Here is a 115,343-nt window from a genome sequence, read left to right as displayed (position 1 = left end):
GCCCAGCGCGCGAGCGCGGCCCGGTCGATCTTGGAGTTGTGCCGGATGTCGGTCGGCAGCGCCGGCACGACGAGCACGGCCGCGACCGGTGCGCCCACGGCCGCGCGGACCTCGGCGGCGAGCTCCTCGGACGCGAGCTGCGTGCGGCGGGCACCCTCGTGCCGCTCGACGACGGCGACCAGTTGCGCGACTCCGCGGGGCCCGACGCCGACGATCGCGGCGCGGGAGACCGCGGCGACGCGCGCCTCGATCCGCTGCTCCGGCCCGACGGGCGTGACGACGCCCTCGGCGGTGACGATCACGTGCGGCAGCCGGCCCTCGACCCAGAGCCGGCCGTCGGCGTCGATCCGGCCGACGTCGCCGGTGCGGTGCCAGCGCTCGCCCGGGACGGCGCCGCGGCGCGCGGCGCGGTCGGTGAGCCAGAGCCGCTCGTAGTGGTCCTCGACGTGCCCGGCCGAGACGACGATCTCGCCCGTGACGCCGACCAGCTCGGCCGGCTCGGGAGCGGCCTGCCCGTCGTCGTCGAGCGGAGCGATCCGGAGGCGCACGCCCGCGGCCGGGACGCCGACGCAGACTCCCCCGCGCGGATCGTCGTCCGCGGCGGCCGCGCGGATGCCCTCGAGCGACGCGTCGGTCAGCAGCAGGCCCTCCGTCATCCCGTAGGGCGTGCGGGCCGAGGCGTTCGGCATCAGCGCCTGGGCCTGCCCGAGCAGCCCCTCGGCGACGGGGGCTCCGGCCGAGAGGAAGGTGCGGACGCCGGCGAGCGCGCGGTGATCGTCGGCGTCGAGGTCGCCCGCGGTGGCGACGACGTTGGCGAGCGCGGCGGGCGAGAGGAAGAGGACGGTCGCGTCGACGCGCGCCGCCGCCGCGGCCACGGCGCGCGTGGTGAGCGTCCGCGGCGAGGTGACGTCCATGTCCGGCGTCGCCGAGCGGGTGCCGAGTGCCGGGCCGAGCAGGGCGAACGGCGCGAAGCCGGCGACGAGTCCGGTGCCCGGTCCGATGCCGTACTGGCGCGCCAGGGCGTCGCGGACCCCGGCGAGCTGGCGATGCGTGTAGACGACGCCCTTCGCGGGGCCGGTCGAGCCGGAGGTGAAGAGGATCGCGGCGGTCGCGTCGGCCGCGGGCGCCTCGCCGAGCGCGTCGGCGGAGGCGTCGAGCTCCGCGCGGCCGAGCTCGATCAGCTGCCCGAGCGAGGTGTCGACGCCGAGCGTGCGGGCGGAGGCGCGCGGCAGGGTCTGCGTCGAGACTCGGCCGCCCGGCCAGCCGAGCGCGCGGGCGACGGCGAGCCCCGGCAGCGCGCCGACGACGAGGTCCGGCCAGGCGCCGCGGACGGCGCGGGTCAGCCCGCGCAGGCCCAGGCCCGCGTCGGCGACGACCACGACGGCCCCGATCCGGAGGCAGGCGTAGAGCAGGGCGGTGAGATCGGCGCCGGGCGGCACGAGCAGCGAGACGCGGTCGCCCGGGGCGACGCCCGAGGCGCGGAGCCCCGCGGCCAGCTCGCGGACCCGCTGCGAGAGCAGCCGCCAGGACACGGAGCGCGGTCCGCCTCCGCCGGGCGGCGCCATCTCGACCAGCGCGAGCGAGTCGTCCTCGACGCGCTCGTCGAGGTGCCGCCAGAGCGGCTCGATCGGCACGGTCGGGCGGTGCACGTCGGGCGCCTGGACGCCGGCGGCGACGTCGCCGAGCCAGGTCAGCACCGCGGCGGAGTAGTCGACGTCCTCCGCGAGCAGGTGGCCGGTGCCCTCGAAGCGGTGCACCTGCGCGTGCGGGAGGCGGTCGACGAGGTCGTCGAGGTAGCGGTCCGAGAAGATCGGGTCCAGCGGGCCCCAGAGCAGCAGCGCGGGCGTCTCCAGCGCGCGGACGCCCGCTGCGATCCGCTCCAGCTCGGCGTGGCTCGGGTGCGCGGGGCCGACCGGGATGTCGGCGACGAACCCGCCGACCCCGCCCCGTCGCTCCGCCGAGCGGTAGGGGGCGCGGTAGCCGGCCTTGACGGCGGCCGGGATCGCCGGGTGCCCGAGAGCGAGCGTCGTCTCGAGGAACGCGGGCGTGCCGACGGTCGAGGCGCCGAGGACGCCGGAGGCGAGCGCGAGCCGCAGCGGCGCGGGGATCGGCGCGTCGGCCGGCTGGTGGATCGCCGTGTTGAGCAGCATCGTGCCGCGCAGGAGCTCGGGGTGGTCGACCGCCCAGCCGAGCGAGACGACTCCGCCCCAGTCGTGGCCGAGGGTGACGACGTCGGTCAGGCCGAGCACGTCGGTGAGGTTCGAGAGCTCGCGCACGCGGTCGGCGAGGGCGTGCAGCTCGCCGGTGCGCTCGGAGAAGCCCATCTCGAGCTGGTCGACGGCGACGACGCGCCAGGCCGGCTCGCCGCGGCGGGCGGCCCCGACGGTGGCGGCGGCGAGGGCGCGCCAGAGGTAGGACCAGGTCGGGTTGCCGTGCACGCAGAGGATCGTGCCGAGCGGCTCGACGCCGCCCAGCGCCTCGTGCGTGTCGAGCAGGTGCCAGCGGCGCGGGACGCCGTGCGCATCGGGCGCGTCGACGAGGCGCGACCAGGACGGATCGAGGCCGTCCAGTCCCGCCGGCGGCAGCTCCGCCGCCGAGGTCGAGCCGAGTGCGCGGCGCATCCTGGCGGCCGGGTGCCGGCCGGCGGCGGCGCTCACCAGGCGATCTCGAGCATCGCGGTGTTGATGCCGGAGCCGACGCCCAGCAGCAGGACGCGGTGGCCCGGCTCGAGGGTCTTCGACTCCTGCGCGAGGGTGATCGGGATCGACGCGGGGCCGACGTTGCCGAGGGTCGGGTAGGTGGTGGGCACCAGCTCGGGGTCGATGCCGACGGCCTTCACGAAGGCGTTGGTGTGCACGTCCGACACCTGATGCATGATGTAGCGGTCCATCCCGCCCCAGCTCCAGTCGCGCTTCGCCTCCTTCCAGGCGGAGACGACGAGCTCCATGCCGCCCTTGAGCAGCGCCTTCGCGTCGGTGAACATCCCGTCGACGCTGCCGACGCAGAGCTCGTTGAACTGGGTGGCCGCGCGGGTGATGCCGCCGAGGATCCGGTGGCCCTTGGGGTGCTCGTCGGCCGGGCCGAGGATGGCGGCCGCGGCGCCGGACCCGAGGGTCAGGCTCGCGAACTCGCTCATGAAGTCCTTGCGCTTGATGCCCTCGCGGCTGAGGCGCTCGATCGTGTTGACCTGGATCTCGTCGGCGTCCTCGCCGTCGATGATCATCGCGTACTTGATCTGGCCGGAGTCGATCAGCTGGGCCGCGAGCGTCATGCCGTTGACGAAGCCGAGGCAGGCGTTCGCGATGTCGAAGTTGATCGCGGAGGACGGCAGGCCGAGCCCGTGGTGCAGGCGCACGGCGACCGAGGGCTCGAGGTGCTTGCGGGTGACCGAGGTGTTGATGATCAGCCCGATCTGGTCGGGCCGGATGCCGGCCTCGGCCAGGGCGCGCTTGCCCGCCTCGATCGCGGCGCCGTCGAAGCCCTGCTCGGGGCCCCAGTTGCGGCGCTCCTGCACGCCGGCGACGCGCTGGAGGAGTCCGGTGGGGAGTCGCAGCCGCTTCAGCGCCGGCGCCAGTCGCGCGTCGATCTCTTCCGACGTGGTCACCCGGGGGGCCATCGTGGTAGCGACGGACAGCAATGCGACGTTGCGGTGCGTGGTCGTTGCGTTTCCGTCCAACGGAACTCCCTATCGAGTTGTCGATCTCGGCATGTGCCCCCGTGATTTTACGCTGTCGTTCACCCGACGCTTGCTGGACGCGGGCTGGACGGCGGCGACATGCACACTCCGGGGGCCTGCTGCGCGCTCTGGCGCGGAATCGCGGGCGTTCTCGCGGGTGCTCTCCGGGTGGCCACAGGCGACCCTCCGGTGTCAACCACCCGGCGCTCGGCGCACCTCCGGCTCGCGGAAACGGCTTCGGCTCGCAGGAGCAGCCGGATTCCATGAGCCGGACCTGAGATCGCGAGCCGGACGTGACGGCCGCCGAGCTCCGGCTCGCGGAAACTGCTCCGGCTCGCCGAAACAGGCGGATCCGACGAGCCGTAGCCGAAACCGCGAGCCGGAGGTCCGGGCCACCGACGTTCGGCTCGCGATATCAGCCTCGGCTCGCCGGAACAGCCGCGTTTCGCGAGCCGAGGCCGGAATCACGAGCCGGAGGTCCGGGTCGCCGACATTCGGCTCGCGAAAACCGCCTCGGCGCGTCGGAACTGGCGGATCCCACGAGCCGTGACCGAAAGTGCGAGCCGGAGGCCCGGGTCACCGACGTTCGGCTCGCGGAAACAGCTTGGGCTCGCCGGAACAGGCGGATCCCGCGAGCCGGGGCCGGGACCACGTGCCGGAGGTGGCGGCGGAGTTCCAGGCGGCCGAGCTTCGGCTCGCGGAAACCGCCTCGGCTCGTCGGAGTCCGCTGGTTTCGCGAGCCGGAGCCGGTTTCGCGAGCCGGAGATGCAGCGGAGGTGCGGGCGGAGGCGAGCAGGGAGGGAGGTGCGGACGACAGCCGCGGGCAGCGCGTGCCGCCTCAGGTGCCCATCGCCCAGGGCTCGCGGTCGCCACGGAGGCGGGCGGCGAGCGCCATCGCCTGCTCGTCGGTGAGGGTCGCCACGTAGTCGACGACGCCGCGGGCCCGGCCGAGGCGCTGGAGCGACTCCGCATCGACGCGCGGGCGGCCACGCTCGCCGGCCGGCAGCCACTCGGGGCGGTCGGCGCGGAGGCGGAAGTAGCCGTCGGTCGCCAGCTCGATCAGGTCGAGCAGCTTCTGCGGGGCGCGCGGGCCGTCGCGCGGATCGTCGAGCCAGGCGTCGAGGTGGGTGACCAGCGTCCCGAGCACCTGCGATTGACCGCGCTGGTAGGTCGCGAAGTCCGGCCGGTCGATGACGAAGCGGGTGTGCACGAACTTCAGAACGGCGACGTCGTGCCAGGCATCGGGGAGCAGCGTCAGGTGCCCCGAGCGCACGTTCGGCTCGGCGAGCACGAGCACCGAGCGCTGCAGCCGGCCGATCCAGGAGGAGACGAAGGACTCGATCGCCCGCTCGGTGCGGGTGGAGCCGTCGAAGGGGACGGCGAGCAGGCCCTCCACCAGCTCGGCCGAGACCCGCTCGACGGAGGAGCGGAAGTGCTCGTCGCTGGCGATCCACGGGTCGCGAGCCACCAGCCGGCGCCGCAGCATCTCCAGCGAGTGGCCGGGCGCCCGCGCCCACAGCTCGTCGGCGTCGAGGGCGGCCAGCGCGTTCTGCTCGCGGAGGAACGCGCGGAACTCCACGGCGACGGCCGCCTGCTGCAGCACGCCTGCGCGGTAGAAGTCGTCGAGGTCGTGCAGCGAGTAGGCGATGTCGTCGGCCACGTCCATCACCGAGCACTCGAGCGTCTGCTGCCACGGCGCGATCGCGGTGAAGCCGGTGCGGGAGTCGAGCAGGTCGTCGAGGTCGAGGGTGTAGGCCGAGAACTTGGGCGGCGCGGTCTCCCAGCGGCTGGCGGTCGAGCCGCGCGGCAGCTCGGTCGGGTCGGCGGTCTCGAGGTCCGGCCGGCAGACGGTGCGGCCCCACGGGTACTTGAGCACCGCGGCGCGCGAGGCGGCGGTGAGGTTCAGCCCCGCCTCGACCGTCTCGCAGACGTCGAGCTCGGAGAGGATCCGGAACGACTGCGCGTTGCCCTCGAAGCCCTCCTCGAGGCCGAGCTTCTCGCGGGCCAGGCGGTCGAGCGCCTGCTCGCCGAGGTGCCCGAACGGCGGGTGGCCGAGGTCGTGCGCGCTGGCCGCCGCCTGCACGACGACCGGGTCGCAGCCGCCGAGGCGCTCGACCAGCTCGCGCTGAGCGGTGTCGGTGGTGGTCAGCTGCATCGCGATCGCGCGGGCGACGGCGGTGACCTTGATCGAGTGCGTCAGCCGGTTGTGCACGACCTGGCCGACGCCGGAGGGCGAGATCACCTGCGTCACCGCGGAGAGCCGGGCGAAGTAGGGCGAGAACCGGATGCGCTCGAGGTCGACCCGGTACTCCGGGAACTCCTCGCCGGTGGCGAAGCGGTCGACGGGCTCCGGCGTGCGGCGGTCGCGGCGGGTGTCGTGCGCCCGGTCGTCCGCGTGCGCCCGGTCGTTCGCGGGGGGCAGTGCCGGTGTCGCCTCGTGCATGGGCCCACCCTACGGGCGGAGCTCGCCCGGCTCCCCGCGGCCCGGCTCGTCCCGCCCCGGCTCCTCGCGCTCGAGGCGACTGCGCGGCGCCACCGCGATCAGCACGGCGGCGGCGACCACCGCGCCGAGCACGTACGCGGCGATGTCCAGCCAGGAGAAGGTGCTGCCGACGACGAGCCGCAGCGGCGGCCACACCTCGACCAGTCGGGCGGCGGCCCCGATCGCCTGGAGCTGCTCCATCGCGATCGACCAGGCGAGGGCGATCCCCGCGGCGGTCACCGCCGGGATCCGCGGCAGCAGCACGCAGACCAGCAGGGCGACGAGCACGACGTAGAGGACGCTGCCGGCGAGGTCGGCGAGCAGGCCGGCCAGGAGGAAGCGCAGGGCGAGCCCGAGTGCGAGCGCGGCGATCGCGGCGAGCGCGAACGGCAGCCGGGCCCTCATCGGGCACCGTGCGCGCGGCGCACCCGGTCGAGGGCGAGGAGGAAGGTGCGGTCGTCGGCGACGGTCCAGCCGAGCGGCCCCGGGGAGGCGACCACGAGCGGCACCAGGACGCGGCGGCGCGCCCGCGCGGCGAGGGCGGCCGCGGAGGCGCGGGCCGCCTCGGACACCAGCCCCCGGAAGCCCTGACCCGCGGCGGCACCCCGCTCCGGTCGCGCCGCCGGCACGGCGAGCACGACGGCCCGGACGCGGAAGGCGCCGTGCGCGACCGTGCCGACCTCGACCGAGAGGACGTCGCTCCAGTCCGCGATGGCCAGGGCGTCGGCGCGCTCCCCGGCGAGCGCCGGTCCGTCCGCGCCGAGGGTGACGACGCCCGTGGCGTCCGGAGCGACGGCGGCGGCCGGGGCCCCGATCCGCCGCAGCGCCCGGTCGAACTCGCGGCCGCGCAGCAGCGCGACCCCGTCGGCGACCGCCGCGAACTCGGCCAGCCGCCGCCGGTTCGCCGGGGACGTCTGGCGCAGCTGCGCGGCGAGCGCGCCCCGCGCCCGGCGGGCCTCGGCCGGAGAGGTGATCAGCGCGGTCGGCTCGAAGCGGCGCCGCGGGGGCAGTGGATCGGAGGGCAGCGGCTGCGCGGAGGCGTGCGGCGGCGGGGCGCCCCAGTCGGGCGTCGGTGCGGCGGCCATGTCCCCTCCCCCGGAGCGCTCGGGACCGCGGCGCTCCTCCGTCGATTCTCCCGCCTTCCGCCTCCGCCTTGCCCGCGAGCGCGGACGGGCTTACGATGGGAGTACCCCCGGGGGGTATCCCTCCGCCGGGCCCCCGCCCCACGCAAGGAGAACAGCATGACCGCGCACCTCGATCTCGGACTCACCGCCAAGGGAGCCGCGGGCGGGTCCGGAGGCGGCTGCGGGTCGGGCGGCGCCTGCGCCTGCGGCGGTCACGACTCCGGCCACGCGTCCGGTCACGGCTCCGCCGCGGGCGGCGCCTCGGTGCAGAGCTTCGGCGTCGTCGGGATGACCTGCGAGCACTGCGTCCGCAGCGTCACCGAGGAGCTCGCCGCCTACCCCGAGGTCGACAGCATCGACATCTCCCTCCTCCCCGACGGCGTCTCCACCGTCACCGTCGGCTCCTCCCGTCCGCTCGGCCGCGAGGAGATCGCGGCCGCCGTCGCCGACGCCGGGTACCGCCTCGCGCCCCTGGCCTGACGTGGCCGACGCCCCCGCCGCCGGCCGGACCGGGCAGCCCGCCGAGCTCGAGCTCGCGATCGGCGGGATGACCTGCGCGTCCTGCGTCGCCAAGGTCGAGCGCCGCCTGGACGCGCTCCCCGGCGTCCGCGCGAGCGTCAACCTCGCCCTGGAGCGCGCCACGCTCGCGCTGCCCGAGGGCACCACGGCCGCCGACGCGATCGCCGCGGTCGAGGCCGCCGGATACACGGCCACGGTCTCCGGAGCGACGCCCGTCGCGGACGACGGCACGGACGACGGCGCCCCCTCCCGCGAGGAGGAGGCCGCCGAAACCGAGCGCCGCGTCCTGCGCACCCGCCTCACCATCTCGGCCCTGCTGGCCGCGCCGGTCGTGCTGCTGTCGATGATCCCCGCGCTGCAGTTCGCGAACTGGCAGTGGCTCTGCCTCACCCTCGCCGCGCCCGTCGCCGTCTGGGGCGCCTGGCCCTTCCACCGCACCGCCTGGCGGGCGCTGCGGCACGGCACGACCACGATGGACACCCTGATCAGCCTCGGCACCACCGCGGCCTTCGCCTGGTCGCTGTACGCCCTCTTCCTCGGCGACGCCGGCCGGCCCGGGATGAGCATGCCGTTCGAGCTGCTCGGCACCCGCTCCGGGCACGACGAGATCTACCTCGAGGTCGCCGCCGCGGTCCCCGTGCTGGTGCTGGCCGGCCGCTGGCTCGAGGCCCGCTCCAAGCGCGACGCCGGTGCCGCCCTGCGCGCGCTGCTGAGGCTCGGCGCGAAGGAGGCGACCCGCGTCGCCGCCGACGGCTCCGAGGAGCGCGTCCCCGCCGCGGCCCTCGCGGTCGGCGACCGCCTGCGCGTGCGACCCGGCGAGGTCGTCGCCGCCGACGGCACCGTCCTCGACGGCTCGAGCGCCGTCGACGCGAGCCTGCTGACCGGCGAGAGCGTCCCCGTCGAGGTCGGGCCCGGCTCCGTCGTCACCGGCGGCGTCCTCAACGCGCACGGCGTGCTCACCGTCCGGGTCGACCGCGTCGGCTCCGACACGACCCTGGCCCGGATGGGCCGCCTCGTCTCGCAGGCGCAGGCCGGCAAGGCGCGGGTGCAGCGCCTCGCCGACCGCGTCTCCGCCGTCTTCGTGCCGGTCGTCGTCGTGCTCGCGCTGGCGACCCTCGTCGGCTGGCTGCTCGCCGGAGCGGACCTCGCCGCCGCCGTCTCGCCCGCGGTCGCCGTGCTGATCGTCGCCTGCCCCTGCGCACTCGGGCTCGCCACACCGACCGCCGTCCTCGTCGGCACGGGCCGCGGCTCGCAGCTGGGCATCCTGATCCGCGGACCCGAGGTGCTCGAGACGAGCCGCCGCGTCGACACCGTCGTCCTCGACAAGACCGGCACGCTGACCACCGGCGCCTTCACCGTCGCTGCGGCGAGCGACGACGAGTCCCTCCGCCTGCTCGCGGCGGTCGAGCGCGGCTCCGAGCACCCCCTCGCCGCCGCGATCGTGCGCGGCGCGGAGGAGCGCGGGCTGACCGTTTCCGAGGCGACCGGGTTCCGCGCGAGCGCCGGCTTCGGAGTCCGCGCGAGGATCGACGGCCGTCTCGTCGTCGCCGGGCGCCTGCGCTGGCTCGACGAGCAGTGGGGCTACGCACCCGGCGACCTCGCCGCCCGCGCCGAGCAGGCCGCGGCCGACGGCGGAACCGTCGTCGGGATCGGCTGGGAGGGCGAGCTGCGCGGCTTCGCCGTCCTCCGCGACGAGCCGCGGCCCGAGGCGGCGCGCACCGTCGCGTCGCTGCGCTCCCGCGGGCTGCGCGTGCTGATGCTGACCGGCGACAATCCGCGCGCGGCCACGGCCGTCGCCGCTGCGGTCGGCCTCGACGAGGTGATCGCCGAGGTGCTGCCGGAGGAGAAGCTCGCGGTGATCGAGCGGCTGCGCTCCGAGGGCCGCACGGTCGCCTTCGTCGGCGACGGCGTGAACGACGCGGCCGCCCTCGCCGCCGCAGACCTCGGCATCGCGATGGGCGCCGGCTCCGACGCGGCGATCGAGGCGAGCGACGTGACCCTGGTCGGCGACGACCTCGCCCGCGTGCCCGACGCGCTCCGGCTCGGCCGGCGGACCCTGGGTGTCATCCGGGGCAACCTGTTCTGGGCCTTCGCCTACAACGTGGCGGCGATCCCGCTCGCGATGGCGGGCCTCCTCGGCCCGCTGGTCGCGGGGGCCGCGATGGCGTTCTCCAGCGTCTTCGTGGTGCTGAACAGCCTGCGGCTGCGCTCGTTCCGCGCGGAGTGACGTGCGCGGAGCGACGTGGTTGGCTGGGTCCATGCGCACCGAGACCCGCCAGGGCGTCCCCCTCCTCCTCGTCGACGACGACGGGCCCGCCCTCTCCACCTCGGAGGACGCGCTCGCGGTCATCGGCGAGATCTACGGCAGCGACGCCGAGACGATCGTCGTCCCGGTCGGCCGCCTCGATCCGGAGTTCTTCCGGCTCCGCTCCGGCATCGCCGGCGAGTTCGTGCAGCGCTTCGTGATGTACGGCAAGCGGCTCGTGGTCGTCGGCGACATCACCGAGCAGGTCTCGGCCTCGAGCACCCTGCACGACTTCGTCGTCGAGTCGAACCGCGGCGACCACCTCTGGTTCGTCCCCGCGCTCGACGCCCTCGACGCCCGCCTCCGCGACTCCGCGACGGCCGAGGAGCCCGGCGCCGACGGCGGAGTGGAGCCGACCCCCGGCCCCGCGCTCTGATGCCGGACGGGCGACCCGCCGCGCCGATGCTGCGGCTCGACGGCCCGGTGCGGCTGCTGCTGCTCGCCGACACCCACCTCCCCAAGCGCGCGAAGGCGCTGCCCGACGAGGTCTGGCGGGCGGTGGACGAGGCCGACCTGGTCGTGCACGCCGGCGACTGGGTGGACGAGGCGGCGCTCGACGCCCTCGAGTCCCGCGCCGCGCTTCTGCTCGGCGTCTGGGGCAACAACGATCCCGCCGGGCTCCGGGCGCGCCTCCCCGAGGTCGCCCGCGCGGAGATCGCGGGGCTCGACGTCCGCGTCGTGCACGAGACCGGCCCCGCCGCGGGGCGGGAGGCGCGCGCCGACGCCGCCCACTCCGGCGCCGACCTGCTCGTCTTCGGCCACAGCCACATCCCCTGGGACTCGCGGACCGCGGCCGGGATGCGGCTGCTCAACCCCGGCTCGCCGACCGACCGCCGCCGCCAGCCGGCCGGCACCTACCTCACCGCGGTCGCCGAGGACGGCGAGCTGCGCGACGTGCGCCTCGTCGCGCTCCCGGTGCGCGTCCCCGCCCGCTGAGGACGCGCCTTCCCGACCCGCGAGCGCAGGGCTACGCTCGCCGCATGATCGAGGACGCCGTTCCGCTCGCCAGCCGCCGGATCGGCGACGGCCCCGCCCTCGTCCTGCTGCACCCGGGCGGCACCGACTCGCGGTCCCTCGAGCCGCTGGTGGCGGAGCTGCGGAGCGATTACACGCTGCACCTGCCCGATCAGCGCGGCCACCGCCGCACGGCCGACAGCGACGCTCCCCTGAGCTTCGCCGCGATGACGCGCGACACGATCGCCCTGATCGAGTCGCTGCCCGGCGCCCCCGTGCACCTCCTCGGCCACAGCGACGGCGCGATCGTCGCCCTGCACGTCGCCCTCCGCCGCCCCGACCTCGTGGCGAGCCTGGTCTTCTCCTCCGGCGTCTTCCACCGCGACGGCTGGCTGCCCGGCGTGCTCGACGGCGAGGCCCCCGAGTTCCTGAGGGAGAGCTACGCCGAGGTGTCGCCCGACGGCGCCGCGCACTGGGACGTCGTCGTCGCGAAGCTCGACGCGCTGCACGCCAGCGAGCCGGAGCTCACCACCGCGGACCTGCGCGGCCTCGCGGTGCCGACGCTCCTCCTCTTCGGCGACGACGACGAGATCCGCTTCGAGCACGTCCTGGCGATGTACGACGCGATCCCGGACGCCGAGCTGGCCGTCGTCCCGCGCGCCAGCCACGGCGTGATCGTGGAGAAGCCGGACCTCGTCGCCCGGCTGGTCCGCGACTTCCACGACCCCGGAAAGACCGACGGCTTCGCGCCGATCCGCCGCGCCTGAACGCCCGCCTTCGAGACCGCTCAGCCGCGGGACGACCGGTTCCGGCCGGCGGCGCAAGGGGGTCACAGCGGAATACGGTCGGCCTAAGCTCTCGGAGATGACCAGCTCACACGACCACCCCGATTCCGCGCACCTGCGTCCGGACGGTCTCGACGACGCCACCGTCGCTGCGCTGGGCAAGCTCTCCGAGGCGCTCGAGACCGTCGAGCACGCGCGCGGGCTCCTCTACGGCTTCCACCGGCTGACCGGCGCCGCAGACCTCGCGCTCGGCGAGGCGGTCGACGCCTTCCGCGAGGCGGGGCGCGACGCGCTGGCCGACACTCTGGAGAAGGAGCTGGTCGGCCGGAACGTCATCGAGGGCCGCTGGACGTTCCAGATCGTCGAGGACTACGACGACGGCTACTACGCCGCCTTCCGCGAGCAGGAGCGCGCCGCGCGCGACGAGCTCGCCGCCGGTCGCCGCCACCTCTTCGAGTCCGAGATGAAGGAGGACCGTCGCTCGCACGGTCTCCGCCACCACGAGTCCCGGCCGGATCCCGAATGAACTCCGTGATCCGGATGCACGCCTCCCCGATGCGCGTGCGCGCCGTCACCCCCGGCTCCGATCGGCGCGGGCCGGCGCCTGCTCCCACGACCCGGCGCACCAGCCTCAGCATCGACGGTCGCCGCTTCCTGCTCGCCCTCTCCTTCGACACCGAGGAGCTGGAGAAGAAGCTCGTCGAGGCCGTCCGCGAGCGCGGCGGCATGGTGAGCTTCACCGTCGCCGGCGACCGCGAGGTCTGCGTGCTCGTCTCCCCCGGTGTCGCCGTCATCCTCGAGCACGAGGACGTGCCGGTCGACGAGTTCGAGCCGGACGACGCGGTGCAGTACGACGACGTCGAGTACCTGACCTAGACGCGGGCCGCTCCTGCGCGGCTCCGCGCCGTCCAGATCTTTGCGTTCCGCGTTATTGACACGAGTAAACCCGCGTGCTGAACTGGGTCCGCCGCGCCACCGATCGTCGTCGGCTCTCAGGAGAAATCATGACCTTCACCCTCGGAATCGTCGGCGCCGGCCAGTTCAGCCGCCACTTCGCCGATCTCTTCCACCGCCACCCCGGAGTCGGCGCGATCACCGTGACCGATGTCCTCGACGGCCGCGCGGAGACGCTCGTCGAGTCGGAGGGACTGGCCGGGACGCACGAGAGCTTCGAGGCGATGCTCGCCGATCCGGCGGTCGACGCCGTCGCGCTGTTCACGCAGCGCTGGACCCACGGACCCCTGGTCGCCCGGGCGCTGCGCGCGGGGAAGCACGTCTACTCCGCCGTCCCGATGGCGAGCGACGCCGACGAGATCGCGGAGATCATCGAGCTGGTCTCGGCGACCGGCCTGACCTACATGATGGGCGAGACCAGCCAGTACAACCCGGCCACGGTCTTCGCGCGGCGCAAGCACGAGGAGGGCGCCTTCGGCCGCGTCTTCTACCTCGAGGGCGACTACCTCCACGACATGGACCACGGCTTCTACGACGCCTACCGCTACAGCGGCGGCGACGATTGGAAGTCGACCGCCAGCTACCCGCCGATGTGGTACCCGACCCACTCCATCGGCGGCGTGCTGGGAGCCGTGCCGATGCACGCGACCAGCGTGAGCTGCACGGGCATGCGCGACCACCTCGACGACGGGGTCTTCGACACCGACGTCAGCATGTTCGGCAACGACTTCTCGAACATGACCGCGCTGTTCGAGCTCGACGGCGGCGGCTCGATGCGCATCAACGAGTTCCGCCGGGTCGGCTACCCGTCCTTCCTCCGCGAGAGCCGCTTCCGCTTCTTCGGCACCACCGGCGTCTTCGAGCAGCTCGTGCAGACGAGCGTCTGGCAGACCGGCGAGGGCGTCGAGGACGTGACCGAGCAGCTCGCGACGACCGCGACGATGGCGGACGACGACCCGCGCCTCGAGAACGTCTCCCCCGCCCTGCGCGCCGCCTTCGTCAGCGGCCACGCACCGGTGCACGAGGAGGAGGCCGCACGCCTCCCCGGCGAGCTCGAGGGCGCGCCGAACGGCCACGAGGGCTCGCACCACTTCCTGGTGGACGACTTCGTCCGCGCCGTCTCCACCGGCACGCTGCCGACCGTGAACGCCTGGGTCGCCGCCCGCTACACCCTGCCGGGGCTCGTCGCGATGGAGTCCGCCCGGCAGAACGGGGCACGACTGCCCATCCCCGACCACGGCGACGCGCCGGTCGCGGTCGGCGAGCCGCTCCCGGCGTCGGCGCGGGTCTGACGCACGGAGCGGGGGCGGGCGCCGTGCCCGCCCGCGCTCAGAGTGCCGGGTCCGGACTCCCGGCGAGGAACGGCTCGAAGGCGTCGGCACCTCCTAGGCCGACCCAGTCGTACTCGAGGACGTCGTCGCCCGCCGACCACCGCGACGGCGTCGGCGAGTGCAGCCAGTCCAGCGGAGCGAATCCCCCGGGCGTGCCGCCGTCCAGCGCCAGCCGCAGCGCCTGCGCGAGGTCGGCGTCGACGGCGTCGGTCCGCGTCGCGGGATCGACGGAGATGAAGAGCGCGGTCCCGCTGCGGGCGATGAGGTCGAGGAACCGGCGGTTCAGCGCCCAGTCGGTGGCGGTCGTGCTGGGCACGCAGTCCGCGTCGAGGGTGAAGAACGCGTCGTGCTGGGCGAGGCGGAACGCCAGCGCGTTGACGCCGACGCGGCGGGTGCGGTCCCAGTGCAGGCCCGACGTGTCGTCGCCGACCCGCTGGGCGTGCACGAGCCCGGCGGCGAGGTGCCCGACGACGTTGCAGCCCAGCACCAGCGCCTCGCCGGCGGCCGCGCGCACCGTCGCGTAGAAGCGCACGAGCGCCTCGGCCGTGGTGACGGAGGGGTCGTGCAGCGCGGGCCCGGAGCCGGGCGCCGCACCGAAGTCCGGACCCCACGCGCCGAGGAGGTCGTAGGTCGAGAAGTCGTGCTTGATCAGCTCGAAGCCCCAGCCGCCGAGGCGCGCCGTGTCCTCCGCGACGAGCTCGAGGACGGCGGGCGAGCTGGGGTCGAGGGCGAGCGCCCCGTCCCGCCCGGCCCGCACTCCCTCGATCGGCTCCTCGCGCGTCAGCAGCGGCCGGAACCAGACGCCCGGCCGCACGCCCTCGGCGCGGACGGCCTCCGCCGCCTCGGCCATGTCGGAGAAGCGGTCCGGGCGCCCCGCCCGCCAGGGACCCGGTGAGGCCGCGAGGCCGTCGGCGGTCCCGGCGGAGCTCCAGCCGTCGTCGACGACGCCGAACGGGCGCACCGCGTGGTCGCCGACGAGGTCCGCGATCGTGCGCGCGTCGCGGACGACGGCGGCGAGGCCGAAGTCGCGTCCGTAGGCGTAGTACCAGTTGTTCGCGCCGACCAGGGGTCCGCCCGTCGTGAGCGGCTGCGGGCAGAGCCGGCGGAGGAGCGACCGCTGGACGGCGAGCGCCCCCTGACCGCCGGAGACGACGTGCACGATCGCCGCAGTGAGCACGCGGTCGCCGGGGACGACCGCCGCACCGCCGCTGCGCAGGTCGAGCGTCAGGGTGACTCCGCGCCGGTCCACCTGCCAGAAGGCGAACGAGGCGCCGCCCACCTCGACGCCCCAGCCGTCGGTCGTGCCCGTGCGCGGGTGGTGCACGAGGGCCGTCCAGGGCAGGATCCGCTCGGCGCGGACGCTGCGCCACTCGAGCTCGCCGTAGGAGCGCTCCCACGCGTCCCCGAGCACCAGGCAGTCCTCGGGGATCGCCGCGGCCCAGCGCAGCCGCACCCGCGAGACGGCGGCGACGGCTCCGACCTCGACCCGCAGACCGCCGGAGCCGGTCTCGACGAGGTGGACGCGGACGCCCGAGCCTCGGACGTCGGCGAAGGCGCCGTCGGGGTCGATCTGCACGGCGATGCGTGCGGGATCCACGGGCGGAATCGTCATGATGCTCTCTCTCCGACCCGGCAGCACTGCTCGGAGCCGAGCCCGACTGTAGTTATGTAAGAACAATCATTCAACAGTTGAATTCCTCCCGGTTACTCGTGTAGCTTCCTTCGCAGCACGCTCCCCCGCACCGCGGAACGGGCGCCTCCTCACCTGCTCGGACAATGACGAAGGAGTCATCTCTTGCTGCTTTCACGACGGTCGAACGCGCGACGAACCGGGTGCGCACGATGACGGCTCTCCGCGAGGGGCGCACCCGCCAGGGCGCCGACGCGGTCCGGATCCGCCCGACGATGTCGCTCGGCCGGCGCCGGGCGCGCCGCTCCGAGCTGCTCGTCGCGCTCGCGTTCATCCTCCCCGCCGCCGTCGGCTTCGGAGCCTTCTACGTCGTCCCGACGATCCGCGGCATCTACCTCAGCTTCACCGACTACAACCTGATGAGCGCGCCGTCGTACATCGGCTTCGACAACTACCTCCGCCTGGCGAAGGACCCGCTGTTCTGGAACTCGGTCGGCGTCACCCTCGAGTACGTCCTGATCAACATCGTCGTCCAGACGGTCGTCGCGGTCGGCCTCGCCGTCCTGATGCACCGCCTCACCCAGTCCGTGGTGATCCGCGGGGCGATCCTGCTGCCCTTCCTGATCTCGAACGTCATCGCGGCGATGATCTGGTTCCTCCTGCTCGACTACCAGCTCGGCCTCGTCAACAGCGTCATCGAGAACCTCGGGCTCACCCGCATCCCGTTCTTCGCCGACTCGAACTGGGCGATCCCGACGATCGCGCTGGTCAACGTCTGGCGGCACATGGGCTACACCGCGCTGCTGGTCTTCGCCGGCCTGCAGCTCATCCCGAGCTACGTCTACGAGGCGGCCGCGATCGACGGCTCGAGCGAGTGGCGGTCGTTCTGGAAGATCACCCTGCCGCTGCTGCGGCCGGTGCTCGCGCTGGTCCTCGTGGTCACCGTGACCGGCTCGTTCCAGGTCTTCGACACGGTCGCCGTCACCACCCGTGGCGGCCCGGTCAACGCCACGAGGGTCATGCAGTACTACATCTACCAGGTCGGCTTCGGCGAGAACGACTTCGGCTACGCCAGTGCGATCTCGGTCGTCCTCCTCGTCATCCTCGCCGGCGTCGCGCTGATCCAGCTCCGGCTGCTGCGCGCCGACCAGTCCGACCTCGCGTAAGGAACGCCGATGTCCACTGCAGCTCCCGTCGCCCTCGATCCCGCCGCCGCCGCGTCCGCCGCGCCCGTCCCCGCGCGCACCCGACCGGCCCGCCGGCCCTCCCTCGGCCGCGTCGTCGCCTGGATCGCGCTGATCCTCGCCCTCGTCGTCACCCTCTTCCCGTTCTTCTGGATGGTGCGCACCGCGTTCTCGACCGGGAACGCCCTCGCCAGCGACACGACCTCGCTGCTGCCCGTCGACTTCACCTGGGGCGCCTTCGCCCGCGTGCTGGGCTTCTCCACCCAGGAGCAGGCCCTCGCCGAGGGAGGGTCGGGCGCCTCCGTGAACTTCTGGCTCTACCTGCGCAACTCGGTCGCCTACGCCACCCTGGTCACCCTCGGCCAGCTGCTCTTCTGCTCCCTCGCCGCCTACGCCTTCGCGCGACTGCGCTGGCCCGGCCGCGACGCCGTCTTCTTCCTCTTCCTCACCGCGCTGATGGTCCCGCCGATCTTCACCGCCCTGCCCAACTTCGTCCTGATGCGCGATCTGGGGCTCCTCAACTCCTTCATCGGGCTCTCGCTGCCGACGCTGCTGATGACCCCCTTCGCGGTGTTCTTCCTCCGCCAGTTCTTCCTCGGCATCAGCCGCGAGATCGAGGAGGCGGCCGAGCTGGACGGCGCGGGCAAGCTGCGGATCTTCTTCCGCCTCATCGTGCCGATGAGCACGGCGCCGCTCGCGACGCTGGGCATCCTCACCTACATCAACACCTGGAACGACTACTTCTGGCCGCTGCTCGCCGGCAACACCGAGGACAGCCGCGTGCTCACCGTGGCCCTGGGCGTCTTCCGCTCGCAGACCCCGGGCGGCAGCCCGGACTGGGCCGGACTGATGGCCGCGACCGTCGTCGCCGCCATCCCCGTCCTCCTCCTCTTCCTCGCCTTCGGACGTCGCATCGTCGACTCCATCGGCTTCTCGGGCGTGAAGTGACCGACCCTCCCTCTTCTCCGCCCGCTTCCCCTTTTCCCTCTTTCTTCCCCTTCCCCTTCCCCTCTTTCCTCCCCTTCCCCTTCCTCCCTCTCCCTCTCCCTTCCCTCCCGTGCAATGAAGCAGCAGACAGGAACCAGCACCATGACCCGCATCCTCCGACGATCCGCCGCCGTCCTGGCCGGCACCACCGTCCTCACCCTCGGACTGACCGGCTGCGTCGGCGGCTCCGGCGGCGCAGCGAGCGGTGGCGGCGACAGCGCCGACATCGACACCAGCTCCGCCTCCGGCACCATCGACTACTGGCTCTGGGACAACAACCAGAAGGCCGCCTACCAGCAGTGCGCCGACGACTTCCACACCGCGAACCCGGACGTGAGCGTCACGATCTCGCAGTACTCCTGGGACGACTACTGGACGAAGCTCACCAACGGCTTCGTCGCCGGCACGGCCCCCGACGTGTTCACCGACCACCTCTCGAAGTTCGCGGACTTCGTGAACAACGGCCAGGTCGTCTCGCTCGACGGCGTCGTCGAGAAGGACGGCGTCGACGTCTCGCAGTATCAGAAGGGCCTCGCGGACCTCTGGGTCGGCGAGGACGGCGAGCGCTACGGTCTCCCGAAGGACTGGGACACCACCGCGATCTTCTACAACCAGGCCCTCGTCGAGGACGGCGGCTACACCGCCGACCAGATCGCCGGCCTGGACTGGAACCCGGACGACGGCGGCAGCTACGAGAAGGCCATCGCGCACCTCACCGTCGACGTCAACGGCGTCCGCGGCGACGAGGCCGGCTTCGACAAGACCCGCGTCGCCGTCTACGGCCTGGGCCTCGACGGCCAGTCCGGCGGCGGCAACGGCCAGACCCAGTGGTCGATGTACGCCGGCACCACCGGCTGGAGCTACACCGACAAGAACCCCTGGGGCACGAAGTACAACTACGACGACGAGCGCTTCCAGGCGACCATCGGCTGGATGGCGAAGGTCATCGACGAGGGCTACATGCCCTCCCTCGCGGCCGTCACCGGCAGCGACTCGACGCAGACCTTCGGCGCCGGCAAGTACGCGATGATCACCAACGGCTCGTGGAACATCAACTCCTTCTACGGCCTCAAGGACATCCAGGTCGGCACCGCCCCGACCCCGACCGGCCCCGACGGCAAGCGCGCCACGATGTTCAACGGACTGGCCGACTCCATCTGGTCCGGCTCGGACAACAAGGCCGCCTCGGCCAAGTGGGTCGAGTACATGGCCTCCGCCGACTGCCAGAACGTCATCGGCGCCGCCGGCGTCGTCTTCCCGGCCATCCCCTCCGGCTCGGACGCGGCCCAGGCCGCCTTCGCGGAGCGCGGGATCGACGTGACGGCGTTCACCGGCCAGGTCGACGAGGGCACCACGTTCCTCTTCCCGATCTCCGACAACGCGGCGAAGATCAACGGCATCATGCAGCCGGCGGTCGACGCGGTGTTCGAGGGCCAGGCCGAGCCGTCGTCGCTGTCGTCGGCGAACGATCAGGTGAACGCGCTGTTCCAGTAGCCCGTCGGCCAGACTGGCGGAGAGGGGGCGATCGTGTCCCCCTCTCCGCCGATCGTCGCTTACTCGAGGAGACCCCGTGCCGGACACCACCACCCCCCGCAAGCGCCCGACCCGCAACGACGTCGCGGAGCGAGCGCAGGTGAGCTCGGCCGTCGTCAGCTACGTGATGACGGGGGCGAAGCACGTCACTCCCGAGACGGCGAAGCGCGTGCGGACGGCGATGGAGGAGCTCGGCTACCGGCCGAACTCCACCGCCCGCGCCCTGCGCACCGGCCGGACGCACACCCTCGCCCTCATCGTCGCCGATGTGAGCAACCCGTTCTTCTCCGAGTACGCCCTCCAGCTCGAGATCGCGGCCACGGAGCGCGGCTACGCGCTGCTCATCGCGAACTCGCACGAGAGCCTGGAGACGGAGGTGCGGCTGCTCGACGAGATCGCGCAGCGCGGGGTCGACGGGGTGATGCTCTCGAGCGTGCGGCACGCGAGCGACCGCTCCTCCCTCGACGCGATCCCCGTCCCCGTGATGTGGATCGACGCCTTCCATCCCGCGGACGGCGCCGCCAGCGTCGGGGTCGACATCCGCCACAGCGCGCGCACCGTCGTCCAGCACCTCGCCGACGTGCACGGCTGCCGCTCCGTCGGCCTCGTCATCGGCGCGAGCTCGCAGGACACCACCGACCCGCGGGTGCTGGGCTGGGCCGAGGCGATCGAGGAGATCGGCCTGGAGCCCGGACCGGTGGTCACCACCACCTGGACGCGCGAGGGCGGGATCGAGGCGGCGCGGATGCTCCTGGACACCCCGAACCGGCCCGACGCCGTCTTCGCCGGCTCGGACCTCCTCGGCATCGGCGTCCTCCGCGGCGCGGCGGACCTCGGGCTCCGGGTCCCGGAGGACCTCCGGATCATCTCCTACGACGGCACCGCGGAGTCCGCGTTCAGCGTTCCGCGGCTCACCTCCTTCAAGCAGCCGGTCCGCGAGATGGCCCGCGCTGCGATCGACACCATCATCGACTTCACACCCGACAAGGCGCACCACACGCTGTTCCGCGGGGAGCTGCTCCTCCGGGAGTCCTGCGGCTGCGCGTCGTCCGCGCCCTGACCGGGCAGAACAGCCCCGATCCGGGCAGAACAGCCCCCATCCGGGCAGAACAGCCCCCATCCGGGCAGAACAGCCCCCATCCGGGCAGAACAGCCCCCATCCGGGCAGAACAGGAACACTCACCGTGACACTCGCCACCTCCTCGACCGGAGTCGTCCTCCGCAGCGCCGGAGTCGCCCTCGTGCTGGACCTCAGCGACTCCCGGCTCCCGTCGGTCGCGCACTGGGGGGCGGACTGCGGGCCGCTCGATCGGGCGGCGTTCGACGCGCTGGTGCTCTCGGGCGTCGCCCCGGTCGGCCCGAACGACATCGACGAGCCGATCCGCCTCGCGGTGCTCCTCGAGCACTCCACCGGCTGGACCGGCCGGCCCGGCCTCAGCGGATCCCGCGCGGGGGCGGCCTGGTCGCCGGCTTTCCGCACCACGAGCCTCGAGCTCGACGGCGCCGCCCTCGCGGCCGGCGAGATCGCGGACGCCGGCGCGGGGACGCTCGTGGTCCGCGCCCGGGACGACGTCGCCGCGCTCGGACTCGAGATCGTGATCGTCCTCGACCCCTCCGGCGTGCTGCGGATGCGGGCGGCGCTCACCAACCTCGGCGAGGACGGCTACCAGGTCGACGAGCTGCTGCTCAGCCTGCCCACCCCGGCCTCGGCGAGCGAGATCCTCGACTTCGCCGGCCGCTGGGGCAAGGAGCGGGTGCCGCAGCGCTCGGCCGTCACCGTCGGCGCGCACCGCCGCGAGGGCCGGCACGGACGGACGGGGGCGGACGCCGCCACCCTGCTCAGCGTCGGCGAGCCCGGCTTCGGCTTCGCCCGCGGAGAGGTCTGGGGCGTGCACACCGCGTGGTCCGGCAACCACGTCCACCTGGTCGAGCGCGTGCACACCGGCGTGCAGACCCTCGGCGGCGGCGAGCTGCTGCTGCCCGGCGAGGTCCGGCTCGCCCACGGCGAGACCTACACCGGACCGTGGATCCACGCCGTCTACGGCGACGGACTGGACGAGGTCGCGCGACGCTTCCACCGCCAGCTGCGGGCGCGGCCCGGTCACCCGACGTCTGCGCGCCCGGTCACGATCAACGTGTGGGAGGCCGTCTACTTCGACCACGACCTCGGCGCGCTCGTCGAGCTGGCCGACCGCGCGGCGGACCTCGGGATCGAGCGCTTCGTGCTCGACGACGGCTGGTTCGGCAGCCGACGCGACGACCACTCCGGCCTGGGCGACTGGACCGTCTCGAGCGACGTCTGGCCGGACGGCCTGCACCCCCTGGTCGACCACGTGCGCTCCCTCGGCCTGCAGTTCGGGCTCTGGTTCGAGCCCGAGATGGTCAACCCGGACTCCGACCTCGCCCGGGCGCACCCCGAGTGGATCCTCTCGACCGGCGACCGGATGCCGCCCGAGTCGCGCTGGCAGCAGGTCCTCGACCTGGGCGATCCGGACTGCTTCGCCCATCTCCGCGACGCGATCCTCGCGATCCTCGACGAGTACGACATCGGCTACATCAAATGGGACCACAACCGCGACCTCACCGACGCGGGCCGGCGCCCCGACGGAGCGCCGGGCGTGCACCGCCAGACGCTCGCGGTCTACCGGCTGATGGACGAGATCCGGGCCCTGCACCCGGGGCTCGAGATCGAGTCCTGCTCCTCGGGCGGGGCGCGGGTCGACCTGGAGGTCCTGGAGCGGACCGACCGCGTCTGGGTCTCCGACAACAACGACCCGCTCGACCGCCAGCAGATGAACCGCTGGACCGGCCAGCTGCTGCCGCCCGAGCTGATGGGCACCCACATCGCGTCGGGGGCCTCGCACACGACGGGCCGCGTGCACGACCTTTCCTTCCGCGCCCTGACGGCGCTGTTCGGCCACCTCGGCGTCGAGTGGGACCTGCGCTCCGCCGGCGACGAGGAGCTCGAGGAGCTGCGCCAGTGGATCGCCCTGCACAAGCGGCTCCGGCCGCTGCTGCACGGCGGCGACCTCGTCCGCCTCGACCACCCGGACGAGACGATCGCGGTGCACGGCGTCGTCGCTCCCGACCGCTCGGCCGCCGTCTACGCGTACGTCTCCCTCGCGCGCGCCGGCGTCGTCTCCCCCGGGCGGGTCCGCCTGCCCGGCCTCGATCCGGAGTCGGTGTACCGGGTGGCCCCGATCGTCGTCGGCACGCGCGGCATCGCCGACCGCGAGGCGATCTGGTGGCCGCAGGACGGCGGGGCCTTCGAGCTGTCCGGCGCCCTGCTCGGCCGAGCGGGACTCGTCCCGCCGCTCCTGCACCCCGAGCGCGGGGTGCTCTACGAGGTGACGCGGGTCGGGAGCGTGCGGCCGCTCGCAAGCTGAGGCGGATGACTCCGGTCGTGCGGGCGCGGGCGGCACGGGCGCGGTAGGTTCGCTGCGATGAACACCTCGCGACGGGTCACTCGACGCGACGTCGCCCGCCTGGCCGGCGTCAGCGACGCCGTCGTGACGTACACGCTCACCGGCACCGCGCCCGTCGCCGAGGCGACCGCGGCGCGGGTGCGGGCGGCGATCGCCGAGCTCGGCTACCGGCCGAACGCCACGGCGGCCGCCCTCCGGACCGGGACCTCCCGGACCATCGCCCTGCTCGCCCCGGTCGGCAGCCGGCGGGTGTTCAGCAATCCGCTCTTCACCGAGCTGGCCAGCGCCGTCGAGGACGCGGCGCGCGCCCGAGGACTCGATCTGCTCGTGGTCACCTCGATCCCGGACGTCGACGCCCTGCACGCCCGCCTCCGCGATCTGACCGCGCGGCAGATCGCCGGGGTGCTCCTCCTGGCGGGCGGCCCCGTCGACCGGGGGTCGATCGACTCCTTCGGCGTCCCCTGGCTGCAGCTCAACAGCAGCGACGAATCGGGGGCGAACGGCGTCGGCGTCGACCTGGAGGCCGGCGCGGCGGCGGTGACCCGCCACCTTCTGGAGACGGGGCGGCGCCGGATCGCCTTCGTCGGCGACCTCGAGCGGGACGACCGCGGCCGCGTCGAGGCCCGTCGGCGCGGCTGGGAGTCGGCGTGCCTCGACGCCGGGCGAGAGCCGGGTCCCGCGCTCCGCAGCGACTACTCCCGCGAGGGCGGCCGGGCCGCCGGCCGGGTCCTGGCCGGCCTGTCGCCCCGGCCCGACGCCGTCTTCGCCGCCTCCGACCTGATCGGCATCGGCGTGCTCCGCGCGCTGCGGGACGCGGAGCTCCGGGTGCCGGACGACATCGCGGTCGCGAGCTTCGACGGCACCTGGGAGGGCGAGTACAGCGCTCCACCGCTCACCTCGCTGCGGCAGCCGCTCGATGCGCTGGCCGAGGCCGCCCTCGACCGTCTCGTCGGCGGCGTGACCGGCTCGACGCTCCTCGAGGGGACCCTCGTCGTGCGCGCCTCGTCGAGGTAGGCGGGACGCGCGCGGGCCGCTCCGACGGGTTCAGACGGCGCCCGTCGAGGCCCACAGGTGGAAGGCCGCGTGGGCGCGGTGCGGACGCCAGGCCTGCGAGGCCGCGTCGGCCGCCGCCGTGCTGATGCCGCCGAGGGCACGGCGCAGGACGAGGTCGCCCGCGGGGAACGCGTCCGGGTCGCCGAGCAGCCGGAGGCCGAGGTAGTCGGCGGTCCACGGGCCGATGCCGGGGATCGCGAGCAGGAGCCGGCGCTGCTCGGGCAGGTCGCCCGCGCGGTCGAGCACCAGTCCGTCGGCGAAGGCCGCCGCGACCGCGCGGACGGTCGCCGCGCGGGCCCGGGTCACGCCGATCGCGGCGCGCAGCTCCTCGATCGGTCCGGCGAGGAGGGCCTCGGGCGTGGGGAACGAGTGGAGGCCCCACTCGCCCTCACTGCCGAACGCTGTCACGACGCGCCCGCCGAAGGTCCTCGCCGCCGCGACCGACACCTGCTGGCCGAGGACCGCCATCACGGCGGCTTCGAACGGCGCGGGGTACTGCGTCGCCCGCAGTCCCGGCCGCGCGGCGACCATCGGGGCCAGCAGCGGATCGCGGGCGAGGGCGGCGCCGATCGCCTCGACGTCGGAGTCGAGATCGAACCAGGCGCGGACCAGCGGGAGGACGGCGGGGTCGGTCGTCGTGACCCGCACGCCGGTCGCGGTCAGCTCGAGCGCGAGCGGCACCGCCCGCGACCCGACGGTGACGAGTCGCTCGAGCCGCCGTCCGTCGTCGGAGACCCGCTCGACACCGGGCAGCGCGTGGTGCAGGAGGAGGTTCGCGGCGCCGACGACGTCGAAGGGGCCGTTCGCGACGAGGTCGACGGGGCGCGGGTCCACGGGTCGGGAGTGTGCGGCGCTGGGGTCGACGGCGTTCAGGGGAGGAGCACCACCTTGCCGCCGGCGCGGCCCGACTCGACCATCGCGAGCGCCTCCACGGCCGAGGCGAGCGGGAAGGAGGGGCCGAGCACCACCTCGAGCTCACCCCGGCCGGCCCGCTCGAGCAGCGGTGCCCGGGCGGCGTCGCGCAGAGCGGTGCCCGGGTCGGCCCCGGCCCCGCCGCCCAGCAGCAGGACGCCGAGTGCCGCGCCGCGCTCGAAGCCGGCGACGGTGGCGATCCGGGAGCGGTCGGCGACGAGCTCGACGGAGGCGTCGAGCGCCTCGTCGGTGCCCGCCGTGTCGAGCGCGACGTCGACGCCGTCGGGGGCGAGGGCGCGCACCCGCTCGACCAGGCCGGCGCCGTAGCGCACGGACTCTCCGCCGAAGCGCTCGACGACGGCGGCGCCCCGCTCGCTGGACGTGCCGATGGCACGGGCGCCGCGCTCGCGCACGAGCTGGACGAGGAGGCTGCCGACGGCGCCGCTCGCCCCGTGGATCAGGACGGTGTCGCCGGCGGAGACGTGCGTCGCCTCGAGCAGGTGCACCGCGGTCGTGCCGGTGAGCAGGAGCCCGGCCGCCTGCTCCCAGGCGAGGCCCGGCGGCTTCGGCAGCACCGAGGCGGCCGGGACGACCAGCTCCTCGGCGTAGCCGCCGGAGACGCGGAAGGCGACCACCTCGTCGCCGACGCGGACGTCGCCGAGCGGCCCCGTCGCTGCCTCTCCCACGGCGGTGACCACGCCCGCGACCTCGCTGCCGGGCCGGACGGGGGTGCGCCCACGACCGAAGAGACCGCGGAGGAGCTTCGCGTCGGCGGGGTTGACGCCCGCGGCGCGCACGCCGATCCGCACCCGGCCGGCGGCGGGCTCGCCGGGCTCGGTCGTCACCGCGTGGAGGGCCTCGGGCCCGCCGAAGTCGTCCGCCTGCATCGCCAGAACCACGGGGACCGCCTCTCGCGCGGGCCCCGATCGCCGGTGACGATCAGGAGGGGTCCGAGCGGGGCCGACGCTAGCAGCAGCCGCCGACACCGGGCCGGGCCTCGGGGCGCTGAGTGCCGAACGAGTGTCGGACAACTGAGAACGCGCGTTCCCTCAGCGCCTACGATGGAGGGATGACGCCGCCGACGCTCGAAGCAACGCCTCCCCGCGAGGCGATCCTCGCGGCGGCCGACCGCCTCTACTACGAGCGCGGGATCCAGTCGGTCGGGATGGACGCGCTGCGCACCGCCGCCGGCGTCTCGCTGAAGCGGCTCTACTCGGAGTTCCCGAGCAAGGAGGCGCTGGTCCTGGCCGTGCTCCAGGCCCGCCACGAGCAGTGGACGCTCGGCGTGCGCAGCCGGGTCGCCGCCGCGGCGGGCGCCCGCCCGAAGCTCCTCGCGATCTACGACTTCCTCTTCGACTGGTTCTCCGAGGACTCCTTCCGCGGCTGCAGCTTCATCAACGCCTTCGGCGAGTTCGGCTCGTCCAACCCGGCGGTCGCGCAGCTGGCCCGCGAGCACAAGGACACCTTCCAGCGCTTCCTCGCCGTGCTGACGGAGGAGGTGGGCGGCGGCCCCGAGCTGGCCCAGCAGCTCGCCATCCTAGCCGAGGGCGCGCAGACCACCGCCGCCATCTCGGGCACCCCCGAGTCCGCCCTGCACGCCCGCCGCGCCGCCGAGATCCTGATCGACGCCGCGACCCGCGCGTCCTGACGCCGCGCCGCATCCCCTGCTGATCGAGTCGCCCACAGGGAGACCCCTGCTCGTCGAGATGCCCGCAGGGCGTATCGAGACCCGCCGTCATCAGCAAGGCCGGTCCGCAGGCTCGTCCCTGTGACGCGAGTGGGTCTCGATACGCGCGCTGCGCGCACTACTCGACCAGCAAGAGAGGGGCCCCATGCCGGTCCGGCATCCCGCAGGGCAGCCGTTCATGCTGGTCGAGTAGCCGCCTCCGGCGGCGTATCGAGACCCACCATCGCCGAGAGATCCAGGAGCGAGCCTCCTCCACACTCGCGTTCCGACGACGTTGTCCCCGATCAGCCCCTGGTTCCGACCATGCTGTCGGTGCCCCCTGCTTCAATACGCGTATGTCAAACGATGAGAACGCGGCAGCACTCGCGGAGGTGCGCGACTGCTTCACCGACGCCGCGGCCGCCGAGCGCGCCGCGTCCCCGACGCGCCTGAGGGCCGCGGAACGCATCCACCGCGGCTACCGCGTCGCCCTCACCGTCCCGGAGGCGTTCGCCCGCGGCACGTCCCGGAGCGAGACCCGCGACCTCGTCGAGCGCTCGATCCGCGCCGAGCTCGCGGTGACGCTCGGCGTGTCCGAGCCGGAGGTCTGCCGACGGCTCGAGACCGCGGAGATGCTGATGGAGCACCTGCCGCTCACCCGCGCCCTGCTCCGCGACGGCCGGATCCTCTGGGAGGTCGGCGAGGCGATCTGCAGGACGGCGAGCAGTCTCCCTGAGGCCTCCCGCGTGGCCCTTGATGAGCGCGCAACCGACGCCGCGGTCACCATGACGACCACGCAGCTGCGCCGCGCCCTGAGCCGCTGGCGGGAGGAGCTGCACGAGCAGCCCCTCGCCGAGCGCCACGCCCGCGCGAAGGAGGACCGTGCCGTCTGGGTCACCCCGGATGTCGACGGGATGGCGACGCTCTGCGTCCACGCTCCCGCGCCGGCGGTGACGGGCGCGTACGACCGGCTGCGCCGCATCGCCCGCACCCTCCGCGACGACGGCGACCCCCGCACCCTCCAGCAGCTCAGCGCCGACGCCGCTGTCGACCTGCTCTGCGACGGCGACATCGCCGGCACGACCCCCGGTTCCGAGAACCGGCCGGACCCGACGTTCGTCCCCGGCATCCGCGCCGAGGTCCGGCTGACCCTCGCCGCGTCGACGGCCGTGGGTCTGGACGACGCGCCCGCGGATCTCGACGGCTACGGCCCGGTCCCCGCCGAGATCGCCCGCGAGCTGATCCGCACGGCTCCGTCGTTCACCCGGGTCCTGACCGATCCGGAGACCGGCGCGGTCGTCTCCGTCGGCCGCACCCACCGCGTCCCACCGCCGCAGATGCGCCTGCACCTGAAGCTGCGGGACCAGACCTGCCGCTTCGCCGGCTGCACCCGGCCCGCCGCCACCAGCGAGGCCGACCACACCCTCGAATGGCGCAACGGCGGAGAGACGTCCTTGGAGAACCTCGTCTCGCTCTGCACGTCCCACCACCACATCCGGCACGGGGACCAGTGGAGCTACGTCAGACACGACGACGGGACGATCGTCTGGACGACACCCACCGGCCGGCGGATCAGCATTCGGCCACCGGCACTCCCCGGGCGTCCGCCCGACCCGCCCCCACGGCCGTACTTCGTCGATGTTCCCGCACCGTTCTGACGGTGGGGGGATCTCGATACGCCCGCTGCGCGGGCTACTCGATCAGCATGCATCGCCCGCAGGACGCGTCCGTGTGAGCCCGCACATGCTGCAGGGACCGCGCGCAGGGTGTGTCGGCGCACGTCCGCACATGCTGGTCGAGCAGCGCGCAGCGCGTATCGAGACCCACGATGCTCGGGCGAGCACCCGCCGGCGTGCTGACGCGGGTCGATCTCGATGCGACCGCTCCGCGGGCGATCCGATCAAGCGCGTCAGGCCTCGCCGCCGCCGGGCGGGCCGACGACGAGCAGCGCGGCGAAGACCGCGGCGACGGCGGCCAGGACCAGGGCGGCCGCGAGGACCGGGCGGCCGAGCGCCCAGCGCAGCAGCCGGCTCGGGAGCCTCCGGTCACGCGGGTCGGCGCCCGCCTCGCGGCGCCAGTCGCCCTCGAGGAGCCCGCGCCGCTCGAAGCCGCGCTCCAGCGGGATGGTCGTATAGGGCACCACGGCGCTGGCGAGCGCGAGCAGGGTCGCTCCGGCGGTCCAGCGCTGGTTCACCGCGAGGACGAGCGCGGCCGCCCCGTAGGCGAGGAACGCGAATCCGTGGATCGGGCCGGCGACGCTCACTGGCCAGTCGCCGACTCCGACGGCGTACTTGAGCAGCATGCCGACGAGCAGGAGCGTCCAGGTCACCGCCTCGAGGATCGACAGGATGCGGAAGAGGCGGCGCGGGCTCATGGGATCGGCTCCGTTCGGGTCCACGGCCATATCAGCGGACGGTCGGCGTCGGTCGACGATCAGCGGGTCGACGGTCACCGGGAGACTACGACAGCACTCCTGCCCGCCACCTGGGCGACGCGGGACCGCGGTCCCCGCGTCAGCCGAGGCGGCCGAGCAGAGCGAGCGTCGAGGCGACGCCGACCGCGACCGCCGAGAGCGCCGCGATCGCCCCGTGCACGCCGCTGCGCAGCGGCGTGGCCCGCGGCTCGTCGCGCAGTCCCGACCACAGTCGGCGCGCGACCCCGTCGGCGCTCGGGCGGGCGGCGGGGTCGAGCCTGGTCATCTCGGTCAGCAGCCCGCGCCAGCGCTCGGGCACCGAGTCGGGGACGACCGGAGCGTGGTGCATCCGCTGCAGCGAGATCTCCAGGGTGGTGCCGGTGTAGGCACGACGGCCGGAGACCGCCTCGAGCAGCACCAGGCCGAGGGAGTAGACGTCGGACGCCGGGCCGACCGTCCCGGAGCCGAGGCTCTCGGGGCTGAGGTACGCCGCGGTCCCGACCAGGACGTCCGAGCGGGTGAGCCGCGCGTCGTCGACGGCCCGGGCGATGCCGAAGTCGCTGAGCTTCGCCTCGTGCAGGGCACCGGCGGCGACGACGGACCGCGTGCGGACCAGCACGTTCTCGGGCTTCACGTCCCGGTGGAGGACGTCCCGCGCGTGCAGGTGCGCCAGAGCGTCGGCGAGCTGAGCGCCGACCTCGGCGAGCAGCCGCTCGTCGCCCGAGGCGAACCAGCCGGCGGCGGGGTCGGCCGGATCGAAGTACTCGAGGACGAGGAAGGCGAGCGCGCCCTCCTCCGTCGCGATCTCGCCCTGGTCGAGGATCTCGACGATCGAGGAGTGACGGGAGTCGATCAGGAGGCGCACCTCGCGCTCGCGCCGCGACCGCTCGTTCGGGGTGTCGGCGATCTCGCGGTAGACCTTCACGGCGACGGAGCGCGCCAGACGGACGTCGCGCGCCCGGAAGACCGTCGCGCTGCCGCCCTCGCCGATGCGCTCGAGCAGGAGGTAGCGATCGGCCAGAGTCGTGCCGAGCAGGGGATCCGAGAGCGGGAGGACCGGTGCAGTGTCGAGCATGCCGTCCTCCTCCTCCTGATTTCGCTAGCTCGTCTAACTAGCTTGTCCATTCGTACCGTCTGGGGTCGCCGAGGACAAGCACCAGGACGGGGTTGTACATGACTAGATCTTCTTGCTACATGACTGTCTAAGCTGTGGTGCATGGACGAGGTCGCGTTGGCTCGACCGGCTGCCCTCCGGCACCCGGCCGCTCCGAGCGCGCCCGGGGCCGCCGAGGTCCTCGGCGCGATGCGGGCCTTCCGCACGGCCGAGAGCGCGATGCGCCGGCGCACCCGCGGATCGATGGGCATGGGCGAGAACGATCTGCTCGCGGTCCAGTTCCTCATGCGCCGGCAGCAGGGCGGCCAGCACGTCAGCCCGAAGGACCTCGCCGCCTACCTCGGCATCTCCTCCGCCTCCACCACCGTGCTGATCGACCGCCTGGTCAAGAGCGGCCACGTCCTCCGCCAGCCGCACCCGAGCGATCGGCGCGCGATCCGGATCGTCGCCACCCCCACCTCCCACCGCGAGGTGCGCGAGACGCTCGACGACATGAACCAGCGGATGCTCGCCGCGGCCGAGCAGCTCTCCCCCGAGGAGGCGAGCGCGGTGGTCCGCTTCCTGCAGACCGTCCGCGAGATCGTCGAGATCCCCGGCGAGCAGGGCGACGTCCTCGAGTACGACGCCGACCACGAGCTCACCGTCGAGCGACGCCGCGCCTGAGTCGCTCGGCTCCGCCGTACCCTCCGCGTTCTCTGCGGAACACGCGTCCTCGGCGTCGGCGCTCGGACGCTCCGGGCGTTACCGTCCGTTCACCCGGCCCGGCTTGACATCGTTAGTCAAACTAGTAGACAGTCTTTCTAGCGACAGGGACAGGCTCCTGTCTTCGTGCGAACGGGAGAAGACCATGGGCAGCATCATGTACGGCACTCCTCCGGCGGCCATCGAGGTCGACGACCGGACTCTGGCCCACCTGCAGATCGTCATCATCAACAAGTTCCGCCGGGACGAGCGCTTCCTGCTCACCCTCGACGCCAGCCCGAACGCCGGGACCGGCCGCCGCGGCGTCTGGATGCACCCCACCATCCCGCTGCAGTTCGACTTCAAGGGCAGCCGCCAGCCCACGATCAACCCCGAGTGGATCGAGGCCCTGATGGAGCGCGCCAACAGCGGCGCCGGTCTGCGCATCGTCCCCGAGCCCGTCAGTGCGACCGCGGTGCCGCTGCGCCGCGCGGAGCCGGCCGCCTAGCGAACACCGCCTGGCGCACGCCGACTGACGCTCGCCGCCTGGCGCCGGCCGTCTCTCAACGACCGGACGGCATCGAGTTCGCCGATATCTGTCGGACTCTCCGAACTGCCTCGCAAGCGCTTGACATTCCGCGCCACGCCCAGGACACAGGCCTACACTTCGAGTGCGGTCCGGGTTCGTTCCGGCGGGCTCGACCCCGTGACCGCGCGCATGACCGGATGCCGGGTAGCGAGCTCCCCCTCTCGTGGGCCCGGCATCCGGGTGCGCGGCGCACCCGAAGCGCTTCCGCGAGGCCTGCCGACAGGAGTCGGCGCCATGCTCGACACGACCACCGCCCCGCGTTCCAGCACCGGGGCTTCCGGCACGGACCCCGGTGAAGTCCGGCCCGGCGACGAGTTCACTGCCGTCGTCTCCGACGAGCTCGAGTGGTGGCGCGTCGTCGCCGTGCTCGGCATCCGCGTGCTGGCGGAGCGCCTCCGCAGCGGCGACCGGCACAGCTTCACCCTCCGCTTCGTCCGCTACCGCCTGGCCGTCGCGGCCGAGGGCGGCGCCTAGGCGGCCTGTCCCGCCTGCACCGGGCGCCCGAGCCGGGCGAACATCCGGTCGAACACCCGGCGGCGGTCGAACTGCAGGGCGTACTCGCGTGCCGCGACGGCCCGCTGCGCCCGGTCCTCGGCGGTCAGCTCGAGCACCGCGTGGTCGAGCAGCGCGGCGATCGTGTCCGGGGCGTCGACCGGGGTGATGAACGCGTGCTCGCCGACCGCTTCGCCGATGCCGCCGGTCAGGGTCGTGATGACGGGTCCGCCGCCCGCGAGCATCTTCTCGGCGAGCGCGATACCGAAGGTCTCGACGAACTCCGGGCGCGGCTTGCTCGGCAGCACGAACGCCGAGCAGCCGGCCATCAGGTAGGGCTTCTCCGCGTCGCCGACGTCGTCGAGGAAGAGGATGCGGTGGGCCAGCGGCGACGCGGCCGCCAGGCGCCGCAGCTCCGCCTCCTGCGGTCCGCGCCCGGCGATGACGAGCTCCCGATCCGCGTGCACGGCACTGCGCTCGTAGCCGGCGATCAGATCCTCGACGCCCTTCGCCTCCGTCAGCCGGGAGAGGAAGAGCACGTAGCCGTCGGTGCGCAGCCCGCGCGCGCGCACCACCTCGTCGACCACGGCCGGGTCGAGCCCGGTGTAGGCGTCGGAGTCGATCGCCGGGTAGGAGATCTCGATGCGGGCCCGGCACTGCTCGGCGAAGCGGGTGCCGTGCACCGCGTCGATCCGCTCGGCCTCCTCGACGATCAGGTCGCGGGTGTACTCGGAGACGGCGACGCAGTGGTCCTGCGAGAGGTACGAGGCGAAGATGTGCGCGGCGGCGCCGAGGCGGCCCTCCTCGACCGCCCGGCGGACGACGTTCGTGACGTCGGAGCCGACCGCCTCGGCGATCGTGGTGACGTCGACCGGGAGCCCGGTGCTCCAGGCAGCGCGCAGGGCGTCCGCCACCGCGAGGGTGTGCGGGCTGAGGTAGAGCGACAGGCAGACGGTGGGCACGCCGTCGGTGAACAGCTCGACCAGGCGGCCGACCATGCCGGCGAGGAAGCGGCCGTCCGGCACCTTGTAGTCGCCGACGGGCTCCGGGCGCTCGACGATGATGCCGTCGCTGTAGGGGAGGACGGCGTCGAGCGGCTTGAGCGGGAGGCCGGCGGCCTGGAGCCGCTCGATCGGCCAGGTGACGATCCGCACCTCGTCGAAGCCGCGCTCGAGGGCGGTCTCGGCGAGGTTGCGGGCCTCGACCGAGTGCCCGCAGATCACCGGATCCGCGCGGACCACGATGACGAGTCGGTTCTGCACGGTGTGGGCGTGCGTGCTCTGGTCCATGGTGCTCCTTCAGGGGTGATCGGTGCGGGCGGGTCGGGCGTGGTCAGGGCGTGGTCAGGGCGTGCGGGGCGCTCAGTGGTGCGGGAACGACGGCGGGCGGTGCTCGGGGGCGCTCCCCCAGCCGGCCGGCTCGGGGCCGAGGTGCAGCGTCAGCTCGCCGCCGCGGTGCAGCTCGGCGGCGGTGATCCAGCTCGCGTCGAGCGGTGCGCCGTTCAGCTCCGCGGACTGCACGTACTGGACGGGGCCGCCCGGCACCGGCTCGACGAAGCCGGTGGTGCGCAGCTCGACGTCCGCCCCGCCCACCGCGATCGACGCCCGCGCGAAGGCCGGCGCGTTGACCAGCAGCAGCCCCTGGCCGGCGACCGGGAAGAGCCCGAGGCTCGCCCAGACGTACCAGGAGCTCAGGCCGCCGGAGTCGTCGTTGCCGGGCAGACCGCCGCGGCCGGCACCGAAGCGCTGGTGCAGCACGCCGTGCACGATCTCGGCCGTGCGGTCGGGGCGACCCGCGTAGTGGTACGCCCACGGCGCGTCCATGTCGGGCTCGTTGTTCAGCCCCTCGAAGCGGCCGAGGGCCGCGCCCGCGAGCATCTCCGCACGGTCCGGGCGCAGTCCCAGCTGCACGACGGGCTCGGCGCCGTAGCCGAAGAACTCGTCCAGCTGCGCGACGAAGGCCTCGTCGCCTCCGCTGATCGCGATGCGGCCGGCCATGTCGTGCAGCAGGCGGAAGGAGTAGTTGTGCCGGGTGCCCTCGTAGTAGGTGGAGTCCTTGAGCAGGCCGGAGCGCAGGTCGTAGGCGTTCACCCACTGCGCCGCCCGCTCCTCGAGCTGGTCGGCGAGGAGGTGGTCGCCGACGTGCCGCGCCACGACGGCGGTGCACCAGTAGCCGTGCGCGAGGTCGAGGGTGTGGCTGATCGGGTGCGCCTCCCCCGCCGCGAGGAACTCCTCGCCGTAGGTGCGCTTGAGGTCCTCGCCCATGTGCACGAGGGCCGCCTCCCAGTCGATGCCGGGCAGGCCGAGCCGGCAGAGGTCGGCGAGGAAGGTGTGCGCGAGCGCGCTGCCCTGGCGGGAGAAGCGGTCGCTGCCCTTGGCCATCCGGTAGCCGATCGGGAAGTTGCCCTCCTCCTCGCAGATGGTGAGCAGCGCGGCGCCGATCTCGACCGCGCGCTCGGGCAGGAGCGCGGTGAGCAGCGGGAGCTGAGTGCGGTAGATGTCCCACATCGTGCTGAGGTCGAAGACGAACGGGCCGTCGCTCGGCCAGAACGGGCTCTCGTCCGGCGCCAAGCAGGGCTTGATCAGCGAGTGGTAGAGCGCCGTGGCGAAGACGGTCTCGCGCTCGGGCGAGGGGGTGTCCACGGCGATCGTGCGCAGGCGCTTCCGCCAGGTCTTGCGGGTGCGGTCGCGGCGCTGGTCGAAGCCGCCGGTCGTCGGCGGCACGTCGCGGTGCAGGTTCTCGCGGGCGCGCTCGGTGCCGCGGAGGGAGAAGCCCATCCGCAGCTCGACGGTCTGGCCGGCCGTGCTCGGCCCGGCCCACATCAGCCCGAACGGGCGCAGGGTGGTCGGCCGGATGTGGTCGAAGTCGAGCCGGGTGCCGCCGGGCATCAGCCGGCGGTCGTACCAGAGCATCTGACGCCACTGCAGGGCGTCGCACTCGAGGTGGACGGCGAGCGGCGCGCCCTCCATGACGACCTCGCCGGCTGCGACGCCCGGCGAGATCGAGTGCAGCTGCGCGCGGAGCGGGATCGTGGCTCCGGACGGGATCGCCAGGCCGCCGAGCGAGAGGTCGACGACCACGCGGGCGCTGCGGTGCTCGGGGAAGGTGTAGCGGTGCACGACCGAGGCGGGGCCGACGGTGAGCTCGGCGCGGATCCCCGAGGAGAGGGTCGCGGCGTAGTAGCCGGGCTCGGCGACCTCGTCCTCGATGGCCCAGCTGCGGCCGAGCTCGTCGAGCGGCTCGAGCATCGGCGTGACGCGGAGGTAGTTGTAGTACTTGCGGATCGCGCCGGTGCCCGACTGCTGGAAGTGCGTGAAGCCGGAGGCGACGAGGCCGTCCTGGATCGTCGGCGGGACGCCCTCGAGCGCGAGGTCGTAGCGGCCGTAGCCGGTCGGGTAGGCGCCGGAGTAGGAGCAGGCGGACACCATCCCGAGCGGGAAGGTCGCGCCCGGGTGCGTGTTGCCGATCTGCGGCTTGGGTGACCACCAGGTCGCCGCGAGCCCGGTCGCGTCGGGGAGCCGGGTCGCCTCGGTGCCGAGGAACGGGTCCACCCGCTCGATCACCGGGTGCCCACCCGTCCGTACCCCGCCGCCGCCATGCCGTGACGCTAGGCAGCGCGGGGGGACGCAGGGTGTCGGCGGGGTGTCCGCCGGACGACGGGTCGGCGACCGGACGGGGCCGCCGACCCGACACGCTTACGGGATGAGGCGCTCGGCGCGGTAGCGGTCGAACAAGTCCGTGAAGGAGTCGACCGTGCGGTGGTGCACGCCGAAGCCGGCCAGGCGCGACTTGCTGATGTCGGTGACGACCTCGATCTGGCGGCCGAGGTCCGCGTCGGTGTGCCACCAGGAGGCGACGCGCTCGAGGTCGGGCTCGACCAGGTCGTGCTCGCGGACGAGGCGCTGCCAGACCTCGTCGGCGCCGGCCATCTGCTGCTCGAGGGGCTGCGGCTCCTCGCCGGGGCCGACGGGCTCGACGCCGAAGTGCTCGGCGATCCGCGACCACATCCAGCGCCAGCGGAAGACATCCCCGTTGACGACGTTGAACGCCTCGTCGCGACCCGCCTCAGACGTCGACGCCCAGACCATCTGCTCGGCGAGGACGGTGGAGTCGGTCATGTCGGTGAGGCCGTTCCACTGCGTGAGCGAGCCGGGGAAGACGAACGGCGTGCCCTGCGCGCGGTGGATCGATGCGGCGACGGCCAGCGTGAGGCCCATGTTCATCGCGTTGCCGACCGCGTGGCCGATCACGGTGTGCGAGCGGTGCACCGACCAGGTGAAGCCGTCGCGCTCGGCGGCCGCGAAGAGCTCGTCCTCCTGGGCGTAGTAGAAGTTGGGCGCGTCGAGGCGCTCCTCCTCCTCGTGGAACGGGGTGTCGGGCATCGCGCCCTGGCCGTACGCCTCGAACGGGCCGAGGTAGTGCTTGAGCCCGGTGACGAGCGCGACGTGCTGGAGCGGCGCGTGCGAGAGCGCGGCGAGGAGGTCGCGGACCATGCCGCCGTTGACGGCGATGTTCTCCTCCTCCGTGGCCTGGCGCGACCAGGCGGTGAAGAAGACGTGGGTCGGCTTCTCGTCGGCGAGCACGCGAGCGAGGTCCTCGGCCGAGCGGAGGTCGGCGGAGAGCGGGGTGACGCCGGGGCGCTCGGCGATGGGCCGACGGGAGAGGGCGGTCACGGGCCAGCCGCGCTCGGTGAGCAGGTCGACGAGGGCGGAGCCGCCGATGCCGGTGGCGCCGACCACGAGGGCGCGCTGCTCGGGAGTGGGGGCCTCGGGAGTGGGGACGGTGGACGGGTCTGCTGCGGAAGTCATCCCTGAGGACAACGCGCGTCCCGGCCCGGCATTCCTGGGCGGGTCAGCCGACGGCGGGCAGCGGCTCGCCGTGGCCGTCGAAGGAGAGGTCGACACCGGCCTCGGAGCACTCCTCGGCGATCAGGTCGAGGGCGTTCCAGAAGGACTGATTGCGCACCGGCTTCCGGGCGAGGGTGTTCTGCAGCGCGGACGTCGCCGAGCGCGCCGCGTCGACCGCTGTCGAGGTGGCGTCCTCGTACTGGAGCGCGTCGAGGGCGGCTTCGAACGCCTCGCGGTTCGCCGTCGCGGGGTCCGCCGCGAAGGCGTTCCACGACTCCTCGACGGGCGGGCAGAGAGCCGGGTCCTGCGTCTGCCCGGGGAGAGCGCAGCCGGTGAGGAGGAGGACGGGCGCGACGAGGAGCACTGCCGCCACCCTGCTTCTCCACCTCATCCGAGTGAGGGTACCGTCCGTCCGGGATCGCGGTGTCGGGGGCACGGGGTAGCGTCGGTGGGTGCGTGCTCCGTGGAAGAACCGTGAACCCGGGGCGCGGCTCCCCCGCGACGTGAAGGTCCTCGGGATCGTGGCGTTCTTCGTGATGCTGGGGTTCGGGGTCGTCGTGCCGGTGCTGCCGGTGTACGTGCGGAGCTTCGGGGTCGGCTACGTCGAGGTCGGGGCGGTGGTGTCGGCGTTCGCGCTGATGCGGCTGGTCGCGAATCCGTTCGTCGGGCCGCTGGTCGACCGGGTCGGCGAGCGCATCGTGCTGGCCGTCGGCATCGGGATCGTCGCGGTCTCCAGCGCGCTCGTCGGGCTGGCCGGCGACTACGCGCACCTGCTGCTGCTGCGCGGGGCGGGCGGGATCGGCTCCGCGATGTTCTCGGTCGCGGCGATGACGCTGCTGCTGCGGACGGCGGATCCGGAGCGGCGCGGCCGGTCGATCGGCTTCTACCAGGGCGGGTTCCTGCTCGGCGGCATGGCGGGGCCGGCCGTCGGCGGCGTGCTGACGGCGATCTCGCTGACCGCTCCCTTCTTCTTCTACGCGGGCACGCTCGCGATCGCCGGGATCGTCGGGCTGGTGCTGCTGCAGCGGCCGGACCGGGACGCGGAGGCGGCGGCGACGACGGCCGTGGCGAAGCCGATGCGCGAGGTCGCGCGCGACCGGCGGTACCAGAGCGCGGTGCTGGCGAACTTCGCGCTCGGCTGGTCGGCGATGGGCGTGCGCGCGACGCTCGTCCCGGTGCTCGTCGTCGAGGGACTGGGCGACGAGCCGGCCTGGACGGGCATCGCCTTCGCCATCGCGGCGGTGGTGCAGACGATCGCGCTGGCGCCGGCCGGGCGGTTCGTCGACACGGTCGGGCGGCGGCCCGCGCTGATCGGCGGGTTCGCCGTCGCGGCGGTCGCGATGCTGGCGATGCCGCTGGTGCACGAGCTGTGGCTGCTGATCGCGCTGCTCTGCGTGTACGGAGCGGCGGCGGCGTTCATGGGGACGGCGCCGGGCGCGCTCGTGGGCGACGCGGCCGGCGAGCGCGGCGGGAAGCCGGTGTCGTTCTTCCAGGCGGCGTCGGACCTCGGCGGCGTCGTCGGGCCGCTGCTGGCGGGGGCGCTCGCGGACGCGGCGTCGCCGACGGCGGCGTTCGCCTCGGCCTTCGTGCTGCTCGGGCTGACCGCGGTGGTCGGGCTGCGGGTGCCGCGGCGCTGACCTGGCGGGATCCACTGGGAAGAGACGCCCGCAGGCATGGTGGTCGAGTAGCCGCGGAGCGGCGTATCGAGACCTGCCGTGACCAGCAGGCCGGGTCTGCAGACCTCCGTCGGACGCTGGTGGATCTCGATACGCCCGCTGCGCGGGCTACTCGATCAGCAGGGGTGGGCCGCTGCGCGGGCTACTCGATCAGCAGGGGTGGCCCGCTGCGCGGGCTGCTCGATCAGCAGGGGCGGCTAGGTGTTGCGGCCGCGGGCGTCGACGGGCCAGGTGGCGGTGGTGCCGTCGGCGCGGAGGACGCGGTAGTCGTCGGCGAGGTTGACGGCGACGCAGACGTGGTTGGGGGCGATGCGGATCCGGGTGCCGAGCGGCAGGTCGACGCCGGTGATGGTGGCGTGGTGCTCCGAGAGGACGGTGATGCGGGCCTCGGGGTGCTCGAGGAGGCGGCCGAAGCCGGTCGAGGCGGCGCCGCGGTCGGAGGAGAGCACCTTGCTGCCGGCGTCGGCGATCAGGTGGTCGTCGCGGCGGGCGACGATCGTCGCGAGCACGGTGACGGCGATCGACTCCGGGCCGATGGTGCCCATCTCCCACTGCTGCGCGTCGCCGAGGGCGGAGACGCCCGGGCGCAGCTCGGCGAGGACGCCGGTGTCCGCGAACTCGAGCGACGGGGTCGAGCCTCCGCTGATCACGCGGGCCGGGACTCCGGCGTCGGCGAGCGAGGCGGCGGCGGCACTGAGCGCGGCGGCCTCGTCGCGGGCCGCGGCCCGGCGGCCGTCGAGGGCGTAGCTGTGACCGGGGAAGGTGAAGACGCCGACCACGTCGAGCCCGGCCTCGGCCGCGGCGGCGGCCACCGCGCCGGCCTCCTGCGGCGGCACTCCGCTGCGGTGGTGGCCGGAGTCGACCTCGACGACGACCTCGAGGCCGTCGGGGATCGCCGCGGCCAGGCGGCGCGCCGACTCCGCGGAGTCGACGCCGACCCGGACCCGCGCCCGCTCGAGCACGCCGCGCAGCCGGACCGCGCGCTCGGCGTCGAGCCAGAGCGGGTAGGCGATGAAGAGGTCCTCGACACCGCCGGCCGCGAACACCTCGGCCTCCGACACGGTCGCGACGGTGAGGCCGACCGCGCCGGCCGCCAGCTGCCGCCGGGCGATCTCGATCGACTTGTGGGTCTTGGCGTGCGGGCGCAGCGCGACGCCCCGCTCGCGAGCCGAGCGGGCGGTGGCCGCGATGTTGCGGTCGAGGACCGCCTCGTCGAGGACGAGCGCGGGCGTGGGGACGCTGTCCGGAATGCGAGGCATGGCGCGATCATAGGGCGGCTCTCCTCTACGGTGAAGGAGACGACGAGCGGCGGGGGCGGCGTCTCGACCGAGCCTCAGACGCGAAGGAGCGCCGCATGCGCGAGCAGGAAGCCCGATCCCACCACGAGGACTCCGCGGCGCGCGCGGCCTCCTTCGGTCGGGGCATGCTGACCGCGACGTACGCGCTCCGGCACGAGAAGGGGCTCGACGTCGTGTTCCTGCTCCGCGGCACCGGCCCCGACTTCCTGATCGGCATGGGCGCCGCCTCGGACGACTTCCGCTCCGTCCTCTCCATCGGCCTCGACAGCCGCGACGGCGTGCTCCGCCCCACCGCGAGCCACACGATCGACGGCCGCCGCCGCGGAGTCCCGGCGCGGGTGGTCTACCGGAGCGACGGAGCCCTGGTCGTCGAGGCGAGCCCGCTGCCGCTGCGCGATCGGCCCGCGTCGCTCAAGTGCTGGTCGTTCGTCCGCTCGGGCGAGGACGAGCACTACTCCGACGTGATCGGCTTCGTCGCGCCGTCGCTCGCCGCTCTGCCGCCCGTGCCGCTGAAGACGCGGCCGCGGGCGCGCAGGCCCTAGGGTGTGGTCAGGCCGGTCCGCCGCCGGTCGCCCGCGCCCGACGGAAGGCCGAGCTCCATGGATCCCGACGACTCCCCGACCCTCGAGCAGGCGCCGCCGCAGCGGCGGATCGTCACCACCCGCACCGGCGCCGTGGTCGCGGTCGGCGTGCTCGGCGCGGTGATGCGCACCGAGGGTGCCATCTACGGCACGGTGCTCTCGATCACGCTGATCGCCGTCGGCTGGGACAAGGACACCGATCTCGACGTCCTGCTGTTCCTGCTCGGCTCGGTGACGGTGTTCTGGGTCGCGCACCTCTACTCCGGGACGATCGCGCGCCTGCCCGAGTCGGATCCGACGCCGCGCACGGTCCTCGCGGCCGTGCGGGACACCGCCCGGCACTCGATCGGGATGATCGCCGCGATGGTCGTGCCGGCGCTGCTGCTCGCGCTCGGGCCGCTCGGGGTGCTGGACGAGTGGACGGCGTACTACCTGGCGCTCGGAGCGGGTGTCGTGATCCTCGCGGCGCTCGGCTACCTGATGTCGGCGCGGCGCGGCAGCTCGTGGAAGCGGCGGGTGCTGAGCACGCTCGTGACGACGCTGCTCGGGTTCGTCGTGGTGTGGCTGAGCACGCTGGTGCACTGAGCACGCTGGTGCACTGAGCCCTCGACGCGGGACGGGCGCGGCTGCCAGGCTGACGGGATGACCTCTCAGCCCTCCGCGCTCCGCCCCTTCGGCCCCTCCGGCGCCCTGGTGACCCGGCTCACCCTCGGCACCTCCTGGAACCCCGATCGCGTCGGCTCGCTCGACACGGTGCCCGCGCTCGAGCGCGTGCTCGACTCCGGCGCCGGCCGCCCCGTCTCGGTGATCGACACCTCCAACGAGTACGCGCTCGGGCACAGCGAGCGGCTGATCGGCGAGGCGCTGCGGGCGCGCGGCGGGGTCCCGGAGGGGATCACCGTCGTCACGAAGCTCGACCGCGACCCGGAGACCGGCAGCTACTCGGCCGAGCGGATGCGCCGCAGCCTCGACGAGAGCCGCGAGCGCCTGGGCATGGACGTGCTGCCGCTGCTCTACCTGCACGACCCGGAGCGCATCTCCTACGACGAGGCCTTCGCCGAGGACGGCCCGGTGCGCGCGCTCGTCGCGATGAAGGAGGCGGGCGCCGCGCTCTCGATCGGCATCTCGGGCGGGCCGGCGCCGATGCTGCGGCACTACGTCGACACCGGGCTCTTCGACGCCGTGATCACGCACAACCGGTTCACGCTGGTCGACCGCTCCTCCGAGGAGCTGATCGACGCCTCCGTCGCGCGCGGCGTCGTCGTGGTCAACGCGGCCGTCTACGGCGGCGGGGCGCTCGCGCGCTGGCCCGAGCCGGTCCGCAGCTACGCGTACGCGCCGGCGCCGCAGGAGATCGTCGACGCGGTCGCCGCGATGGGCGAGGCCTGCGAGCGGGCGGGCGTGCCGCTCGCCGCCGCCGCCCTGCAGTTCTCGACCCGGGACCCGCGCGTGACGACGACGGTGGTCGGCGCGACGAGCGCCGAGCACTACGACGCGTTCGTCGCGGACGACGCGCTCGACATCCCGGACGCGCTGTTCGAGGAGCTGGAGTCGCTCGCGCCGCCGAGCTCGGTCTGGCAGGAGGCGCCCGGGGCGACCTGGCCGCGCTGAGCGACGGCGTGGGGCGTCCCTCGGAGGGCCGCGCCGGGCGTCGGCGGAGCGGCGGCGTCGCGTCAGGGGGACGGCCGCCGCGCGACAGCGGGCATACCCGGGCCGCTCCGTCGGTTGGCCCTGAGATGACCGACGCACCTCGCACCACCACCGACTCCCCCGCCCTCTTCCAGCCGCTGACCCTCCGCTCCCGCACGGCGCGCAACCGCGTCTGGGCCGCGCCGATGTGCCAGTACTCGGTGGAGGCGCAGGACGGCGTGCCGACGCCGTGGCACCTCGTGCACCTCGGCTCGCTCGCGCGCGGCGGGGCGGGGGTCGTGATCGTCGAGGCGACCGGCGTCGTCCCCGAGGGGCGGATCAGCCCCTGGGACACCGGCCTCTGGAACGACGAGCAGCAGGCGGCCTGGGCGCCGATCGTCGACTTCGTGCACGGGCAGGGCGCCCTCGCCGGCATCCAGCTCGCGCACGCCGGCCGCAAGGCGTCGACCTACCGCGAGTGGAGCGGGCGCGGCTCCGTCCCTGTCGACGAGGGCGGCTGGGAGACGGTCGCCCCCTCCGCCGTCGCGTTCGAGGGCTACGCGGTGCCGCGGGCGCTCGACGTCGAGGAGCTCCCGGGCCTCGTCGAGGCGTTCCGCGCCTCCGCCCGCCGTGCCGTGGACGCGGGCTTCGACGTGATCGAGCTGCACGCGGCGCACGGCTACCTGCTGCACCAGTTCCTCTCGCCGCTCTCGAACCACCGCGAGGACGCCTACGGCGGATCGCTGGAGAACCGCGCGCGGCTCCTGCTCGAGGTCGTCCGCGCGGTGCGGGCCGAGATCGGCGAGCTGCCGCTGCTGGTGCGCTTCTCCGCCACCGACTGGGCCGAGGGCGGCTGGACGCTCGAGGAGACGATCCGGGTCTCGGAGTGGGCGCGCGACGAGGGCGTCGACCTCTTCGACGTCTCGACCGGAGGGCTCGTGAAGGGGACCGACATCCCGGTGGCGCCGCTCTACCAGGTGCCGTTCGCGCGCGAGGTGGGCCGGGCGACCGGCGCTCCCGTCGGGGCGGTCGGGCTGATCACGACGGCGGAGCAGGCCGAGGGCGTGGTGGCCGGCGGCGACGCGGACGTGGTGCTGCTGGCGCGCGAGCTGCTGCGCGACCCGCACGCTCCGTCGCGGATGGCGCGCGAGCTCGGCGCTCCGCTCGGGCTGGTGCCGCCGCAGTACGCCCGGGCCTGGCGCTGAGACGACGAAGGGCCGGGGGCGTCGCCGCCTCCGGCCCTTCAGCTCGTTCTGCTACTTCTCGTCCGCCTCACCCTCGGAGTCGCTCGGGGCGTCCTCCTCGGGGTTGAAGTGCGAGTCGCCCGAGACGCCCAGGGCGATCCCGTCCTCGGAGTCGGGGATGGTGCCCTCGGTGCCGAGGCCGCCGTCCTCAGGAGTGCCGGTGTCCGGGGTGCTGTCGTCCGACATCGGGCTCAGGCCTCGACGTCGCCGCGCCAGGCGCCGTCCGGCGAGCCCTTGGACTCGATGTACTCCTTGAAGTTCTTGAGGTCCTTCTTGACAGCGTGGCTGCCGGCGCCGACGAGCGAGCCGACGGTCTCGAGGAAGCCCTCGGGCTCCCAGTCGAGCTGCACGGTGACGCGGGTCTCGGTGTCCGAGAGCTTGTGGAAGGTGACGACGCCGGCGTGGTCGGTCTCGCCGCCGGTGCTGTTCCAGGCGACGCGCTCGTCGGGGTGCTGCTCGGTGATGTTGGCCTCGAACTCGCGCTCGACGGGGCCGACCTTCACCTTCCAGACGGTGAGGACGTCGGTGACCTGCTGGATGGACTCGACCTCGTCGAGGAACTTGGGGAACTCCTCGAACTGCGTCCACTGGTTGTACGCGACGGACACGGGGACGTTGACGTCGACGGTCTCGATGATCTGCGACACGGTAGTGCTCCTTGATGTCTCACTCGGTGTGCGGCAGGCCGCTGTTGCGGTCGCCTCCCTCGACGGTAGAGGCGAGCCGCCTGGGAGTTCACGTGGTTGCGGCTGGACGCAGACGTGGTACAACCCGGGAGCGGGTGGATCTCGATACGCCCTCTGCGAGGGCTACTCGATCAGCATGAGGCGCGGGCCGCTCCGTTCCATGCTGGTCGAGTAGCCGCGGAGCGGCGTATCGAGACCCGACGTCTGCAGAACGGTGGATCTCGATACGCCCGTTTCGCGGGCTACTCGATCAGCATGGGTGGCCCGCTGCGAGGGCTACTCGATCAACATGAAGCGCGGGTCAGTCGTCGGTGCCGGCGTAGCGGTAGGCGGTGAACGTCGGGGTGCCGGTCGTCGCGTAGAGGCCGAGGACGCGGCCGGTGAAGGACGTGGCGGTCTCGGCGGTGAAGGAGCGGCCGTCGATGCGGGCGAGGGTGCGGGAGACGCCGCCCGCCTCCGCGCGGAGGACGAGGAAGTCGCTCGTCATCTGGCCGGGGCCGAAGCCGACGCCGGCGTCGCGCTCGGACTCCAGCATCAGCGTCACCGGGCCCTCCGGCAGCTCGGCGGTCCACTCCTGCTCGAAGGAGGGGATCACGGCGCGGGCGGTGACCCGCGTGCCGGAGCCGGTCGACTCCGCCTCGACCGACGCGAAGGTCGTCTCGTCGTAGCGGACGGCGAGCCCGCCGACGCCGGCCGACACGTCGGCGACGACCGAGGCCTGCATGGTCTGGGTGAGCTGGCGCCGCCCGACGAAGGTGGGCTGCGGGTGGCGCAGGGTGCGCCCCTCCCCCTGCAGCGCCAGCCGGCCGTCCTCGACGGTCGCGAGCGCGGTCGGGAGGCGGCGCACGCCGATCCAGCCCGCGTCGAGCGGCCCGGAGAAGTCGACGTCGTCGCGCAGCGGACCGCGCGGCGAGAGCGCGACGGGCTCGGCGACCGGCCAGCCGTCCACCCAGGTCACCCGCGTGACGAAGGTCTCCCGGCCGAGCGCCGAAAACGCGCGGGTCGCTCCGCGCGGGCGGACGCCGAGCAGCACGATCAGGGTCGAGCCGTCGGGGCCCTCCACCAGGTCGCCGTGGCCGGTGTTCTGCACCGGTCGGGTGGTGCCGCGGGCGGTGAGGAACGGGTTGCCGGGCGCGGTCTCGAACGGGCCGGTCGGCGCGTCGCTCCGGGCGATCGAGACGCCGTGGCCGCGCTCCGTGCCGCCCTCGGCGATGAGGAGGTACCAGACGTCCCGGCCGTCGACCGAGCGCCGGTAGAGGTGGGGCGCCTCCGGGAAGCCGCCGCCGGTGCCCGACCACAGCGAGCGCGGCTCCTCCAGGATGCGGCCGGCCGCGAGGTCGACCCGCACCTGCTGGATGCCGAGGTGCGCGCCGGCCTCCTCGCCGCTCAGGATCAGGCCGGAGTAGGTGACGTACGCGGTGCCGTCCTCGTCCCAGGCGAGGTCCGGGTCGATGCCCTGGAGGGGGCCGCCGTCGGCGTCGGTCAGGACGGTGCCGTCGCTCCACTCGCCGGCCGGGTCCGCCGCGGTGAAGACGACGGTGCCGACTCCCGCGGGGACCGAGACGATCACGTGGAAGAGGCCGTCGTGGTGGCGGATGGTCGGCGCCCACACGCCGAGGCCGGTGGGCACCTCCTCCACACCGATCTGCTCGGCGCGGGTCGCGACGTTGCCGACGCGCTCCCAGGTCTCGAAGTCGGTGCTGCGGTACACGGGGATGCCGGGCAGGTACTCGAACGTCGAGGTGACCAGGTAGTAGACGCCGTCGGCGCGGACGACGCTGGGGTCGGGGTTGAAGCCGGGGATCAGCGGGTTCGGGAACGGGGCGCCGACCCCGCCCTGCGCGACTCCGCCCGGCACGACGCCGCCGCTCATGCGCGCAGCTCCAGCTCGGTCACCAGCGGGACGTCCTCGAGCGAGGTGCCGAGGCGGATGGTGAACGCTCCGGCCTCGTACTCCCAGCCGTCGTTCCAGGTGGCGAGCAGGCGGGTCGGGACGGTCACGGCGATCTGCGCGCTCGAACCCGCCTCCAGCGTCGCGCTCTCGAAGCCGACCAGCCAGCGCACCGGGCGCTCGACGGCGGAGTCGCGGCGCTCGGCGTAGGCCTGCAGCACGACCTTGCCGGCGCGCTCGCCGGTGTTCACGACGTCGACGAGGAGTTCGACGTCCTCGCCGCCGCGGACGGGCTCGGGGGTCGAGACCGAGACGAGCTCGAACGAGGTGTAGCCGAGGCCGTGGCCGAAGACGTAGGCCGGCTCGACCTCGCTGCGCAGCCAGGCCCGGTAGCCGATGTGGATGCCCTCGTCGTAGTGCAGCTCGCCGTCGGTCGGCAGCGTGGAGAGGACGGGGACGTCCTCGATCGCGACCGGCCAGGTGGTGGGCAGGCGTCCGCCGGGCTCGACCCGGCCGAGCAGGACGTCGGCGACCGCGTCGCCCATCTCCTGACCGCCGAAGTAGCCGACCAGCACGGCCGCCACCTCGTCGCGCCAGGGCAGCAGCACGGGGGCGCCGGCGTTCACGACCACGACGGTGCGCGGGTTGACCGCGGCCACGGCGCGCACGAGCGCGTCCTGCTGGCCGGGCAGGTCGAGCGAGCTGCGGTCGTAGCCCTCGGACTCGACCGCGGAGTTGGTGCCGACGACCACGAGGGCGACGTCGGCGTCGCGGGCGAGCGCCACCGCCTCCGCGATCAGCTCGTCGGCGGGGGTGGCGTCGGGCTCGAGGCCGTAGGTGAAGCCGAGCGCACCCTCGAGGTCGCCCTCCGCGTGCACGATGTCGTACTCGATCCGGATGTCGACGGGAGTGCCGGCGGTGACCGTCAGCGGCGCGGAGACCGACGGCGGGGCGAGCAGCGCGGCGCCGAGGTCGGAGCCGACGGCGGCGAGGGTCTCCTCGAGGAAGAGCGCGCCGTCGACGTAGACGCGGGCGGTGCCGGCGACGGCGAAGCCCAGGCGGACGGTCGCGTCGGCGGCGGGGGTGAGGATCGTCGAGAACTCGACGCGGGCCGACGCGGCGATCGGGGCGGTGCCGCCGAACCAGACCAGCGAGGTGGCGCGGCGGTCCTCGACGAACAGCTCCGCGCCGTCCTCGGCGAGGAAGCGGACGCGCTGGCCGGGCTCGCCGGTGACCGGGTTGGTGATCGTCTCGAGGACGAGCGGGGCGACGCCGTCCTGCACGACCGCGCCGAGGGCGTAGTCGACGCGGGCGTGCGGCAGGGCGGCGCGGACGCCGTCGAGCGGAGTGACGACCTTCTCGGGCAGGACCGTCGCGGATCCGCCGCCCTGGGTGCGCGCCTCGCGGGCGTTGTGGCCGATGACGGCGACGGAGGTGAGCGCCGAGGCGTCCCAGGGCAGCTCGCCCTCGTTGCGCAGCAGGACGCTGCCGGCGGCGGCGGCCTCGCGGGCGAAGGCCCGGCCGTCCTCGACGAGGACCGGCTCGGCGACGGCGGGCTCGAAGCCCTCGAGCGCGCCGACGCGGGCGGCGAGGCGGAGGATGCGGCGGACCTTGCGGTCGACGACGGACTCCTCGATCGAGCCGTCGCGGACGGCGGCAACGAGCGCGGCGCCCCACGGGCCGTCGGGGCCGGGCATCACGAGGTCCTGCGCCGCGCGGGCGCTGTCGACGGTGCGGACAGCGGTCCAGTCGCTGATGACGACGCCGTCGAAGCCCCACTCGCTGTTCAGCGGGGTCTCCAGCAGGTCGCTCTCGGTGGCGGTGGTGCCGTTGATCGAGTTGTAGGAGCTCATCACGAGCCAGGCGCGGGTCTCGACGATCGCGCGCTCGAAGGCGAGCAGGTAGAGCTCGCGGAGCGCGCGGTCGCCGACCCGGACGTCGACGGTGAAGCGGTCGGTCTCGGAGTCGTTGGCGATGTAGTGCTTGGGAGTGGCGCCGACGCCGTTCTCCTGCACGCCGGCCACGTAGGCGGCGGCGAGATCGGCGGTGAGCACCGGGTCCTCGCTGAAGCCCTCGAAGTGGCGGCCGCCGAGCGGGGAGCGGTGCAGGTTGATGGTCGGGCCGAGGACGACGTCGACGTCCTTGCGGCGCGCCTCGACCGCGGCGGCGGCGCCGTAGCGGCGGGCGATCGAGCGGTCCCAGGAGGAGGACAGCGCGGTGGCGGAGGGCAGGTTGAGCGAGGGCGAGCGCTCGTCCCAGACCTCGCCGCGGACGCCCGACGGGCCGTCCGAGACGAGCATGCGGCGCAGGCCGATCCTCTCGATCGGCCAGGTGGTCCAGAAGTCGCGGCCGGTGAGCAGCTGCACCTTCTCCTCGAGGTCGAGGCGCCCGATCAGCTCGGTGAGCAGGGCGTCGGCGTCGGGTCCCTCGGCCGGGATGCGGGGAGCAGTGGAGGTGTCGGTCACGGTGACTCTTTCTCTCTCGGGAGGCGACGTCGTCGTCCCTCAAAACCTAGCAGTAGTGGGTTTCTAACGGTGCACCCCGCCCGGCCCCCTCCGCGAGATGCCACTTATGACGCGAAAACGCGGCGTGTCGCGCTCATAAGTGGCATCTCGCGGAGAGGGGAGGGACGCGCGCGCGTCCGGGGGGCGGGTGTCAGGAGTGGGCGGCCACGAAGGCGCGGCGCTCCTCGCGGCGGGTGGCTTGGCGGACCGGGTCGGCGACGGGGGCGGCCAGGAAGAGGCGCTGGGTGTAGGCGTGCTCCGGGCGGGAGGTGACCTGGTCGCCGTCGCCCCACTCCACGATCTCGCCGTGGTACATCACGGCGACGCGGTGCGAGAGGTGCCGCACGACGGCGAGGTCGTGCGAGACGAAGAGGTAGGCGACTCCGGTGCGCTCCTGGATCTCGGTGAAGAGATCGAGGACGCGCGCCTGGGTGGAGAGGTCCAGCGCCGAGACGGGCTCGTCGCAGACGATCAGCCGCGGCTCGAGGGCGAGCGCCCGGGCGATCGCGATCCGCTGGCGCTGACCGCCGGAGAACTCGCGCGGCAGGCGGTCGGCCGCGGACTGCGGCAGCCCGACCTGGTCGAGCAGCTCGCGCACCCGCTTCGAGGCGACCTTGGCGTCGACCTTCCGCACGGTGAGCGGCTCGACCAGGATCTGCTCGATCGTCAGCGACGGGTTGAGCGAGGTGTACGGGTCCTGGAAGACGACCTGGATCTCGGAGGAGAGCCCGCGGCGCTGGCGCCGGTCGAGGTGCGCGATGTCGCGCTTGTTGTAGAGGATCTCGCCGCCGGTGACCGGGGCGAGCCCCAGCACCGCACGGCCGAGCGTGGTCTTGCCCGAGCCGGACTCGCCGACCAGGCCGACGGTCTCGCCGGGGCGGATGTCGAGCGAGACGCCCTTCAGCGCCTGGAACGGCTTCGCGCGGAAGCCCTTGCCCGGGTACTCGACGACGACGTCCTTGACGTCCAGCAGCAGCTCGGACGGTGCGGCGGGTGCGGCGCTCATCGGCTCGACTCCTTCACGGCGGTGGTGGCGACGAGCGGTCCGCGGGCGGGCCCCTCCTCGAGGATCGCGTCGAACAGGGCGCGGGTGTAGGGGTGACGGGGGTCGGCGAAGATCGAGCGCACGGGCCCGGTCTCGACGATCCGGCCGTCGCGCATGACCGAGACGCGGTCGCACAGGTCGGCGACGACGCCGAAGTTGTGCGTGACGAGGATCATGCCCATGTTCAGCTCCGACTGCAGCTCGCGGAGCAGGTCGAGCACCTCGGCCTGCACCGTGACGTCGAGCGCGGTGGTCGGCTCGTCGGCGATCAGCAGGTCGGGGTCGCAGGAGACGGCGCCGGCGATCAGCACGCGCTGGGCCATGCCGCCGGAGACCTCGTGCGGGTAGGCGTCGAACGTGCGCTGCGGGTTCGGGATGCCGACCCGGGCGAGCAGGCCGAGCGCCCGCTCCTTCGCCGCCGCCTTCGAGAGGCCGAGGCAGATCCGCATCGGCTGCACGAGCTGCGTGCCGATGGTGAAGGAGGGGTCGAGGTTCGACATCGGCTCCTGCGGGATGTACGCGATGCGCTTGCCGCGGAGCTTGGTCATCTCCTTCTCCGACAGGTGCGCGAGGTCCTTGCCGTCGAAGACGATCGAGCCGCCGGTGATCCGGCCGCCCTCGGGCAGCAGGCGCAGCACCGACCAGGCGGTCTGCGTCTTGCCCGAGCCGGACTCGCCGATCAGGCCGTGGATCTCGCCGCGGCGGACCGCGAGCGAGACGTCGTGCACGACCGTCTTGACCGAGCCGTCGTTCTGGCCGTAGCCGACCGAGAGGTTCGTGACGCGGAGGATCTCTTCTGAGCTCTTCGCGCCGGCCTCCTCCTCGTGCACGACGGTCTTCGGCGCCGCGGCGTCCTCGTCGAGCATCGTCTGGATGCCGATCGTGGACAGGCTGGTCGGCACCGTCGCGGGCGCCGAGGCCGACTTGCGCTTCTTCGAGCGCTTGGCTCCGGAGGCGCTGCGCTCGAGCTCGTCGCGCATCGCGTTGCCCAGCAGGGTCAGCGCGATGGAGGTGAGCGCGATCGCGAGGCTCGGCCAGAGCATCAGGATCGGGGCGTTGAAGACGTTGGAGAAGCCGTCGTTGAGCATCGAGCCCCAGGTCGGGATCGACAGGTCGCCGAGGCCGAGGAACTCGAGTCCCGCCTGGATGGCGATCGCGATGCCGGCGACCAGCGAGGCCTGGATGATGACGGGAGCGCGGACGACGGTGAGGATGTGCCGGGCGATGATCCGGCCGTTGCTGAGTCCGGAGACCCGGGCCGCGTCGACGAAGAGCTCGCCGCGCACCGCGGTGACGGAGGCGTAGACCAGCCGGTGGAAGGCCGGCGAGAGCAGGACGCCGAAGATGGCCATCGAGAGCCACATCGACGGGCCGATGACGGCGCGGGCCGCCAGCAGGACGACGAAGCCGGGCAGCGCCATCACGAGGCCGGAGGTCCAGGCCGAGACGGAGTCGAACCAGCCGCCGAAGTAGCCGGCCAGCAGTCCGCTGGTGACGCCGATGACGACGGCGACCGCGAGCGCGACCAGGGCGCCGGCGAGGCTGAACTGGGTGCCGAAGAGCAGTCGCGAGAGGACGTCGCGGCCGGCGCTGTCGGCGCCGAGCAGGTGCGCGGCGCCGGGCTCGGCGAGCACGTCCTGCAGCGAGGCGCGGTTGGGGTCGGCCGGGGCGAGCAGCGGCGCGAAGATCCCGGAGAGGACGACGATCGCGAGGAAGACGAGCGAGACGAGCCCGACCGGGTTGTGCAGCAGGCGGCGGAAGAGGTGCGTGCGGGCGGCGCGCTCCTCCACTCCGACCGACGGGGTGCTGGCGGGCAGCGGAGTCGTGGCGGTCATGAGAGTCGCACCTTCGGGTTGAGCCAGCCCTGGAGCAGGTCGATGAGCAGGTTGACGATGACGACGATGATCGCGGTGATCAGCACGAGGCCCATCACCAGCGGGATGTCGCCCTGGGTGGTCGCGGTGACCGCGACCTGGCCGAGGCCGGGGATCGCGAAGATCTGCTCGACGATGACGGCGCCGCCGAGGAGGCCGATGAACTGCACGGCGAGGACGGCGAGCGCGGGGCCGCCGGCGTTCCGCAGCACGTGCTGGAAGACGATCCGGTTGGCGGGCAGGCCGCGCGAGCGCAGGGTCCGCACGTAGTCCTGGCGGAGCGCGTCGATGACGGAGCCGCGGACCTGCTGGGCGACGCCGGCGATGCCGCCGATCGCGAGGGCGATGATCGGCAGGGTGACCGTGGCGATCCAGCCCGAGAACGAGTCGGTGAGGTTGACGTAGCCGGTGGGCTTGAACCAGCGGAGGTTGATCGCGAAGACGGTGACGAGGCCCAGCGCGATCAGGAAGCCGGGGATCGCGAAGCCGAGGATCGACACCAGCTGCACGAGCTTGTCGGCCCAGCCGCGGCGGACCGCGGCCCAGACACCGAGCACGACCGCGACGATCGCGGAGATGATCGTGGCGCCGATGACCAGGGAGAGCGTGACGGTGACGCGGGTGGAGATGGCGGTGGTGACCGCCTGCCCGGTGAACCAGGAGCTGCCGAGGTCGCCGGTGACCGCGTGGCCGAGCCAGCCGAGGTACTGCGACCAGATCGGCTGGTCGAGGCCGAGCTGCGCGGCGCGCTGGGCGACCGCCTCCGGCGTCGCGTTCTGCCCGAGGATGCGGCGGGCGATGTCGCCGCCGCCGAGATAGAGGAGTGCGTAGGCGACGACGGAGATCAGCACCACGAGGATGATCCCCGAGACGACGCGTCGCAGGATGAACCTGGTCATCAGTGGTCCTTCGAACGGAGGAGGGCGCGGGCCTGATCAGCGGATCGGGCGGCGCGAAGAGAGGGAGCGGGCGGGTCGACCGGAGCCGACCCGCCCGCTGATCCGGATCAGGCCGGGGTGATGTTCCAGAGGTACGGGTAGGCGTTGCCCGTCTGGGTCTCGACCTTGGTGTTCGCGTCGGTCACGAAGCTCGACTGCTGGCGGTACCAGGGGGCGAACCAGGCGTTCTCGACCGTGTAGGCGTTGACGGCCTGGACGGCGGCGGCGTAGCCGGACTCGTCCGCGGTGCGGACGGCCTCGATCAGCGTCTCGAGCTCGGGGTCGGCGTTCTTGAAGGGGTTGAAGATCGCGTTGGGGCTGAGCTCGAAGTTGATCAGGGCCCAGTCGGGGTCCTGCTGCAGCGTGAGCCAGGTGGCGGCGTACTTCGGGGCGAGGACGTCGGCGATGAAGTTGTTGCCGGCGTCGGTGTAGGTGACGGTGATGCCGACCTCGGAGAGCTGCTGCTGGATCAGCGTGAAGGTCGAGGAGCCGACGAGCGAGCTCGAGGGCATGTTCAGCTCGAAGCCGTCCGGGTAGCCGGCCTCGGCGAGGAGCTCCTTGGCCTTCTCGGGGTCGTAGGGGTAGTCGTCGTCGAGCGACTCGTCGTAGCCCTCGGAGGAGGTCGGGAAGATCTGCGTGGTCGGGGTGCCGTAGCCCTGGCCGATGGCCTTCAGCAGCGACTCCTTGTCGAACGCGTAGTTGATGGCCTGGCGGACGCGGACGTCCTTCAGAGCCGGCGCGATGGTGCCGTCGCGGTCGAGCAGCAGCAGACCGGTCCAGTTGAGCTCGAAGGCGTTGACGGTGAAGCCCGACGCCTCGATCTCCTTGAGGTCGTTGTTGTCGACCGTGTTCGCCGCGTTGACCTGACCGCCCTTGATCGCGTTCACCAGAGCGGTGGAGTCGCTGTAGACGTTGATGTTCAGGTTGTCGTAGTGGACCGAGTCCTCGTCCCAGTAGCCGTCGCGCTTGGTGAAGGCGTAGGAGGTGCCGATGACGGTCTTCGACGCGTCGAGCTCGTAGGGGCCGGAGCCGACCGGGACGGTCTGGATGTCGGCGGACTCGAAGGCGGAGGGCGCCTCGACGAGGCCGGCGTTCTGGGTCAGGTAGAAGAGGAACGTCGGGTTGGCCTGCTTGAGGGTCACCGTGACGGTCGAGGCGTCGGTCGCGACGGCGTCGGCGAGGTCGGCCATCTTGTTCGTGTCGGGCGAGTTGCCGTCGCGGAAGCGGATCAGGTTCTGCGCGACGGCGTCGGCGTCGAGCGTCGATCCGTCGGAGAAGGTCACACCGTCGCGGATCTTCAGGGTGAGGACCGTGTTGTCCTCGTTGTAGGTCCACTCCGAGGCGAGGCCCTCGGTGATGGTGCCGTCGGGCTCGGCCCGCAGCACGCTGTCGTAGACGGCCTGCATGTACGGCGACTCGTTGGCCCAGTACGAGTCCGCCGCGGCGAACGTCGACAGGGTCTGGATCGCACCCAGCGTGAGCGTCTCGCTCGAGCCGCCGGAGGCGCCTCCGCCGGAGTCGGCCGCGCAGCTGGTCAGGCCGACCATCGTGGTGACGGCGATCGCAGCGGCCGCCAGCCTCTTCCATCGGAACATCTTCGGTCTCCAGGTTCTCCCGGTTCTCCCATGAACCGGTGCCGAGGAAGCTAACACGAAAAACAGATGACCCCTAGGTTTTGGGAAGAAAAACTTCGGCCCGTTAGGTTTTCGTGATTCTCGTGACCGTTCACATCCCGCGAGGCGCTTGGAACTGCACGCTGACGGGGAGCTTTCCGAAAGCCGACTCGGCACCAGGTTTTTGACTCGGAAACCTCTAGCGGCTAGGTTTCTCGCACCGGAGGCTCCGTGCCCCCTCGCAACGATGCGCCTGGAGGCACTTCATGGCACTCCCCACCTCTCCCCCGCGGCGACCGCGCGGGCAGTACGCCAAGACCGCCGCCCGGCGCGCCGAGATCGTGGCCGCGGGCCTGGAGGTCTTCTCCGCGAGCGGCTACCACGCCGCGTCACTGCGCGAGATCGCCGAGAAGGTCGGGCTCAGCCAGGCCGGCGTGCTGCACCACTTCGCCAACAAGTGGGAGCTGCTCTCGGCGGTGCTCACCCTCCGCGACGACCACTCGATCGTCCGGGTACCCAGCGGCGACGCCGTGCCCGGCATCGACACGGTCCGCGCGCTGATCGACCTGGTCGCCTACAACACCGAGATCCCCGGCCTCGTCGAGCTGCAGTGCGTGCTCTCGGCGGAGGCGACCCACGCCGACCACCCGGCGCACGAGTACTTCGCGAACCGCTACCGCTTCATCGTCGACCTGTTCACCGGCGCGTTCGGCGACATGCTGACCCGCGGGCAGCTGGTGCCGGGCGTGGATCCGCGCAGCGCCGCGATCCGCGTCATCGCGACCATGGACGGGCTGCAGGTGCAGTGGCTCCTCCAGCGCGACGCCCTCGACATGCAGGCCGAATTCCGGCGCACCGTGCAGACCCTGACCACCGTGGAGGTGTGACCGTGGGCTTCTCCCGCGAATCGACCCTGGCCGCCGTCCTCGACCACGGGGAGGCGGGCGACGTCGTGCGCCGCTTCGTCCCGGGCGTCGTCAACTCGCCGCTGCTGGTGCAGCTGCGCTCCGCGCCCGTCGGGCTGGTCGTGGGGATGGATCCGCTGCTGAAGGCGGATCCCGAGCGCGAGGCCTCGTTCTGGGCGGCGCTCGACGCTGTCGACGACTCCGGAGTCGCGGCGCCGCGGCCGGAGCGGGTGGCGGTGCTGCCGCGCGCGGACTACGAGGGCGAGGACGTCGCTGTCGCGTCGGCCGTGGTGCGACCTGTCGCGGTGGGGACCGTGTGGGCGCCCGCCGAGGTCGTCGTCGACGGGCCGGCGCACGGCAACCCGTTCGTCGACGTCGAGTTCTCGGCGGAGTTCTCGCTCGGCGACGAGACGGTGCGGGCCGGCGGCTTCTACGACGGCGACGGGGTGTACCGGGTGCGGTTCCTGCCTCCTGCCGCCGGCGTCTGGAGCGTGACCACCGCCTCCACCGCGCGCTCGCTCGACGGGCTCACCGCCTCCGCGACCGTGGAGCCCGCCCTGCCCGGCGCGCACGGGCCGGTGCGGGTCGCCGACACCTTCCACTTCGCGCACGAGGACGGCACCCGGCACCTCCCGCTCGGCACGACCGCGTACGCCTGGACGCACCAGAGCGAGGCGCTGCAGGAGGCGACCCTCGCGACGCTCGCGGACGCGCCGTTCACCAAGGTGCGGCACTGCGTCTTCCCGAAGGCGTACCTGTACAACACGAACGAGCCGGAGCTGTACCCGTTCGAGCGCGACGGCGACGGCTGGGACTTCGACCGGCCCGTGCCCGCGTTCTTCCGCCGGCTGGAGGAGCGGGTCGCGGACCTCGACGCGCTCGGCATCCAGGCCGACGTGATCCTCTTCCACGCCTACGACCGCTGGGGCTTCTCGGACATGGGCCGCGCGGCCGACGACCTCGTCACCCGCTACGTCGTCCGGCGCCTGGCCGCCTCGCCGAACGTCTGGTGGTCGCTCGCCAACGAGTACGACCTGCTCTGGTCGAAGAGCGTCGACGACTGGGAGCGCCTCGCCGCGCTCGTCGTCGCCGAGGACCCGGTGGGCCACCTGCTCTCCATCCACAACTGCTTCGGCTTCTACGACTACTCCCGGCCCTGGATCACGCATGCATCCGTGCAGCGGATCGACGTGTACCGCACCGCAGAGAACACCGACGCCTGGCGCGAGCAGTGGGGCAAGCCGGTCGTGATCGACGAGTGCGCCTACGAGGGCGACATCGACCAGGGCTGGGGCAACATCACCGGCGAGGAGATGGTCCGGCGGTTCTGGGAGGGGGCGGTCCGCGGCGGCTACGTCGGCCACGGCGAGACGTACCTCAACGACCGCGAGGAGCTCTGGTGGTCGAAGGGCGGCGAGCTCGTCGGCGACAGCCCGGCGCGCATCGCGTTCCTGCGGCGCATCACCGCCGAGATGCCGGACGGGCGGATCGACCCGCTGCCCTCCGACTGGGACGCGCCCTGGGGCGGGGGCGGCGGCGTGCAGCTCGTGTACTTCGGCTTCAACCGGCCGCGGTTCCGGCAGATCGTCCGGGACCCCTCCGACTCCTGGATCGTCGACGTGATCGACACCTGGGGGATGACCGTCTCGCGGGTGCCCGGGGTGTTCTCCGGGTCGTTCCGGGTGGAGCTGCCGGCGCGGCAGTTCATGGCCGTGCGGCTGACGAAGGTCGTGTCGTGAGCGGGGTGCCGCCGCGGGTGCGGGTGATCTCGGACAACGACTACTCCGGCGACCCGGACGGGCTGGTGCAGCTCGCGCAGCACGCGCTGTCGGAGTCGGTCGAGCTGGCGCTCGTCGTCGGCTCGCGGCTGCGGCCGGGCGACCCGTTCGACGCCTCCGACCGGACCGCCGACAACGCGGCGGCGGCGGCGCGCGAGGTGCTCGCGCTCTGCGGGCGCCCGGACGTGCCGGTGGTGGCGGGGGCGAACACTCCTGATGCTGACGTCTCGGACGCGGCGCGCGCGATCGTGGCGGAGGCGCTGCGGGACGACCCGCGGCCGCTGTACCTCTGCGCCGGCGCCGGGCTGACCGAGGTGGCGGCGGCCCTGCGCCTCGAGCCGTCGATCGCCGCCAGGATGACGCTGGTCTGGATCGGCGGGCCCGAGCACCCGGGCCTGGCCGTCCCGCCGCCCGGCGCGATGCCGATCGAGTACAACCTGCTGATCGACGTGCCCGCCGCCGCCGAGGTGTTCGCGTCCGCGCTGCCGATCGAGCAGTTCCCGCGCGACGCCTACCGGCAGCCGCTCGCCTCCGTCGCCGAGCTCCGCGTGCGGATGCGCACCGCCGGCGAGCTCGGCCGGCACCTCTTCGACGCCCTCGACGGCGTCTTCCGCATGGGCGCCGCGCACGGCCTCAGCTTCGGCGAGACCTACGCCCTCGGCGACAGCCCGCTCGTCCTCGCGACCGCCCTGCTCTCCGCCTTCGAGCCCGACGCCTCCTCCAGCCGCATGGCACGGGTCCCCCGCCCCTCGATCACCCCCGACGGCCAGTACGGCCCCCGCGCCGGCGACGGCCCCGACCTGCGCGTCTACACCCACGTCGACACCCGCCTCCTCCTCGAGGACCTCTACGCAAAGCTCGCCCTCCGCGCCGCGGACGCCTGACCGCGAACGCGCGCTGCCGCCCGCGCAGCCGCGCCCTCACGCTGGTCGAAGTGCCGCGCAGCGGCACCCCCCCCTGATGGAAGAGCCGCGCAGCGCCGCCCCCATGCTGGTCGAGTAGCCGCGCAGCGGCGTATCGAGACCCACGCTCGCCAGAGCGCCGACCTCACGCCCCCCGCCCGTGCCACGGAGGATCTCGATACGCCCTCTGCGAGGGCTACTCGATCACCATGAAGCGCCCACGCGCAGACAGCAGAGCTACCAGAGCATGCTGGTCGAGTAGCCGCGCAGCGGCGTATCGAGACCCACGCTCACCAGCCCGCCGGCCGCCTGCTCCCGTCCCTGCCACGGCGGATCTCGATACGCCCTCTCCGAGGGCTACTCGATCACCATGAATCGCGACGCGCAGGCAGCAGGGCCACCAGAGCATGCTGACCGAAGTGCCGCGCAGCGGCACCCCCGTGCTCAGGGAGGAGCCGCGCAGCGCCGCCCCCATGCTGGTCGAGTAGCCGCTCAGCGGCGTATCGAGACCGACGCGTCCGAGCGCCGGCCGCACGTCTCGGGCTGGATCCGGCGCGCGGTTCGGCGCTTTCTGCGGTTCTGAGCCTGCGGAAGCAGCAGAAAGTGTCGAATCGCGACCAGCGGCGCCCTCGATCCGGCGCGAACGGTCGTCCACCGGCGCGGGGGACGACCGTTCGTGACGGGTGGGCGGGGGCAGCGCGGGTCAGTGCTGCGGGTCGCCGCCGAGCTGGCCGATGGGGGGCAGCGGGCCGCCGTCGTCGGCGCCGGTGCGTCGCCAGCGGGCGACGGCGTTGCCGAGGTGGTAGATCACGAGGGCCGCGGCCGCGCCGAGGACGATGCCGCCGAGCTCGAAGCCGCCGGAGCTGAAGGAGAAGCCGGCGATCGCGATGACGAGGGAGACGGCGGCCGTGTACTGGTTGACCGGGCGGGAGAAGTCGACGCGGTTGTCGATCCAGATCTTGATGCCGATCACGCCGATGAGGCCGTAGAGCGCGGTGGTCGCGCCGCCGAGGACGCCTGCCGGGATCGAGTTGAACACGGCGCCGACCTTGGGCGAGAGGCTGAGCAGCACGGCGGTGACGCCGGCCACCCAGTAGGCGGCGGTGGAGTAGACGCGGGTCGCGGCCATCACGCCGATGTTCTCGCCGTAGGTGGTGGTGCCCGAGCCGCCGAACGCGCCGGAGACGGTGGTCGCGATGCCGTCCGCGATCAGGGCGCGGCCGGTGTGCTGGTTGACCGAGGAGTCGGTCATCGTCGCGACGCCGCGGACGTGGCCGACGTTCTCGGCGATGAGCACGAGCACGACGGGCAGGAACATCGCGATGCCGGACCACGTGGATCCGGACGCGAAGTCGGGGAAGCTGAACGGCGGCAGGCCGACCCAGGCGGCGTCGGCGACGGCGGAGTAGTCGATCTCCTGGCGGATCAGCGCGACGACGTAGCCGATCACGACGCCGACGAAGATCGAGACGCGGCCGAGGAAGCCGCGGAAGAAGACGCTGCCGAGGATGATCGCGGCGAGCGTGACCGTCGCGGTGACCGGCGCCTGCTGGAAGCTCGACCAGGCGGTCGGGGCGAGGTTGAAGCCGATCAGCGCCACGATCGCGCCGGAGACGACCGGGGGCATCAGGCGGTCGATCCAGCCGAGGCCGGCGAACTGCACGACGAAGCCGGCGAGCGCGAGCAGCACGCCGACGGCGACGACTCCGGCGAGCGCCGATCCCGTCCCGCCGACCGCCGTCGCCGCGGTGACCGGGGCGATGAAGGCGAAGCTCGAGCCGAGGTAGCTGGGCAGCTTGTTGCGGGTGATCAGGAGGAACAGCAGCGTGCCGACGCCCGAGAACAGCAGGGTCGTGGCGACGGGGAAGCCGGTGAGCACGGGCACGAGGAAGGTCGCGCCGAACATGGCGACGACGTGCTGGATGCCGATCGCGACGGTCGCGGGCCAGTTGAGCCGCTCGGCGGGGCCGACGACGGCTCCGGGCGCGACGGTGCGGCCGTCGCCGTGCAGGGACCAGATGGGCATGGGGCTCCTCGGCGGGAAGGGGGATGGGGGCGCTTCAGAGTAGCGAGGCGGGTGGGCGGGCGGCGGCGACGGTCCGGCGGACCTTTGGCACGCGGAATCGGCTCCGGCACGCGGAATCGGCTCCGGCACGCGGGAACCCCGCAGAACCACGAGCCCGGACTCGAATCACGTGCTGAAGGTGGGCGGCGCGACAGCTGGCGGACCCCCGGCACGTGGAAACGGCTCCGGCACGCAGGAATCACGCAGAACTACGAGCCGGAACCGGAATCGCGAGCCGAAGGTACCCGGCGCGGGCGGCGGCGCACCTCCGGCACGCGGAAACCGCTCCGGCACGTCAGGATCCGGCAGAACGACGCGCCGGAGCCGGAATCGCGTGCCGAAGGTGGGCGGGGCGACCGGTAGCACACCTCCGGCACGCGGAATCGGCTCCGGCACGGAGGAAGCCCGCAGAACCGCGAGCCGGAACCGGAATCGCGAGCCGAAGGTACTCGGGGCGGACGGAGGCGCACCTCCGGCACGTGGACTCGGCTCCGGCACGTGGGAAGCCCGCAGAACCGCGAGCCGAAGCCGGAACCACGAGCCGAAGGTGCTCCGAGCGGGCGGTGGCGCAGCTCCGGCACGTGGAAACGGCTCCGGCACGACGGGATCCGGCAGAACGACGTGCCGGAGCCGGAATCGCGAGCCGGAGGTGCTCCGAGCAGGCGGCGCCGCCCTCCCGTGACGCAGCCGGGAGCCGGGTCGGCGCGCCGGTGAAAGAACGGCCGGCGTGCCGGACAGGAGGGAGCATGAGGCACATGCCAGCTCCCCTCGCGGGTCCCGACCGCTTCGCCGCGCTCGCCGGCGTGGTCGCCGACCCCGTCCGCCGCTACCTCTGGCGCCGCACCGACGCGGCCACGGCCGACGACGTGCTCGCCGCCACCCTCGCCGTGCTCTGGCGCCGCGTCGCCGACGTGCCGGAGGACGACCCGATCGCCTGGTCGATCGGCGTCGCCCGGCTGCAGCTGCAGAACGCGCGCCGGATGCAGCGGCGCCAGGTCCTGCTCACCCACCGCATCGCCGTCGTCGACCCGCCGCAGGAGGTGCGCGGCCCGGACGGGCCGTCCGCCACCGACGACGCCGTGCGCTTCGTGCTCTCGCGGCTGCGCGAGTCCGACGCCGAGCTGCTGCGGCTCTGGTCGTGGGAGGAGCTCGACGCCCGCGGGATCGGCGAGGTCCTCGGGATCACGCCGAACGCCGCATCGATCCGGCTGCACCGCGCCCGCCAGCGCTTCGCGGAGCTCTACGAGAGCCGCGCCGCCCAGGACCCGACGACCTCAGAAGGAGGAGCACGATGACCGCGATCGAGGACTCGGAGCTGCGCCGGCTGGTGCGCTCGACCGACCCGGCGGAGGGGCTCGCCCCGCTCACCCGCGCGCAGCTCGCCGAGCACCGGGAGCGGGCGACGGGCGGGCAGGCGACAGGCGGGCCGGCTGTGGGCGGGCCGGACACCGGCCCCGGCGACTCCGACCCCGCCGCCGTCCGCCGCCGCCGCTCCCCCTGGCTGATCGTCGGGGTCGGCGCGCTCGCGGTGGGCGCCGCCGCGTCGCTCCTGCTCCCCTTCGCCCTCGGCGTCACCACCGGCGGCTCCGCCTCCGCGCTGCGGCTGCCCGCGACCGGCGGACCGATGGACCAGTGCGCCCCGGTCACCGCCCAGGCGCTCGCGCCGTCGCAGCTCGCCTTCCGCGCCGAGGTCGCCTCGATCGACGACGGCACCGTCACCCTGCGCGTGATCGACCGCTTCGCCGGCGATGTGGGTGACGCGGTGACGGTGACCCAGGCGGCGGAGTCGGCGGTCGACGGGGCCCCGATCGTCTTCGAGCGCGGCATCGACTACCTGATCGCCGCCGACGGCGACACGATCCTCACCTGCGGGCTGAGCGCGGCCGACTCCCCCGAGCTGACGAGCCTGTACCGGGAGGCGTTCGCGCAGCGGTAGTCGCGGATCTCAGGCGAACAGCCCGAGCACCCACCCGAGCACGAGCGGGCCGAAGGCCACGGCGAGCACCCCGAGCCCCAGCACGAAGCCGACGAGGCTCACGCGCGCGCCGCGGAGCGTCTCGTCCGCGCGCAGCCGGTTCCGGGCGCCGAGCGCGAGCACGATCGCGACGACGGCGAGCGCCGACGCGAGCAGCGGGACGCCGACCAGCAGCGCGCCGAGCACCGCGACTCCCGCGCTCGCGAGCGCGCGGGAGTCGACCGGTCGCGGAGTCGTGCGGGTCTGCTCGGTCATGCTCCGAGCCTGGCACAGGGCGGCGAACCGGGGCGAGCCACCCGCCCGGTCGCACGCGCACCCCCTCGGTGGCAAGGGGCTCTGCAAACGCCAGGAGCGCGGCGGAGGGTGGGAACACCGACGATCCTTCTGGAGGCAATGGTGTACTTCCACGTTCAACGACTCATCAACGACATCGAGCAGGACGAGCCGGATCCGGCCGCCGCGAACGCGCTGCAGGAGGGCCTCGGCGGGCAGTTCGGCGAGATGCGCACGATGATGCAGTACCTCTTCCAGGCGATGAACTTCCGCGGCGCGGACGCGAAGCCGTACCGCGACCTGATCCAGGGCATCGGCACCGAGGAGATCGGCCACGTCGAGCTGATCGGCACGACCATCTCGCGCCTGCTCGACGGCTCGCCGCGCTACCAGGGCAAGCCGACCGACCCGCTGGACACCCCCGGTGCCGGCGGAGCGACCCCGCTGAACATCGCGCTCGACACGGGCAACATCCACCACTACCTGGTCGGAGCGCAGGGCGCCCTGCCCGTCGACTCGGTCGGCAACCCGTGGAGCGGCAGCTACGTCTACAACTCGGGCAATCTCGTGCTCGACCTGCTCTACAACCTCATGCTCGAGTCCACCGGACGCCTGCAGAAGTGCCGCATCTACGAGATGACGCAGAACAAGACCGCGCGCTCGACGATCGCCTACCTGATCGTCCGCGACCAGGCGCACGAGAACGGCTACGCCAAGGCGCTGGAGACCCTCGGGATCGACTGGAAGAAGACCCTGCCGATCCCGAAGACCAACGCCGAGAAGTTCCCCGAGGTGAAGAAGCTGGTCGACCTCGGCCTGCAGAGCAAGCAGTTCACCTTCGACCTCGAAGGCGCGTCCGAGGCGGGCAAGATCTTCCGCGGAGCCTCCCCCTCGAACGACGGCACCGACCTCTCGGCCAACGAGCAGGCCCCCGAGGGCGTGCCGTCGACGATCGCGCCGGAGCGCTTCGAGGAGTTCTCCCCCGGCCTGGACCCCGAGCTGCTGAAGCTCATCCAGACCACCGCCGAGATGGAGCTGGACGAGATCACCTCGTTCTACGGCCCCACCGCGAAGTAGCACGACCCCTCCGGTCCCGCGCGGTCGCTTCCGCGCGGGACCGGTCCGTTCCCAGGAGACAGGCCCATGCCGACGTTCCGGCTCCTCGAACCCCACCGCGTCGCGGGCGTCCCGCTGCGCGACCTCGGCGACGGACTCGCGCTGATCGGCGACGGCGACGTCCTGATCCGCAGCGTCACCCTCGCGCACCGCGAGATCTCCCCCGGCGCGCTCTTCGCCGCGCTGCCCGGCCGGCGCCGCCACGGGGCGGACTTCGCCGACGAGGCCGCCGCGGCCGGAGCGGTCGCCGTACTCACGGACGACGCCGGGCTCGCGGCCGCGCGGGCGAGCGGCCTGCCGGTGCTGGTGTCCGCGGATCCCCGGGCCGCCCTCGGCGCGATCGCCGCCCGCGTCTACGGCACCGACCGCGACCGCCCGCAGCTGCTCGGCGTCACCGGCACCAACGGCAAGACCAGCACCGTGCACCTGCTCGACGCGGTGCTGCGCCGGCTCGGCGTCCCCTCCGGCCTCAGCTCGACCGCCGATCGCCGCAGCCGCGACACCGTCGTCGCCAGCCGCCTGACCTCGCCCGAGGCGCCCGAGCTGCACGCGCTCCTCGCCCGGATGCGCGAGGACGGCGTCGAGTCCGCCGCGATCGAGGTCAGCGCGCAGGCGCTCATCCGCTCGCGCGTCGACGGCCTCGTCTTCGAGGTCGCCGGCTTCACCAACCTCAGCCACGACCACTTGGACGACTTCGGCGACCTCGGCGCCTATCTCCGGGCGAAGCAGCGGCTCTTCCGCCCCGACCGCAGCCGGCGCGGCGTCGTCGTCGTCGACACTCCGGAGGGGCGGACGGTCGCCGCGGAGGCGGAGGTCCCGGTCGTCACCGTCGGCTCCACCACCGAGGCCGACTGGCACGTGGACGTCCTCGCGCTGAGCGCCGACGCTACCCGGTTCCGCCTGACCGCGCCCGACGGCTGGACCGTGACCACCTCCGTCCCGCTGATCGGCCGGCACATGGCCTCGAACGCGGCGCTGGCCCTGGTGATGCTGATCCAGGCGGGCCACGACCGCGACGCGCTCGCCCGCGCCGTCGCCGGCGGCATCGACGTCGCCGTCCCCGGCCGCACCCTGCTCGTCTCCGGCGAGGCCGGGCCGCGGCTCTACGTCGACTTCTCGCACACCCCCGACTCCGTCGCCCGCACGGTCGACGCCCTCCGCGAGGTCACGCCGGGCCGGGTGCTGGTGATCCTCGGCGCGGACGGCGACCGCGACCCGAGCAAGCGCGCGCCGATGGGCCGCGCCGCCGCCGAGCGCGCGGACCTGCTGATCGTCACCGACCACCACCCGCGCTTCGAGGACCCGGCGCGGATCCGCCGGGCATTGCTCGACGGCGCCCGCGACGGCCGCTGCGAGGTGCAGGAGATCGCCGAGCCCGCGCAGGCCGTGCGCGCCGCCGTCGGCCGGGCCGGGACGGACGACTCGATCCTCTGGGTCGGCCCGGGCGACACCGACTACCGCGTGGTGCTGGACCAGGACCTGCCGTACTCGCCGCGCGCCGATGCGGCGCTCGCCTTGGCGGAGGCGGGCTGGGCGGTCTGAGCCGCCGGCTCCCGCGGCCCCGTGCTTGACTGGCCGGGTCGTCGCGACCGGAGGGGGTGCAGGTGTTCTCCTCCCTCCCCGTGCGCCGGGTGCAGACGCACCCCTCCGCGCTGGAGTCCGTCGTCTGGCCCGCGACCCTGCCGCCGGTGCGCCAGGTGCTCGACGAGGGCTGGGACCTCGGCCCCGTCTCGGTGATCACCGGTGAGAACGGCTCCGGCAAGTCGACGCTGCTCGAGGCGATCGCGCTCTCCTACGGGCTGAACGCCGAGGGCGGCTCGACCGGCGCGATGCACTCGACCCGCGTCTCGGAGTCCGACCTCTCCCAGCAGCTGCAGCTGGTGCGCGGGGCCGGCGCCTCGAAGCGCGGCTTCTTCCTCCGCGCGGAGACGATGCACGGCTTCTTCACCTACCTCGAGGACATCGGCCTCGGCGACGCGGACTACCACGAGCGGTCCCACGGCGAGTCGTTCCTCGACATCGTCGTGAACCGCTCCCGGATCCGCGGGCTGTGGCTGCTCGACGAGCCGGAGTCTGCGCTCTCGGTCTCGGGCTGCCTCGCGCTGATCGGGCAGCTGCGGTCGCTGGTCGCGGGCGGCTCGCAGGTGATCCTCTCGACGCACTCGCCGGTGCTCGCGGCCCTCCCGGGCGCGGACCTCTACGAGCTCGGCGAGTGGGGCCTTCGCCGCTCGGAGTACGACGATCTGGACCTCGTGCGGACCTGGCGCGGCTTCCTCGGCGACCCGCAGCGCTACCTCCGGCACCTGGACTGACCGGGGCCGCGCACAACATCAGCTGAGAAGGGTGGGCCTCCTCTGTGGGGGGAGGGACCCCCTTCTCAGCTGATGTCGTGCGCGGCTCACCGGCAGGCCGGCGCGGTCAGGCCGTTGAAGGCGAAGCTCTCGCCGGAATGGGCGGGGCGGATCGACGTGCGCAGGTGCTCGAAGGCGGCCTGCGTCGTCGCGCCCGCTCCGGGCGTCGCCGCGCACTGCAGCGACGACGAGGCGAAGGAGTCGACGACCGGTCCGGAGCCGTCGGCCGCCTCCGCCGCGATCTCGGCGCCGATCGCGTAGCCGCTCCCCCGGCCGGTCAGCGCCGTCATCGTGCCGAGCACACGCGGCCAGACGACGGAGTCGCGGAGCGAACGCGGGGCGGACACCCCCGGCGACCCCGTCAGCTCGACGTTCAGCACCGCGCCGTTCAGGTGCACCGTCGACTCCAGCACCCCCGAGAAGGCGCCGTCGATCTCGCGGGCGAGGCGCACGATCTCGTCGGCCGGGCGCTCCTCCTGCACGCGGATCACCGCGCCGCCGCGCGAGTCGGTCGCGGGCTGCTCGATCGTCCAGTCGAGGTCGCCCTCCGTGAGGGCGGAGCGCTGCTCGAGGAGGAGATCGAGCGCGTCGAGTGCGGTCGCCGCACTGGTCGGGGCGAGGACGATCGCGAGGACGGGGTAGGACTCGACCGTCCGCACCGAGAGGCTCCCGTCGATGCCGCGGCGCAGGGCGTCCCAGGCCTCGACCGGTGCCGTGCGCTCCCGCGGATCCGCGATCGACAGGACGTCGTCGCCGACCCGCAGCACCAGCTCGCTCGAGCGCCGCCCCGCCGGAGCCGCGCCGAGCGCCGCGTCGATCGCCTCGGACGCCGTGGCCGCGACGGCGACGAGGCGCTCCGCCGGGCAGTCCACCCGGGCGGTGACCTCGACGTCGAAGACGGCCTGCTCACCGCGCACGAGGAGCGGCGCCGGCCGCCAGTCCGCCCTCGCGCTCTCGACGCAGTCGTCGGCCGACAGCGCCAGCTCGAGTCCCTCCGCCGGCCCCGTGCCCGTCGCGACGACCGCGATCGTCAGAAGTACCGCCGCGCCCGTGAGCGCTCGTCCCCGTCGTCCCACGCCGTTCCCCCGCCTTCGCTTGCTGCCCTGTGATGACGGTGACAGTATCGACTTTCGATAGGAAACGCACGTTCTTCGATATGCTCGCCTCTCGACACGCACCCCTCACGACCCAGGAGCCCCGCATGCCCCGACCCGTCCTCCTCGCGCTCCGCACCCTCCTGCTGGTGCTGCTGCTCGGCTGCGTGCTCGTGCAGCTCGCCGTCGGCCCGGTCGCCCGGGAGGCGCTCGACGGCGGGCCGGTCGACGCGGTGCTCGTCGCCGTCGTGGTCGCCGGGCTGCTCTGCGTCGAGGCCGTGCTGATCGCGGTCTGGCGGCTGCTCAGCCTGGTCCGCGACGACACGCTCTTCGCGGGCGACCACCGCTCCGACCTCTGGGTCGACCTCGCGATCGGCGCCTTCATCGCCGGCGCGGTGCTGGCCGTCGTCGGCGCCGTCGCCTCGCTCGCCGCAGCACCCGCGCCCCTGCCCGCCCTCGCCTTCGGCCTCGTCGCCGTGGCGAGCGCGACGACCGCGCTGATCGTCGTGGTGATGCGGCGCCTCCTGCACCTCGCGGTGGAGCAGCGCAGCGAGCTCGCCGAGGTCGTCTGATGGCGATCGTCCTGCACCTCGACGTCGAGCTCGCCAAGCGCAAGATGTCGGTCACCGACCTGGCCGCCGCGGTCGGCATCACCACCGCGAACATCTCGATCCTCAAGAACGGCCGCGCCAAGGCCGTCCGCTTCTCCACCCTCGACGCGATCTGCGCGGTCCTCGACTGCCAGCCCGGCGACATCCTGAGTCGCGTCCCGGATGAGGAGGGGAGCAGCACCGCGCTCGTCGGTGACGCCTCCCGCTGAGAGCGCTCCCTCGACGCCCCGCGAAGGGGGACACGGCGCGCGCTCGATCGTCTCCGCGCCGAAACAGGCGTGCAACATCCGGCTCCGAGACTGGGGAGGCTCCAAGCCCCCTCCCACTCGATCCGAAGGTTGTCGCTTGTCCACCACCCCCTCGTTCCGGAGGGTCGTCCGACTCTCCGCCGCCACCGCCCTGTGCACCGGACTCGCACTCGGCACCGCCCTCGCCGCCCCCGCGGCGCTCGGCGCGACCACTCCCCCCGTCGACGCGGCCGCCCCCGCGGTCGTCGACCTCAGCATCACCGACGCCCTGGCGCTCCTGCAGTCCGGCGCGACGACGTCCGTCGCCCTGACCCAGCGCTACCTCGACCGCATCGCGGCCTACGACGACCCCTACGGCGACCAGCCCGGACTCGCCGCGGTCATCCTGGCCAACCCGGACGCGCTCGCCACCGCGGCCGAGCTCGACGCCGAGCGCGCGGCCGGCACGATCCGCGGACCGCTGCACGGCATCCCGATCCTGGTGAAGGACAACTACGCCACATTCGACATGCCCACCACCGCGGGCAGCGCCTCGCTGCACACGTACCAGACGAAGCTCGACTCGACGGCCGTGCAGCGCCTGCGCGACGCCGGCGCGATCATCCTCGCGAAGACCAACATGGCCGAGTTCGCCTGGCACGGCACCTACACGCTCAGCTCCGAGCGCGGCCGCACGAACAACCCCTACAACCAGGCGAACAGCGCCAGCGGTTCGAGCGGAGGCACCGGCGCGGCCGTCGCCGCCGGCTACGCCCCCGCGGGCCTCGGCACCGACACCTGCGGCTCGATCGTCGGGCCGAGCGCGCACCAGAGCCTCGTCGGCTACCGGCCGACGATGGGCCTGACCAGCGTCACGGGCATCGTCCCGCTGTCGCCGCGCCAGGACGTCTCGGGACCGATGACGACGACCGTCACCGACGCGGCGCTGCTGATGGAGGTGCTCGCGGGCTACGACCCGACCGACCCGCTGACCGTCATCGCGGATCAGCAGGACAGCTCCGACTACGTCGAGGGGCTCAGCGACACCGCGCTCGAGGGCAAGCGCATCGGCTACGTGCGCTGGGACTACGAGGAGGACCCGGCCCGTCCGGGCCTCGCCGAGACCACCGGGCTCGTCGATCAGGCGGTCCTCGACCTCGCCGCGCAGGGCGCCGAGATCGTGCCGGTGCCGACCTTCACCCGCGAGTTCGTGGCGAACACGCTCGTCAGCGGCGGCTACCTCGACCTGCGCCCCGGTATCGACGCGTTCTTCGCGGACACCGAGGCGACCTGGCCCGAGGGCCTCGCGGGTCTCACGGAGCCGGCCGACGCGCTGACCTTCTCGGACGTCATGGCGGACGGGAAGACCTCGCTGCTGCCCGACGACGTCGCGTTCTTCAACAGCAACGCGGACATCCCGAACCCCGCGTACGACGCGGCGATCGCGGCCCAGGACGCGGGCAAGCTGGCGATGGACCAGTTCTTCATCGACAACGACCTCGACGCTCTGGCGATGCCGACCAGCGCGACGGCGGCGACCCCCGACTGGGCGGGCACGACGTTCTGCGACGTCGGCGCGAACACCGGCGTCCCGACGGTCTCGCTGCCGGCCGGCTTCACCTCGACCGGGACCGCCGCCGGCCTCGAGCTGGCCGCCCCGCGCAGCCAGGACGCGGCACTGCTCGCGATGTCGTACGACTACGAGCAGGCCACGCTGAACCGCGTCGCCCCGGCGTCGACCCCGGAGCTGGCCGCCGCGCCGACCCCGGAGCCGACGGCCTCGCCGACCGCGCCGCCGGTCGAGCCGACGGCGGAGCCCACCGTGGCGCCGACGGCGGAGCCGACCGTGGCGCCCACCGTCGCGCCGACCGCTGAGCCGACCGCGACCGCCGGTCCCGTCGCTCCGGCGCCGACCGCGACGCCGAAGCCCACGGCGAAGCCCGGTGCCGCTCTCGCGCACACCGGCGCCGAGGGCACGACGGGGCTGGCCGCGCTGGCCTTCGCCCTGATCGCCGGCGGCGCGGGAGCACTCGCGCTGACCGCGACGCGCAGGCGCACCGCCCAGAAGTAACCACCGCACGGGAGGCGGGGTCGGCGGAGTTCCGCCGGCCCCGCTTCCGCGTGCCCGGCCGCACAACATCAGCTGGGAGCACGTCCCATCGCCGATGAGCGACGAGGCCCACTCTCAGCTGATGTTGCGGAGAGCTTCCGCGGCTCGGGCGGCGCTCCATGCTGATCGAGTAGCCCGCGCAGCGGGCGTATCGAGATCCACCACCGCCAGAAGACGAGTCTGCAGACCCTCCCTGCTGACAACGCCGGGTCTCGATACGCCCCTCCGGGGCTACTCGACCAGCATGCAAGCGGCCGGCGGTCCATGCTGATCGAGTAGCCCGCCTAGCGGGCGTATCGAGATCCACCATCGCCGGACGTCGAGCCAGCAGACCCGGCACGCTCAGGCGGCCACCGCGACCGGCTGGATCCGCGCCCGCGGCGCCCAGCCGACGGCGATCGCCGCGACGGCGAGCGAGAGCTGCCCCACCCACGGCAGCACCGCCGAGACGACCGACGCATCGCCACCGCTGGTCGCGAACGAGTCGGCGATGGACATCCCGATGCCGAAGCCCGTGAAGAAGCGGAAGAAGATCGCCGCGCCGACCAACGACAGCATCACGATCACGAGCCGCCGCGGCGTGAGGGCGTCGCCCGCGCGGTGCACGGCGAGCGCCGCCACGAACAGCGCGGGCACCGTCCAGAAGGCCGCCCAGATCGCGGTCGCGACGAGCGTGCCCGTGATCGAGAACCCGTCGCGCTCGGCCAGCAGCCGGTAGATCGTGGCGAGATCGGTGCCCGGCACCTTGGTGAGCGGATTCCAGACCAGCAGGTCGATCCCGCCGACCACGACCACAGCGACGACCAGCGCCGCCCCGCCCAGCGCGATCGGCGCCCGCCGCGCCCGCGACGCGGTCCGGTGCTCCCACGCGATGGGCCGCGTCCCGCCGATCACCGCGACGCCGGTCGCCAGCCCCGCGCTCGACACCAGGAAGCCCAGGAGCGGCAGCCACCACGGCGCCCCCGGCATCAGCACCCCGCCCGCCACCATCGCCGGCCCCGCGATCGCCGCGAGCAGCGACACCCGCGCCGTCCTCGTCTCGGCGGCGCGCGCGGCCCCCGCCATGTGCGCGGCGCCGACCAGCCCGACGACGAGCGCCAGCCCGATCAGGACCCGACCCGTCGCCTGCATCACCGTGAGCACCCCCGCGGAGACCCCCTCCGGCACCACTCCTCCGCCGGTCAGGTACCCGCCGATCAGGATCACCGCAGCAGCCGTCAGCAGCCCGAGCCCGCGCCGAGCCAGCCGACGCGGCCGGAGGAACCGCGGCTCCCCCGAGTGCACCGGCAGCCCGCGGTCGAGCGTCGCGCTGAGCACGAGCGCGCCGAGCACCACGTCGCGGCGCCGCAGCCCCGCCTCGCCAGCACCGGCGACGTCGGCCCGCCACTCCTCGAGGTAGCGCTCGCGGGCGAGCGGCGGGAGCAGAAGGGCCAGGAGTCGCAGCAGCAGGTCGATCACGCGCGGGCCTCCGCTCCGGAGAGCCGGACCGGCCGGGCCGCGGCGGCCTCGAACCGCACCACGGCGGTCGCCGCCGCCTGCGCGCCCTCGCTCGTCAGCTCGTAGAGTCGGCGCCGCGGACCGCTGCGCTCGGTGTCCGCCTCCCACGCCGACGACACCCAGCCGGCCCCCTCGAGCCGCTCCAGGATCGGGTACACACTGCCCGCCGGTCGCCCGGTGCCCTTGATGACGAGCATCCCCCAGGTCGGCCCGGAGGCGTCGAGGAGCGCGCGGAGCACGTCCGCGGTCGCGGCGGTCATGCGGCTGAGCGGAGTCATGCGCCGAGGCTACCTATATAGAGATAGAACGGTCAACCGCGCTGCTGCGATACTCGCGCCATGACCGCCTACAACCCCGCCGTGTATCCCGAGCCCACTCCCGGCACCGGCCCGCAGCCCCCGAAGACCGGGAACGGCCTCGCGCTCGCCTCGCTGATCATCGGCATCGTCGCGCTCGTCGGCGCCGTCATCCCGATCGTCAACTACGTCTCCGGCTTCGTCGCCTTCGTCGGCCTGGTGCTCGGCGTCATCGCGCTGTTCCTCAAGGGCAGGAAGAAGGGGACGGCCATCGCCGGCGTGATCCTCAACGCCCTGGCGATCGTGCTCGCGATCATCCTGGCGATCGTCTACACCGCCGGCTTCGCGAGCGGCATCTCGAACGCGATAGCGACCGCGCAGGCCTCGGCGACGTCCGGCACTCCCCAGACCCTCGTCTACGAGGTCACCGGAGCAGGCACGAGCACGTCGATCGTCTACTCCACCCTCGATGGCGCGAACTCCGGCGTCGAGCAGGCCGCCGCTCAGCCCCTCCCCTTCACCAAGGAGCTGCAGGTCGACAGCACCGCCTTCCAGGCGTTCTCCGTCACCGCGACGAACGGCGCCGACGACGAGGGCGACATCACCTGCCGCATCACCCTCGACGGCGAGGTCCTCGCCGAGGAGACCGGGACCGGCGCCTTCGCCTCGGCCGTTTGCATCGCCACCCCGCAGTAGCCGTGTCGTCCGAGCCACTTGACCCGCCCTCCGCCGCGGCGGATCTGCGGGGCGACGAGACGTTCGTCGGGATCGACGCGCGAGTCCTCGACTTCTGGCGCTTCGCGATGAGCGATCTGCGGATGAACAACACCCGTGGCTACCTCGCGGAGTTCCTGGTCGCGAGAGCCCTGGGTCTCCAGGACGTCCGCCGGGTGGAGTGGGAGGCGTACGACCTGCTGTTCGAGGGCATCAGCGTGGAGGTGATGTCGTCCGCGCTCTTGCAGGCCTGGCCGCAGGAGCGGCACAGCCGGTTGTCGTTCGGCGGGCTGCGCACCGGACCGCGGGGCTCCCGGACTCTGAATGCGGACGTGTACGTGTTCTGCACGCAGACGTCCGTCCGCCACTCGGAGTACGACCCGCTCGACCTGGCGGAGTGGACCTTCCACGTCGTCTCTCGGAAGGCGCTCGACGCTGCCGCCGGCGACTCGATCGGTCTCGGAGGAGTAGAGAAGGCCTCGGGAGGCGCGACGCCCTGGGCCGGGCTCGCCGATGCCGTCCGCGAGGCTCACCCAGGATCCCCGGAGCGCTGACCCGGACCCCGTCTTCGGGGCGAGCCGACAGCATCGCCCCGCACCGAGGACCGGCTACGCCCTAGCCTCCGAGCATGGAAGAACTCTTCGCCGCCGTGCTCGGCGCCGTCGTCGGCGCCGGAGCGACCCTCTACGTCGAGTCCCGTCGGCAGTCCTCCGCCGAGAAGAAGGCGGAGTGGAACGCCCTGGACCTGCTGCTGCTCGACCTCGGGCGGCGACGGGTCTTCCTCGTGCCGGGACGGACCCTCGTCCCGGGCACCGACACGTCGCCCGGCTCGGACTTCGACCGGATGAAGCGCTCCGTCCTGTCGATGCGGACGCAGATCGCCGAGGTCATGCGGTCACTGCGCCCGAAGTCCCCTGCCCGAGGACCCGTGCGCGCGATGTACCGCGCCTGCAACAGCTTCCTCGAGTCGGCGGAGCGCTCGCCCGATCGGCATTGGATCGCGGCCGACGACCTGCGCCTCGCGCTGGGTGAACAGGCGGAGATGATCGCCGGCTCGTCGAAGGGGAACGTCGAGCTGGTGCTGCCGGGATCCGAGGCGCTCTGAGCGGGCACGATGCCGGTCCTTCCGGGCGCTCCGAGCAGAAGTGCTCTCCCGCAGCCAGGACGCGCGCACCGTCTGCCAGCATGAAGACCTGCACTCGACGAGGGGGACATCTGTGGGGATCGTGAAGTGGCTTCTGAGCCTGCTGGAGACAGGGCCGACGCCCGAGAAGCCGGCGGGTACGACCGGCGCAAGGGTCCCCGCCTTCGCCGTCATCGACGTCGAGACGACAGGCCTCTCCCCTCGGCAGGACCGCATCCTCGAACTGGCGATCGTCCGCACCGATGCGGCGGGAGTCGTCGTCGACGAATGGGTCTCGCGCTTCGATCCTGAAGGCCCGGTCGGCGCCACCCACATCCACGGCATCCGGGCGTCGGACGTCGCCGGCGCCCCGCTGTTCCGCGACCTCGCCCCGACCATCGCCGCCGCACTCGGCGGAGTCACGATCGTCGCCCACAACGCGAAGTTCGACACGGCCTTCCTCCACGAGGAGTTCCAGGCGGCGGGATGGGCGGTTCCCAGGCTGTCGACCTTCTGCACCATGGACGGAAGTCACCACTACCTCCCGGACCTTCAGCGCCGACGTCTCGCCGACTGCTGCTGGGGTGCCGGCGTCGAGCTGGTCGACGCCCACTCCGCGCTCGGTGACGCACGCGCCACGGCAGCACTGCTCCGCAGCTACCTCACCGCCGATCGTCGACGCCCGCATCCGACTCTGGCCGCACTTCCGCGCACACCGCTCTGGCCGAGCGCGCCCTCTCGAGCCGCGGTCTCGCGGCGCCGCGACGCCGGAGCACGGCGGAGCGCTCCCGTCCGCATCACGCCGAAGCGCCCGGAGCAGCAGCCCCTCGTGCAGCAGCTGACGAATGTCGGCCTTCTCGAGCTCATCGACGAGGGCGCGCCGGTCGGAACGATCGCCTACCTCGAGCTGCTGCTCGACTGCCTCACAGACGGCGACCTCTCGGTGTCGGAGGCGTCCGCCCTCGATGAGCTGACCCGGACGTTCGGCCTCTCCGCGGCGGATGTCGCATCCGCCCACACTGCGTTCCTGCAGGCGCTCGCGCACCGGGCCCTCGACGACGGCCGGGTGTCGCAGTCGGAACGGCAGCAGCTCCTGGCCCTCGCCGCCCTGCTGTCCGTCCCGGCGAACTCGGTCAAGACCCTCATCGAGCGCGCGGACGCCGCCCGGATCACCCGGCTGAGCGCCGGGCTCGGGACCCTCCCCCGCATCTGGGCGCACGGCGCTCCCCTCCATGTCGGCGACCGCGTCGCCTTCACCGGTTGCGACGAGCGTCAGCGCGAGAAGCTGGAACGACGCGCCGAGCAGCTCGGGGTCCGGGTGCTGGGGAACGTCTCCCGCCTGACCGCCGTCCTCGTGGCAGACGGCTCCTTCTCGGGCGGCAAGCACGAGCGTGCCCTCGAGTACGGCACTCGAATCGTCCACCCGGACACCTTCGAGATCCTCCTCAAGCACCTCCAGCCGGCACGCTCGTCCGCCGAGCCGGAGGAGCGCACGACGCCTGCTGCGCCGCGCGACCAGCCCTCCGAAGTGATCGTCGTCGTGCCGACCCAGGCGCGATCGTCGGCGTCCCCGTCCGAGATCCGCAGCTGGGCGCTGTCGAACGGCCACGAGGTCGGCGTTCGCGGGCGGCTTCCGAAAGACGTGATCGCGGCGTTCGAGGCAGCGCGCCCGAGGGCGTAGGCCCCCGGGTTCCGCAGCGACGCGACGGCGGGATTCGAACCCGCGTCAGCGGTGTTGCAGACCGCTCCCTGGCCTCTCGGGCACGCCGCGATGGCGGCGGGAGCCGGTGTTCACGCACCGGATCCCGCGTCCATCCAGGGTGCTGCCCGGACGCTCGTGAGCGAAGTCCACTACCCCCGATGACGGGGTGTTTCGCCGTGTGACCCGGTGAGCTGCACGCTCGCAGGTCGGCGAGGGCCTAGCCTCCGAGCGTGAGCGAACGGCCCGAAGCGGCGACCAGGACCGGGACATCGAGACGCCCCCGGCGCCGCACCCTCGTGATCGGCGGCGTCCTCGCGGTGCTGATCGCGATCCCGGCCGGGCTCGTGGCGCTCGCGCTCAGCGACTGGGGCGACCCGACGGCCGGCACGGTGCCGCCGGAGGGGGACGGCCGGGTGCTGGTCGCCCGGCTGCTGCCCGTGCTCGACGACGACGCGGCCATCGCCGAACTCGTCCCCGCCGACACGGCGGAGCAGCGGGCGACGATCACGCGGTTCTGCTCAGACCTGGTCGGGACCGATCCGGTCGTGACGATCTACGACGCGATCGTGCCGACGCCGTTCAGCGTCTCCCTGCACACGGTGCCGGAGCCGGGAGTCGTCCCGCACCAGTGCGCGCTCGGGTTCAGCTGGGTGAAGGACGAGGGCTGGCACGTCGGCGCGGAGGCGAGCCGCCTGGACTGACCCCGCGCCGACGCGGAGTGCTACTTGCGGAACATCCGGGCGGTCGTCTCGAAGAGGCCGGCGACCGGGCGCTGCTGCTCGCCCTGCTGGGCGCCGAGGATGATGATGACGGCGGTCAGCACCGGGATCGCCCACTGGGTGACCTTCTGGACGCGGAGCGCGGTGGTCAGCTCGTCGGAGTTGCTCGAGGACGCCTCGGTGACGCCCTTCGCGCCCTCGTCGGCGTGCTTGGCCTGGGTCGCGCCGGCGATCGCGGCGGTGACGGAGGCGGCGCCCGCGAGACCGGTGACGATCGTCTTCACGACCGTGTTGGTGCGGCTCTCCTGCTGGTTCGCCAGGCGGGTCTTGTTGGCGAGGATCAGGCCGATGCCGCCGACGCCGTGGGCGGCGATCGCCGCGAGCTGCACGGGGGTCCAGCGGGCCCAGCCGTTCGCGGCGAGGCGCAGGCGCTCGGACGGGTCGGAGGAGGTGGACGCGGCGCCGTTCAGGCCGACGGCGCCCATCAGGGAACCGCCGAACCAGGCGGCGGCGCCGAGGTCGTGGAGGCTGCGGACGAGCGTGTTGCGTGAGGGCATGGAGGCCTCTTCCTGTGCGGGTCGTCTGAGGGTGGCTGGCTCCTGACGGTACGCGCGTGCCCGCGAAACGAACGGGGCTTGACCTCTCGCCCGCGGCGCGCTCGAGTGGAGCGGTACCGACCCGAGGAGCGAGCACGATGAGCGACGACACGACCGACGACGAGAAGCGCGGCATCCGCGACGACTTCCACGACGCCGTGAACATGACGGCGAAGGAGATCGAGTCCTGGCTCGAGAAGGACGAGTCGAAGGAGGTCGGCCAGAAGCCGGCGAGCGGCGGCGAGTCGGTCGGCCACCACAGCGGCCGCCGGATCATCGACATCCTCGGCACGAAGCAGGCCGACCTGAGCGACGACGACTACGCGCACATGAAGAAGGTCACCGGCTACGTCGCCCGGCACTCGAAGCAGCGGCCCTCCGGTGACGTGACCGAGACGAAGTGGCGGTACTCGCTGATGAACTGGGGGAACGACCCGCTGAAGGGGTGAGCCGGCGGGGCCCTCGTTGCCGAGGCGTCCCCGAACCGTCGAGACGTCCCTGTACAGCGGGACGCCTCGACGGGAGCGGGACGCCGCGGCGGCCGACGTGCCTGCGGTGGGCGGATCTCGATACGCGCGCTGCGCGCGCTACTCGATCAGCAAGATGGGGGCGCCCGCCGAGCATGCTGGTCGAGCAGCCGCCGCAGGCGACACCATGCTGGTCGAGCAGCCGCCGCAGGCGACACCATGCTGGTCGAGCAGCCGCCGCACGCGACACCATGCTGGTCGAGTAGCCGCCGCAGGCGGCGTATCGAGACCCGCCCCCGTCAGCACCGCCGCCGCAGGCGTCCGACTCGCGGCCCCGCCGTCAGTCGACCGCGCAGCTCGCGTCGATCGGGCCGATCACGCCGCCGGTCACCGGGACGATGCCGCAGTTCGGGAAGCCCGCGCGTGGCCGGTGCGCGGGGTCGATGGCGCGCAGGAGGCTGCCGAGCACCGTGCCGTGGGTGACGACCAGCACGTCGCCGTGCTCGGCGGCCGGCAGGATCAGCGCGAGCGCCGCCTCCACGCGCTCCCGGACCGACGCGGCCGTGTCCGCTCGGCCGGAGGGGTCGTGCCGGTGGATCGCGTCGATCACGCTGTCCAGGCCCGCGTCGGTCATCCGCGGCCAGTCCGCCGAGGCCGGCACGTACGAGTAGCCGTGGTCCGCGAAGACCGGCTCCCAGAGCGACGCGTTCGGCTGCCCCTCGAAGCCGCCGAAGTGCCACTCCCGCAGCGTCGTCGTCGGCACCGGCTCGATCGACGGATGCCCCGCGAGCGCCGCCGCGGCCGTGGTCCGCGTCCGGGTGAGGTCGCTCAGGAACGCCGCGACCAGCGGCACCCCGCGCATCCGCTCCCCGAGCGCCGCGATCTGCCGCTCGCCCCGCGCGGTCAGCGGCGAGTCGCACCACCCTTGCAGCTGGCCGTTGACGTTGAACAGCGTCTGGGCGTGCCGGACGAAGTGGACGGTGCCGCGGGTCATGGTGCTCTCTCCGTAGTGACTGACAGGACGGACGGGACTGACAGGACAGGAACGCGCCCTACTCCGGCGCCGCCCGCGCGATGTGCAGCGCCAGGAACGCCACCTCCTCGTTCGGCAGCTCCGCACCGTACTCCGCCCGCACGAACGCGCGGACCCGCTCCGCCGTCGCCACCGCCCGCGGATACCGCATGCTGAGGCTGGTGAAGAGGAAGTCGTCCGAGCTGACCAGCAGCCCGCCCGAGAAGAACCGCTCGGCGAAGTACTGCAGGTGCGCCACGAAGCGCGCCGAGCGCAGGTCCTCGCGGTCCAGCGCCGCCCCGCTCGTGTGCTGGATGATCGCGGTCACCGAGCGGATCAGCTGCACGATCCGCAGCGAGTCGATGCCGACCTTGCCCAGCTCCGCGTTGGCGAGGTGGAAGGCCACGTTCGCCGCCTCGTCGTCCGGCACGTCCACTCCGAGCCGCGAGCGCATCGCCGCGACCGCCCGCTCCCCCACCGCGTACTGCACCGGGTACACCGAGCGCATCTCCCAGGCCAGCCGGTTGGCGACCGCGAGCCCGCGCCGCTGCCGCTCCACCGCGAAGTGCAGGTGGTCGGTCAGCGCGAGGTACACGTGCGGGTCGAGCTTCAGCCCCTGCTCCTCCGCGTCGGCCACGACCGCGCGGGTCAGCTCGACGAACTCCGGCGGGATTTGCGCCAGCAGCTCGACGAGGTTCCGCTGGTCGGCGTCGTCGAGCGCGACGAACACCTGGTCCACCGCGGACGCCTCGATCACCTCGCCCGCCTTCGCGCCGAAGCCGATCCCCTTGCCGAGCAGCACCCGCTCGGCGCCGCGCTCGTCGACGACGAGCACGACGCTCGAGTTGAGCACCTTCTTGATGGTCTGCATGCGTGTCTCCGTCGACGGCGTCTGCGCGGCCCGGCGGGCAACTGGAGCGAGGAGGGTCATCCCAGGTCGGCGCCGTTGGACGCGATGACCCGCTGGTACCAGGAGAAGGAGTCCTTCCGGTACCGATTCGTGCTGCCGTGGCCGAGGTCGTCCATGTCGACGTAGACGAACCCGTAGCGCTTCGAGATCTGCGAGCTGGAGGCGCTGATCAGGTCGATCGGCGCCCAGCTCACGTAGCCGAGGAGCTCCACACCCTCGTCCACCGCCTGGATCATCTGCTCGAAGTGCGCGCGGAGGTAGTCGATCCGGTAGGGGTCGTGGATGCGGGGATCCTCCCCCTCATTGTCCGATGCGACGAGCTCGTCCCGCATCCCGAGCCCGTTCTCGACGATGAACAGCGGCTTGCCGTAGCGGTCGTAGAGATCGATCAGCGAGATCCGCAGGCCGACCGGGTCGATCTGCCAGCCCCACTCGCTCGACTCGAGGAACGGGTTCTTCACCCCGAGCACCGTGTTGCCGGGGGTGCGCTCGGCGTCCGGGCGCACCGACTCCGTCATCGACATGTAGTAGCTGAACGAGATGAAGTCGACGGGGTGCCCGCGCAGCAGCTCGGCGTCGCCCTCCGCGAACGGGATCTCGACGCCGCGCGCCGCGAGGGCGCGCAGGGCGAGGCGCGGGTAGGCGCCGCCGGCCTGGACGTCGGTGCAGAGGTAGAGCATCCGCTCCTTGGCCTGGGTCGCCGCGACGTCGTCGGGGTGGCAGGTATTCGGGTACGTCGTCAGCATCGTCAGCATGCAGCCCATCCGCGCCTCGGGCCAGAGCTCGTGCAGGATGCGGGTGACCGACGCCGACGCGACGAACTGGTGGTGCAGCGCCGTGTAGCAGGCCTGCTCGACACTCCCCTCGACGGTCTCCTCGATGATGCCGCCCGAGGTGAACGGGTGGCGGATGATCCCGTCGATCTCGTTGAACGACAGCCACATGTCGACGAGGTGGCCGAAGCGCTCGAAGCAGGTGCGGGCGAAGCGCTCGAACAGCTCGATCGTCCGGCGCTCGACCCAGGCGTTGTGCTTGAGGGCGAGGGCGAGCGGCGGGTCGTAGTGCGAGAGCGTGACCAGCGGCTCGATGCCCAGGCGCCGCATCTCGGTGAAGAGCGCGAGGTAGTAGGCGATGCCCTCCTCGAGCGGCTCCGCCTCCTCCCCCGTCGGGTAGAGCCGAGTCCAGGCGATCGAGACGCGGAGGGTGGTGAAGCCCATCTCCGCGAAGAGCGCCAGATCGCCGGGGTAGCGGTGGTAGAAGTCGATGCCGCGGCGCTTGGGGTAGTACTCGGTGTCGTCGTCCGCCATCGCCGCGGTGATGCTCGCCACCGTGTTCTGATGGTGGATCGCGTACTCCTTGGGGTCGGCCTTCGGCTTGTAGGAGGCGACGTCACTGACGGCCGGCCCGCGCCCGCCCTCGCGCCACGCGCCCTCGACCTGGTTGGCGGCGAGTGCGCCGCCCCAACGGAATCCCTCAGGCAGCGCCATCGGCGAGCTCCTTCTCTTTCTGGGTGACGGTGATGATCGCATCGCCCGCCGACACGCGGTCGGCGGCCTCGATGAGCACGGTGTACTCGGCCGAGTTGGTGATCAGCACCGGGGTGGTGGTGTCGTAGCCGGCGGCGGTGATGGCCGCGAGATCGGCGGTGAGCAGCAGCTGCCCGGCCTCGACGCGCTCGTCGACGGCGACGTGCACGTCGAAGGGCGCGCCGTCGAGCTGGACGGTGTCGAGTCCGACGTGGATGAGGGCCTCGACCCCGTCGTCGCGGCGCAGGCCGATGGCGTGCTTGGAGCTGAGGACGGCGATGACCGTGCCGGCGAACGGCGAGCGGACGACGCCGTCGGTCGGGCGGATGGCGATGCCCTCGCCGAGGACGCCGGCGGAGAAGACGGGGTCGTTCACCTCGCTGAGCGGGATCACGTCGCCGCTGAGCGGGGCGGTCAGGGCGGTCGCGTCGGCGGCGTCCTTGGCGACCACGTCGCCGAGGGCCTGGACGCTGGCGGAGGCGTCGTCGCGCCAGATGATGAAGGAGACGACGAACGAGACGGCGACTGAGATCAGCAGGCCGATGACCGCGTTGAGCAGGTTCCAGGGGTTCAGCCCGTCGATGAACATCGAGATGCTCGCGACACCCGGGCTGACCAGCGCGAACGCGGCGACCTGCGTGGCGCCGATGTAGGCGCCGCCGACGACGCTGCCCGAGATGACGGAGATCAGCGCGCGCTTGTTCTGCAGGGTGACGCCGTAGAGGGCGGGCTCGGTGATGCCGAAGAGCGCGGAGAGCCCGCCGGAGAAGGCGGTCGCACGCAGCGCCGCGCTCTTGGTGCGCAGGGCGATCGCGAGGCTGGAGCCGGCCTCGGCCGCGTTGTGGGCGAGGGAGGAGGCGAGGTAGAAGGTGTCCTTGCCCGCGCTGGCCATCGTCGCGATGGTCGGCGGGATGAAGGCCTTGTGCATGCCGACCGAGATGATCAGCGGCAGGACGCCGGCGAGGAGGGCGACGGCCACCCAGCCGAGCGCGCCGTAGAGGCCGATCAGGGCGCCGGTGAGCATCGAGCCGAGCCAGTAGCCCAGCGGGCCGAGCAGGAAGATCGTGGCCGGAGCGACGATGACGAGGCACATCAGCGGCACGTAGAACGTGCGGATCGGTCCCCACGAGTGCTTCGTGAAGAAGCGCTCGACGACCGAGAGGAGGAGGACCGCGAGGATCGCCGGGAACACCTGCGCGTTGTAGGCGATCACCGGGACCGGGATGCCGAAGAGGGCGACTCCGCCCTCCTGGTTGAGCAGCGCGGTGAAGGCCGGGAAGACCAGCACCCCGACGAGTCCGAGGGCGAGCGGCCGGTTCACGTCGAGCTTCTTGGCGCTCGTGTAGGCGACGAGGAGCGGCAGGAAGCCGAACACCGCGTCCGGGATGGCGGACAGCAGCTTGAAGTTGTCACTCGCGGGGTCGAGCCAGCCCACCGCGGAGGCGAGGACGAGGAACGACTTGAAGATGCCGGCTCCGGCGATGGCCGGGATGATCGGCGTGAAGACGCTGACGACGAAGTCCATGATCGTCGCGCCGAGGCGCTTGAGCGAGCGGGGCTGCTCGGTCTTCGGGGTGGTCGCCTCGGTGCCGCCGCGCAGCTTCTCGACCGCCGCGTACATCTCGGCGACGCCGTTGCCGACGATGACCTGCGTCTGCGGCCCCATGACGACGCCGATCACGCCGGGCACCGCCTTCAGGGCGTCGACATCGGCCTTCTGGTCGTCCGCGAGCGCGAAGCGCAGGCGGGTCGAGCAGTGCTGCAGCTTCGAGACGTTGCCGGCGCCGCCGACGTGCTCGAGGATCGCCTTCGCGCTGTCCTGGGTACTCATCGGTACTCCTTCGGGTGTGTGGGGGACGCGCGCTTCCCTGCGCTGTGCTGCATCGCGTTCTCGCTGCTTCCGTCGCTGTCCCCGCACCGTCATCGGCGCGTCAGGAGGCGTCCGGGCACAAAAAAAGGACCCGACGACGCTTCGTACGCGTTTCGTCGGATCCTGCCTGCACGACCAGTCACATGTCCGAGAGCGAACATAACACGGGGGTGGCGGGGGCGTCAAAGACGGGGCGGACCGGCGGGACCGGCCCCGTTCCGCTGTCCTTCGGCCGCTTCACGCTCTCGGAGGACGGCCTCCTCGACGATCCGGACGATCTCGTCCACGTCCTCGTGCTCCCAGAAACGGAGGGAGGTCCAGCCCGCCTCTTTCAACAACCGGTCGGTGTCGCGATCACGTTCGCGATTCCTGGTGACCTTCTCCGCCCAGAAGCCGGCGTTGGTCTTCGACACCGTGTGGTGCACGGGACAGCCGTGCCAGAAGCAGCCGTCGAGGAACACCGCGATCCGCTGTTTCGGGAACGCGACATCGATCGTCCGCCTCGAAGATCCGGGCACTTTGAGCTGGAGGCGGAAGCGGAGACCTGCAGCGTGGAGCGCTGATCGGACTCGCAGTTCCACCTTCGTGTCACGCCCGCGGTTCGAGAGCATCGACCGCCGGACACCGTCGCTCGAGGCCCAGGACATCGGTCGATGGTATGTCGAGGTGGGACTCCATCAGCCGATCCGCGCCGGTAGCTTTGTCACATGACTTCCGGCCCCATCCGCACCCTCGATCTTTTTGCCGGCGCGGGAGGCCTGACCGCCGGTTTCCACGCAGCCTCACCCCGGATCGAGACCGTCGCAGCCGTCGAGTGGGAGATCGCGGCGGCGGCGTCGTTCGAAGCGAACTTCGGCCGCGGAAAGGCCTGGGCCGGCAGCATCCAGAGCTGGTTGGCCGAATCCGAGATGCCGACGGACATCGACATCGTCATCGGCGGTCCGCCCTGCCAGGGCTTCTCGACACTCGGGAAGCAGGACGTCGAGGACGAGCGGAACGACCTCTGGCGGACCTACGCGGAGACGATCCATCGGGTTCGTCCCAAGTACTTCGTCGTCGAGAACGTCGCCGCCTTCACCAAGTCGCCACAGTTCCGCGAGTTCGAGGCGGCCGTCCAGCCAGGCGAGATCCTCGAGGACTACGCCTTCGAGTGCCGGATCCTGAACGCAGCGGACTACGGAGCGCCTCAGGCGCGCAAGCGAGCGGTGCTGATCGGACACCGGCGCGACCTCCCTGCGCCGGGCTTCCCCGTCCCCACCCATCTCGGGAACCACCGCACAGTGCGGGACGTGCTGATGATGGAGCACCGAGTCTCCTTCGAGACCATCGACGAGAACAGCCTCACCGAACGGTCGATCGAGTTCGCGGGGAAGATCTTCAAGGGGCCGTACTCCGGTCTCGAGCTCCACACCAGTAGGAAGTACTCACCTCTTTCGCTTCAGCGCTTCGAAGTCATCCCCGCCGGCGGGAACCGCTTCGATCTGCCGTACGAGCTCCAGGCCGACTGCTGGCGGAAGCACCGCACCGGCTCCGCGGATGTGATGGGCAGGCTGCACTGGGACAAGCCTGCGGTCACGATCCGGACGGAGTTCTTCAAGCCCGAGAAGGGGCGGTACCTGCACCCGGAGGCCATGCGGTCGATCTCCTTGTACGAGGCGGCGATCCTGCAGGGATTCCCCACGGACTACAAGTTCGTCGGGTCGAGGACGGCGATCGCGAAGCAGATCGGTAACGCGGTACCGATCCCGCTCGGAGCGGCGATCGCGACCCAGCTCATCGAGGTGCTGAACGGAATGACGCCGGCGGCGATGGACCCGGCAGTGGTTGGCCCGATCGGGCGGTCGTCGGTGCTGCCCGAGGAGCGCGTTCCTCTCTTCTGACCCGAGTGCTTTTCCGAGCATTCGTCCGTTCTGAACGACACCCGTCGTCGATATAGGCTTCGAAGATCAGCGTCCAACGAAGGATCAGTGGTCTCATCAGCACCGACATGTTCTACGGAATGTTCGCCCTCTATGCCCGTCAGCACGGTGTCGAAGAAGCGGAGGAATCCATGGCCGGCGTCCTGCCGGTCGAGACGCTGACGGCTCTTCGCGAGCGATTCGACTCGGATCGCAAGAAGGTGCAGAGGGGCGGCCCGGTCATCATCTCGGCAGGACGTCCCGACTGGTATCCGGGCCCCACGCCGAAGGACAAGTTCTGGAATGCGCTCTACCACCAGTTCGAGTCGGAGAAGTGGAGCGACGAGAGGCTCCTGAGCGTCAACAAGTCCTCGGACAAGGTCGTCGCCCATACGGAACGGCCGGACAAATCGAGTTGGAGTACGCGCGGGCTCGTGGTCGGGTACGTGCAGAGCGGCAAGACCACTAACTTCCTCGCCACGGCCGCCAAGATGGCCGACCTCGAGTACGGGCTCATCATCGTGCTCTCGGGTATTCACAACGCCCTTAGGAAGCAGACGCAGATGCGTCTGGAAGAAGCTCTGACTCGTGTGCCCGCGAAGGACTGGTTCCGACTCACCGAGCTGAATCGCGACTTCCGGCTCCCCTCGTTCGACGCAGCTGCCCTCCTCTCCGGACATCAGACCGGTGTAGCAGTGGTGAAGAAGAACGCGTCCGTGCTGAGGAAGCTCAAGAAGTGGCTCGAAACCGACGGGGCCCGCACGGCACTCAAGGAGCGTCCGATGCTGATCATCGACGACGAGGCCGATCAGGCGTCCATTCAGACGAACACAATCAACCCCCTGATCACCGACCTTCTCAAGCTCGCATCGAAGTCGACTTACATCGGCTACACCGCCACCCCGTTCGCGAACGTCTTCATCGATCCGTATGACACCAGCGACCTCTATCCACGCGATTTCATTCTCAGCCTGCCGCGTCCCGATGGATACTTCGGACCGGAAAAGATCTTCGGCCGAGATGTCGTCACTTCCGACCTCGGCCCTTCGGACGAGCCGGAGGACGGCTATGACATGGTGCGCATCGTGCCCGACGACGACGTCGCCAAGCTTCGACCCGGGACGAAGGACGCGGCCTCATTCGAACCGGAGCTGACAGCGGGGTTCGCCGACGCGCTCGATTGGTTTTGGCTGGCGACCGCGGTGCGTCGCGCTCGTGGCGACCTCGGCCACAGCTCGATGCTGGTGCACACCTCGGTCAAAACATCGGTTCACGAAGCCTTCAAGCCGATGATCGAGGAGTATCGCGCTGGAACCGCGGACGGGCTCGCGAAAGAGGACTCGGCAACCGCGAGACGTTTGGAGGAGGTCTGGGAACGCGAGAGCCACCGGGTGCCGCCCGCTTCCGCCGATCGCGCAGTATTCACGTTCGTGGAGATCCTGCCGTTCCTCCGACGCGCTGTCGACGACTCCAGAGTCGTACTCGACAACTTCCGCAGCACTGACCGACTCGATTACAACGCAGAAGCATCACAGGTCGTCATCGCCGTCGGCGGAAACACCCTCTCGCGCGGCCTGACACTCGAGGGCCTCGTTGTGAGCTTCTTCGTCCGAGCTGCCGGTACCTACGACACTCTGATGCAGATGGGGCGGTGGTTCGGTTACCGGACCGGGTACGAGGAGCTCCCTCGCATCTGGATGACGGGCGAGCTGCGCGAGAACTTCCGCCATCTGTCCCGCGTCGAGTACGAGATGCGGGACGACATCGACCGCTTCCAGCGGGAGGACATCACCCCGGAACAGGCGGCGGTGCGCATCAGCACCCATCCGGCGCTACGAATCACTGCGAAGATGGGAGCAGCGTCCCCCCTGTTCGTCTCGTTCGAAGGTCGTCGCTTCCAGACCAGGTACTTCCGCAACCGCGACAAGCAGTGGCTCTCGCAGAATCTGACTGCTGCCGTTGATCTGTTGAGGAGCTGCGCGGAGGAGGACCTCACCATGGAGACGAGCACGATCGGAGCTCGGCTCTATCGTGACGTCCCCGTGCACCTCGTCCAGCGTTTTCTCGACGCCTACTCCGTCCATGGAGACTCCAAAGATGTCGATACGGCGTTGATGAGCGAATACATCGCCCGTAGCAACGCCGCATCCGAGGGCTCGCTCCACAGGTGGTCCGTTGCGATCGTGGAGTCTCCGAACGGGAAGGAGACGACCGTCGGCGATTTGAGCGTCCGCATGGTGACACGAGGTGTGGTGGACGATAAGGACTACCCGCACCCGGGACGCGCGGATATCAAGACACTGATGAGCAAGGAGGATCGTGTACTCGACCTGGACATCACCAGGGCGAACGCACGTGAGCTGGCCGAGAAGAAACTGGATGTGCGTCGTAATGAGGATGATGTCCTGAAGCACCGAGGTCTTCTCGTGCTTTATTTCATCGATCCCGATGGGGGCGCAGAAGGCGGCCAGCAGCGGCAACGCCTGTCGATGAACGCGGTCGAAGTGCCCGTCGGCATGGGAGTCGTCTTCCCCACGCAGTCCTCACCAGAACTCCGAGTCGCTGCTTCGAAGGTGTCCGTCGATCTGTCCGCGATGGAGATCGAGACACCGGACGACTTTGCGGAAGGTATCGATGAAGACACGGAGACGGAATCGCCCGCGTGAGTCCCCGATCCTCGACGGCCGGCGCTTGGGCCGTGCTCAGCCGACCCTCCGAGAGCCGTTTCGAGTCCTACTTACTCAGAAAGGTCGGCGCTAGGCACGTGCGTGCCGCCCTCGACGACGAAGGTCACCGCCATCTCCTCGTTCCGCTCAAGGTGAGACCGAAGCAGCTTCCGCAGAACGGCGAGGTGGTGGTCTTCGACGTGTTGCCCCTGGCCTTCGGCGACGAGACAGGCCTCGTCCTCGACATCGCCTGCACCGACGTCTCTGTGCACGGTGAATTCGACCTGTTGATCGATGAGGTGACCGACTCGATCGAGACGCTCGAAACGGCCGGCGCGGCAGCGCTGGACGCCGTCGATCGTTGGCGGCGCCTTCTGGCTCTTCAGCGCACGAAAGGGCTTTCGTTCATCGAGCAGCTGGGTCTCGCAGCCGAGCTGATGTTGCTGGAGCACGCACTGAGCATCGACGCGACTTCGATCCCGTCCTGGCGCGGCCCGTTCCGAGAACCGCATGACTTCGAATTCGCTCGCGACTGCATAGAGGTCAAAGCTCTGGCCGGTGCCGCGACCGTAGAGATACACGGGCTCGAGCAGCTGTCGGAACACGAGGCGAAGAGCCTTCATCTCGCTCTGGTCGAAGTCTCCGAAGCAGATGACGGGGCGACAGTCGTTGAGACGGCGCGACGCCTACGCGATCGGTACGGCGTCGATCTCAGTGGCCCCCTGTCCGCGGCTCGCCTCGACCTGGAGCAGGACGACAGCACTCTCGCGCGATTCGTCACCGGCTTCGTGATCGTGATTCGGGTCACCGGTGACACACCACGCTTGACTGTGTCCGAAGGTGCGTCCTCGGAGGACTTCTCCGGAGTGAGCTATTCCCTTCGGACGGCGGCTCTCCTGCCCTACAGCTCGGGACAAGATCTCGACACACTCCTGAAAGAGGTTCTCCATGCCTGAGTGGTGGTCGCAGCGTTTCGCGCCCGAAGGATCGGCGGCCGCCGACGGCATCAAGAAGCAACTCGGTCAGCCCCGGCTCGACCCGCTGACCGTCCTGGCTCGCGAAGCCGCGCAGAACAGCTGGGATGCTCGGGCCGGCCGAGAAGTGCGATTCAACATCGACATCTCACGCCTCGGGGACCGCGCGGACGTGTGGCGGGATCGCTTCCAGTCGAATCTTCCGAGCGCGAGCGGTCTCTTCGGTTCGACCGAGTGGAACGCCGACACTCTGGTGATGACCGTGAGCGATAGAGGGACGGTCGGACTCGGTGGTCCCGCCCGCGCCGATCTCCGTGTAGAGCAGGACGAACGCCCTGACTTCGTCCAGTTCCTCCGCAACGTCGGAGAACCCCGCAATCAGTCCCTGGGTGGGGGCACCTACGGTTTCGGGAAGGGCATCTATTATTCGGTGAGCAAGGCGAGCGCCATCCTCGTCGATACTCACGCGGTCGACCGCAAGGCGGGGCGGCGCGTCATGGGTGCGGCAATGACGCACAAGTGGGAAGACGGCGACGAGGTCTACACCGGGCGTCACTGGTGGGGTGACATCGTGGGCGGCGTTCCCGACCCGGTCACCGGTGAAGAGGCTGCAGCTCTGTCCTCCGAACTCGGTCTTCCCGGTTTCGCCGAGGGAGAGCACGGCACGGACGTGATCATCATCGATCCGAGCCTCGGAATGTTCGACTCGGACAGAGACCGCACGGTCGAAGAGGCGATCGCATACCTGCGCTCATCGATGGTGTGGCACCTGTGGCCGAAGACGGTCGAAGCTCAGGAGGGCGTCGTTCTCCTCTCGACGAGTGTCGATGGACTGGTCGAGCAGGTCCCGTCCGCCGATCGGATCCCCTCGATGCAGGCGTTCGTCATCGCTCTCGAGAAGGCCCGCCGACAGGAAGGCCAGAAGTACGAGCGGAAGCGCGAGCCGTTCGACGTAGGCGTGTTGGCTCTCCAGATCTCGGAGGCGCAGCCCTCCGACTCTGAGGAGTTCGGCGCTGCCTGCCCTCTCGAAGGTCCGAGGCGTCATGTCGCCCGCATGAGGCGGGTCGAGCTCGTGGTCGACTACTTCGTCGGCGAGGAACATCCTGATCCGCGATTCGGCTACGCCGGTGTGTTCATCGGGTCCGAAGAAGCGGACGAGGTCTTCGGGCGAGCGGAGCCGCCGACACACGATGCGTGGGTCCTCGCCGGTCTTCGGGGTACAGATCTCGGCGTCGTCCGTGATCTCGGTCCGTTCCTCCGCGCGCGCATCCAGAACGAGGTGAACCCGCGGCGAGCGGCGAAGGCGACCTCCGAGACAGCCGGTCTAGGCCGCCTCGCAGCTCGCCTGGGTTCGGTGACCAGGAGTTTCTCCGGTACCGGCGCCGGCGCGGACGGCCCGAGCACCACCGGCGGCGGTAGCGAAGGAGAAGGCGGTGGTGGGGGTGGCGGGTCCCGGAAGAGACGTGCCGCGAAGCCCCGGTTCGTCGAAGGCCCTGACATCGTCGTGGAGAACGACACTGCCTTTCTTCGGGCGCTCGTCGAGGTGCCGAGTAGCGACGAGGGACAGAGCGTGATCGCCACCGCTCAGATCGTGCTCGAGAGCGGTGGAACGGAGGAGGACCCACCGGAGGGGACGGCCGGACCAGAATTCGAATGGCGAAGCGAGCAGGACGATCTCCTCATCGTGGGACCGATACTTCCTCCGGCTCCCGACGCCGGTGAGAGATGGTGGCTGACCGCCACTGTCATCGACGACGCGGCAGTACGCCTGTCCGTGGATTGGAACAACTGACGTGGTCGACTCTGTCGCGCCTTACAGGACCCCCCGACCAGGGACGATCAAGTGGTCACTGCCCGATCTCCTCGACGGGGACGCCTGGATCCCGCTCGGTGAAGAAATCGAGGGGTGGGACCCGTCCATGGATCTGATCATCCGCGGTTCCGTGGAGATGGATCCTCAAGCCGTCGAGACCGAGACGGGCCTCGGCCTGGACGAGATGGCGCTCGTCGTCTCCTGGTCCTGCTCCTCCAGTCGATTCCGAGCCGCCGCTCCTCGACAGGCCCTGACCCGAAGCGGAGTCACTCACTTCACCGTGACACTGCCGGGCGATCGCCTGGACGGGAACGTCGAGGTCACCACCGCGGTCGTGGCGTTGCCCCGTGCGGATGTCGGTGCCGGAACGGCACGTCGACGGGGCTCCGTCCTCACCGACCGCCGTTTCACCGTCGCGCTCGAGGGCACCGTCGGAATGTTCCCGGTGGAGATCGTCGACTTCGTCAAGACCCGGTTGCCGAACAAGGCGAGCTGGCACCTCGAGACGTCTCAGGAGCTGGACCAGACCTTCTTGGCGGGATTCCGCCTGCAGATCAATGAGCGTGATTCCGAACTGACGAAGGCGATCGGCTCTCGCAACCCGAGTGATCGCGAACGGATGCTGCTCGACGCCCTCGAAGAGGGCGTGCTCGGGCTTCTTCTCGAATCCGCATCGATGCTCCAGCACGAGCTGACCTCGGAATCGTCGTGGGAGGAGGACACTGTCGGCCACGTCCTGCATTCCCTCCTCACCCGCGCGGATGATCTCGGATCCGTGCCGACCGTTCCGGCGGAACTGGCCATGTGGCGTTCTTCGATCATGTCCAAGGTCCGCGGTCTCGGGGTAGGGCGGCAGATCGCATGATCATCTGGCCTCGACTGAGTAGAGCAGTCGCATCCGGTGAATGGGAACGGGTGAAGAGCGCGAAGGCGGCGACCGGCTCCTCCCTCATCCGAGACGTGCAGTGGCGAGCGATCGGTAATCGCGCGGACGAACAGGAGTTCGCGCGGCTCCGCGAGCGGATGACGGAGCTCGCGCAGAGCCACGGTTACCCCGAGTCGACGTCGTCGGATGCGCTCGGGCGCTTCGACCGCGAAGCAGCCTTCGTCGTCAGAGAACTCGTGGACGTCCCTTTCGCGGAGGCGGCCGCCGGCGACGTCTGGTCCTTCGTCGCGTTCGCCGTCCTACCCGAATTGACGGAGTGGCGCTTCGGCCGTAAGAACAAGGAACGTTGGATCGGCAGCGATCTGACCCGTCACACGTGGGCTCGACTCTGGTGGCAGGGTGAGGCCTTCCGCCCAGAACCGGAGCTTCTCCGTCAACTCTCTGAGAGCGATCTGAATCAGCTCTTCGAACGGCGATCGATCGGAGGTGACGGCCCCCTGGTCCGGGCTCTGGCTCGGTCCTTCGCGGACGTCTCCGACGAGCGCCGAGCTGTCGTTCGGGACACGACGAAGAGGATTCGGCGACTCCTCGCCTTCGTGCAGTCCTCGGCCCTCGAGCCGGATGAGATCAGGACTCTCGTTGAGGAGGTGGTGCAACTCTCGACGGCAGCGGTCACCGGAACGGCAGCGGTCACGAAGGATCAGCAGGCCGCGAGCGGCGCGGGTTCGGCAGTGGTCGTCCCCGACGCAGACGTTCCCGATCGGGCACTCGGTCTCGTCGAACCGTCCTACCTCGCCTACAGCCGCCCGGCAGCGCTTTCGGCCACCCAGCTCCTCGAGACCTCCGCACTCGAAGACATGATCGAGAGCGCCGTCGCAATCGAAGGCCCTGTTCTGCTGTCGAGGCTGCGCCGACTGATCGCAGGAGCGGTCGAGGACGAATCGATCCTCAGTTCCGCAGACGCGGCGATGGGCTCCGCCATCGAGGCGTTGCTCGAAGCACGTCGAATCGAGGCCGACGACTTCGAACTCCCCGGGTTGGGCTCCCAGCGAGCACTACGAGTGGTCGGGACTCCAGACCTCCGAGTGCGTCCGCTCGGTGCGCGACGTCTGCTGGAGGTACCCCTGCGCGAGGCGCTGGCAGCCGCCCGCCTCGCACCGGAAGACACTCAGACGAGCCGGATGGAGCATCTCCTCGCCTTCTACGGACTTCACGACATCGACGTGCTCGATCGAATGGTCCTGCTACAACTCGCGAACGCCGGTATTTGAAGAAAGTGATGCCGCGCTCTACGAGCGGGAGGCCACTCCCCTCCCGGTTCCGTGCGGGAGGCTCGAACGCCTCCATCGATGTCTTGAATTGTCTTATGTCGGTGGCTGATGGTTCACTCAGTCATCATCGAGTCGGATGAGCAGTGCTGCTTCGCTGAGGGGAACGATCGTGCACCACGAAGACGTGACGGACTTGCGCGGATACGTGCTGGAGCTACAGGCGACGGCGATCGACACGTACCGTCGCAACCGGGATCTGCTGGAGGAACACGTCCGGCAGGAGGACAGCTATCGCTTCGGTGGGTACGGCACGCGCCAAGTGAGCGAGCTCCTCCAGAACGCTGCCGATGCCATGGGCACTGATGCGGGGCGGGTCGAGTTCCGAGTCGCCGACAGGGCGCTCTACTGTGCCAACGAGGGGGCTCCGTTCAATCGTGACGGCGTACGCGCGGTTTCGATGGCCTTTCTCAGCGAAAAGCGCGGCGAACAGATCGGCCGATTCGGTCTGGGATTCAAGTCGCTCCTCGGGATCACGAACAACCCGCAGATCCACAGCCGTGACGCGTCGTTCCAGTTTAACGGAGACGACGTCGCCGTGCTCTTCGAAGGGATGGAGTCGCAATCCGGTCGTCTGCCCGTGATGCGCGTCCCGACGCCGGTCGACACCGATGCGGCTCAGGCCGACGATCCGCATCTGGCCGAGCTGCTCGGCTGGGCCTCGACCGTGATCAAAGTGCCGCTGGTCTCCGGCGGCACCAGGATCAGGGACGAGCTGCGCGGCTTGAACACCGAATTGCTCCTCTTCATGCGTTCGATCCGCGAACTCGTCGTATCCCTGCAGAATGCGGACGGCTCGTTGAACACGATGAAGCACACGCGAGACGACGCCGCGGATCGAGGCGAGGTCCGTCTGACGGGGCCCGACGGCAAGAAGGTCCGCTGGCTTCTGGCCGAGAGGCGGTTCGAACCCTCGTCGGAGACACTCGCGACGCTGCCCGACACAGCCAGAAGAAACGCCATGACGGTCTCTTACGCCGTGCCACCCGGCACACGCGCCGCCCTAGGACAGTTCTGGGCTTGGTTCCCTCTCAGCGATCGCACGACAGCCAGCGGCATCTTCAATGCGCCCTGGCAGGTCAATGACGATCGAACGACGATGCTCGCCGGGAGCCGGCTGAACGGGGAGATGCTCGACGTCTGCGCCGAGCTCTTCCTCGACGTGGCGATCCGGTCGTCGGACTCGAAGGATCCGGCCGCTCACCTCGACCTTTTCCCCGGACGTGGACGGGAGATCCGCGGTCCCGGCGATCACCGGCTCTCCGAAGCGATCCCTCGACTCGCGAGGTCCCGCGAGATCATTCCGGACGCGTCCGGGGTCCTGAGGACACCGGGTGAGTTCTCGAACTATCCCGAAGCCGCCGACGAGGACGACGGACGTGCCGCACCTGCGACGGAGCAGATCGTCGCGCTCTGGCAGGAGCAGGTGGCTCGGATCGATACGCCGCACGCGGGGTGCTATCGGACACGTACCCGCTCCTCGCGGCTCCGGACATTGACGAGAGAGACGGGCGAACGTACGGGCGGTGAAGTCCGTCTCGACAGATGGCTGGAGGAGCTCGCCGCGGTCGGAACACCGGCAGCGCTCGTCGCCTGTCTCGAGATCGTCGCGGCGCTCAAACGCACTCGTGGCGACGATGCGGTGCGGCACGCCTCGATCGTTCCCACCAGCGCGGGCCGACTCTCCATCGAACAGGCGGTCGCAACGGCTCTGCTTCCTGTCGACGGGTTCGAGTCGCCGGAGGGGATCCCGTTCGTCGATCCCCGATTCGCGCGCGAGGACTCTGTTCGAGCACGGCTCGTCGAGCTGGGAATGAGGAGCGCTTCGGCCACGACCGCCCTGAAGGCCCTCGTCACTCGACTGAGCGATCGGTCGCCCGACAAGGACTGGAACATGTTCTGGTCTCTCATCGAACATGCTGACCGTGACGAGTCCACGAAGGTCATAGACACACTTCGGCTTCGGGCCTCGATCAAGGTCGCCTCGGAGACCGGAGAGCTCCGACGCGCTTCGGATCTCTTCGCGTCCTCGCCCTTCTCGGGCGTACCACCGGAGCGGCGAGCCGCAGCAGGCGGAGTTCCGATGAACACACTCGTCGCGGCGGGTTGTCTCCAGGCGACTCCGCGTCGCGCCGCCGCCGAGAACGACGGACTCTTCGCGGGGTACCGCACATGGCTCGTGTCCGAGTTCGTCCAAGCCTTCCGTACCGAGAGCCTGCGCCTGGACAGGGTGGAGCTGGAACAGCTCACCACGCTCGGTCCGCTGGACATCCTGCCCGGACTGGTGGACGCCCCGCGAGACGCCGCGACATGGACGCACGAGCTGGTAGGGCGAGGTGCGGAGGCGAGGCACCGCTACACCGCGGTCGCTGTCGGCGGCAAAAAGGCGTCCGCCGCCCACTTCTCCTTCGAACGTTGGGTGCTCAGCACCCACGGGCGGGTGAAGACTTCGAACGGGATCCGTCGCCCCGGTGATTTCGTCGGCGCGGGCCTCATGAGATTCGGTGCGCTCCTGCCGGTGGCGGACGCGAAGATGTCGGAGTTCTTCGAAGCTCCGGAGCAATTGGTCGACGTCGCTGATGCGCTGCTCCTCCGGTCGTTCTCGCCCGATGTCATCGAGCCGGGCTCCAAGCTCGATCAGCGTCAGTTGGTCGAATTCGTCGTCGCAGTCGCCGGCCGCTTGAAGTCCCGCCCCGCACGGATCCCCGCTTTCAGCCGAGGCTCGGTGACCTGGGTCCCGACCGGATCCGTCTTCGTCGCTCAGAGCGAGGACATCGCCGACCTGGACGAGCTCGAGATCGCCTGGTTGCCCGCGAACGTCCCCGGCGTCGAATCGCTCGCCGACAGATGGCGCCTGCAGGAGGCGCAAGTCGCCTTGGCGAAATCGATCGACATCGAGCCGGGGACCCCTCCGGAGCTCGTCGAGGACATGCACCCTTCACTCCGCTTCCGCTACGCGAAGCTCGAGAACGTCAAGGTCGCACGAAGCCCGAGGATCGTGCGGCGCCTCTCCGGGCCTCACGGGAGCACAGAGCAAAGGCTGCGACGTGCCTTATCAGACGATCGACTCACCATCTTCATCGATTCGGAGCTGGACAGTATCGACACTCTTCTCGAGATATTCAAGGGTGTAGGGCTCGGTCTGAGCGCGAACGACGCCGCGCGGGTTCTCCACGAGGACGAGAGCCTGCGGAAGACGGAGCTGGTGAACCTGTGTCGTGCGGCTGAGACGGACTCCCAGCGCCTTCTTCTCCTGGCCGGAGTGAAGGCCCTGCGCGAAGAGCTTCCGAAGGGGCTCCTGGAGGTCGTCGAAGAACGTCAAGGCGAACAGCCGGATGTCCGCGTCGCCGAGATCTTCCTCGAGATACACGGAGACGATGCACTCTGGGTTCTCCGCAAGCGACTCGACGATCTGGACGGCGTCCCCAAGACCTGGGCCGGCACCGACGCGGCTCGCGGATTCGTCGAGAATCTCGGCTTTCCGATCGCCTTCGCAGGCTCGCAGCAGGTTTCGAAGCCGAGGTCGGTCCAGATCCAGGGAAAGATCGAGCTCTCCGGACTGCACGACTTCCAGGAAGACCTGGCTGCTCAGATCCGCGAGCTCGTCATGGCGCCAGGAGTACCGCAGCGGGCCCTCCTGACGCTGCCGACAGGCGCAGGCAAGACCCGAGTGAGCGTCGAAGCGGTCATCCGGATGATCTTGGCCGGCGAGCTCAGCGGCCCGATCTTATGGATCGCGCAGTCCGAAGAGCTGTGCGAGCAAGCGATTCAGACCTGGACCGACGTCTGGAGAGCTCTCGGCGATGCTCGCGTCCTCGAGATCAGCCGCTTCTGGGGTGATTACGCGGTCGAGGAGGCCGATGCGGACTTCCAACTGGTCGTGGCGATCGACGACAAGGTGAGTAGTCAGATCAGTAGGTCGGCGTCTCGACTGCAGTGGCTCTCGGATCCCTCTCTCGTCGTCATCGACGAGGCCCATACGGCTACCTCCAAAACATATACGGAGATCCTCTCCTGGCTCGGACTCACCGCGTCGCAGACCTCGCGCACGCTCCTCGGTCTCACAGCGACGGCGTTCAAGGGCCGGGGTGTAGAGAACAACAGGACCTTGGCTCAGCGCTTCGGCGAACGTCGTCTCGAAGCGTTCCCCGCCGAAACCGCCGTCAGCGAACTGCGCTCCCGTGGCGTCCTCTCCGACATCGATCATCGGGTGCTCGCCGGGGGCGACTACGAGGCGACGGATCAGGAGCTCGCCGATCTCAAGAAGCTGAAGGAGGTCAACCGCTCCCTCCTGGAACGGATCGGCGCCGACCTCGAGCGGACGCAGCTGCTGCTCGACGACCTTCTCGCTCAGCCCACGGATTGGCCGATACTCGTGTTCACGCCTTCAGTGGCGTCCGCACACACGATGGCTGCACTACTTCGCCTCGAAGGTCGCTCGGCGGAATCGGTGGACGGGGGGATGCGACGACCTGCGCGACGTGCGGCCGTCGAACGGTTCAAGTCCGGTGAGGCTCAGTTCCTCATCAACTGCGACCTGCTCACCCAGGGCTTCGACGCTCCGACAGTGCGAGCGCTCTACATCGCGCGCCCGACCTTCAGCCCCAACCGGTACATCCAGATGGTCGGCCGTGGCCTTCGTGGCCACAAGAACGGCGGAACGGACATCTGCACGATCGTGAACGTCGCTGACACCTTCGATCAGTTCGGCATCGACCTTGCTTATACGGAATTCGATTACCTGTGGGAGGACCGGTCATGACTGCAGCGCAGACGCAGCCGACGATGGAGCAGAGCCGCAACGCCGTGGTGGATCGGCTTCGGGCGGCATGGCTGGGCCCGGCGGGTGGAGCCGTCGAGCTGCTCGACCAGGATCCCGTCTACGCCTACCTCGTCGGAACGCTTTATCCCACGGAGAAGCGCACCGGCCGCACCGGCCTTGCGGTCTCCACCGATGAGGATGCCGTCGTCCGATCGGACCTCCTCCCGGACGAGGAGACGGGGGGTGACTCCGGCATGGACGACGAGGAAGCCGACGACGGTCTCGATCTCACCAGTGCCTTCGGGTGGGCTCCCAGCACCATGGGTATGTCCTTCCTTCACGACGGCGGATCGATCGCCGTCCGGGTCGAAGCGGCGCTGTATCCGGTCGAGGGCGACGGTTGGCGCCGCTCCCCGTTGTCGCCGGCAGTCGTGTCCGTACCTTCGAACGATCCCGCCGGCTCCGCAGACGTCTTCAACGGTCGGGCTCGCGTCGATTGGCGCAATCGCCGATTCGCGGGCTTGACCCTCACGACCGTCTCCCTCGCGAACGCTCGAGAGGTGGAGGAGGGCGAGGCGAAGTCTGCGAGCGCTGACTGCCTGTTCCAGGCGGCTTTCAGCTGCGAAATCGCAGGAGGCGATCTCCATCCGTACCCTGAAGCCGTCTCCTTCACTCGCGATCCTGAGGAGGACGAGCTGCGTCTGCGCTACCGCGGCCAGCGAACCTACGGCGTCGGACACGGTGTCTCCGTCGAATGGGACGAGTCAGGGAGCAGCCCCACTGGTCTCCGTTCGGTCACTGTTCCGGTGAAGACGGTACCCGCCATCAAGGCACGAGAATCGTCCGACACCTTTCTCCGACTGGGTGTCCTCGCAGACAGGGAAAATGCGCGTTCGACGATCGTCGAAGGCCTCCGCCAATTCGTCGACGAGTACTCCGCATGGGTGGAGGAGCGCAGGCAAGAGGCCGACACGCTGAACGATCGGCGTGCGGCCGCGTCGCTACTGAACAAGATGACTTCCGCTCACGAGCGCATGTCCGAGGGCGTCGCTCTCCTCGCCTCTGACGAAACGATCTTCGACGCGTTCCAGCTCGCGAACCGTGCGATGCGAGATCAGATGCTTCGCGGCCTACCCCCCGAGCCGGACAGAGAGCCCGCCTGGCGCCCCTTTCAGCTGGCGTTCATCCTTCTGAGCGTGTCCTCGACGACGAGCCCCGGGCATTCGGACCGGGATCTCGTCGACCTGATCTGGTTCCCGACGGGCGGCGGCAAGACCGAGGCCTACCTCGGGCTCGCCGCGCTCGAGATGATCCGCCGACGACTCGTCGAGCCCCTCCACGGAGGCGGTACGGCCGTGCTGACTCGCTACACGATGCGACTTCTGACAGCGCAACAGTTCCAACGCGCGGCTCGGCTGATCTGCGCTCTCGAGCTGATGAGACTCGACGAGCCTCAGCTCCGAGGCAGTGCGGCCTTCTCTGTCGGCCTCTGGGTGGGAAAGAACGCCACCCCGAACACTTTTGCGCAGGCGAAGGAGCGGTTGGCACAGCTGGTCGGCCAGCAGAGACCTCAGAACAACTTCCAGATCCGCGATTGTCCGTGGTGCGACACGCCACTCGTCCCGCAGGAACGCAGCTTCGATCCGAGCGCTTACGGTTTCGATGCCACGAACTCGTCCTTTCGGATCCACTGCACTCGGGCCGAGTGCCCTTTCGTCGAGCGCCTGCCTGTACAGGTCGTCGATGAAGCCATGTACGCCTTCCCACCGACGATGGTCGTCGGGACGGTCGACAAGTTCGCTCGTCTCTCACGTCTTTCGACCGCCGGGACACTCTTGGGCCTTGGGACGCAGAACCGTCCACCCAGCCTCGTGATCCAGGACGAGCTGCATCTCCTCTCCGGACCGCTCGGAACGGTCGTCGGTACTTACGAGGCTGCGATCTCCGCCATGCTCTCGTCCGGTGGACGGCCACCGAAGATCGTCGCGTCGTCTGCGACTGTTCGCGCTGCAGCTGAGCAGGTGCGCGGGATCTTCGCTCGTCCGCGAACGGCCGTCTTCCCTCCGAGCGGCTTGAACGCCGATGACAGCTTCTTCGCCGAGCCCGACCTGGAGCGCCCCGGCCGTACCTACGTCGGCATCATGCCGCAGGCCCACAGCCCGGCTTGGGCGCTCGGCCGTCTCGCCATCGAGGCAGGCCTGGCTCCCGATGCGCTAGGCCTCACCGGCGCGCAGAGAAGCGCGTATTGGACGCTCGTCCTGTACCACAACAGTCTTCGGGAGCTGGGGCGCACCGTCACCATCCTCCGCGACGACGTGAAGAGCGATCTCGACCGTCGTGCTGATCTGGAGTCGTCGGCGGTTCGAAGCTATGCCGTCGAGGAGTTGAACAGCAACGTGCGCGATTCGGAGCTGATCGAGCTCTTGAACAGGCTCGGCGAGGGACCCGACTCAGACGGCGTGATCGACGCACTTGCCGCTACGAACATTCTGTCCGTCGGTATCGACGTCGATCGGCTCGGGCTGATGCTGGTCAACGGACATCCCAAGTCGACCTCGGAGTACATTCAGGCGACCAGCCGCGTCGGGCGCGGAACCGTGCCAGGCATCGTCATCACCATGTTCCGCAGCCACAAACCCCGTGATCGATCCGTCTACGAAGGTTTCGGTCCGTACCACGACTCGTATTACCGCTTCGTCGAACCCGCGTCGGTGACACCCTGGTCGTTGCAGGCGCGGCACCGGTCGCTACGAGCCGCTTACGCGATGCTCGTGAGACAGCTCTCGCTGCGGCAGAACGAAGCGGCGCGCGAGTACGAGGTCGACTCCGCGGTGGCACAGCAGGCGTCCGCCCTGATCCTCGACCACATAGCCGTGGCCGATCCGCGAGAACTCGAAGAAGCCGGCCGGGAGCTCGCCGCCGCCGGCGTCGAGTGGGGTCGTCGTGCGGCGACTGCGCGCGAGAAGAACGCAGACCTTCTCTACGAGTCGGACGAGCCGGACGAGCGCCTGCTGAAGAACTTCGACGAATCAGGGATCGGCTGGGCTGCGATGAATTCGATGCGAACCGTCGATGCGGTCGTCCGCGTCAGAGCATGGGGAGAGAAGTGATGGCGATCAAGAGTGGGAAGAAGTGGTCGCCGAAAAGTGTGATCGAGGCGCGCACTCTGCGTCTCACCGAAACCATCGCGCCCTTCGGGCCCGGCGCCATCGTGGACATCCTCGGAGAATCTTTCATGGCGCCGACAGGCGAAGCCTGGCCGCCCCCGCACCAGCTCCCGGCGGTCGACTGCCCCCGCCTCGTCGAGAAGCTCGGGATCGACGGTCGAAAGGTCGAGGAACTGCGTTCCGCCCCGAGCTACGACGATCAGGAGAAGGACGGTCGGAGAGCTCTCGAGTTCACCCGGTTCCCCGCGTGGATGTTCTGTGATCGCTGCAGCCTGATGCACAGATGGAAGGTCACCGACAACACCAAGGCCGGTTCAGCACCGTCGTGTCCGGACTGCGACGGTCGGCTGGTACCGATGCGCTTCGTCCTGCTCTGCACGACCCGAGGTCATGCCGAAGACGTGCCTTGGGACCGTTGGTCTCACCGGCCGGCGGAGGTCTGCGCTAGCCCGAAGCTGAGATTCGTCACGAGCGGCAGGGGCGCCGGGCTCTCCGCGCTCCAGGTCGTATGCGACTGCGGCCGCAGTCGTTCACTCGGGGAGTTGAACAAGAACACGCTCGCGAGGGACGGCTTCAACTGCAGCGGGCGACAGCCGTGGGAGCGCGGCCGGGTCGAGACACGCTGCGCGGAACCGCTCGATGCTCAGCAGCGCGGCGCGACGAACGTCAGATTCGGGGACGTCGTTTCAGCGATCGACATACCGTGGGTCGCGTCCAGAGCGGAGACCGCGTCCGACTCGATCCAATCGCACCTCATGCACGATGCACTCCTCGCGGCTCAGGCACCGCTCAAGATCAACCAGATCGCTCAGTTCATCGCAGACGACCTCGACGTCTCCGTCGAGACGGTCCTCGCGGCTCGGACGGGCACCACTGCGTTCGACCATGCACGAATCAGCCGCAGCATCCTCGACGAAGAATTCGAGGCGTTCAACGCGGCACGCCAAGGATCGGCTTCGACGTCGGACTTCGTGACACGCATCGATGAGATTACAGGGGCAGGCGAGGTCGGCGAGGTCTTGACGAGAACGTTCGACGGTGTCGTCATCGTCGATCGTCTCCGCGAGGTCCGCGCGTCGATCGGGTTCCGGCGCTACAAGCCCGATGCGGCCCTCGTACCCTCCGTGCCCCGGTCGGAGATCTTCAAGAGCTGGCTGCCGGCGGTCGAGAACTACGGAGAAGGCGTCTTCATCCGTTTCGAGTCCGCGCCCATCGACGAGTGGGCGGGCCGCCGATCGAGCGCCGATCGCTACGGGATGCTCCAGCGGAACCGCGACGATTCGAATCTCCGGTCACGGCTCGCCGCCGCCACACCGCAGTTCTTGATGTTGCACTCGTTCGCTCACGTCCTGATGGCTCGACTCGCCCACACTGCCGGATACACCGCCCCTGCCCTCCGGGAGCGGGTCTACGCCGCACAAGGCGACTACGGCGTCCTCGTTTACACGACCACCGGAGGTACTGCCGGCACGCTCGGGGGTCTCGCCCGAGAAGGCGAGCGCGATCGACTCCCGGAGTCGATCGTCAACGCCCTGACGTCCATGAGCTGGTGTGCCAACGATCCGGTGTGTGCCGAGTCCTCGCCACAGAGCATCGACGGTTTGAATCTTGCCGCATGCCACTCCTGCCTCATGGCGCCGGAGACATCATGCGAGTCGATGAACCTTCTTCTCGACCGGAACTCTCTCGTGGGTAAGAACGGGTTCTTCGAGCCACTCGTCACCGCAGCTCAGGCCGCAGCTATCGCCGGAGCCCGCTGACAGTAGATGTCCTTCAACCGCCTCTTCGCTTCGTTCTCGGCGAGCTCGGACCGGAGCGATCGGTTCTAGTCGACGATCTCGAAACCGAACGCCGTCCGGGACACGACGACGATCGAGAGACTTCTGACGAGTCTCTGGAGGTCGTCGGAGAGCCGGCCGGGCAGCAGGACGACCGGAATCGCGTCGAGGTCGTGCTCCGCCGCGACCATCACGTAGTCGAGTACCTGACCGATCGCCATCCTGACGTGCGACCGAGCAGTCGACTTCTTCGCCTCGACGATCCATCGGCGCGAAGGTACGAAGAGGTCTGGCTGTATCTGAATGGGACCGACTCGCAACTTCAGCCCCTGAGGTGGGGTTCCCTGCGCAACGAGCCACTGGCCGAACGCGTACTGCAACTCAAACTCGAGTCGCGATGCCGTTCGCAGCTCATCGGACGCCGGACCTGGCAACGACAATTCGCTGAAGTCGGGTTCACGCCATTCGAACGTCTCCAAACCCGGGAGGGTCTCGTTCCTCGGTGCAGCCAGTCCGAGGTCCGCGTCGACAGGCAACAAGGAGAAGATGAGCGCTTGCCTTCGGGCCCCTGTCGCGTCCGGGACCTCGAGTGAAGTGAAGGGAGGCGAATCAGGCACGAAGGTGCCGACGAACGTGACGGTAGTGCCGTCGACTGTGAAGAGTCGTACGGGAATGCCGTTCTTCTCGGCGTCACGAAGCGCGCGATTGGCGTGATTGAGGTCCTGGTGTCCCTTCGGTCCTTCGCCTGTGTACAGAAAGCCGCCCTCGGGAGTCGGCCCTTCATAGGCGTCATAGCCGTACTTGGGCCCCTGAACCGGATCGGAGAAGACGAAGATGTTCTGGCGATTCGCCGGAGTGGAGATCCCCCTCTGCCAGTCCCCACCGAAGCGCGCGTGAAGTTCCCGTCGGAGCAGTTTGTCGCCCGGAACGAGATCGAAGCCTTCGAAGTGGTGACGGACGGCATCGGCCTGCTCATCGCTGAGCTCCCACCGGTCATCTTCGACATCGACCAGTCCGAAGGACTGCCGCAGAAGATCACGGATCCGCTTCTCCGGTACGTCGAGTTCGAGTGAGAGTTCGAGCGGAGTGAAGGCGGGCATGCATCAGACACTATGAAGAGGCATAGCGAACCGTCGGTGAACATCGCTCGTGTCATCGACCAAAGCTTCGACCGATCGTTCGTTCGGCTCGAAAGCGACTTCTACGCGGGCCCGTCCGCCGCCCGACCGCCGGCTTTGATTCGTCCTGCACCCTCGGCAGTTGCAGGCACCGTTCCGATACCGCGAGCGCCTGCACACCCCGACCATTTGTGAAATGCCAGGTCAATCCGCTCCGCCGAGCGCCGAGCATGCCTAATGGTGGTGCCTCACGGACCGCGAGCACAGCTGTTGATCATTGCAGTCATCGTCCGGCGACGATCACGATCCCTGAGGCGATCAGAAAAGCCACGACGGTGACCGCCGCTCCAGCGACCGGGATCCACCAGATACGGCGGGACCTGTCGGGGCGAAGGAGTGCGACCAGCGTCGCAAGGGCGGAGAGGCCCACTGCTCCGGGGACGATCCACATCGTCTCGCCCAGGACCGAGACGCCGTTCAGGCGGTTGTTCACTCGATTCGCGTCGAAGGTCAGGTTCTCGATCAGGACGAGGACGAAGAGGATCGCGCCGAGCACGAGCAGGAAGACGAGCAGCAGGATCGCGGTGACGCGGTCCTCGCCGGCCGAGAGGCGGCGGGCGGGGCGCCTACGGGTAGCCGGTCGGTCGAACGGGTCCGGGTCGTCCCAGTCCGCGTCCGAGTCGAAGGCCATAGTGCCGCTCAGGCTAGCCGAGCACAGCGCTCAGGCTCCGCGGGCGGCACGGTCCCGGCGCGCGTCAGCATCCGACCAGCACCGCCTCCGCCGCCTCCCGGTCCTCCGCCCCGATCGCCAGCCCGTACTCCTCCAGTACCCCGACGAACTGCTCCACGTACCCGCAGCGCAGCTCCGGGGCCGGCGGCAGCCACTCCCCCGGGCCGGCGTCGCTCTTGGACTGGTTCGTGTCGTCCGTGGCGGCGACGAGGTTCGCCGAGTCGTTCGCAAAGAGCAGGCGCTGCTCGTCCGTCCACGCCCACGCGCCGTGGTGCCAGGCCCAGCCGAGGGCGACGACGTGGTCGATCTGCACGAGGCGGGACGTGTCGCTCCCGGAGACGAAGGACACCGCGGTGCCGTCGTACGGGTCGACCAGGGTGCCGGAGAGGACCTTGCAGTCGCGGGTGCCGGGCTTGAAGACCGGGTCGAGCAGGTCGCGGCCGAGGATGTCGTTGCGGGTGTCGCAGCCGTTCCGGTCGACGTCCTTCCAGGACTCGCCGAAGAGGTCGCGGTCGTAGGGAACGTCGGCGCCGCCGTCGTCCACGGGCAGCGCGGCGAGGGTCGCCAGCGCGAGCGCGGCGGGGTCGGCGGAGTCCGCCGGCGGTGACGAGGGCACGGACGCGGACGCGGTCGGCGCAGTTGTCGCAGTAGCGGCGGACGGAGTGGCCGTGGCGGGAGGGGTCGAAGCAGGCGCGGTCGACGCAGGACCAGCAGGGACGCCGGACGCAGACCCCGTACCGGGAACCCCGACCGTCTCCCCCGCTCCCACCACCGCGAACGCGACCGCAGCGACCCCGACGGCCGCGACGATCCACGCCCACCACGGCGCCCGCCGCACCCGCCGGCACCGGGCCGGAGCCCCCGGCCGCTCAGCACCCCGCGAGAGCCCCGGCACCCCCACCCGCCGCACCCCACCGGGTCGCGGCGGCGGCGGCCTGCCGACCACCGACTACACCCCCGAGTCGCCGTCAGCCGGGACGACGGGCGCCGAGACCCGCACCGCCCCGTCCCACAGCCGGATCGCCGCGCGCGGCACCGGCCCGACCACATCGACCCGCCACACCAGATCCACCGGCGACCCGGTCGACGCCTCGAACGGCACCACATGGATGGGCGCCGACGGGTCGAAGCGCAGCCGCTCCTGCAGCCGCGACGGCGCGACGAGGAAGCTCGTCACGCGCTCGTGGTAGCGCTCGCCCACCTGCAGCTCGGTCAGCACCGTGGCGCTCACCGGGGTCATCGGATCGGCGCGGGTCAGCGAGTCGAGCAGGAAGTCGTCCCACGGGACGTCGAGCTCGACGCCCTCGAAGTCCTCGGGGCGGCGCAGCGCGTTCAGCGGGTTGGTGCCCATCGGGCGGACCCGCGGGCGGGCGATCGCCTCCTCGTCGCGCTGCACGGAGGCGACGATGTCGGCCAGGCGCGGGGCGGCGATCCGGGTGAGCAGCGACTCGTCGTCGAGGGCGCGCAGCAGCATCCGCCGGGTGTGGTTTGACGAGTGCGGGAGGTCCTCGTCCAGCGCCGACAGGCCGAAGCCCTGACCGGCGCCGTAGTCGGCGGCCATCTCCTGAACGAGCGACTCGAAGGCCTCGTGCCGCCAGCCGCGGCGGACGAGCTTGGACGTCATCGCGGCGCGCATCCGGGCCACGGCCGCCGTCTCCTCGCCGCTGACGGTCGCGAGGCGCACGGCGAACGGCATGGCGCCGCGCTCCACGTCGAAGGTCTCGTGCTGCAACCAGACGGGCGGCACGTGCCACGGACGGTGCACGGCCTTGGACAGCAGCACCAGCCACTCGACGGCCTGGCGGTGCACCGAGCGGAGGCGCGCGGCCTCCTCGCGGGCGCGGCGGGCGCTGCGGCCGTAGTGCGCGAGTCGAGTGCGCTCGATGCTGATCCGCCGCTCGAAGCGCGACCAGCCGGCGTGGTACCGCACGAGCGAGATCAGCGTGATCAGCACTCCGGCACCGGCCAGGCCCACCAGCACCCAGAGCAGGATCGAGGTGATCAGCCCGGGATCGAAGGAGCCGTCGGCCTGCCGCGCGGCGTAGTCGTTGACGAACCAGATGCCGACGCCGACCACGAGCGCGAGCGCCAGCACGGTGACCCAGCCGACGAGCAGCGTGCGGTGGAACTCGCGGCGCAGGCCCAGCAGCTCGCCGGGTCGCTGCGGGCGGATCGCGTCGATCTCGCCCTTGAGGTACGCGACCTCGTCCTCGGCGCGGCGGCGCTCGGCGCCGATCCGGTCGAGGAAGCGCCAGACGAACGAGGAGCTCTGCCGGCCGGCCCACAGGTCGTACTCGCCGAGCGCCTGCAGGCGGCCGGAGCGGCGCGCCTCGGCGTCGTGGGCGGAGACGACTGGCTCCGCGGGCTCGGGAGCCTCCTCCGCGGGGACCTCGATCTGGACGACGGTCCGCGGCTCGGCGGCCTCGCCCTCGACGAGCGTCTCCTGCGCAGGCGGCGCGAACGCCGCGGACTCGGACGGCGCGGGCTCGGGCTCGGGCTCGGACGACTCGGGCTCCGAAGCGACCGGAGCGTCCGCCTCCTGGACCGTCGGCACCGCCGCGGCCGCGACGGCCGCCTCCGACGCCGACACCCAGTTCTGCAGCCTCTCCCGCGGATCCGCGAGCGCCAGCGCGTACCAGTCCACCCGCTCCGGGAACCCCGGTGGCACGTCATAGCCCGACGACACCCACGGGTCGTCCGGCAGCGCGAGCACGTCGCCCACCCGGCCGAAGACGGGCACGGCCCCCTCGACGGGCGCGAAACCCGCGTCGCGGAGGTCGGCGCTGCCGTCGAGCGCGCCGAAGACCAGCTCGCGCAGGCCCGCCCAGAGCTGCGGCGTCGTGCGGACGTGCGCCATCGCGGCGGGCGCATCGGCCTCGGCACGGGCGCGGCCCTCGTCGTCGCGCAGGTGCTCGAGGTCGGCGACCAGGAGCCGGTCGCGGACGTCCAGCACCTCGTCGTAGTCGGCGCCGACCACGGCCGAGCCCTCGGAGGTGTGCAGGGCGCGGGTGACCGAGCGGTTCGCGCTCGAGGTCACCCAGAGCACGGCCCAGCGCGGGATCTGCACGAGCTTGCCGGCCGAGAAGGCGAAGAAGCGGCCGATCTGCGCCCAGAAGCCGATCCGCTCGGGCTCCGGCACGTCGAGCGAGCCGGCCGAGTCGTAGGTGAGCGCCCCGCCGTCCAGGCGCAGCGCGCCCGCGACCATGCTCTCGACGTAGCCGGCGATCTGGCCGTCGTCGATGTAGGCGGTGCCGGGCGGCGGCGGGCTGACGCTGGGGTCGATCAGCAGCGAGTCGGGGCGGGCGGCGTTCTCGAGCACGCCCGCGGCGACGCGGCGGCCGAGCGACTCGGTCAGCACCGCGTTGAGGAACACCCGCGAGATCCAGACGGAGTCGCCGCCGTCGGACTCGCGGCTCATCAGCTCGACGCTGCCGTCGGTGACGCCGTTCCACAGCCCGGCGACGCTCGCCAGGTGGGTGAGCGTGAAGCCGGTGAAGCGCTCGTCGTCACGGACGAAGGCGTCGCCGGACCACGGGCTCGAGCGGTCCTCGGGCGAGGCGATGACGACGAAGCCGTGCTCGTGCGCCTCCACCCGCTCGCGCAGCTGGAACGCGGTCGGCGCGCAGATCAGCGTGACCCGGCGCAGCTCCGTGGTCTGGTCGGCGAGGGTCGCCGACGGATTCGGCAGCGGCATCGAGGTGCGCACCCAGCGGCTGACGAGGTCGGCGACCGCGTCCTGCGCCTCGTCGGTCTCGCGCTCGGGCAGGGCCGAGCGGAGGGTGACCAGGCGCACGAGGGCGAGCGGCTCCTCCGCGAGCGCCTCGAACAGGTCGACGGCGATCGCGACCGACTCGAGGTCGGCGCCGACGCCGAGCACCACGGCTTCGATCTGCGGCGGCGCGTAGGGCGAGGTCTTGACGTGCTCGGGCAACACCCAGAGGGCCTGGCCGAGCAGGCCGGTCTTCGTCCACTGCGCCGCCAGCTCGAGCAGGGTCTCGCCCTGCGCGCCGCTGGGCAGCAGGACGATCGCCGCCTTGCCGTCGGGCCAGAAGCCGGCGTGACCGTAGCCGTCCGGGCGCATCTCCGGGGGCACGCTCAGATCCCGGAGTCGCGCGGACCGGTCGAGACGACCGACGACACCAGCCCGAGCAGCGCCTCGCGGAACTGCTCGCGCATCTCCCAGGTGACCGGGTAGTCGTAGACCGAGACCATGTCGTCCTGCTGCACGATGTCGCTGTCGAAGCGGGCGAGCTCGGCGGTCAGGTAGGCCTGCACGGCGGAGCGGCGCGACGCGAGGTCGCCGTCCGTACTGCCGGCGCGGGACGACTCCGGCACCGGAGCACCGGTCGGCAGCGCGCCGGTCTGCAGCCACTCGGCCAGCTCGGTCTCCTCGCCGCGGCTGCCGCCGAGCGAGATCAGCACGCGGTAGGCGGCGAGCGGCGCGAGGGTGCCGTCGACGTTGCAGAGCGCCATCGCGATGGCGAGCGACTGCAGCACGACGCCCGGGAAGTCGGCGGGCCGGGCGTTGCGCTCACTCAGCAGCGGGTGCGGGAAGTCGGCGAGCGCGCGGGTCGACGGGTCCCAGACCGAGAGCTTGGGGCCCTTCTCGCCCTGCGAGGCGTCGACGGCGAGGCGGCCGAGCGCCTTGGCGACGTACCAGCCGCGGATCATCGACTCGATCGCGCGCGGGTCCGCCGGGATGCTCTCGCCGAGCAGGCGGGCGCGCTTGAACTTCCAGAACGCCTCGCGGCTGTCCTGGGTGTTCGACTGCGCGAGCCAGCCGCGGGCGATCGGCTCCATCACGGAGTCCATCACGATGGGCTCGTAGGGGAAGCCGGACATCGCGAAGACCTCGATGCCGTCGACCTTCTGGTCCTGGAACCACGACTCGCTGGTCGCGTCGTCCCAGACGCCCATCTGGCCGAGCACGCCCTTGGTCACCTCGTACATCTCGGTGCCGGCGCGGAACGGGATCGAGCTGAAGACCAGCGAGGTGTCCTCGTTGATCGCCTTGCCGTGCACGGCGCGCAGCAGCGCCGGGTTGAGCTTGACCAGCGGCTCGCTCGCGCCGAGGGCGGCCTGGAGCTGCTCGCGGTAGCGGTCACGGCGGGCGGCGAAGACGTCGGGCGGCAGCACCTCGGAGTCGAAGAAGCCGAGCAGGTCCTCGCCGATGTAGGCGGCGAACGGGGTGCCGTCGCGCTTCATCCAGGCGCGGGCGCGGCCGACGTAGACCTCCGGGTCGGTCGCGAGCTCGAAGGAGGCGCGCTGGGCCGGGTTGGCGACGGCCGGGTCCGCGGTGACGGTCGGCTTCCAGGTGCGCGGGTTGCCGACGAGCGACCAGGCGCCCGCGTCCGACTCGCTGTCCGGGCTGACGCCGACGAGCTGGTCGGCGAGCACCCGCAGGACGGCGTCCTGGTACTTGGCGTCGCCGTCGACGGAGGCGCGCACCAGCTTCTGGAACTCGGCCGGGTACTTCTCCGGCTCGACGAGCATCCGCTCGTTGGGCGCGGGCGAGTACTTGCGCGGGACGGTCTCGTCGACGCGGCGGGGCCAGAACTCGTAGGCGTTCTCGCGGTCGTCGCTGGTCTTCCTCGAGTGCACGCGCTGCAGCAGCGCGGTGCGGGAGCCGTCGAGGTAGTCGGCGAGCGGGCCGAGGAAGGTCTCGCGCAGCTCGGCGAGCAGGGCCCACGCGGAGTCGCGGAGGGCCGCCTCGGAGGACCACTCGAGCGCCTGGCCGAGGCGCTGGATCGCGAACTGGACCGCCTCCTGGTCCGGGCGGATCGACTGCTGGTTGGCCGAGGTGCGCAGCTCGTCCGAGACGAGCGAGCTGAGGGTGCCCACCCACTCCTCGTGCTGGCGGGCCTCGACGCGCAGCGCGTCGACGGTGCCCTTGAGGCCGCGCTCGAGGCGGCGGAGCATCGCGGTGACGACGGGCAGGCCGTCCTGCGCGACGTAGCGCGAGACGGTCTCGAGGATGTGGCCGGGCATCGTGCGCGTCCACTCGTCGAGGCGGCGCTGGCGGGCCTCGCGGTCGCGCTGGAGCAGGCGCGGGCTGTGCCGGGTGAACTCGTTGACGAGCCGGTCGGTCCAGGTGGTGATGTCGGTGCCGCCCTGGCGGTCGAGCGACTCGGGCCGGGCCAGCTCGTCGTCGGCGCCGCGCTGCAGCTCGGCCTTGATCAGGTCGAGGGTGCTCTGGTCGCGCAGCGCGTCGGTGACGTCGTTGTGCTCGGCGGTCTCCTCGTTCAGGCGCAGCTCGCGGAGGAAGCGCTGGTACTCGCTGTCGGCCGACTTCTCGATGTACTCGCGCTCGGTCATCCGCTCGAACTGCGGGTCCTCCTCGGCGTGCGCGAAGAGCATCCGGTCGATCGCGGAGCGGGCGAAGCGCTCGGCGGAGTACTCGAGGAAGCGCTCGCGGCCGAGGGTGACCCGGCCGAAGCCGATCGAGGAGAACGGCGGCGAGTGGTGCGCGGGGCTCATCAGCCCGGAGTTGTCGGGCAGCACGTTGGCGGCCGAGCGGGCCTGCCAGTTGCCGGACGAGTAGGCGATCATGTCGTCCTGCACGCGCTCGTCGATCATCCACGCGGTGAGGCTGGTGGCGACGGCGTCGTAGACGGCGTTCTGGTCCTCGAAGGTGACCTTGCTGTTGCTGCGGCCGACGATGAACGGGTACGCGGCGCCGACGCGGTCCATCGCGGCGCCGTAGGAGGGGGCGACGCCCTTGGTGCGCAGCAGCTCGAGGGTCGCGGGCGAGGGGGTGTCGGTCCAGAAGCCGTTCATCGTCTCGGAGATCGCGGCGAGCGCGTTGCCGGGCATGCCGGCGGTGACCGAGAGCTGATCGAAGACGTCGGGCGCGTAGAGCATGCTGAAGAACTGGTTCGACCACGGGTACTGCTTCGCGGTCGACTTGATGATCTCGATGATGTCGAGGAACTGGCCCGCTCCCGAGCCGCCGGCGACCGACGAGATCACGATGACGATCGGGCTGCCGTCTCCGCCGTCGTCGCGGGCGCGCAGGCGCTGGCCGAGGGTCTGCAGCTCGGCGAGCGACTCGGCGTCGTTCATCTTCCCGATCGCGAGGCGCGCGGCCTGAGCGATCTCCTTGGTGGCGGCGAGCGCGACGGCGCGGCCGACGGCGCGGTACTGGCCGGCGCCCTTGGTCACGTCGACCTTGACCAGGCGCGGGTCGGGCAGCTGACGCTCGATGTCGTGGCGCATCGCGTTGTTGGTCGCGTGCGCACTCGTGATCGAGCCGTGCACGATGTCGAAGGTCGCCGCGGTGCTGACCAGGCCGCGGTAGTCCTGCCGGGGCAGGAACGGCGCCTGGTACTCCATGCCGTCCTGGACGGTGGGGGTGTCGAAGTGCAGGAAGCGCCAGGCGGCGGGGATGCCGCCCTCCCAGCCGAGCTGCTGGAGCTTGAGCTCGAGCTGGTACTTGATGCCGCGGAGGGTCTTGCCGCCGGAGCCGCCGACTCCGATCAGGAGGAAGGGTCTGAGCATGAGGTCCTGCTTTCGTCTGGTCGCGCGGTGTTCCTGCGGTAGCGCGGTGTGTCGTGTGTCGTCGTGCGGGCGGTGCCGGGAGGCGGAGCGCCGTCAGCGACTGCGGGGCGGAGGGGTGCGGGGGCCGGCCCGGCCGGGCGGCGGGGGTGGCGGGGTGGAGCCGCCGGGCCGCGGGGGCGGCGGCCCGCCGGGGCGGCCGGGCGCGCCCTGCGTCCGGGGCGGCGGGCCGCCGGGGCGCGGGGGCGAGGAGGGGCGGGGCGGGGTCGCGGTCGGGGTGCCGCTCTGGGCGCTCCGCGGCGGCACGGAGGAGCGGGCCTCGGCGGCCGCGGGCTGGGCGGCGGGCACGGGCTGCTGCGGCTCCCGGCGCTCGGGGCGCTTGGCCGCCCGCTCGCGCCGGAGCACGTCGACCGTCTTCCAGGCGGGCTCGCCGGAGTCGCGGAGCAGGTCCTCGAGGCGGCGGTCGTACTGGCCCTCGTCGTCGCGGTCGACGCGGTGGTAGAGCACGGCCGTGGCGCGCACGGGCTCGTCGCCGCGGGGCCGCTCGAGCTCCTGCTCCGAGACCACGATCGCCCAGAAGACGTCGAGCGGGAGGGCGGAGAACTTGACGCCGCCGTTGCCGAGCGGGTGCCCGGCGGAGGTGCCGCGGGTGCCGGTGCGGGAGGCGACGATCTCGCCGCCGGCGGGCGGCCCGACGCGGTACCTCGGCGCCTTCAGCGGCCACCACGGCACGTGCGCGCGGAGCCGGCCGAGCTCGGGGTCGGGCAGCTCGCGCACGCCCGTCTCGCTGCGGAGGTAGCGGAAGCGCTCGTCGAGGCGGCCGCTGGTGAGCGCCGAGCGGACGCCCTCGGGCGTGATCTCGACGGGGATCGTGCCGCGCTGGAACGAGCCGTTCATCGCGATCTTCGCCTTCGCCCGGTTGAAGAGGTACAGGCCGAGCAGCGGGAGGAGCACGCCGAGCAGCAGGAGGACGAGCGCGACCAGGCCGATCGCCGCGGCGTTCACCGGGAAGGTCGACGGGAAGGACAGCGCGACGGTCTGCGGGGCGCTGCTGCCGCCCGCGGTGCGGACGTCGAGCGGGAGGGTCGCGGCGACCGAGGAGTCGGCGGCGACCGGGTTCTCGGCGGAGACGGTCACGGTGCGCGAGGCGCCCTGCGCGACGTCGAGGCAGGCGCCCGGCGCGAGGGCGGTGCCCGACTCGTCGGTGAAGCTCCACTGCCAGGCGTCGGCGCGGTCGGCGTTGTCGCTGGTGACGGTCGGCGCGGCGGAGAGGCAGACCTGGCCGTCGCCGCCCGCGGTCGGCCCCTGGATCGCGAGAGTGCCCTCCGCGCGGCCGTCGGCGCCGGTCAGCTCGCTGAGCACGAGCGGCGAGGCGACGCTCGGGAAGGCGGCGGGCAGCACGGTCGTGATCCGCTGCTGCGTGGTGACCGGGGCGAGCTCGATCGCGTGCTCCGCGGTGGTCAGCGGGTCGAGCGAGGCGGTGACGAGCAGTTCGGAGGCGGTGACGTCGGAGGGCAGCGGGATCGTGATGACGCCGGAGGCCGCGTCGATCGCGGCGCCGGGCAGGTCGGCGGTCGCGCCGTCGGCGGTGCTGGTCGCTGCGAAGTCCGCCTGCCCGAAGACGGAGAGGTCGACCGGCTGGCCGTCCGGGTCCTGGACGCGGGCGGTGAGGGTCGCGGAGAGCGTGCCGTCCTCGCCGCGCTGCACCTGGTTGGCGTCGTCGAAGACGATCCGCAGGTCGCTGAACGCGAAGACCTCGGTGGTGCCGGGCGAGGTCAGCGTCCACTGCCCCTGCAGCTCCGGCCGGTCGACGGTGATCTCGAGCCGCGAGACGCCGGACGACTGCGTGACGGTGACCTCGGGGGCGGTCGCGGAGGCGGAGAGGGTGCCGAGGCCGGAGGAGGCGGGCGCCTGCAGCGTCCAGCCGTCCTTCACCACGGCCTGGATCCGCGCGACGCCCGGGTCGATCCAGAAGGAGCCGTTCGCGTCGAGCGCCTCGGACGCGCCGCCGGCGATGCGCGCGCCGAGCTGGAGGAAGACGGAGGCGAGCGCGTCGGGGTCCGACGCGTCGACGACGGCACCGCGGACGGAGCCCTCGGGCGCGACGGCCGGCCCGCAGGTCGCGGTGCCGCCGCCGTAGGCGCCGCTGCCCTCGACCAGCGGCCACATCACGCGGGCCTCCTCGCGCTGCTCGCCGTCGGCCAGGAGCGTGCCGAGGACGACGACGCCGGCCTGACGGAGCGCCGCGAGCAAGCCGTTGCCCTCGGGCTCGTCGCCGTCGGGGTCGATCCGGACGCCGCAGAGCGCGTTGGTCGCGTCGGCGGTGGCCTGCGCGGAGCCGAGATCGATCTCGCCGTCGGTCAGCCAGATCACCAGCTGGCAGGCGGAGCCGGCGCTCGGCTGGCTCTGCAGCGCGGTCTGCACGCCCTGCAGTCCGGCCAGCCAGTTGGTGCCGCCGCCGGGGGTCTTGTCGCGGATGACGCCGGCGAGCGCCTCCGGGCTCTCCTGCGACCACGGCCGCCAGTCGACGGCCGGCTCGAAGGCGCGGCTGAAGAAGGCGGCGCCCCAGTTGACCGTGAGCGAGTCGCGCAGGCCGCCGAGCTCCTGCAGGCTGCCCGCGAGGATGCCGGCCCGCGCGACGTCCGGGTCGGAGCCGCGGCCGTCGTCGCCGCCGGTGTTGAGGGAGCCGGAGCTGTCGACGAGGTAGTAGACGTTGAGGACGTCGGAGGAGGAGAGGCAGGTGCGCAGGTCCTCGATAGCGCCGCGGCCGATGTCGGTGAGCGAGGCGGTGCTGGCGGCGGTGCCCGTGGTCGCCGCGCGCGCCGGCTGCGCCGCCGCCCCGAGTCCGAGGACGAGCAGGAGCGCGGTGACCGCGATCGCGAGGGCGCGGCGGATCACGTGCCCAGCCACTCGGAGATCGGGACGCTGATGTTGAGGACGTGCCAGGCGCCGAGCACGAGCGCCGCGGCCGACAGCCAGTAGAGGGCGCGGGTGAAGCGGGCGTCGGGCACGAAGCGGCGGGCGTCGCGGAGGGAGTGCGCGCGCTGGGAGGAGAGGTCCCAGCCGGTTGCGAGGAAGACGAGCAGCGGCGTCAGGACGTAGCCGGCGACGCTCAGCCAGACGGCGCTGCCGCGCACCAGCGGGAGCGGCAGACCGAGCACGCGGACGGGCGCGGAGGCGACGGAGGCGGCCACGACGGCCAGCGCGAGGCTCACCACGAGCCCCGCGGCACCCCCTGCGAGAGGCAGGATGCTGGCGGTTCGTCGGGCCGCGGGGGCTCGGTCACGCACGGTCGACACCGCTCCACCCTCCGCTGTCGCAGCTGAACGCTCCCTGTTGGGGGCGGTCCTCCAGTATGCGGACCCCGCCACGAGCCGCCAAACCCCGCAACGGGGCCCGCGGGTCTCGATACGCCGCTCCGCGGCTACTCGACCACCATGGCTTGCCCGCTCATCGAGCAGCGCGTGAAGCGCTCCCTCCATGCCGATCGAGTAGCGCGCCGCGCGCGCGTATCGAGATCCACCCCGCCCGCACCCCCGGCCGCACGCCCCCGCCCGGATGGTTGACTGGCCCCATGGAGATCGTTCTCGGAGTCGTCGGCCTGCTCGGCGGCCTCATCGTCGCGGCTGCCGCCGTGGTCGCCGTCGTCATCGGGCAGCGCCGCGCAAAGCCGGCCTCGCTGGTCGACATCGACGTGCGCCTCTCGCACGCGGGCGACGACTGGTGGCGGGTCACCGCGACGGTCCGCAACCTCGGCCGCACCGACCTCCCGCCGACGACCTTCGTCGCCGACCGCCCGATCTCCTTCGTCCTCGCCGGCTCCTCCTCCGCCGAGTGGTACGGCGCCCCGCCGCAGACCCCCGAGTGGTCGATCGACCCGTCCGGCTCCCTGCTGCTCGCGCCGCTCCTCCTCTCCCGCGGCGTCCCCGTCAGCGCGACGGCCGTCGTCCGCGGCCGGCCGGAGGTGCGCATCGACGCCCCGCTGCGCTACATCCCGGTCCGCGAGAACGTGGTCGAGACGACGGGGGCAACGCCCGCGTGGGGCGAGCCCGCCGCCGCCTCCGCCACCCCTTTTCCCGCGTCCCCCGCCCCGCCCGCTCCGCAGCGCCTCGTCGACGCCCCCCTCGAGCCGCGCCCGGAGCGCGAGAGCGTGCTCCGCGGCGGCTTCGGCATGTGGTCGGCGATGGCGGCGGGAGGGCTCGGCGCCGTCTTCATCGGCGTCGGGATCGCTCTGTCGCTGGCCGGCCTGAACTCGACGCCCCTCGGCTCCTCCGGCGTCGTCCTGATCGGCGCCGGCCTGACCGGCCTCGTCGGCACCCTCGTCATCCGTCTGCTCCGCCGCTGGCTCGAGCCGCCGGCCCTCTGGCGCACCCCGCGGCAGCGCCTGCGCCGCCCCGGCACGATCATCGTGCTCGTCCTCGCCTACGCCGGCCTCGCGCTGTTCTGCCTCGAGTTCCTGGTCGAGGACGTCAGCGGCGACACCACCTGGGTCGCGGGAGTCGCCGTGCTGCTGCTCCTCGCCGCGCTGCTGGGCACGGGCCTCGTCGGCTTCCTCCGCCTGGTCGTGCTGCTCGGCGTGCGGCGCGCCTCGCGGGGCGCGACGGCCTGACCGCCGCCCGCACCGAGCAGGGGTCTAGGCGCGCGGCGGGGCCGTCGACTCGCGGACGACGAGGCTGGTGGCCAGCTCGATGCGGTGCGAGAGGGGCGGGATGCCGTCGTGCATCCGGACGAGGGTCTCGAGGCCCAGACGGCCGAGGTCGTGCATGGGCGTGTGCACGGTCGAGAGCAGCACGGCGGTCGGCAGCGCGGCGAAGGTGTCGTCGTAGCCCATCACGCTCAGGTCCTCGGGGACGCGCAGGCCGGCCGCGATCGCGGCGCGGATCGTCTGCAGGCCGTCGATGTCGTTCGTGGCGACGACGGCCGTCGGCGGATCGTTCAGAGCCAAGAGCTCCGGCACCACGTGCTCGGCGGATCCCATCCCCCGCTCGGAGACGAGGGCCGGGTCCTCCGGCAGGCCGGCCGCGGCGAGCGCCTCTCGGTAGCCGCCGTAGCGGGCACGCAGCCCCGGGTTACCGGCGTCGCCGCCGACGAAGGCGATCCTCCGGTGGCCGAGCGAGACGAGGTGCTCGGTGGACTGCTGCCCGCCCACCCAGTGGTTCGAGCCGACGCTGACCACGGACGGGTCGAGCGGATTCGGTGCGTCGACCGCGACGAGCGGCAGCCCTGCCTCCGCGGCAGCGGCCACGATCTCGGCG

General features: G+C 71.7%; 93 protein-coding genes and 1 tRNA gene (2 of these 94 only partly in view). 51 read left to right on the top strand and 43 right to left on the bottom strand.

From position 1 onward, the window contains the following. The 5 genes from MT355_RS01520 to MT355_RS01500 all read right to left on the bottom strand — a co-directional run. A protein-coding gene (locus MT355_RS01520) for an alpha/beta fold hydrolase (protein ID WP_243598695.1) crosses the window boundary here: on the bottom strand, positions 1-2,621 show its 5' portion. 40 nt of this gene lie to the left of the window's left edge; only the first 2,621 of its 2,661 coding nucleotides appear in the window; it begins with the start codon at positions 2,619-2,621; its stop codon lies off the left edge, out of view. A gap of 32 nt (positions 2,622-2,653) precedes the next feature. Beyond that, positions 2,654-3,616 carry a 3-oxoacyl-ACP synthase III gene (locus tag MT355_RS01515; RefSeq protein ID WP_372487889.1) on the bottom strand — a complete coding sequence of 321 codons (963 nt, stop codon included), beginning with the start codon at positions 3,614-3,616 and terminating at the stop codon, positions 2,654-2,656. A gap of 898 nt (positions 3,617-4,514) precedes the next feature. Continuing rightward, the gene (locus MT355_RS01510) at positions 4,515-6,119 is read right to left on the bottom strand and encodes a deoxyguanosinetriphosphate triphosphohydrolase family protein (RefSeq protein ID WP_123446646.1); all 1,605 of its coding nucleotides are present in this window, start codon (positions 6,117-6,119) and stop codon (positions 4,515-4,517) included. A 9-nt stretch (positions 6,120-6,128) separates the two neighbouring features. Further along, positions 6,129-6,563, bottom strand: a complete 435-nt coding sequence (locus MT355_RS01505) for a DUF2809 domain-containing protein (RefSeq protein ID WP_243598275.1) — start codon at positions 6,561-6,563, stop codon at positions 6,129-6,131. Further along, a complete protein-coding gene (locus tag MT355_RS01500; protein ID WP_243598274.1) occupies positions 6,560-7,243 on the bottom strand; it encodes a hypothetical protein in 684 nt (227 codons plus the stop codon). The genes MT355_RS01505 and MT355_RS01500 overlap by 4 nt, the downstream gene beginning before the upstream one ends. A 156-nt stretch (positions 7,244-7,399) precedes the next feature. Between MT355_RS01500 and MT355_RS01495 the strand changes: the two genes are divergently transcribed. The 8 genes from MT355_RS01495 (at position 7,400) to MT355_RS01460 (ending at position 14,091) form a co-directional block, all read left to right on the top strand. After that, positions 7,400-7,762: a heavy-metal-associated domain-containing protein gene (locus MT355_RS01495; RefSeq protein WP_243598273.1), complete on the top strand. Its 363-nt coding sequence runs from the start codon at positions 7,400-7,402 to the stop codon at positions 7,760-7,762. Position 7,763: 1 nt separating this feature from the next. Next, entirely contained in the window at positions 7,764-10,028 is a 2,265-nt protein-coding gene (locus tag MT355_RS01490; protein WP_308197286.1) for a heavy metal translocating P-type ATPase, read from the top strand. 31 nt (positions 10,029-10,059) lie between these two features. Then, positions 10,060-10,482, top strand: coding sequence for a DUF4180 domain-containing protein (locus MT355_RS01485; RefSeq protein ID WP_123446650.1), 423 nt, complete (start codon positions 10,060-10,062; stop codon positions 10,480-10,482). Beyond that, a complete protein-coding gene (locus tag MT355_RS01480; protein WP_243598272.1) occupies positions 10,482-11,042 on the top strand; it encodes a metallophosphoesterase in 561 nt (186 codons plus the stop codon). Before MT355_RS01485 ends, MT355_RS01480 begins: the two co-directional genes overlap by 1 nt. 44 nt (positions 11,043-11,086) lie before the next feature. Then, entirely contained in the window at positions 11,087-11,827 is a 741-nt protein-coding gene (locus tag MT355_RS01475; protein WP_243598271.1) for an alpha/beta fold hydrolase, read from the top strand. A 97-nt stretch (positions 11,828-11,924) separates the two neighbouring features. Then, the gene (locus MT355_RS01470; protein WP_123705394.1) at positions 11,925-12,371 is read left to right on the top strand and encodes a hypothetical protein; all 447 of its coding nucleotides are present in this window, start codon (positions 11,925-11,927) and stop codon (positions 12,369-12,371) included. Next, positions 12,368-12,721, top strand: a complete 354-nt coding sequence (locus tag MT355_RS01465; protein ID WP_243598270.1) for a hypothetical protein — start codon at positions 12,368-12,370, stop codon at positions 12,719-12,721. Before MT355_RS01470 ends, MT355_RS01465 begins: the two co-directional genes overlap by 4 nt. A gap of 128 nt (positions 12,722-12,849) precedes the next feature. Then, positions 12,850-14,091, top strand: coding sequence for a Gfo/Idh/MocA family protein (locus MT355_RS01460; protein WP_243598269.1), 1,242 nt, complete (start codon positions 12,850-12,852; stop codon positions 14,089-14,091). A gap of 37 nt (positions 14,092-14,128) precedes the next feature. On the opposite strand, the gene MT355_RS01455 is transcribed toward MT355_RS01460, so the two are convergent. Next, positions 14,129-15,727, bottom strand: a complete 1,599-nt coding sequence (locus MT355_RS01455) for a hypothetical protein (protein WP_243598268.1) — start codon at positions 15,725-15,727, stop codon at positions 14,129-14,131. Positions 15,728-16,035: 308 nt separating this feature from the next. On the opposite strand from MT355_RS01455, the gene MT355_RS01450 reads away from it, so the two are divergent. From MT355_RS01450 to MT355_RS01425, 6 genes are all read left to right on the top strand, one after another. Further along, entirely contained in the window at positions 16,036-16,926 is an 891-nt protein-coding gene (locus MT355_RS01450) for a carbohydrate ABC transporter permease (RefSeq protein ID WP_123732896.1), read from the top strand. Positions 16,927-16,935: 9 nt separating this feature from the next. Beyond that, complete coding sequence (locus MT355_RS01445; protein ID WP_243598267.1) at positions 16,936-17,892, top strand: carbohydrate ABC transporter permease; 957 nt, start codon at positions 16,936-16,938, stop codon at positions 17,890-17,892. A 141-nt stretch (positions 17,893-18,033) separates the two neighbouring features. Beyond that, positions 18,034-19,425, top strand: a complete 1,392-nt coding sequence (locus tag MT355_RS01440) for a sugar ABC transporter substrate-binding protein (protein WP_123736733.1) — start codon at positions 18,034-18,036, stop codon at positions 19,423-19,425. Positions 19,426-19,501: 76 nt separating this feature from the next. Continuing rightward, positions 19,502-20,524 carry a LacI family DNA-binding transcriptional regulator gene (locus MT355_RS01435; protein ID WP_243598266.1) on the top strand — a complete coding sequence of 341 codons (1,023 nt, stop codon included), beginning with the start codon at positions 19,502-19,504 and terminating at the stop codon, positions 20,522-20,524. 124 nt (positions 20,525-20,648) lie between these two features. Further along, on the top strand, positions 20,649-22,850 hold the full coding sequence (locus tag MT355_RS01430; RefSeq protein ID WP_243598265.1) for an alpha-galactosidase: 2,202 nt from the start codon (positions 20,649-20,651) through the stop codon (positions 22,848-22,850). Between the two features lie 57 nt (positions 22,851-22,907). Continuing rightward, positions 22,908-23,903, top strand: coding sequence for a LacI family DNA-binding transcriptional regulator (locus MT355_RS01425; protein WP_243598264.1), 996 nt, complete (start codon positions 22,908-22,910; stop codon positions 23,901-23,903). Between the two features lie 30 nt (positions 23,904-23,933). On the opposite strand, the gene MT355_RS01420 is transcribed toward MT355_RS01425, so the two are convergent. Beyond that, a complete protein-coding gene (locus MT355_RS01420; protein WP_243598263.1) occupies positions 23,934-24,776 on the bottom strand; it encodes an AlkA N-terminal domain-containing protein in 843 nt (280 codons plus the stop codon). Positions 24,777-24,811: 35 nt separating this feature from the next. Continuing rightward, a complete protein-coding gene (locus tag MT355_RS01415; protein WP_243598262.1) occupies positions 24,812-25,753 on the bottom strand; it encodes an NADP-dependent oxidoreductase in 942 nt (313 codons plus the stop codon). Positions 25,754-25,923: 170 nt separating this feature from the next. Between MT355_RS01415 and MT355_RS01410 the strand changes: the two genes are divergently transcribed. Both MT355_RS01410 and MT355_RS01405 read left to right on the top strand, forming a co-directional pair. Then, positions 25,924-26,502 (top strand): TetR/AcrR family transcriptional regulator, encoded by a 579-nt coding sequence (locus MT355_RS01410; RefSeq protein ID WP_132437484.1) that lies wholly within the window; start codon positions 25,924-25,926, stop codon positions 26,500-26,502. Positions 26,503-26,876: 374 nt separating this feature from the next. Then, positions 26,877-28,178 carry an HNH endonuclease signature motif containing protein gene (locus MT355_RS01405; RefSeq protein ID WP_243598261.1) on the top strand — a complete coding sequence of 434 codons (1,302 nt, stop codon included), beginning with the start codon at positions 26,877-26,879 and terminating at the stop codon, positions 28,176-28,178. 251 nt (positions 28,179-28,429) lie between these two features. On the opposite strand, the gene MT355_RS01400 is transcribed toward MT355_RS01405, so the two are convergent. Both MT355_RS01400 and MT355_RS01395 read right to left on the bottom strand, forming a co-directional pair. Then, complete coding sequence (locus MT355_RS01400) at positions 28,430-28,894, bottom strand: DUF3817 domain-containing protein (protein WP_243598260.1); 465 nt, start codon at positions 28,892-28,894, stop codon at positions 28,430-28,432. A gap of 139 nt (positions 28,895-29,033) precedes the next feature. Beyond that, positions 29,034-30,008, bottom strand: coding sequence for a serine/threonine-protein kinase (locus MT355_RS01395; RefSeq protein WP_243598259.1), 975 nt, complete (start codon positions 30,006-30,008; stop codon positions 29,034-29,036). Positions 30,009-30,149: 141 nt separating this feature from the next. On the opposite strand from MT355_RS01395, the gene MT355_RS01390 reads away from it, so the two are divergent. From MT355_RS01390 to MT355_RS01380, 3 genes are all read left to right on the top strand, one after another. Continuing rightward, on the top strand, positions 30,150-30,710 hold the full coding sequence (locus MT355_RS01390; protein ID WP_243598258.1) for a MarR family winged helix-turn-helix transcriptional regulator: 561 nt from the start codon (positions 30,150-30,152) through the stop codon (positions 30,708-30,710). A 184-nt stretch (positions 30,711-30,894) separates the two neighbouring features. Beyond that, positions 30,895-31,236, top strand: a complete 342-nt coding sequence (locus MT355_RS01385) for an ATP-dependent DNA ligase (protein ID WP_243598257.1) — start codon at positions 30,895-30,897, stop codon at positions 31,234-31,236. Positions 31,237-31,551: 315 nt separating this feature from the next. Continuing rightward, positions 31,552-31,791, top strand: a complete 240-nt coding sequence (locus MT355_RS01380) for a hypothetical protein (RefSeq protein WP_243598256.1) — start codon at positions 31,552-31,554, stop codon at positions 31,789-31,791. Here MT355_RS01380 and MT355_RS01375 read toward each other — a convergent pair. The 4 genes from MT355_RS01375 to MT355_RS01360 all read right to left on the bottom strand — a co-directional run bounded on the left by MT355_RS01375 (position 31,788) and on the right by MT355_RS01360 (position 37,029). Continuing rightward, complete coding sequence (locus tag MT355_RS01375) at positions 31,788-33,098, bottom strand: glycosyltransferase (RefSeq protein WP_243598255.1); 1,311 nt, start codon at positions 33,096-33,098, stop codon at positions 31,788-31,790. The two genes, MT355_RS01380 and MT355_RS01375, sit on opposite strands and share 4 nt — an antisense overlap. 72 nt (positions 33,099-33,170) lie before the next feature. Then, complete coding sequence (locus MT355_RS21485; protein ID WP_243598254.1) at positions 33,171-35,372, bottom strand: glycoside hydrolase domain-containing protein; 2,202 nt, start codon at positions 35,370-35,372, stop codon at positions 33,171-33,173. Positions 35,373-35,504: 132 nt separating this feature from the next. Then, complete coding sequence (locus tag MT355_RS01365) at positions 35,505-36,617, bottom strand: SDR family oxidoreductase (protein ID WP_243598253.1); 1,113 nt, start codon at positions 36,615-36,617, stop codon at positions 35,505-35,507. A 43-nt stretch (positions 36,618-36,660) separates the two neighbouring features. Continuing rightward, a complete protein-coding gene (locus tag MT355_RS01360; RefSeq protein WP_243598252.1) occupies positions 36,661-37,029 on the bottom strand; it encodes a hypothetical protein in 369 nt (122 codons plus the stop codon). Between the two features lie 79 nt (positions 37,030-37,108). On the opposite strand from MT355_RS01360, the gene MT355_RS01355 reads away from it, so the two are divergent. Further along, the gene (locus tag MT355_RS01355; RefSeq protein ID WP_243598251.1) at positions 37,109-38,293 is read left to right on the top strand and encodes an MFS transporter; all 1,185 of its coding nucleotides are present in this window, start codon (positions 37,109-37,111) and stop codon (positions 38,291-38,293) included. Positions 38,294-38,529: 236 nt separating this feature from the next. Here the strand turns inward: MT355_RS01355 and MT355_RS01350 are convergent, their stop codons facing one another. Next, on the bottom strand, positions 38,530-39,591 hold the full coding sequence (locus MT355_RS01350) for an alanine racemase (RefSeq protein WP_243598250.1): 1,062 nt from the start codon (positions 39,589-39,591) through the stop codon (positions 38,530-38,532). Between the two features lie 95 nt (positions 39,592-39,686). On the opposite strand from MT355_RS01350, the gene MT355_RS01345 reads away from it, so the two are divergent. From MT355_RS01345 to MT355_RS01330, 4 genes are all read left to right on the top strand, one after another. Next, positions 39,687-40,172, top strand: coding sequence for a hypothetical protein (locus tag MT355_RS01345; RefSeq protein WP_243598249.1), 486 nt, complete (start codon positions 39,687-39,689; stop codon positions 40,170-40,172). Positions 40,173-40,229: 57 nt separating this feature from the next. Beyond that, complete coding sequence (locus tag MT355_RS01340; RefSeq protein WP_123705415.1) at positions 40,230-40,796, top strand: hypothetical protein; 567 nt, start codon at positions 40,230-40,232, stop codon at positions 40,794-40,796. A 57-nt stretch (positions 40,797-40,853) separates the two neighbouring features. After that, positions 40,854-41,822, top strand: coding sequence for an aldo/keto reductase (locus MT355_RS01335; protein WP_243598248.1), 969 nt, complete (start codon positions 40,854-40,856; stop codon positions 41,820-41,822). 125 nt (positions 41,823-41,947) lie between these two features. Then, a complete protein-coding gene (locus MT355_RS01330) occupies positions 41,948-43,045 on the top strand; it encodes an NADH:flavin oxidoreductase/NADH oxidase (RefSeq protein WP_132437472.1) in 1,098 nt (365 codons plus the stop codon). 51 nt (positions 43,046-43,096) lie between these two features. On the opposite strand, the gene MT355_RS01325 is transcribed toward MT355_RS01330, so the two are convergent. The 8 genes from MT355_RS01325 to MT355_RS01290 all read right to left on the bottom strand — a co-directional run bounded on the left by MT355_RS01325 (position 43,097) and on the right by MT355_RS01290 (position 53,617). Further along, entirely contained in the window at positions 43,097-43,270 is a 174-nt protein-coding gene (locus tag MT355_RS01325; RefSeq protein ID WP_164874539.1) for a hypothetical protein, read from the bottom strand. Between the two features lie 5 nt (positions 43,271-43,275). Next, positions 43,276-43,731, bottom strand: coding sequence for an SRPBCC family protein (locus tag MT355_RS01320; protein WP_123446671.1), 456 nt, complete (start codon positions 43,729-43,731; stop codon positions 43,276-43,278). Positions 43,732-44,071: 340 nt separating this feature from the next. Continuing rightward, a complete protein-coding gene (locus MT355_RS01315; protein ID WP_243598247.1) occupies positions 44,072-45,643 on the bottom strand; it encodes a glycoside hydrolase family 43 protein in 1,572 nt (523 codons plus the stop codon). After that, positions 45,640-48,126, bottom strand: coding sequence for a glycoside hydrolase family 3 protein (locus MT355_RS01310; RefSeq protein ID WP_374204626.1), 2,487 nt, complete (start codon positions 48,124-48,126; stop codon positions 45,640-45,642). Before MT355_RS01310 ends, MT355_RS01315 begins: the two co-directional genes overlap by 4 nt. 190 nt (positions 48,127-48,316) lie before the next feature. Further along, on the bottom strand, positions 48,317-49,171 hold the full coding sequence (locus MT355_RS01305; protein WP_243598246.1) for a dipeptide/oligopeptide/nickel ABC transporter ATP-binding protein: 855 nt from the start codon (positions 49,169-49,171) through the stop codon (positions 48,317-48,319). After that, on the bottom strand, positions 49,168-51,045 hold the full coding sequence (locus MT355_RS01300; RefSeq protein WP_132437470.1) for a dipeptide/oligopeptide/nickel ABC transporter permease/ATP-binding protein: 1,878 nt from the start codon (positions 51,043-51,045) through the stop codon (positions 49,168-49,170). The genes MT355_RS01305 and MT355_RS01300 overlap by 4 nt, the downstream gene beginning before the upstream one ends. After that, on the bottom strand, positions 51,042-51,983 hold the full coding sequence (locus MT355_RS01295) for an ABC transporter permease (protein WP_123736712.1): 942 nt from the start codon (positions 51,981-51,983) through the stop codon (positions 51,042-51,044). The genes MT355_RS01300 and MT355_RS01295 overlap by 4 nt, the downstream gene beginning before the upstream one ends. Before the next feature lie 107 nt (positions 51,984-52,090). After that, on the bottom strand, positions 52,091-53,617 hold the full coding sequence (locus MT355_RS01290; protein ID WP_243598245.1) for an ABC transporter substrate-binding protein: 1,527 nt from the start codon (positions 53,615-53,617) through the stop codon (positions 52,091-52,093). 284 nt (positions 53,618-53,901) lie between these two features. Here MT355_RS01290 and MT355_RS01285 point away from each other — a divergent pair, with 284 nt between their 5' ends. From MT355_RS01285 to MT355_RS01275, 3 genes are read left to right on the top strand one after another with little or no spacing between them, the layout of a single operon-like run. Then, positions 53,902-54,522 carry a TetR/AcrR family transcriptional regulator gene (locus MT355_RS01285; protein ID WP_123705422.1) on the top strand — a complete coding sequence of 207 codons (621 nt, stop codon included), beginning with the start codon at positions 53,902-53,904 and terminating at the stop codon, positions 54,520-54,522. 2 nt (positions 54,523-54,524) lie between these two features. Next, complete coding sequence (locus MT355_RS01280) at positions 54,525-56,279, top strand: DUF5605 domain-containing protein (RefSeq protein ID WP_243598244.1); 1,755 nt, start codon at positions 54,525-54,527, stop codon at positions 56,277-56,279. After that, on the top strand, positions 56,276-57,202 hold the full coding sequence (locus MT355_RS01275) for a nucleoside hydrolase (protein WP_243598243.1): 927 nt from the start codon (positions 56,276-56,278) through the stop codon (positions 57,200-57,202). The genes MT355_RS01280 and MT355_RS01275 overlap by 4 nt, the downstream gene beginning before the upstream one ends. Positions 57,203-57,923: 721 nt before the next feature. Here MT355_RS01275 and MT355_RS01270 read toward each other — a convergent pair. Beyond that, positions 57,924-59,246, bottom strand: a complete 1,323-nt coding sequence (locus MT355_RS01270; protein ID WP_243598242.1) for a uracil-xanthine permease family protein — start codon at positions 59,244-59,246, stop codon at positions 57,924-57,926. Positions 59,247-60,040: 794 nt separating this feature from the next. On the opposite strand from MT355_RS01270, the gene MT355_RS01265 reads away from it, so the two are divergent. Together MT355_RS01265 and MT355_RS01260 are read left to right on the top strand one after the other, a co-directional pair. After that, on the top strand, positions 60,041-60,580 hold the full coding sequence (locus MT355_RS01265; RefSeq protein ID WP_243598241.1) for an RNA polymerase sigma factor: 540 nt from the start codon (positions 60,041-60,043) through the stop codon (positions 60,578-60,580). Next, entirely contained in the window at positions 60,577-61,221 is a 645-nt protein-coding gene (locus MT355_RS01260; protein ID WP_243598240.1) for a hypothetical protein, read from the top strand. The genes MT355_RS01265 and MT355_RS01260 overlap by 4 nt, the downstream gene beginning before the upstream one ends. A 9-nt stretch (positions 61,222-61,230) precedes the next feature. Here MT355_RS01260 and MT355_RS01255 read toward each other — a convergent pair whose 3' ends face one another. Next, complete coding sequence (locus MT355_RS01255) at positions 61,231-61,515, bottom strand: hypothetical protein (RefSeq protein WP_132437903.1); 285 nt, start codon at positions 61,513-61,515, stop codon at positions 61,231-61,233. A 141-nt stretch (positions 61,516-61,656) separates the two neighbouring features. Between MT355_RS01255 and MT355_RS01250 the strand changes: the two genes are divergently transcribed. From MT355_RS01250 to MT355_RS01240, 3 genes are all read left to right on the top strand, one after another. After that, entirely contained in the window at positions 61,657-62,610 is a 954-nt protein-coding gene (locus MT355_RS01250) for a manganese catalase family protein (RefSeq protein WP_127888570.1), read from the top strand. Positions 62,611-62,676: 66 nt separating this feature from the next. After that, entirely contained in the window at positions 62,677-64,191 is a 1,515-nt protein-coding gene (locus tag MT355_RS01245; protein ID WP_243598239.1) for a Mur ligase family protein, read from the top strand. Positions 64,192-64,247: 56 nt separating this feature from the next. Beyond that, positions 64,248-64,961 (top strand): AAA family ATPase, encoded by a 714-nt coding sequence (locus tag MT355_RS01240; protein WP_243598238.1) that lies wholly within the window; start codon positions 64,248-64,250, stop codon positions 64,959-64,961. A gap of 86 nt (positions 64,962-65,047) precedes the next feature. On the opposite strand, the gene MT355_RS01235 is transcribed toward MT355_RS01240, so the two are convergent. Continuing rightward, complete coding sequence (locus tag MT355_RS01235) at positions 65,048-66,076, bottom strand: hypothetical protein (RefSeq protein WP_243598237.1); 1,029 nt, start codon at positions 66,074-66,076, stop codon at positions 65,048-65,050. A 125-nt stretch (positions 66,077-66,201) separates the two neighbouring features. Between MT355_RS01235 and MT355_RS01230 the strand changes: the two genes are divergently transcribed. The 3 genes from MT355_RS01230 to MT355_RS01215 all read left to right on the top strand — a co-directional run bounded on the left by MT355_RS01230 (position 66,202) and on the right by MT355_RS01215 (position 69,003). Then, on the top strand, positions 66,202-66,666 hold the full coding sequence (locus MT355_RS01230; RefSeq protein ID WP_243598236.1) for a DUF2975 domain-containing protein: 465 nt from the start codon (positions 66,202-66,204) through the stop codon (positions 66,664-66,666). Further along, a complete protein-coding gene (locus MT355_RS01225) occupies positions 66,666-66,914 on the top strand; it encodes a helix-turn-helix transcriptional regulator (RefSeq protein ID WP_173251434.1) in 249 nt (82 codons plus the stop codon). The genes MT355_RS01230 and MT355_RS01225 overlap by 1 nt, the downstream gene beginning before the upstream one ends. A 136-nt stretch (positions 66,915-67,050) precedes the next feature. Then, on the top strand, positions 67,051-69,003 hold the full coding sequence (locus MT355_RS01215; protein WP_279391989.1) for an amidase: 1,953 nt from the start codon (positions 67,051-67,053) through the stop codon (positions 69,001-69,003). Positions 69,004-69,384: 381 nt separating this feature from the next. Here the strand turns inward: MT355_RS01215 and MT355_RS01210 are convergent, their stop codons facing one another. Both MT355_RS01210 and MT355_RS01205 read right to left on the bottom strand, forming a co-directional pair. Next, positions 69,385-70,500, bottom strand: coding sequence for a hypothetical protein (locus tag MT355_RS01210; protein WP_243598235.1), 1,116 nt, complete (start codon positions 70,498-70,500; stop codon positions 69,385-69,387). Beyond that, positions 70,497-70,817, bottom strand: coding sequence for a PadR family transcriptional regulator (locus MT355_RS01205; RefSeq protein WP_243598234.1), 321 nt, complete (start codon positions 70,815-70,817; stop codon positions 70,497-70,499). The genes MT355_RS01210 and MT355_RS01205 overlap by 4 nt, the downstream gene beginning before the upstream one ends. A 60-nt stretch (positions 70,818-70,877) precedes the next feature. Between MT355_RS01205 and MT355_RS01200 the strand changes: the two genes are divergently transcribed. The 4 genes from MT355_RS01200 (at position 70,878) to MT355_RS01185 (ending at position 74,353) form a co-directional block, all read left to right on the top strand. Further along, the gene (locus tag MT355_RS01200) at positions 70,878-71,531 is read left to right on the top strand and encodes an MmpS family transport accessory protein (RefSeq protein ID WP_243598233.1); all 654 of its coding nucleotides are present in this window, start codon (positions 70,878-70,880) and stop codon (positions 71,529-71,531) included. A gap of 2 nt (positions 71,532-71,533) precedes the next feature. Beyond that, on the top strand, positions 71,534-72,103 hold the full coding sequence (locus MT355_RS01195) for a hypothetical protein (RefSeq protein ID WP_243598232.1): 570 nt from the start codon (positions 71,534-71,536) through the stop codon (positions 72,101-72,103). 74 nt (positions 72,104-72,177) lie between these two features. Continuing rightward, positions 72,178-72,654 carry a hypothetical protein gene (locus MT355_RS01190; protein ID WP_243598231.1) on the top strand — a complete coding sequence of 159 codons (477 nt, stop codon included), beginning with the start codon at positions 72,178-72,180 and terminating at the stop codon, positions 72,652-72,654. 112 nt (positions 72,655-72,766) lie between these two features. Continuing rightward, the gene (locus tag MT355_RS01185) at positions 72,767-74,353 is read left to right on the top strand and encodes a histone-like nucleoid-structuring protein Lsr2 (protein ID WP_243598230.1); all 1,587 of its coding nucleotides are present in this window, start codon (positions 72,767-72,769) and stop codon (positions 74,351-74,353) included. A gap of 19 nt (positions 74,354-74,372) precedes the next feature. On the opposite strand, the gene MT355_RS01180 is transcribed toward MT355_RS01185, so the two are convergent. After that, positions 74,373-74,443 (bottom strand) — tRNA-Cys (locus MT355_RS01180). Between the two features lie 161 nt (positions 74,444-74,604). Between MT355_RS01180 and MT355_RS01175 the strand changes: the two genes are divergently transcribed. Further along, the gene (locus MT355_RS01175; protein ID WP_243598229.1) at positions 74,605-75,075 is read left to right on the top strand and encodes a hypothetical protein; all 471 of its coding nucleotides are present in this window, start codon (positions 74,605-74,607) and stop codon (positions 75,073-75,075) included. A 20-nt stretch (positions 75,076-75,095) separates the two neighbouring features. Here the strand turns inward: MT355_RS01175 and MT355_RS01170 are convergent, their stop codons facing one another. After that, on the bottom strand, positions 75,096-75,650 hold the full coding sequence (locus tag MT355_RS01170; RefSeq protein WP_123446696.1) for a hypothetical protein: 555 nt from the start codon (positions 75,648-75,650) through the stop codon (positions 75,096-75,098). Positions 75,651-75,787: 137 nt separating this feature from the next. Here MT355_RS01170 and MT355_RS01165 point away from each other — a divergent pair, with 137 nt between their 5' ends. Next, positions 75,788-76,138, top strand: a complete 351-nt coding sequence (locus MT355_RS01165; protein ID WP_243598228.1) for a DUF3140 domain-containing protein — start codon at positions 75,788-75,790, stop codon at positions 76,136-76,138. A 358-nt stretch (positions 76,139-76,496) separates the two neighbouring features. Here MT355_RS01165 and MT355_RS01160 read toward each other — a convergent pair whose 3' ends face one another. The 5 genes from MT355_RS01160 to MT355_RS01140 all read right to left on the bottom strand — a co-directional run bounded on the left by MT355_RS01160 (position 76,497) and on the right by MT355_RS01140 (position 82,121). Continuing rightward, positions 76,497-77,150, bottom strand: a complete 654-nt coding sequence (locus MT355_RS01160; RefSeq protein ID WP_243598227.1) for a histidine phosphatase family protein — start codon at positions 77,148-77,150, stop codon at positions 76,497-76,499. Between the two features lie 58 nt (positions 77,151-77,208). Continuing rightward, positions 77,209-78,039, bottom strand: a complete 831-nt coding sequence (locus MT355_RS01155; RefSeq protein ID WP_243598226.1) for a PRD domain-containing protein — start codon at positions 78,037-78,039, stop codon at positions 77,209-77,211. Between the two features lie 56 nt (positions 78,040-78,095). Continuing rightward, complete coding sequence (locus MT355_RS01150; RefSeq protein ID WP_243598225.1) at positions 78,096-79,565, bottom strand: family 1 glycosylhydrolase; 1,470 nt, start codon at positions 79,563-79,565, stop codon at positions 78,096-78,098. Further along, on the bottom strand, positions 79,552-81,435 hold the full coding sequence (locus tag MT355_RS01145) for a beta-glucoside-specific PTS transporter subunit IIABC (RefSeq protein WP_243598224.1): 1,884 nt from the start codon (positions 81,433-81,435) through the stop codon (positions 79,552-79,554). The genes MT355_RS01150 and MT355_RS01145 overlap by 14 nt, the downstream gene beginning before the upstream one ends. Positions 81,436-81,656: 221 nt before the next feature. Beyond that, positions 81,657-82,121: a very short patch repair endonuclease gene (locus MT355_RS01140; RefSeq protein WP_243598223.1), complete on the bottom strand. Its 465-nt coding sequence runs from the start codon at positions 82,119-82,121 to the stop codon at positions 81,657-81,659. Positions 82,122-82,181: 60 nt separating this feature from the next. Here MT355_RS01140 and MT355_RS01135 point away from each other — a divergent pair, with 60 nt between their 5' ends. From MT355_RS01135 to drmB, 9 genes are all read left to right on the top strand, one after another. After that, positions 82,182-83,354 carry a DNA cytosine methyltransferase gene (locus MT355_RS01135; protein WP_123446703.1) on the top strand — a complete coding sequence of 391 codons (1,173 nt, stop codon included), beginning with the start codon at positions 82,182-82,184 and terminating at the stop codon, positions 83,352-83,354. A gap of 107 nt (positions 83,355-83,461) precedes the next feature. Continuing rightward, a complete protein-coding gene (locus tag MT355_RS01130; RefSeq protein ID WP_243598222.1) occupies positions 83,462-86,038 on the top strand; it encodes a Z1 domain-containing protein in 2,577 nt (858 codons plus the stop codon). After that, a complete protein-coding gene (locus MT355_RS01125; protein ID WP_308197284.1) occupies positions 86,035-86,994 on the top strand; it encodes a PD-(D/E)XK motif protein in 960 nt (319 codons plus the stop codon). Before MT355_RS01130 ends, MT355_RS01125 begins: the two co-directional genes overlap by 4 nt. Then, positions 86,987-88,804 (top strand): hypothetical protein, encoded by a 1,818-nt coding sequence (locus MT355_RS01120; protein ID WP_243598220.1) that lies wholly within the window; start codon positions 86,987-86,989, stop codon positions 88,802-88,804. Before MT355_RS01125 ends, MT355_RS01120 begins: the two co-directional genes overlap by 8 nt. A 127-nt stretch (positions 88,805-88,931) precedes the next feature. After that, positions 88,932-89,690 (top strand): hypothetical protein, encoded by a 759-nt coding sequence (locus MT355_RS01115; protein WP_133671954.1) that lies wholly within the window; start codon positions 88,932-88,934, stop codon positions 89,688-89,690. Between the two features lie 50 nt (positions 89,691-89,740). Further along, positions 89,741-90,982: a DUF6339 family protein gene (locus tag MT355_RS01110; RefSeq protein ID WP_243598219.1), complete on the top strand. Its 1,242-nt coding sequence runs from the start codon at positions 89,741-89,743 to the stop codon at positions 90,980-90,982. 136 nt (positions 90,983-91,118) lie between these two features. Beyond that, positions 91,119-95,801 (top strand): DEAD/DEAH box helicase, encoded by a 4,683-nt coding sequence (locus tag MT355_RS01105; RefSeq protein ID WP_243598218.1) that lies wholly within the window; start codon positions 91,119-91,121, stop codon positions 95,799-95,801. Further along, a complete protein-coding gene (locus MT355_RS01100) occupies positions 95,798-98,911 on the top strand; it encodes a helicase-related protein (RefSeq protein ID WP_243598217.1) in 3,114 nt (1,037 codons plus the stop codon). Before MT355_RS01105 ends, MT355_RS01100 begins: the two co-directional genes overlap by 4 nt. Continuing rightward, complete coding sequence (gene drmB / locus MT355_RS01095; RefSeq protein ID WP_123446711.1) at positions 98,911-100,728, top strand: DrmB family protein; 1,818 nt, start codon at positions 98,911-98,913, stop codon at positions 100,726-100,728. The genes MT355_RS01100 and drmB overlap by 1 nt, the downstream gene beginning before the upstream one ends. 65 nt (positions 100,729-100,793) lie before the next feature. On the opposite strand, the gene MT355_RS01090 is transcribed toward drmB, so the two are convergent. The 7 genes from MT355_RS01090 to MT355_RS01060 all read right to left on the bottom strand — a co-directional run bounded on the left by MT355_RS01090 (position 100,794) and on the right by MT355_RS01060 (position 113,303). Further along, positions 100,794-101,846, bottom strand: coding sequence for a hypothetical protein (locus MT355_RS01090; protein ID WP_243598216.1), 1,053 nt, complete (start codon positions 101,844-101,846; stop codon positions 100,794-100,796). A gap of 301 nt (positions 101,847-102,147) precedes the next feature. Continuing rightward, complete coding sequence (locus MT355_RS01085; RefSeq protein ID WP_243598215.1) at positions 102,148-102,555, bottom strand: hypothetical protein; 408 nt, start codon at positions 102,553-102,555, stop codon at positions 102,148-102,150. Between the two features lie 64 nt (positions 102,556-102,619). After that, positions 102,620-103,210, bottom strand: coding sequence for an HNH endonuclease family protein (locus tag MT355_RS01080; protein ID WP_243598214.1), 591 nt, complete (start codon positions 103,208-103,210; stop codon positions 102,620-102,622). 333 nt (positions 103,211-103,543) lie between these two features. Then, positions 103,544-106,687 carry a hypothetical protein gene (locus MT355_RS01075; RefSeq protein WP_243598213.1) on the bottom strand — a complete coding sequence of 1,048 codons (3,144 nt, stop codon included), beginning with the start codon at positions 106,685-106,687 and terminating at the stop codon, positions 103,544-103,546. Between the two features lie 2 nt (positions 106,688-106,689). Then, positions 106,690-110,091 (bottom strand): tubulin-like doman-containing protein, encoded by a 3,402-nt coding sequence (locus MT355_RS01070; protein WP_243598212.1) that lies wholly within the window; start codon positions 110,089-110,091, stop codon positions 106,690-106,692. A 93-nt stretch (positions 110,092-110,184) separates the two neighbouring features. Next, positions 110,185-112,986, bottom strand: coding sequence for a hypothetical protein (locus MT355_RS01065; RefSeq protein WP_243598211.1), 2,802 nt, complete (start codon positions 112,984-112,986; stop codon positions 110,185-110,187). Then, positions 112,983-113,303 (bottom strand): hypothetical protein, encoded by a 321-nt coding sequence (locus tag MT355_RS01060; protein WP_243598210.1) that lies wholly within the window; start codon positions 113,301-113,303, stop codon positions 112,983-112,985. The genes MT355_RS01065 and MT355_RS01060 overlap by 4 nt, the downstream gene beginning before the upstream one ends. Positions 113,304-113,662: 359 nt before the next feature. On the opposite strand from MT355_RS01060, the gene MT355_RS01055 reads away from it, so the two are divergent. Then, entirely contained in the window at positions 113,663-114,697 is a 1,035-nt protein-coding gene (locus MT355_RS01055; protein WP_243598209.1) for a hypothetical protein, read from the top strand. 24 nt (positions 114,698-114,721) lie between these two features. Here MT355_RS01055 and MT355_RS01050 read toward each other — a convergent pair whose 3' ends face one another. Then, positions 114,722-115,343: the 3' portion of a LacI family DNA-binding transcriptional regulator gene (locus MT355_RS01050; protein ID WP_243598208.1), read on the bottom strand. Its footprint extends 407 nt past the window's final position; 622 of the gene's 1,029 nt are visible here — the last part of the coding sequence; its start codon lies off the right edge, out of view; the stop codon is at positions 114,722-114,724.

Source organism: Rathayibacter sp. VKM Ac-2929 (assembly GCF_022815495.1).
Classification (GTDB): Bacteria; Actinomycetota; Actinomycetes; order Actinomycetales; family Microbacteriaceae; genus Rathayibacter; species Rathayibacter festucae.
This window is presented reverse-complemented; position numbering and strand designations above follow the sequence as displayed.

Excerpts from the sequence above, each read along its gene's own strand:
- MT355_RS01515 (WP_372487889.1), bottom strand. The coding sequence starts at position 3,616 with ATGGCCCCCCGGGTGACCACGTCGGAAGAGATCGACGCGCGACTGGCG.
- MT355_RS01510 (WP_123446646.1), bottom strand. The coding sequence starts at position 6,119 with ATGCACGAGGCGACACCGGCACTGCCCCCCGCGAACGACCGGGCGCAC.
- MT355_RS01505 (WP_243598275.1), bottom strand. The coding sequence starts at position 6,563 with ATGAGGGCCCGGCTGCCGTTCGCGCTCGCCGCGATCGCCGCGCTCGCA.
- MT355_RS01500 (WP_243598274.1), bottom strand. The coding sequence starts at position 7,243 with ATGGCCGCCGCACCGACGCCCGACTGGGGCGCCCCGCCGCCGCACGCC.
- MT355_RS01495 (WP_243598273.1), top strand. The coding sequence starts at position 7,400 with ATGACCGCGCACCTCGATCTCGGACTCACCGCCAAGGGAGCCGCGGGC.
- MT355_RS01485 (WP_123446650.1), top strand. The coding sequence starts at position 10,060 with ATGCGCACCGAGACCCGCCAGGGCGTCCCCCTCCTCCTCGTCGACGAC.
- MT355_RS01480 (WP_243598272.1), top strand. The coding sequence starts at position 10,482 with ATGCCGGACGGGCGACCCGCCGCGCCGATGCTGCGGCTCGACGGCCCG.
- MT355_RS01475 (WP_243598271.1), top strand. The coding sequence starts at position 11,087 with ATGATCGAGGACGCCGTTCCGCTCGCCAGCCGCCGGATCGGCGACGGC.
- MT355_RS01470 (WP_123705394.1), top strand. The coding sequence starts at position 11,925 with ATGACCAGCTCACACGACCACCCCGATTCCGCGCACCTGCGTCCGGAC.
- MT355_RS01465 (WP_243598270.1), top strand. The coding sequence starts at position 12,368 with ATGAACTCCGTGATCCGGATGCACGCCTCCCCGATGCGCGTGCGCGCC.
- MT355_RS01460 (WP_243598269.1), top strand. The coding sequence starts at position 12,850 with ATGACCTTCACCCTCGGAATCGTCGGCGCCGGCCAGTTCAGCCGCCAC.
- MT355_RS01450 (WP_123732896.1), top strand. The coding sequence starts at position 16,036 with ATGTCGCTCGGCCGGCGCCGGGCGCGCCGCTCCGAGCTGCTCGTCGCG.
- MT355_RS01445 (WP_243598267.1), top strand. The coding sequence starts at position 16,936 with ATGTCCACTGCAGCTCCCGTCGCCCTCGATCCCGCCGCCGCCGCGTCC.
- MT355_RS01440 (WP_123736733.1), top strand. The coding sequence starts at position 18,034 with ATGACCCGCATCCTCCGACGATCCGCCGCCGTCCTGGCCGGCACCACC.
- MT355_RS01425 (WP_243598264.1), top strand. The coding sequence starts at position 22,908 with ATGAACACCTCGCGACGGGTCACTCGACGCGACGTCGCCCGCCTGGCC.
- MT355_RS01410 (WP_132437484.1), top strand. The coding sequence starts at position 25,924 with ATGACGCCGCCGACGCTCGAAGCAACGCCTCCCCGCGAGGCGATCCTC.
- MT355_RS01405 (WP_243598261.1), top strand. The coding sequence starts at position 26,877 with ATGTCAAACGATGAGAACGCGGCAGCACTCGCGGAGGTGCGCGACTGC.
- MT355_RS01400 (WP_243598260.1), bottom strand. The coding sequence starts at position 28,894 with ATGAGCCCGCGCCGCCTCTTCCGCATCCTGTCGATCCTCGAGGCGGTG.
- MT355_RS01395 (WP_243598259.1), bottom strand. The coding sequence starts at position 30,008 with ATGCTCGACACTGCACCGGTCCTCCCGCTCTCGGATCCCCTGCTCGGC.
- MT355_RS01390 (WP_243598258.1), top strand. The coding sequence starts at position 30,150 with ATGGACGAGGTCGCGTTGGCTCGACCGGCTGCCCTCCGGCACCCGGCC.
- MT355_RS01385 (WP_243598257.1), top strand. The coding sequence starts at position 30,895 with ATGGGCAGCATCATGTACGGCACTCCTCCGGCGGCCATCGAGGTCGAC.
- MT355_RS01380 (WP_243598256.1), top strand. The coding sequence starts at position 31,552 with ATGCTCGACACGACCACCGCCCCGCGTTCCAGCACCGGGGCTTCCGGC.
- MT355_RS01375 (WP_243598255.1), bottom strand. The coding sequence starts at position 33,098 with ATGGACCAGAGCACGCACGCCCACACCGTGCAGAACCGACTCGTCATC.
- MT355_RS01365 (WP_243598253.1), bottom strand. The coding sequence starts at position 36,617 with ATGACTTCCGCAGCAGACCCGTCCACCGTCCCCACTCCCGAGGCCCCC.
- MT355_RS01350 (WP_243598250.1), bottom strand. The coding sequence starts at position 39,591 with ATGCCTCGCATTCCGGACAGCGTCCCCACGCCCGCGCTCGTCCTCGAC.
- MT355_RS01345 (WP_243598249.1), top strand. The coding sequence starts at position 39,687 with ATGCGCGAGCAGGAAGCCCGATCCCACCACGAGGACTCCGCGGCGCGC.
- MT355_RS01340 (WP_123705415.1), top strand. The coding sequence starts at position 40,230 with ATGGATCCCGACGACTCCCCGACCCTCGAGCAGGCGCCGCCGCAGCGG.
- MT355_RS01335 (WP_243598248.1), top strand. The coding sequence starts at position 40,854 with ATGACCTCTCAGCCCTCCGCGCTCCGCCCCTTCGGCCCCTCCGGCGCC.
- MT355_RS01330 (WP_132437472.1), top strand. The coding sequence starts at position 41,948 with ATGACCGACGCACCTCGCACCACCACCGACTCCCCCGCCCTCTTCCAG.
- MT355_RS01325 (WP_164874539.1), bottom strand. The coding sequence starts at position 43,270 with ATGTCGGACGACAGCACCCCGGACACCGGCACTCCTGAGGACGGCGGC.
- MT355_RS01315 (WP_243598247.1), bottom strand. The coding sequence starts at position 45,643 with ATGAGCGGCGGCGTCGTGCCGGGCGGAGTCGCGCAGGGCGGGGTCGGC.
- MT355_RS01305 (WP_243598246.1), bottom strand. The coding sequence starts at position 49,171 with ATGAGCGCCGCACCCGCCGCACCGTCCGAGCTGCTGCTGGACGTCAAG.
- MT355_RS01300 (WP_132437470.1), bottom strand. The coding sequence starts at position 51,045 with ATGACCGCCACGACTCCGCTGCCCGCCAGCACCCCGTCGGTCGGAGTG.
- MT355_RS01295 (WP_123736712.1), bottom strand. The coding sequence starts at position 51,983 with ATGACCAGGTTCATCCTGCGACGCGTCGTCTCGGGGATCATCCTCGTG.
- MT355_RS01290 (WP_243598245.1), bottom strand. The coding sequence starts at position 53,617 with ATGTTCCGATGGAAGAGGCTGGCGGCCGCTGCGATCGCCGTCACCACG.
- MT355_RS01285 (WP_123705422.1), top strand. The coding sequence starts at position 53,902 with ATGGCACTCCCCACCTCTCCCCCGCGGCGACCGCGCGGGCAGTACGCC.
- MT355_RS01270 (WP_243598242.1), bottom strand. The coding sequence starts at position 59,246 with ATGCCCATCTGGTCCCTGCACGGCGACGGCCGCACCGTCGCGCCCGGA.
- MT355_RS01265 (WP_243598241.1), top strand. The coding sequence starts at position 60,041 with ATGCCAGCTCCCCTCGCGGGTCCCGACCGCTTCGCCGCGCTCGCCGGC.
- MT355_RS01260 (WP_243598240.1), top strand. The coding sequence starts at position 60,577 with ATGACCGCGATCGAGGACTCGGAGCTGCGCCGGCTGGTGCGCTCGACC.
- MT355_RS01255 (WP_132437903.1), bottom strand. The coding sequence starts at position 61,515 with ATGACCGAGCAGACCCGCACGACTCCGCGACCGGTCGACTCCCGCGCG.
- MT355_RS01245 (WP_243598239.1), top strand. The coding sequence starts at position 62,677 with ATGCCGACGTTCCGGCTCCTCGAACCCCACCGCGTCGCGGGCGTCCCG.
- MT355_RS01230 (WP_243598236.1), top strand. The coding sequence starts at position 66,202 with ATGCCCCGACCCGTCCTCCTCGCGCTCCGCACCCTCCTGCTGGTGCTG.
- MT355_RS01225 (WP_173251434.1), top strand. The coding sequence starts at position 66,666 with ATGGCGATCGTCCTGCACCTCGACGTCGAGCTCGCCAAGCGCAAGATG.
- MT355_RS01205 (WP_243598234.1), bottom strand. The coding sequence starts at position 70,817 with ATGACTCCGCTCAGCCGCATGACCGCCGCGACCGCGGACGTGCTCCGC.
- MT355_RS01200 (WP_243598233.1), top strand. The coding sequence starts at position 70,878 with ATGACCGCCTACAACCCCGCCGTGTATCCCGAGCCCACTCCCGGCACC.
- MT355_RS01190 (WP_243598231.1), top strand. The coding sequence starts at position 72,178 with ATGGAAGAACTCTTCGCCGCCGTGCTCGGCGCCGTCGTCGGCGCCGGA.
- MT355_RS01170 (WP_123446696.1), bottom strand. The coding sequence starts at position 75,650 with ATGCCCTCACGCAACACGCTCGTCCGCAGCCTCCACGACCTCGGCGCC.
- MT355_RS01165 (WP_243598228.1), top strand. The coding sequence starts at position 75,788 with ATGAGCGACGACACGACCGACGACGAGAAGCGCGGCATCCGCGACGAC.
- MT355_RS01160 (WP_243598227.1), bottom strand. The coding sequence starts at position 77,150 with ATGACCCGCGGCACCGTCCACTTCGTCCGGCACGCCCAGACGCTGTTC.
- MT355_RS01155 (WP_243598226.1), bottom strand. The coding sequence starts at position 78,039 with ATGCAGACCATCAAGAAGGTGCTCAACTCGAGCGTCGTGCTCGTCGTC.
- MT355_RS01150 (WP_243598225.1), bottom strand. The coding sequence starts at position 79,565 with ATGGCGCTGCCTGAGGGATTCCGTTGGGGCGGCGCACTCGCCGCCAAC.
- MT355_RS01145 (WP_243598224.1), bottom strand. The coding sequence starts at position 81,435 with ATGAGTACCCAGGACAGCGCGAAGGCGATCCTCGAGCACGTCGGCGGC.
- MT355_RS01140 (WP_243598223.1), bottom strand. The coding sequence starts at position 82,121 with ATGTCCTGGGCCTCGAGCGACGGTGTCCGGCGGTCGATGCTCTCGAAC.
- MT355_RS01135 (WP_123446703.1), top strand. The coding sequence starts at position 82,182 with ATGACTTCCGGCCCCATCCGCACCCTCGATCTTTTTGCCGGCGCGGGA.
- MT355_RS01130 (WP_243598222.1), top strand. The coding sequence starts at position 83,462 with ATGTTCTACGGAATGTTCGCCCTCTATGCCCGTCAGCACGGTGTCGAA.
- MT355_RS01120 (WP_243598220.1), top strand. The coding sequence starts at position 86,987 with ATGCCTGAGTGGTGGTCGCAGCGTTTCGCGCCCGAAGGATCGGCGGCC.
- MT355_RS01115 (WP_133671954.1), top strand. The coding sequence starts at position 88,932 with ATGGATCTGATCATCCGCGGTTCCGTGGAGATGGATCCTCAAGCCGTC.
- MT355_RS01105 (WP_243598218.1), top strand. The coding sequence starts at position 91,119 with ATGAGCAGTGCTGCTTCGCTGAGGGGAACGATCGTGCACCACGAAGAC.
- MT355_RS01100 (WP_243598217.1), top strand. The coding sequence starts at position 95,798 with ATGACTGCAGCGCAGACGCAGCCGACGATGGAGCAGAGCCGCAACGCC.
- drmB (WP_123446711.1), top strand. The coding sequence starts at position 98,911 with ATGGCGATCAAGAGTGGGAAGAAGTGGTCGCCGAAAAGTGTGATCGAG.
- MT355_RS01090 (WP_243598216.1), bottom strand. The coding sequence starts at position 101,846 with ATGCCCGCCTTCACTCCGCTCGAACTCTCACTCGAACTCGACGTACCG.
- MT355_RS01085 (WP_243598215.1), bottom strand. The coding sequence starts at position 102,555 with ATGGCCTTCGACTCGGACGCGGACTGGGACGACCCGGACCCGTTCGAC.
- MT355_RS01070 (WP_243598212.1), bottom strand. The coding sequence starts at position 110,091 with ATGCTCAGACCCTTCCTCCTGATCGGAGTCGGCGGCTCCGGCGGCAAG.
- MT355_RS01055 (WP_243598209.1), top strand. The coding sequence starts at position 113,663 with ATGGAGATCGTTCTCGGAGTCGTCGGCCTGCTCGGCGGCCTCATCGTC.